The organism is Streptomonospora salina (assembly GCF_014204715.1).
Lineage (GTDB): Bacteria > Actinomycetota > Actinomycetes > Streptosporangiales > Streptosporangiaceae > Streptomonospora > Streptomonospora salina.
Genome location: NZ_JACHLY010000001.1, coordinates 4,754,728 through 4,870,070 on the forward strand (window position 1 = coordinate 4,754,728; position 115,343 = coordinate 4,870,070).

At 73.0% G+C, this 115,343-nt stretch carries 95 protein-coding genes and 3 rRNA genes (2 of these 98 only partly in view); 73 read left to right on the plus strand and 25 right to left on the minus strand.

Features of this window, described 5'->3' with window-relative positions:
• The 8 genes from HNR25_RS21495 to lhgD form a co-directional block, all read left to right on the plus strand.
• On the plus strand, positions 1-517 hold the final stretch of the coding sequence (locus HNR25_RS21495) for a sensor histidine kinase (RefSeq protein ID WP_184638129.1). The gene continues 2,150 nt to the left of window position 1, outside the view; 517 of the gene's 2,667 nt are visible here — the last part of the coding sequence; its start codon lies beyond the left edge, outside the window; it ends in the stop codon at positions 515-517.
• Positions 518-949: a roadblock/LC7 domain-containing protein gene (locus tag HNR25_RS21500; protein ID WP_184638131.1), complete on the plus strand. Its 432-nt coding sequence runs from the start codon at positions 518-520 to the stop codon at positions 947-949. It begins immediately after the preceding gene.
• A 185-nt stretch (positions 950-1,134) separates the two neighbouring features.
• The gene (locus HNR25_RS21505; RefSeq protein ID WP_312862741.1) at positions 1,135-1,527 is read left to right on the plus strand and encodes a DUF742 domain-containing protein; all 393 of its coding nucleotides are present in this window, start codon (positions 1,135-1,137) and stop codon (positions 1,525-1,527) included.
• The gene (locus HNR25_RS21510) at positions 1,508-2,149 is read left to right on the plus strand and encodes a GTP-binding protein (protein ID WP_184638135.1); all 642 of its coding nucleotides are present in this window, start codon (positions 1,508-1,510) and stop codon (positions 2,147-2,149) included. Before HNR25_RS21505 ends, HNR25_RS21510 begins: the two co-directional genes overlap by 20 nt.
• Before the next feature lie 128 nt (positions 2,150-2,277).
• On the plus strand, positions 2,278-3,192 hold the full coding sequence (locus HNR25_RS21515) for a sirohydrochlorin chelatase (RefSeq protein ID WP_184638137.1): 915 nt from the start codon (positions 2,278-2,280) through the stop codon (positions 3,190-3,192).
• Between the two features lie 157 nt (positions 3,193-3,349).
• The gene (locus HNR25_RS21520; RefSeq protein ID WP_246463804.1) at positions 3,350-5,374 is read left to right on the plus strand and encodes a sensor histidine kinase; all 2,025 of its coding nucleotides are present in this window, start codon (positions 3,350-3,352) and stop codon (positions 5,372-5,374) included.
• Positions 5,361-5,720, plus strand: coding sequence for a DUF742 domain-containing protein (locus tag HNR25_RS21525; RefSeq protein ID WP_184638139.1), 360 nt, complete (start codon positions 5,361-5,363; stop codon positions 5,718-5,720). The genes HNR25_RS21520 and HNR25_RS21525 overlap by 14 nt, the downstream gene beginning before the upstream one ends.
• Positions 5,721-5,801: 81 nt before the next feature.
• Entirely contained in the window at positions 5,802-7,007 is a 1,206-nt protein-coding gene (gene lhgD, locus HNR25_RS21530; protein ID WP_184639661.1) for an L-2-hydroxyglutarate dehydrogenase, read from the plus strand.
• 89 nt (positions 7,008-7,096) lie between these two features.
• On the opposite strand, the gene HNR25_RS21535 is transcribed toward lhgD, so the two are convergent.
• Entirely contained in the window at positions 7,097-7,741 is a 645-nt protein-coding gene (locus tag HNR25_RS21535) for an HNH endonuclease family protein (RefSeq protein WP_184638141.1), read from the minus strand.
• Between the two features lie 288 nt (positions 7,742-8,029).
• On the opposite strand from HNR25_RS21535, the gene tyrS reads away from it, so the two are divergent.
• The 6 genes from tyrS to HNR25_RS21565 all read left to right on the plus strand — a co-directional run bounded on the left by tyrS (position 8,030) and on the right by HNR25_RS21565 (position 18,044).
• Positions 8,030-9,334, plus strand: a complete 1,305-nt coding sequence (tyrS, locus tag HNR25_RS21540; RefSeq protein WP_184638143.1) for a tyrosine--tRNA ligase — start codon at positions 8,030-8,032, stop codon at positions 9,332-9,334.
• 774 nt (positions 9,335-10,108) lie between these two features.
• A 16S ribosomal RNA gene (locus HNR25_RS21545) occupies positions 10,109-11,645 on the plus strand.
• Between the two features lie 296 nt (positions 11,646-11,941).
• Positions 11,942-15,033, plus strand: a 23S ribosomal RNA gene (locus HNR25_RS21550).
• 125 nt (positions 15,034-15,158) lie between these two features.
• A 5S ribosomal RNA gene (gene rrf, locus HNR25_RS21555) occupies positions 15,159-15,276 on the plus strand.
• Together the 16S, 23S and 5S rRNA genes form the textbook arrangement of a ribosomal RNA operon.
• Positions 15,277-16,071: 795 nt before the next feature.
• Positions 16,072-17,217: a tetratricopeptide repeat protein gene (locus HNR25_RS21560; protein WP_184638145.1), complete on the plus strand. Its 1,146-nt coding sequence runs from the start codon at positions 16,072-16,074 to the stop codon at positions 17,215-17,217.
• Positions 17,218-17,285: 68 nt separating this feature from the next.
• Positions 17,286-18,044: an aminoglycoside adenylyltransferase family protein gene (locus tag HNR25_RS21565; protein WP_184638147.1), complete on the plus strand. Its 759-nt coding sequence runs from the start codon at positions 17,286-17,288 to the stop codon at positions 18,042-18,044.
• A 34-nt stretch (positions 18,045-18,078) separates the two neighbouring features.
• Here the strand turns inward: HNR25_RS21565 and HNR25_RS21570 are convergent, their stop codons facing one another.
• On the minus strand, positions 18,079-19,278 hold the full coding sequence (locus tag HNR25_RS21570) for an NHL domain-containing protein (protein ID WP_184638148.1): 1,200 nt from the start codon (positions 19,276-19,278) through the stop codon (positions 18,079-18,081).
• A 142-nt stretch (positions 19,279-19,420) separates the two neighbouring features.
• Positions 19,421-20,668 (minus strand): Na+/H+ antiporter NhaA, encoded by a 1,248-nt coding sequence (gene nhaA / locus HNR25_RS21575; RefSeq protein WP_184638150.1) that lies wholly within the window; start codon positions 20,666-20,668, stop codon positions 19,421-19,423.
• A gap of 314 nt (positions 20,669-20,982) precedes the next feature.
• Between nhaA and HNR25_RS21580 the strand changes: the two genes are divergently transcribed.
• Entirely contained in the window at positions 20,983-21,417 is a 435-nt protein-coding gene (locus HNR25_RS21580) for an NUDIX domain-containing protein (RefSeq protein ID WP_184638152.1), read from the plus strand.
• 15 nt (positions 21,418-21,432) lie between these two features.
• On the opposite strand, the gene HNR25_RS21585 is transcribed toward HNR25_RS21580, so the two are convergent.
• The gene (locus HNR25_RS21585) at positions 21,433-22,437 is read right to left on the minus strand and encodes an MBL fold metallo-hydrolase (protein ID WP_312862673.1); all 1,005 of its coding nucleotides are present in this window, start codon (positions 22,435-22,437) and stop codon (positions 21,433-21,435) included.
• 363 nt (positions 22,438-22,800) lie between these two features.
• Here HNR25_RS21585 and HNR25_RS21590 point away from each other — a divergent pair, with 363 nt between their 5' ends.
• Positions 22,801-23,247 (plus strand): single-stranded DNA-binding protein, encoded by a 447-nt coding sequence (locus HNR25_RS21590; RefSeq protein ID WP_184638154.1) that lies wholly within the window; start codon positions 22,801-22,803, stop codon positions 23,245-23,247.
• A 93-nt stretch (positions 23,248-23,340) separates the two neighbouring features.
• Here the strand turns inward: HNR25_RS21590 and HNR25_RS21595 are convergent, their stop codons facing one another.
• The 3 genes from HNR25_RS21595 to HNR25_RS21605 all read right to left on the minus strand — a co-directional run bounded on the left by HNR25_RS21595 (position 23,341) and on the right by HNR25_RS21605 (position 26,323).
• Entirely contained in the window at positions 23,341-24,363 is a 1,023-nt protein-coding gene (locus tag HNR25_RS21595; protein ID WP_184639665.1) for an HAD-IIA family hydrolase, read from the minus strand.
• 232 nt (positions 24,364-24,595) lie between these two features.
• Positions 24,596-25,921 (minus strand): DUF1015 domain-containing protein, encoded by a 1,326-nt coding sequence (locus HNR25_RS21600; protein WP_184638155.1) that lies wholly within the window; start codon positions 25,919-25,921, stop codon positions 24,596-24,598.
• Positions 25,922-25,972: 51 nt separating this feature from the next.
• The gene (locus HNR25_RS21605; RefSeq protein ID WP_184638157.1) at positions 25,973-26,323 is read right to left on the minus strand and encodes an SCP2 sterol-binding domain-containing protein; all 351 of its coding nucleotides are present in this window, start codon (positions 26,321-26,323) and stop codon (positions 25,973-25,975) included.
• A gap of 198 nt (positions 26,324-26,521) precedes the next feature.
• On the opposite strand from HNR25_RS21605, the gene HNR25_RS21610 reads away from it, so the two are divergent.
• Together HNR25_RS21610 and HNR25_RS21615 are read left to right on the plus strand one after the other, a co-directional pair.
• A complete protein-coding gene (locus HNR25_RS21610; RefSeq protein ID WP_184638159.1) occupies positions 26,522-27,508 on the plus strand; it encodes a hypothetical protein in 987 nt (328 codons plus the stop codon).
• Between the two features lie 105 nt (positions 27,509-27,613).
• A complete protein-coding gene (locus HNR25_RS21615) occupies positions 27,614-27,850 on the plus strand; it encodes a hypothetical protein (protein ID WP_184639753.1) in 237 nt (78 codons plus the stop codon).
• A gap of 69 nt (positions 27,851-27,919) precedes the next feature.
• Here the strand turns inward: HNR25_RS21615 and HNR25_RS21620 are convergent, their stop codons facing one another.
• The gene (locus HNR25_RS21620) at positions 27,920-28,879 is read right to left on the minus strand and encodes a helix-turn-helix transcriptional regulator (RefSeq protein WP_312862674.1); all 960 of its coding nucleotides are present in this window, start codon (positions 28,877-28,879) and stop codon (positions 27,920-27,922) included.
• 61 nt (positions 28,880-28,940) lie between these two features.
• Between HNR25_RS21620 and HNR25_RS21625 the strand changes: the two genes are divergently transcribed.
• The 11 genes from HNR25_RS21625 (at position 28,941) to HNR25_RS21675 (ending at position 44,062) form a co-directional block, all read left to right on the plus strand.
• On the plus strand, positions 28,941-31,214 hold the full coding sequence (locus HNR25_RS21625; protein WP_184638161.1) for an ATP-binding cassette domain-containing protein: 2,274 nt from the start codon (positions 28,941-28,943) through the stop codon (positions 31,212-31,214).
• A 179-nt stretch (positions 31,215-31,393) separates the two neighbouring features.
• A complete protein-coding gene (locus tag HNR25_RS21630) occupies positions 31,394-32,194 on the plus strand; it encodes a TlyA family RNA methyltransferase (RefSeq protein WP_184639670.1) in 801 nt (266 codons plus the stop codon).
• Positions 32,195-32,500: 306 nt separating this feature from the next.
• Positions 32,501-33,439, plus strand: a complete 939-nt coding sequence (locus HNR25_RS21635; protein ID WP_184638163.1) for an NAD kinase — start codon at positions 32,501-32,503, stop codon at positions 33,437-33,439.
• A 77-nt stretch (positions 33,440-33,516) separates the two neighbouring features.
• Positions 33,517-35,217 carry a DNA repair protein RecN gene (gene recN, locus HNR25_RS21640; RefSeq protein WP_184638166.1) on the plus strand — a complete coding sequence of 567 codons (1,701 nt, stop codon included), beginning with the start codon at positions 33,517-33,519 and terminating at the stop codon, positions 35,215-35,217.
• Positions 35,218-35,380: 163 nt separating this feature from the next.
• Complete coding sequence (steA, locus tag HNR25_RS21645; RefSeq protein ID WP_184638168.1) at positions 35,381-36,595, plus strand: putative cytokinetic ring protein SteA; 1,215 nt, start codon at positions 35,381-35,383, stop codon at positions 36,593-36,595.
• Entirely contained in the window at positions 36,592-37,656 is a 1,065-nt protein-coding gene (locus tag HNR25_RS21650; RefSeq protein ID WP_184638170.1) for a copper transporter, read from the plus strand. The genes steA and HNR25_RS21650 overlap by 4 nt, the downstream gene beginning before the upstream one ends.
• 415 nt (positions 37,657-38,071) lie before the next feature.
• Positions 38,072-39,115, plus strand: a complete 1,044-nt coding sequence (locus tag HNR25_RS21655) for a TerC family protein (RefSeq protein ID WP_184638172.1) — start codon at positions 38,072-38,074, stop codon at positions 39,113-39,115.
• A 236-nt stretch (positions 39,116-39,351) separates the two neighbouring features.
• Complete coding sequence (gene uvrA / locus HNR25_RS21660; protein ID WP_184638174.1) at positions 39,352-42,186, plus strand: excinuclease ABC subunit UvrA; 2,835 nt, start codon at positions 39,352-39,354, stop codon at positions 42,184-42,186.
• Between the two features lie 47 nt (positions 42,187-42,233).
• Positions 42,234-42,761 (plus strand): RDD family protein, encoded by a 528-nt coding sequence (locus tag HNR25_RS21665; protein ID WP_184638176.1) that lies wholly within the window; start codon positions 42,234-42,236, stop codon positions 42,759-42,761.
• Between the two features lie 50 nt (positions 42,762-42,811).
• Positions 42,812-43,510, plus strand: coding sequence for an RDD family protein (locus HNR25_RS21670; protein ID WP_184638178.1), 699 nt, complete (start codon positions 42,812-42,814; stop codon positions 43,508-43,510).
• A 123-nt stretch (positions 43,511-43,633) separates the two neighbouring features.
• Positions 43,634-44,062 (plus strand): Rieske (2Fe-2S) protein, encoded by a 429-nt coding sequence (locus tag HNR25_RS21675; protein WP_184639672.1) that lies wholly within the window; start codon positions 43,634-43,636, stop codon positions 44,060-44,062.
• 65 nt (positions 44,063-44,127) lie between these two features.
• On the opposite strand, the gene HNR25_RS21680 is transcribed toward HNR25_RS21675, so the two are convergent.
• The gene (locus tag HNR25_RS21680) at positions 44,128-45,321 is read right to left on the minus strand and encodes a mechanosensitive ion channel family protein (RefSeq protein WP_184638180.1); all 1,194 of its coding nucleotides are present in this window, start codon (positions 45,319-45,321) and stop codon (positions 44,128-44,130) included.
• Positions 45,322-45,571: 250 nt separating this feature from the next.
• Here HNR25_RS21680 and uvrC point away from each other — a divergent pair, with 250 nt between their 5' ends.
• The 10 genes from uvrC to HNR25_RS21730 all read left to right on the plus strand — a co-directional run bounded on the left by uvrC (position 45,572) and on the right by HNR25_RS21730 (position 56,083).
• Positions 45,572-47,677 (plus strand): excinuclease ABC subunit UvrC, encoded by a 2,106-nt coding sequence (gene uvrC, locus HNR25_RS21685; protein ID WP_184638182.1) that lies wholly within the window; start codon positions 45,572-45,574, stop codon positions 47,675-47,677.
• Complete coding sequence (rapZ, locus tag HNR25_RS21690; RefSeq protein WP_184638184.1) at positions 47,670-48,569, plus strand: RNase adapter RapZ; 900 nt, start codon at positions 47,670-47,672, stop codon at positions 48,567-48,569. The genes uvrC and rapZ overlap by 8 nt, the downstream gene beginning before the upstream one ends.
• 193 nt (positions 48,570-48,762) lie before the next feature.
• Entirely contained in the window at positions 48,763-49,791 is a 1,029-nt protein-coding gene (locus HNR25_RS21695; RefSeq protein WP_184638186.1) for a gluconeogenesis factor YvcK family protein, read from the plus strand.
• Between the two features lie 65 nt (positions 49,792-49,856).
• Positions 49,857-50,285, plus strand: a complete 429-nt coding sequence (locus tag HNR25_RS21700; RefSeq protein WP_184638188.1) for a DUF488 domain-containing protein — start codon at positions 49,857-49,859, stop codon at positions 50,283-50,285.
• A gap of 252 nt (positions 50,286-50,537) precedes the next feature.
• Positions 50,538-51,518 (plus strand): DNA-binding protein WhiA, encoded by a 981-nt coding sequence (gene whiA / locus HNR25_RS21705; protein WP_184638190.1) that lies wholly within the window; start codon positions 50,538-50,540, stop codon positions 51,516-51,518.
• Positions 51,519-51,872: 354 nt separating this feature from the next.
• Complete coding sequence (gene gap, locus HNR25_RS21710) at positions 51,873-52,877, plus strand: type I glyceraldehyde-3-phosphate dehydrogenase (protein ID WP_184638192.1); 1,005 nt, start codon at positions 51,873-51,875, stop codon at positions 52,875-52,877.
• 105 nt (positions 52,878-52,982) lie between these two features.
• Entirely contained in the window at positions 52,983-54,170 is a 1,188-nt protein-coding gene (locus HNR25_RS21715; RefSeq protein WP_184638194.1) for a phosphoglycerate kinase, read from the plus strand.
• A 58-nt stretch (positions 54,171-54,228) separates the two neighbouring features.
• Positions 54,229-55,005 carry a triose-phosphate isomerase gene (tpiA, locus tag HNR25_RS21720; RefSeq protein ID WP_184638196.1) on the plus strand — a complete coding sequence of 259 codons (777 nt, stop codon included), beginning with the start codon at positions 54,229-54,231 and terminating at the stop codon, positions 55,003-55,005.
• Between the two features lie 324 nt (positions 55,006-55,329).
• A complete protein-coding gene (gene secG, locus HNR25_RS21725) occupies positions 55,330-55,566 on the plus strand; it encodes a preprotein translocase subunit SecG (RefSeq protein WP_184638198.1) in 237 nt (78 codons plus the stop codon).
• Between the two features lie 139 nt (positions 55,567-55,705).
• Positions 55,706-56,083, plus strand: coding sequence for an RNA polymerase-binding protein RbpA (locus HNR25_RS21730; protein ID WP_312862675.1), 378 nt, complete (start codon positions 55,706-55,708; stop codon positions 56,081-56,083).
• A gap of 198 nt (positions 56,084-56,281) precedes the next feature.
• On the opposite strand, the gene HNR25_RS21735 is transcribed toward HNR25_RS21730, so the two are convergent.
• On the minus strand, positions 56,282-57,046 hold the full coding sequence (locus tag HNR25_RS21735; RefSeq protein WP_184638202.1) for an IclR family transcriptional regulator: 765 nt from the start codon (positions 57,044-57,046) through the stop codon (positions 56,282-56,284).
• Positions 57,047-57,295: 249 nt separating this feature from the next.
• The gene (locus HNR25_RS26210; protein ID WP_312862676.1) at positions 57,296-57,796 is read right to left on the minus strand and encodes a zinc ribbon domain-containing protein; all 501 of its coding nucleotides are present in this window, start codon (positions 57,794-57,796) and stop codon (positions 57,296-57,298) included.
• A 9-nt stretch (positions 57,797-57,805) separates the two neighbouring features.
• Between HNR25_RS26210 and HNR25_RS25475 the strand changes: the two genes are divergently transcribed.
• From HNR25_RS25475 to HNR25_RS21770, 7 genes are all read left to right on the plus strand, one after another.
• Positions 57,806-58,021, plus strand: a complete 216-nt coding sequence (locus HNR25_RS25475; protein WP_221457766.1) for a hypothetical protein — start codon at positions 57,806-57,808, stop codon at positions 58,019-58,021.
• A 121-nt stretch (positions 58,022-58,142) separates the two neighbouring features.
• Positions 58,143-59,681 (plus strand): histidine ammonia-lyase, encoded by a 1,539-nt coding sequence (hutH, locus tag HNR25_RS21745; RefSeq protein WP_184638204.1) that lies wholly within the window; start codon positions 58,143-58,145, stop codon positions 59,679-59,681.
• Positions 59,682-59,700: 19 nt separating this feature from the next.
• Positions 59,701-61,437 carry a urocanate hydratase gene (gene hutU / locus HNR25_RS21750; RefSeq protein WP_184638206.1) on the plus strand — a complete coding sequence of 579 codons (1,737 nt, stop codon included), beginning with the start codon at positions 59,701-59,703 and terminating at the stop codon, positions 61,435-61,437.
• Entirely contained in the window at positions 61,434-62,669 is a 1,236-nt protein-coding gene (locus HNR25_RS21755; protein WP_184638208.1) for an allantoate amidohydrolase, read from the plus strand. Before hutU ends, HNR25_RS21755 begins: the two co-directional genes overlap by 4 nt.
• The gene (locus tag HNR25_RS21760; protein ID WP_184638210.1) at positions 62,666-64,120 is read left to right on the plus strand and encodes a formimidoylglutamate deiminase; all 1,455 of its coding nucleotides are present in this window, start codon (positions 62,666-62,668) and stop codon (positions 64,118-64,120) included. Before HNR25_RS21755 ends, HNR25_RS21760 begins: the two co-directional genes overlap by 4 nt.
• Positions 64,121-64,222: 102 nt before the next feature.
• Positions 64,223-65,458 carry an imidazolonepropionase gene (gene hutI / locus HNR25_RS21765; RefSeq protein WP_184638212.1) on the plus strand — a complete coding sequence of 412 codons (1,236 nt, stop codon included), beginning with the start codon at positions 64,223-64,225 and terminating at the stop codon, positions 65,456-65,458.
• Between the two features lie 192 nt (positions 65,459-65,650).
• Complete coding sequence (locus HNR25_RS21770; protein WP_184638214.1) at positions 65,651-66,745, plus strand: GNAT family N-acetyltransferase; 1,095 nt, start codon at positions 65,651-65,653, stop codon at positions 66,743-66,745.
• A 262-nt stretch (positions 66,746-67,007) separates the two neighbouring features.
• On the opposite strand, the gene HNR25_RS21775 is transcribed toward HNR25_RS21770, so the two are convergent.
• The gene (locus tag HNR25_RS21775; RefSeq protein ID WP_184638216.1) at positions 67,008-67,304 is read right to left on the minus strand and encodes a hypothetical protein; all 297 of its coding nucleotides are present in this window, start codon (positions 67,302-67,304) and stop codon (positions 67,008-67,010) included.
• Positions 67,305-67,526: 222 nt separating this feature from the next.
• Between HNR25_RS21775 and HNR25_RS21780 the strand changes: the two genes are divergently transcribed.
• Complete coding sequence (locus tag HNR25_RS21780; protein ID WP_184638218.1) at positions 67,527-67,778, plus strand: type II toxin-antitoxin system Phd/YefM family antitoxin; 252 nt, start codon at positions 67,527-67,529, stop codon at positions 67,776-67,778.
• On the plus strand, positions 67,775-68,035 hold the full coding sequence (locus HNR25_RS21785; protein WP_184638220.1) for a Txe/YoeB family addiction module toxin: 261 nt from the start codon (positions 67,775-67,777) through the stop codon (positions 68,033-68,035). The genes HNR25_RS21780 and HNR25_RS21785 overlap by 4 nt, the downstream gene beginning before the upstream one ends.
• 162 nt (positions 68,036-68,197) lie before the next feature.
• Here HNR25_RS21785 and HNR25_RS21790 read toward each other — a convergent pair whose 3' ends face one another.
• Both HNR25_RS21790 and HNR25_RS21795 read right to left on the minus strand, forming a co-directional pair.
• A complete protein-coding gene (locus HNR25_RS21790) occupies positions 68,198-69,403 on the minus strand; it encodes a hypothetical protein (protein ID WP_184638222.1) in 1,206 nt (401 codons plus the stop codon).
• Between the two features lie 222 nt (positions 69,404-69,625).
• The gene (locus HNR25_RS21795) at positions 69,626-69,889 is read right to left on the minus strand and encodes a hypothetical protein (RefSeq protein WP_184638224.1); all 264 of its coding nucleotides are present in this window, start codon (positions 69,887-69,889) and stop codon (positions 69,626-69,628) included.
• Between the two features lie 214 nt (positions 69,890-70,103).
• Here HNR25_RS21795 and HNR25_RS21800 point away from each other — a divergent pair, with 214 nt between their 5' ends.
• From HNR25_RS21800 to HNR25_RS21840, 9 genes are all read left to right on the plus strand, one after another.
• A complete protein-coding gene (locus HNR25_RS21800; protein WP_184638226.1) occupies positions 70,104-71,027 on the plus strand; it encodes a CRISPR system precrRNA processing endoribonuclease RAMP protein Cas6 in 924 nt (307 codons plus the stop codon).
• 78 nt (positions 71,028-71,105) lie between these two features.
• Complete coding sequence (locus HNR25_RS21805) at positions 71,106-71,438, plus strand: hypothetical protein (RefSeq protein WP_184638228.1); 333 nt, start codon at positions 71,106-71,108, stop codon at positions 71,436-71,438.
• Positions 71,439-72,283: 845 nt separating this feature from the next.
• Positions 72,284-74,611, plus strand: coding sequence for a CRISPR-associated protein (locus tag HNR25_RS21810; protein ID WP_184638230.1), 2,328 nt, complete (start codon positions 72,284-72,286; stop codon positions 74,609-74,611).
• Positions 74,608-76,368, plus strand: coding sequence for a hypothetical protein (locus HNR25_RS21815; protein WP_246463809.1), 1,761 nt, complete (start codon positions 74,608-74,610; stop codon positions 76,366-76,368). The genes HNR25_RS21810 and HNR25_RS21815 overlap by 4 nt, the downstream gene beginning before the upstream one ends.
• Entirely contained in the window at positions 76,365-77,168 is an 804-nt protein-coding gene (locus HNR25_RS21820; protein ID WP_312862677.1) for a hypothetical protein, read from the plus strand. Before HNR25_RS21815 ends, HNR25_RS21820 begins: the two co-directional genes overlap by 4 nt.
• Entirely contained in the window at positions 77,165-79,030 is a 1,866-nt protein-coding gene (locus HNR25_RS21825) for a hypothetical protein (RefSeq protein WP_184638232.1), read from the plus strand. Before HNR25_RS21820 ends, HNR25_RS21825 begins: the two co-directional genes overlap by 4 nt.
• The gene (locus tag HNR25_RS21830; RefSeq protein ID WP_246463810.1) at positions 79,027-80,829 is read left to right on the plus strand and encodes an RAMP superfamily CRISPR-associated protein; all 1,803 of its coding nucleotides are present in this window, start codon (positions 79,027-79,029) and stop codon (positions 80,827-80,829) included. The genes HNR25_RS21825 and HNR25_RS21830 overlap by 4 nt, the downstream gene beginning before the upstream one ends.
• Positions 80,830-80,931: 102 nt before the next feature.
• Positions 80,932-81,693: a hypothetical protein gene (locus HNR25_RS21835; RefSeq protein WP_184638234.1), complete on the plus strand. Its 762-nt coding sequence runs from the start codon at positions 80,932-80,934 to the stop codon at positions 81,691-81,693.
• Positions 81,694-81,702: 9 nt separating this feature from the next.
• Complete coding sequence (locus HNR25_RS21840; RefSeq protein ID WP_312862678.1) at positions 81,703-84,180, plus strand: TIGR03986 family type III CRISPR-associated RAMP protein; 2,478 nt, start codon at positions 81,703-81,705, stop codon at positions 84,178-84,180.
• Positions 84,181-84,419: 239 nt separating this feature from the next.
• Here HNR25_RS21840 and HNR25_RS21845 read toward each other — a convergent pair whose 3' ends face one another.
• Entirely contained in the window at positions 84,420-85,760 is a 1,341-nt protein-coding gene (locus HNR25_RS21845; RefSeq protein ID WP_312862679.1) for a Gfo/Idh/MocA family protein, read from the minus strand.
• A gap of 561 nt (positions 85,761-86,321) precedes the next feature.
• On the opposite strand from HNR25_RS21845, the gene HNR25_RS21850 reads away from it, so the two are divergent.
• From HNR25_RS21850 to HNR25_RS21860, 3 genes are read left to right on the plus strand one after another with little or no spacing between them, the layout of a single operon-like run.
• The gene (locus tag HNR25_RS21850; protein WP_184638236.1) at positions 86,322-87,296 is read left to right on the plus strand and encodes a carbohydrate ABC transporter permease; all 975 of its coding nucleotides are present in this window, start codon (positions 86,322-86,324) and stop codon (positions 87,294-87,296) included.
• Complete coding sequence (locus tag HNR25_RS21855; RefSeq protein WP_184638238.1) at positions 87,286-88,161, plus strand: carbohydrate ABC transporter permease; 876 nt, start codon at positions 87,286-87,288, stop codon at positions 88,159-88,161. Before HNR25_RS21850 ends, HNR25_RS21855 begins: the two co-directional genes overlap by 11 nt.
• 19 nt (positions 88,162-88,180) lie before the next feature.
• Positions 88,181-89,467 (plus strand): ABC transporter substrate-binding protein, encoded by a 1,287-nt coding sequence (locus tag HNR25_RS21860; RefSeq protein ID WP_246463811.1) that lies wholly within the window; start codon positions 88,181-88,183, stop codon positions 89,465-89,467.
• Between the two features lie 125 nt (positions 89,468-89,592).
• Here the strand turns inward: HNR25_RS21860 and pgl are convergent, their stop codons facing one another.
• From pgl to tkt, 5 genes are all read right to left on the minus strand, one after another.
• Positions 89,593-90,375: a 6-phosphogluconolactonase gene (gene pgl / locus HNR25_RS21865; protein WP_184638240.1), complete on the minus strand. Its 783-nt coding sequence runs from the start codon at positions 90,373-90,375 to the stop codon at positions 89,593-89,595.
• Positions 90,372-91,298 (minus strand): glucose-6-phosphate dehydrogenase assembly protein OpcA, encoded by a 927-nt coding sequence (locus HNR25_RS21870; RefSeq protein WP_184638242.1) that lies wholly within the window; start codon positions 91,296-91,298, stop codon positions 90,372-90,374. The genes pgl and HNR25_RS21870 overlap by 4 nt, the downstream gene beginning before the upstream one ends.
• Positions 91,299-91,389: 91 nt before the next feature.
• Positions 91,390-92,919 carry a glucose-6-phosphate dehydrogenase gene (gene zwf / locus HNR25_RS21875; protein ID WP_184638243.1) on the minus strand — a complete coding sequence of 510 codons (1,530 nt, stop codon included), beginning with the start codon at positions 92,917-92,919 and terminating at the stop codon, positions 91,390-91,392.
• Between the two features lie 184 nt (positions 92,920-93,103).
• Complete coding sequence (tal, locus tag HNR25_RS21880; protein ID WP_184638245.1) at positions 93,104-94,210, minus strand: transaldolase; 1,107 nt, start codon at positions 94,208-94,210, stop codon at positions 93,104-93,106.
• 203 nt (positions 94,211-94,413) lie between these two features.
• The gene (gene tkt, locus HNR25_RS21885) at positions 94,414-96,534 is read right to left on the minus strand and encodes a transketolase (RefSeq protein WP_184638247.1); all 2,121 of its coding nucleotides are present in this window, start codon (positions 96,532-96,534) and stop codon (positions 94,414-94,416) included.
• 642 nt (positions 96,535-97,176) lie between these two features.
• Between tkt and HNR25_RS21890 the strand changes: the two genes are divergently transcribed.
• Together HNR25_RS21890 and HNR25_RS21895 are read left to right on the plus strand one after the other, a co-directional pair.
• Positions 97,177-98,160 (plus strand): heme o synthase, encoded by a 984-nt coding sequence (locus tag HNR25_RS21890; protein ID WP_184638249.1) that lies wholly within the window; start codon positions 97,177-97,179, stop codon positions 98,158-98,160.
• Positions 98,161-98,325: 165 nt separating this feature from the next.
• Positions 98,326-99,696, plus strand: coding sequence for a PrsW family intramembrane metalloprotease (locus HNR25_RS21895; RefSeq protein WP_184638251.1), 1,371 nt, complete (start codon positions 98,326-98,328; stop codon positions 99,694-99,696).
• On the opposite strand, the gene HNR25_RS21900 is transcribed toward HNR25_RS21895, so the two are convergent.
• Positions 99,641-100,708, minus strand: coding sequence for a COX15/CtaA family protein (locus HNR25_RS21900; RefSeq protein ID WP_184638254.1), 1,068 nt, complete (start codon positions 100,706-100,708; stop codon positions 99,641-99,643). The genes HNR25_RS21895 and HNR25_RS21900 overlap by 56 nt on opposite strands.
• Before the next feature lie 220 nt (positions 100,709-100,928).
• Between HNR25_RS21900 and HNR25_RS21905 the strand changes: the two genes are divergently transcribed.
• Entirely contained in the window at positions 100,929-101,573 is a 645-nt protein-coding gene (locus tag HNR25_RS21905; protein WP_184638256.1) for an SRPBCC family protein, read from the plus strand.
• 83 nt (positions 101,574-101,656) lie between these two features.
• Here the strand turns inward: HNR25_RS21905 and HNR25_RS21910 are convergent, their stop codons facing one another.
• Positions 101,657-103,564 carry an ABC transporter ATP-binding protein gene (locus tag HNR25_RS21910; protein ID WP_184638258.1) on the minus strand — a complete coding sequence of 636 codons (1,908 nt, stop codon included), beginning with the start codon at positions 103,562-103,564 and terminating at the stop codon, positions 101,657-101,659.
• A gap of 262 nt (positions 103,565-103,826) precedes the next feature.
• Between HNR25_RS21910 and HNR25_RS21915 the strand changes: the two genes are divergently transcribed.
• From HNR25_RS21915 to HNR25_RS21935, 5 genes are all read left to right on the plus strand, one after another.
• Positions 103,827-104,306, plus strand: coding sequence for a VOC family protein (locus tag HNR25_RS21915; protein WP_184638260.1), 480 nt, complete (start codon positions 103,827-103,829; stop codon positions 104,304-104,306).
• A gap of 146 nt (positions 104,307-104,452) precedes the next feature.
• On the plus strand, positions 104,453-105,712 hold the full coding sequence (locus HNR25_RS21920) for a cation:proton antiporter domain-containing protein (protein WP_312862680.1): 1,260 nt from the start codon (positions 104,453-104,455) through the stop codon (positions 105,710-105,712).
• A 186-nt stretch (positions 105,713-105,898) separates the two neighbouring features.
• Positions 105,899-106,744, plus strand: a complete 846-nt coding sequence (locus tag HNR25_RS21925; RefSeq protein WP_184638262.1) for an enoyl-CoA hydratase/isomerase family protein — start codon at positions 105,899-105,901, stop codon at positions 106,742-106,744.
• 64 nt (positions 106,745-106,808) lie between these two features.
• A complete protein-coding gene (locus HNR25_RS21930; protein ID WP_184638264.1) occupies positions 106,809-107,984 on the plus strand; it encodes an amidase in 1,176 nt (391 codons plus the stop codon).
• A 287-nt stretch (positions 107,985-108,271) separates the two neighbouring features.
• Positions 108,272-108,412 carry a hypothetical protein gene (locus HNR25_RS21935; protein ID WP_184638266.1) on the plus strand — a complete coding sequence of 47 codons (141 nt, stop codon included), beginning with the start codon at positions 108,272-108,274 and terminating at the stop codon, positions 108,410-108,412.
• A gap of 81 nt (positions 108,413-108,493) precedes the next feature.
• On the opposite strand, the gene HNR25_RS21940 is transcribed toward HNR25_RS21935, so the two are convergent.
• Positions 108,494-108,964, minus strand: a complete 471-nt coding sequence (locus tag HNR25_RS21940) for a hypothetical protein (RefSeq protein WP_184638269.1) — start codon at positions 108,962-108,964, stop codon at positions 108,494-108,496.
• A gap of 260 nt (positions 108,965-109,224) precedes the next feature.
• The gene (locus HNR25_RS26925; protein WP_221457767.1) at positions 109,225-109,647 is read right to left on the minus strand and encodes a winged helix-turn-helix transcriptional regulator; all 423 of its coding nucleotides are present in this window, start codon (positions 109,645-109,647) and stop codon (positions 109,225-109,227) included.
• Between the two features lie 211 nt (positions 109,648-109,858).
• On the opposite strand from HNR25_RS26925, the gene HNR25_RS21950 reads away from it, so the two are divergent.
• The gene (locus HNR25_RS21950; RefSeq protein ID WP_184638270.1) at positions 109,859-110,695 is read left to right on the plus strand and encodes an SAM-dependent methyltransferase; all 837 of its coding nucleotides are present in this window, start codon (positions 109,859-109,861) and stop codon (positions 110,693-110,695) included.
• 162 nt (positions 110,696-110,857) lie between these two features.
• Positions 110,858-111,694 (plus strand): SAM-dependent methyltransferase, encoded by an 837-nt coding sequence (locus HNR25_RS21955; RefSeq protein WP_184638272.1) that lies wholly within the window; start codon positions 110,858-110,860, stop codon positions 111,692-111,694.
• Positions 111,695-111,898: 204 nt separating this feature from the next.
• Here HNR25_RS21955 and HNR25_RS21960 read toward each other — a convergent pair whose 3' ends face one another.
• Positions 111,899-113,071, minus strand: a complete 1,173-nt coding sequence (locus tag HNR25_RS21960; protein WP_184638274.1) for an endo-1,4-beta-xylanase — start codon at positions 113,069-113,071, stop codon at positions 111,899-111,901.
• Between the two features lie 210 nt (positions 113,072-113,281).
• Here HNR25_RS21960 and HNR25_RS21965 point away from each other — a divergent pair, with 210 nt between their 5' ends.
• The 3 genes from HNR25_RS21965 to HNR25_RS21975 all read left to right on the plus strand — a co-directional run.
• Entirely contained in the window at positions 113,282-114,313 is a 1,032-nt protein-coding gene (locus HNR25_RS21965; RefSeq protein ID WP_312862681.1) for a LacI family DNA-binding transcriptional regulator, read from the plus strand.
• Between the two features lie 115 nt (positions 114,314-114,428).
• Positions 114,429-115,169: a polysaccharide deacetylase family protein gene (locus HNR25_RS21970; RefSeq protein ID WP_184639690.1), complete on the plus strand. Its 741-nt coding sequence runs from the start codon at positions 114,429-114,431 to the stop codon at positions 115,167-115,169.
• Positions 115,170-115,172: 3 nt separating this feature from the next.
• Positions 115,173-115,343 carry the 5' end (the start) of an SGNH/GDSL hydrolase family protein gene (locus HNR25_RS21975; RefSeq protein WP_184638278.1) on the plus strand. The gene runs 1,167 nt beyond the window's last position, so only the first 171 of its 1,338 coding nucleotides appear in the window; the start codon lies at positions 115,173-115,175; its stop codon lies off the right edge, out of view.

Sequence of the window (115,343 nt, forward strand, 5' to 3'; positions counted from 1 at the left end):
CCACCACGGCGACGCTTCCGGTAAGGCCGATGCGCCCGCGGACCCCCCGGCGGCGGAGCCCTCGGGGGGCGGGCAGGGGCCCGCGTCCGACGCCTCCGAGAACGGCGGCGCGCGCCCGTCCCTGCCGCGTCGGCGCCGCCAGGCCAACCTCGCGCCGCAGCTGCGCCAGGATCCCGCCCCCGCGGGCGGCGACACGGGTACGGCCGATCCGTCCGGCGGGCGCGAACCCGAGGACGCCCGGCGGATGATGAGCGCATTCCAGATCGGCACCCGCCGGGGGCGCGAGGAGTCCGACGACGCCGCCGGCCCGGAGGGGGATCCGGAGCCGGTACCGGCCGGAGCGACCGATTCGCACCACCCTGAGCCCGGTGCGGCGGCCGATCCGGTCCGGGAGCATCACACCGCCGACCCGGGTCGGGACACGGGGCGCGCCCCTCGGCCGCACGAACCCGTCGGCGCGGCAGGCGATCGCGCCGGAGGGCGGCCGTCGGGCCAACACACGGGAGAGAGCGAATAGATGATGCAGAACAACCATGCTGCAGGGGATCTGAACTGGCTACTCGACGACCTCGTCGACCGCGTCGTGGGTGCCGAGCACGCGATCGTGCTGTCCGCCGACGGCCTGCTCATCGGGCGGTCGCGCGGGCTCACCCCGGAAGACGGCGAGCACCTGTCGGCAGTGGCATCGGCGTTCCAGAGCCTGGCGCGCGGCACGGGACGGCAATTCGGGGGCGGAGCGGTGCGTCAGACCGTCGTCGAGATGGAGTACGCCTACCTGTTCGTCACGGCCGCCGGCGAAGGGGCCTGCCTCGCGGTGCTCGCCGACGAGACCGCCGACGTCGGGCTCGTCGCCTACGAGATGAACATGCGCATCAAGCGGGTCGGGCAGTTCCTGACCTCCGCTCCGCGGATGCCCGAATCCATGGCGGCGGGGAGTTCCGGCGCATGAGAAACGCAGGTGAACACCGCAGGGGTGACCAGAGCCCCGCGCGTGTCCATGACATGCCCGCGGAGCGCGAACCCCCCGCGGGCGCCGATCCGCCCCCCGGCGCCGGACCCGGGCCGGGGGGCGCCTCCGGTCCGGCGCGGGCGCCCGCGCGCGGCGCCGGCGCGCGCGAAGCGGCCGAGGAGCTGCTGCGCGAGCGTCGGCAGCGCCGCGGCCACGACGCCTCGTTCCCCCGCCACGGTTCCGCCGGCCCGCTGGTGCGCCCCTACGCCGTGACCGGAGGCCGCACCCGCCCCGCCGAGGCGGGGCTGGACATGATCAGCATCGTGGTGGCCACTCGGGAACGAGTGGACTGGGGCGCCCTGGAGCCCGAGCACGCGGCGATCCTGCGGCTGTGCGAAAGGCCCGTGTCCGTCGCCGAGCTCTCGGCTCAACTCGACCTTCCGATGGCGGTGGTGAAGGTGCTGCTGGGCGACCTCATCTCCGACGGAGTCGTCCTCGCCCGCGCGCCGATGCCCGCATCGGACCCACCCCACATGAGCGTCCTCCAGGCGGTACTCGATGGCATCCGCAGACTCTGACAACGCCGCCCCCCATCCCGGCGCCGCATCCGGTCCGGCGTCGGAGGGGCATATCCCCCTCGCGGTCAAGATCCTCGTAGCCGGCGGCTTCGGCGTCGGCAAGACGACGATGGTCGGCTCGGTCAGCGAGATCGCTCCGCTGAGCACCGAGGAGGTCATGACCGAGGCCAGCATGGGCGTCGACGACCTCGGCGGCGTCGAGGACAAGTCGACCACCACCGTGGCCCTCGATTTCGGGCGGATCACCGTCAACCAGCAGGTCGTCCTTTACCTGTTCGGCACCCCCGGTCAGGGCCGGTTCTGGTTCATGTGGGACGAGCTCGCCGAGGGCGCCCTGGGGGCGGTCGTGCTGGCCGACACCCGCCGGCTCGACACCTGCTTTCCCGCCGTGGACTTCTTCGAGCGCCGGCGGATCCCGTTCGTCGTCGCGGTCAACCGGTTCGAGGGCGCCTATGACTACGGGATCGAGGAGGTCCGCGAAGCCGTGGACGTCAGTCCGGAGGTGCCCATCCTGCTCGCCGACGCCCGCGACCGCCAGTCGAGCAAATCGGTTCTGCTCGCACTCGTCGAGCACGTGATGCACCGACGCAGCCCGGCGGTGTCCGGCCAACCGCTAACATAGGCGGACGATCATGACCGCGATCCCCCCAAGCCCGAGGTCCGGTGCCGTTTTCCGACGCCGGAGCCCAGGCGAGCGGGCGAGATCATCACTCACTAGTCGTTAGCATTCTTCGCGTGAACCCTGACAGCATGCATAACTCGGACAGACTGCCCCCTCGGGATCTTCCGCGGCGCCGCTCCGGTCGGCACCGCAACCCGCTGTCCTTCGACAGTTGGGTGGGTACCCCGACTCTCGTCCTCGCCGTTCCGGCCGAGACCGGCTCGTCGGACGACGGTTCCGACGGCGCCGGCATCGGTGCGGAGATGGCCGACCTCGTGCGCGCCTACCGCCCCGAGGTGACCCTCAGGCACGGCCGCGCCGGCAGCCCCGACCTGGTCGAGGCTCTCGCCGGTCTGGAGAGCCGCGAGGATCACCCCCTGCGCGGAGTCGTGGTCCCCTTGGTCACCGGGCCCCACCGCCCCACGTCCGAGGCCGTCGACGCGGCGGTCGCGGAGGCCGGCGCCGACGTCCGCGTCACCGAGGCGCTGGGCCCGCATCCCATGCTCGCCGAGACGCTGCACTTGCGCCTGGCCGAGGCCGGGTTCGTGCGCGCCGACCGGATGCGCCTGATCAGCGTGGTCGCCCCCGGAACCCAGATGACCGACGGCGTCGTCGTCGGCGCGGTCGGTGGCGACGAGGGCATCAGCGCGGCCGGGGTGACCGCCGTGCTGCTGGCGGCGCGGCTGGGCATCACCGTGCTCCCGGCCGACCTCGAGGACCGGGGGAGCCTGGACGACGCGTTCCAGCAGCTCTCGGCCGCCGGGTGTGCGCGCCCGGTGATCGCCCCCTGCGCGGTCGGCCCGGAGTTCCCCGCCGAGCGCCTCGACGAGCTGGCACGGCACTACGACGCCCGTGCGAGCGCTCCGCTGGGCGCCGGCAGCACCCTCGCCAAGATCGCCGCGCTGCGCTACGCCGAAGTGCTGAACACGCTCGGTGCGGAGGTGCCGCCGACCGCCGACGACGTCCCGGCGCCCGTGGGCTCGCGCCACCGCCAGGAGGAGTGAGGTCCGGGACCGCCGTCCCCGGCGGCGCATCCCTGTGCGCCGCCGGGGACGGCGGTCCCGACCTGCGGCACCCTGCGAGTAGCTACCCGATGTGACGATTCGGCAACACGGAGGCATGTGCGTTCGGTAGCGTCTGTGGTTCCAGGTTGGGGGGACCATGGACGAGAACCGACCGACGATACGCAGACAGCTCACCCGCATGGTGCTGATCCCCAGTATCAGCTTCCTCGTGCTGTGGGCGGTCATGGCCGCCGCCGAGACCCGTCAGGCGGGGTCGCTGCTGCTGTCCGTGACCCAGGGCCGCGACGGCATCCACGCTTTCGGCCGCCTCGCCGACGATCTGCGGGCCGAACGCCGCCTCACCCAGATCCACCTCGGATCGCCCGACGATCCGCAGGTGCGACGGGCGCTGAAGACCCAGCGCGAGCAGACCGACGCATCGGCCGAGCGCGCCCACGGGTTCGCCTCCGAGTTCGGACCCGGGCCGCAGGGCGATCCGCTGCCCGGAACCCGCGCCTTCGCTCCCGGCAGCGACCGCCTGACCGGACTGCGCGCCACCGTCGACGGGAGCGCCGCCGACCGCAAAGCCACACTGAACGCCTACAACGAGCTCGTCGAGGAGACATCCGAAGCCGCCGGTGTCCTGCTGCGGCCGCTGGAGCAGGGCGCGAGCCTGACCGAAGCCGCGCAGGCGCGCCGGCTGTCCACCGCGCACGAGCAGTTCTCCCGCTCCGACGCGCTGCTGGCGGGGGCGATCGCGGCAGGCGGCATGGACTACGACGAGACCGCGCACTTCACCTACCTCACCGCTTCCTACCGCGACATACTCTCCGATGCCTCCGAGGGGATGAACGGGCGGACCCGGGACCGCTACGCAGAACTCGCCGCGTCCGGGACGTGGGCCTCCGCCGAGCGGCTCAGCCGCGGCGTGGTCACCCGCCCCCCGGTGGCCGAGGGCATGGGCGACCAGCCGGCCGCCTGGAACTCCGATCTCGACGTCGGAGCCCAGGAGTGGGACCGTGCGGCGACGGCCTCGGAACCCGCCTTGGGCCGGATGGTCGACGCGCAGTTCGACCGCACCGTCGACACCGCCTGGAACGCGGCGGTGCGCCGCCTGGCCGTCGGTGCCGCCGGGGGAGCGCTCACCCTCGCGGCCGGCGTCACCGCCATCGTCGCGGCCACGCGCTCCTCGCGCAGGCTCACCACCCGGTTGCGGCGCCTTCGCGATGACGCCCTGTCCCTGGCCGAAACCCGGTTGCCCGCCATCACCGCCCGCGCCCGCGGGGGACGCAGCGTCGACGTGTCCGCCGAGCTGCCCCGGTTGGACTACGGCGGCGACGAGCTCGGCCAGGTCGCCGACGCATTCGACACCGCCCAGCGCACGGCCGTGGGCGCCGCCGTCAAGGAATCCGAGATCCGCCGCGGCGCCAACCGGGTGTTTCTGGGCATCGCCTACCGCAACCAGGCCCTCGTCCAGCGGCAACTGCGGGTCCTCGACGAGATCGAGGCCGACGAGGAGGACCCCCGCGCCCTGCGCCGGCTGTTCACCCTCGACCATCTGGCGACCCGGGCCCGCCGCTACGCCGACAACCTGATCATCCTCGGCGGCGCCGGATCCGCCCGGCGGTGGCGCGAGCCGCTGCCGTTGGCCGACGTGCTGCGCGGGGCCATCACCGAGACCGAGGACTACGAGCGTGTCCGGCTGACCTCCGCGCCCCGCGCCCGGCTCAGCGGCACCGCCGTCGCCGACGTCGTGCACCTGCTCGCCGAACTGATCGAGAACGCCACCCAGTTCTCGCCCGCAGGAAGCCCGGTCCACGTCAACTGCGGCCGGATCAGCGGCGGTGCCGCCGTCGAGGTCGAGGACCGCGGACTGGGCCTGACCGACCAGGGCTACGCCGAGGCCGCCCGGGTGCTGAGCGAGTCGCCGGAGTTCGACGTCATGGCGCTGCCCGAGGAACCCCGGCTCGGGCTGTTCGTCGTAGCGCGGCTGGGGGCTCGCCACGGCGTGGCGGTGCGGCTCCGCCCGTCGCCCTATGGCGGTACGAGCGCCACCGCCGTCCTGCCCGACCGGCTGCTGGAGTGGGCGCCCGCGGTTTCTCAGGCGCCCCAGGACGCCCTGGTGGAGCAGCACGCCGCGACCGGCGACGCATACGGAGAGCAGCGCGATGACCGCAGATAGAGGAGGACCCCAGGGCGACCCGGGCCGGCTCGTGCGTCCTTTCGCCATCGGCGTCGACGGCGCACCCGCGAACTCCGGGCTGGATCTGCTCACCCGCGTGGTGGCGCGCCGGCCGCCCGGCGACCACGACCACCTGCGACCCGAGCGCGAGTCGCTGCTGCGGCTGGCCGCGCAGCCGCAGTCGGTGGCCGAGCTCGCCGCCCTGGTCGGTCTGCCGCTGAGTGTGGCCAAGCTGCTGATCGCCGACATGATCGAGGGCCGGGACCTCGCCCTGTGCACCTCCGCTTCGGCGGTGCCCGGCGACGATGTGCTGCACATGCTGCTGGAGGGGCTGCGCGCCCTGTGAGCCGGGTGCGGGGCCGGGGTCCGCGGCGCAGGGCGAGACCTGTGCGGCGCGTCCCCCCTTGCTAGCGTTTCGCGGGTGAGCATGGAACGTATCGGGATCATCGGCGGTGGGATCGTCGGGCTCGCGCTGGCCCGATGGATCACGCGGAACCGCCCCGGCGCACGCGTCACGGTCCTGGAGAAGGAGGACGCGGTCGCCCGGCACCAGACCGGGCACAACAGCGGGGTCGTGCACGCGGGCCTGTACTACCGGCCGGGCTCGCTCAAAGCGACGCTGTGCCGGCGCGGAACCGCGCTGCTGCGCGAGTACTGCGCCGAACACGGGCTGCCCTTCGAACAGGTCGGCAAGGTGCTGGTCGCCACCGGCAGCGAAGACGCCGCCCGGCTGGACGATATCGAGCGCCGCGCCGAGGCCAACGGGGTTCCCGGCGTCCGGCGGCTGGGCCCCGGGGGGCTGCGCGAGATCGAGCCGCATGTGCGCGGCGTCGGGGGTGTGCACTCGCCCTCCACTGCGATCACCGACTTCGTCGCGGTCGCCGAGGCGCTGGCCGACGACGTGCGCCGCAGCGGCGGCCGAATCGTGCTGGGCGCCCCGGTGATCGCGCTGCGCCAGGGCGCCGACGACGCCGAGGTGCTCACCGGCGACCCGCGCGGCGAGCGGGTCCGCCGCTCCTTCGACCGGGTCGTCGTATGCGGCGGCTTGCACAGCGACCTGCTCGCGCGCATGGCGGGCGCACCGGCCGACCCCCGCATCGTGCCCTTCCGCGGCAACTACCACGAGCTGGCGCCCGGAAGCCGCTACCTGGTGCGCGGCTTGATCTATCCGGTGCCCGACCCCCGTCACCCCTTCCTGGGTGTGCACCTGACACGGCACGTCCACGGCGAGGTGTCGGCCGGCCCCAACGCGATCCCGGCGGCGGCCCGGGAGGGCTACCGGGCGCGCGACGTCCGCGCGTCCGAGCTCGCGGACACGCTGTCCGCTGCGGGGTTCTGGCGGCTGGCCCGCCGGCACTGGAGCCGGGGCGTGCGGGAGGCGGCGGTCTCGGCCTCCGCCGCCGTCTTCGCCCGCCACGCCCGCCGGCTGGTGCCCGCGATCACCGGTGCGGACCTGCGGCCCGCGCCCGCCGGCGTGCGCGCCCAGGCCCTCAGCCCCAGCGGTGCGCTCCTCGACGACTTCGCGGTGGACACCTACTCCCGCATCTCCTGCGTGCGCAACGCACCGTCGCCGGCGGCGACCGCGTCGCTGGCGATCGCCGAGCACCTGGGCGAGCACGTGCTCTTCTCCTGACGCGGGTTCCGGCGCCTGAACGGCGGTGCGCACACGTCCGCGTGCGCACCGCCGCCGGTCGGCGGGGCCCGGTCAGGCCGCCGGTCCGGTCAGCAGGCGGAGTCCAGCACGTCCTCCAGTGCCGCCGTCTCGGCGGAGTCGGCGCTGAGGCCCCATTCGTGCTTCACCCGAATCCAGCTCTTGGCGTAGTCGCAGTGCACGGCGGTGCGCTCGGGCATCCAGTCGGCGGGGTCGCTGTCGCCTTTGGAGCTGTTGCTGGAGACGCTGACGGCCCACAGCTGCGGCGTGTCCAGATCGTTGGCGAAGGCCTCGCGGCGCGCGGTGGACCAGGTGTCGGCGCCGGACTTCCAGGCCTCGGACAGCGCCACCATGTGGTCGACGCTGGCCTCGGACGGGTCGGAGGTGGTGGATCCGTCGTAGGGGCTGGTCCAGGTGCCGGATACGGGGTAGCAGTCGGCGCCGACTTCGACGCCGGAACCGTCGCGGAGCAGCACCGTTTCACGGGCGTTGCAGGTGCCCTCGGCCGGCGACCAGTGCGGGAACAGGTCGCGGTCGTAGCCCGACGAGGAGCCTTCCGGCTCGGTCGGCAGCTGCGCCAACTGGGAACGGGATTCGGACAGGCTCGGCGGGGGCGGCGGTGCGGCGTGCGCGGGTACGGCGGCGCCTGCGAGCAGGACGAGTGCGGACAGGGCGGCCGCGATCGCGGAGGCGGACGGACGCACGGGGGAGGTCATCGGATCTCCAAAAGCGAGCGGGGAGACTTCCGGACTCTTCGAGGCTTTCGCACTGCGGGTGTCCCGCGAAACACGTGCTGTACAAACAATCCCTTACTTCCGATGACCGGGATCCGAAACCACCGCTCCGGCGACGGCCGATCCGCCCCCGCGCCCTACGCCCGCCCGGGCGGATATCCGCGGGCGCCGCGCCGCCGCAGCGGATACGGTGGACGGCGTTCGACCGCACAACCACGGCGGCCCCGCGCCAGGTCCGGCGCGGCCGGCCCCTCCGACGGAAAGACGACCGTGACCGACATCATCGACGACCTCGAATGGCGCGGACTCCTCGCGCAGACCACCGACCCCGGCGACCTCCGCAAGGCGCTCGCCGACGGCCCGGTCACCGTCTATTGCGGCTTCGATCCCACAGCGGGCAGCCTGCACGTCGGCCACCTCCTGCAGGTCCTCACCCTCGCCCGGTTCCAGCGGGCCGGGCACCGGCCCGTCGCACTCGTCGGCGGGGGGACGGGACTGATCGGCGACCCCAAGGCGAGCGCGGAGCGCGCGCTCAACTCCGTGGAGACCGTCGGGGAGTGGGTGGGCAACCTCGGCGGCCAGCTTTCGGCGTTCCTGCGCTTCACCCCGCAGGACGGTGCCGCCGAGGCCACCGACGCCCTGCTGGTCGACAACGGAGCGTGGCTGCGCGCCATGAGTGCCGTGGACCTGCTCCGCGACGTCGGCAAGCACTTCAGTGTCAACCAGATGCTCGCCCGCGAGACCGTCCGCACCCGCCTCGACGGTGAAGGGATGAGCTTCACCGAGTTCAGCTACGTGCTGCTGCAGTCCTACGACTACGTCGAGCTCTACCGCCGCCACGGCTGCACGCTGCAGATCGGCGGAAGCGACCAGTGGGGCAACATCACGGCGGGCCTGGATCTGATCCGCCGGATGGACGGCAACGAGCCGCACGGGCCGGCGCACGCGCTGACGACCAACCTGCTCACCAAGGCCGACGGCAGCAAGTTCGGCAAGACCGAGTCGGGCGCGGTGTGGCTGGACAGCGAGCTGACCAGCCCGTACGCCTTCTACCAGTTCTGGTTCAACGCCGACGACCGGGACGTGGGCCGCTACCTGCGGGTGTTCAGTCTGCGCTCCCGCGAGGAGATCGAGGATCTGGAGCGCCAGACCGAGGAGCGGCCGGCGGCTCGCGCCGCGCAGCGCGCGCTGGCCGAGGAACTGACCACTCTGGTGCACGGCGGAGAGGAGTGCGGCAAGGTCGTCGAGGCGAGCCGCGCGCTCTTCGGCCAGGGCGATCTGGCGGCTCTCGACGCCCGCACGCTGGGGGCGGCTATCGCCGAGGTGCCCAATACGGCGCCGGCCGGCCCGGCGGAGGAGCTGCCGCCGGTGGTCGACCTTCTCGCGGACACCGGCCTGGTGCCGAGCAAGTCGGCCGCCCGGCGCACGGTCCAGGAGGGCGGCGCGTACGTGAACAACGTCAAAGTCACCGACGTCGACGCCCGCGTGGGAGCCCGGGACCTGCTGCACGGGCGCTACCTCGTGCTGCGGAGGGGCAAGCGCAGCGTCGGCGGTGTCGTCCTCGGCGAGGCGTGAGTCCGAACGGGGCCGGGTACCGGTACCCGGCCCCGTTCGGACCGCGGTCGTTCACCGGTTCCGGGAACATCGGACGCGGCGAGTGTGTTTACCGCGTGCGGATCGGGGGGAGAACTCTGAGCGCAACAGCAGGACATGACCGGCCGCGCAGCGACGAGAGCGGGCTGTGCGAGCAGGACCGGCGTCGGAACGCGTGCGACGTCCCGCCCCGATACGGGACGGCGGAACCGGACACCGGCCCGAACCGGCGATTTGACGTCTCGGTGCGCGGAACCTATCGTTGACAGGCCGATGCGGGACGGCAGGAAGCCTCACGGCGAACGGTCCGGACCGCAATTCGGAACCCGAGGAATCTTGGCACGCATCGTCTGTGTGCCTGGTAGTCTCGAAAAGACCGATCAGTCGGAACCGACGGATCGGGAATGGATGCGCCGGCACCGAACAGCAGCCGATTTGGTTCTTTTCGGGTGAACTGGTAAATTCGTAGAAACAAAGCGGGAAGCGCGGAACGGTGTTCTGCGGATTCCCGCCGGGAGATTCCGTCTCTTGGGAAGAGCTCGGGCGGATCCGCCGGACGGCGGGTCGGGGCTTGTACCGGATGAGCGGTCGTTCCTTGAGAACTCAACAGCGCGTGTTTTTCTTTGTGCCAAGTTTGTTTTGGCCCCGTGGAACCGGCGCCTTCGGGCGGTTCGGTTCCGGGGTTCCTTTGATGGGCCCGGGTTGGCTCCGCGTGCTGCGCGGGGTTTTTACCGGGTCGTGTCGGGGTTCAGACCTTTAATGGAGAGTTTGATCCTGGCTCAGGACGAACGCTGGCGGCGTGCTTAACACATGCAAGTCGAGCGGTAAGGCCCTTCGGGGTACACGAGCGGCGAACGGGTGAGTAACACGTGAGCAACCTGCCCCTGACTCCGGGATAAGCCGGGGAAACCCGGTCTAATACCGGATAGGACGTTCCGTCGCATGGCGGGGCGTGGAAAGGTTTTTCTCCGATCAGGGAGGGGCTCGCGGCCTATCAGCTTGTTGGTGGGGTGAAGGCCTACCAAGGCGATTACGGGTAGCCGGCCTGAGAGGGCGACCGGCCACACTGGGACTGAGACACGGCCCAGACTCCTACGGGAGGCAGCAGTGGGGAATATTGCGCAATGGGCGGAAGCCTGACGCAGCGACGCCGCGTGGGGGATGACGGCCTTCGGGTTGTAAACCTCTTTTACCACCGACGCAGGCCCGTGCTTCTGTGCGGGTTGACGGTAGGTGGGGAATAAGGACCGGCCAACTACGTGCCAGCAGCCGCGGTAATACGTAGGGTCCGAGCGTTGTCCGGAATTATTGGGCGTAAAGAGCTCGTAGGCGGCGTGTCGCGTCTGCTGTGTAAGTCCGGGGCTTAACTCCGGTTTGGCAGTGGATACGGGCATGCTAGAGGTAGGCAGGGGAGACTGGAATTCCTGGTGTAGCGGTGAAATGCGCAGATATCAGGAGGAACACCGGTGGCGAAGGCGGGTCTCTGGGCCTTACCTGACGCTGAGGAGCGAAAGCGTGGGGAGCGAACAGGATTAGATACCCTGGTAGTCCACGCTGTAAACGTTGGGCGCTAGGTGTGGGGACTTTCCACGGTTTCCGTGCCGTAGCTAACGCATTAAGCGCCCCGCCTGGGGAGTACGGCCGCAAGGCTAAAACTCAAAGGAATTGACGGGGGCCCGCACAAGCGGCGGAGCATGTTGCTTAATTCGACGCAACGCGAAGAACCTTACCAAGGTTTGACATGCCGGGAAATCCTCCGGAGACGGGGGGTGCCTTCGGGCGTTCCGGCACAGGTGGTGCATGGCTGTCGTCAGCTCGTGTCGTGAGATGTTGGGTTAAGTCCCGCAACGAGCGCAACCCTTGTTCCATGTTGCCAGCACGTGATGGTGGGGACTCATGGGAGACTGCCGGGGTCAACTCGGAGGAAGGTGGGGATGACGTCAAGTCATCATGCCCCTTATGTCTTGGGCTGCAAACATGCTACAATGGCCGGTACAGTGGGCGTGCGATGCCGTGAGGCGGAGCGAATCCCTAAAAGCCGGTCTCAGTTCGGATTGGGGTCTGCAACTCGACCCCATGAAGGTGGAGTCGCTAGTAATCGCGGATCAGCAACGCCGCGGTGAATACGTTCCCGGGCCTTGTACACACCGCCCGTCACGTCATGAAAGTCGGCAACACCCGAAACGTGCGGCCTAACCCTGCGGGGAGGGAGTGCGTGAAGGTGGGGCTGGCGATTGGGACGAAGTCGTAACAAGGTAGCCGTACCGGAAGGTGCGGCTGGATCACCTCCTTTCTAAGGAGTCGTTGCTGTCGGCCCGTTGTTTTTCGTCGTGGGCCGGCCGGCTCGGAAGTGGACCCGGTTCCGGGTGTGCGCGGTGCTCGGGCGCCCTTGTAGGGGGCGCCGGGTGGCCGGTGCGCCGGTGCCGGGAGTGGTTGCGGAGGATGCACGCGCTGTTGGGTGTCTGAGGGGGCGGCCTGTGGGTCGTCGTCCCGGTGCCACCCCGACGAAGACCCCTGTGGGGTTGTGGTCGGGCTCGTGGTGTGCGGTTTGATTTGTGGATAGTGTGCGCGAGCATCTTGTATCTGCGGTGGCCAAGCAAGAGTGGCATACGGTGGATGCCTTGGCACCAGGCGCCGATGAAGGACGTGGGAGGCCGCGATAGTCCACGGGGAGCCGTCAACCGGGCGTTGATCCGTGGGTGTCCGAATGGGGGAACCCAGCCCGAGTTGTGTCGGGTTGCCGCCGTCTGAATGTATAGGGCGGTCGGTGGTGACGCGGGGAAGTGAAACATCTCAGTACCCGCAGGAAGAGAAGACAACAGTGATTCCCTCAGTAGTGGTGAGCGAACGGGGATGATGGCTAAACCGTGCGCGTGGGATAGGCGGCAGTCGTTGCGTGTGCGGGGTTGTGGGGTATGTCTGTTCCGGGTCTGCCGATCCGGTCCGTGGTGGTGTGTGTCAGCCGAAGCCGTTGGGAAGCGGCGCCGGAGCGGGTGAGAGTCCTGTAGGCGAAGGCGCATGGCATCGTGGTGGGCGTGGCCCCGAGTAGCGCGGAGCTCGAGGAATTCCGTGTGAATCCGGCAGGACCACCTGTCAAGCCTGAATACGTCCTGGTGACCGATAGTGGACGAGTACCGTGAGGGAAAGGTGAAAAGTGCCCCGGTGAGGGGTTGTGAAATAGTACCTGAAACCGTGTGCTGTCAAGCCGTCAGAGCTTCGCTTGAGTGCGGGGTGATGGCGTGCCTTTTGAAGAATGAGCCTGCGAGTCATGGTGTGTGGCGAGGTTAACCCGTGTGGGGTAGCCGTAGCGAAAGCGAGTCTGAACAGGGCGGTGGAGTCGCATGCTGTGGACCCGAAGCGGAGTGATCTACCCATGGCCAGGGTGAAGCGGAGGTAAGACTTCGTGGAGGCCCGAACCCACCAGGGTTGAAAACCTGGGGGATGAGCTGTGGGTAGGGGTGAAAGGCCAATCAAACTCCGTGATAGCTGGTTCTCCCCGAAATGCATTTAGGTGCAGCGTCGTGTGGTGCTCCCCGGAGGTAGAGCTACTGTTTGGCCGATGGGCCCGACCAGGTTACTGAGGTCAGATAAACTCCGAATGCCGGTGGAGTGAGCGCGGCAGTGAGACTGCGGGGGATAAGCTCCGTGGTCGAGAGGGAAACAGCCCAGACCTCCGGCTAAGGCCCCTAAGGGTGCGCTAAGTGGGAAAGGTTGTGGAGTTGCTGAGACAACCAGGAGGTTGGCTTAGAAGCAGCCATCCTTGAAAGAGTGCGTAATAGCTCACTGGTCAAGTGATTCTGCGCCGATAATGTAGCGGGGCTGAAGTGCGCCGCCGAAGCCGTGGGGCCGGCACGTTGGTGTCGGTTGGTAGGGGAGCGTCGTGCGTTCGGTGAAGCCGCCGGGTGACCGTGTGGTGGAGGGCGTGCGAGTGAGAATGCAGGCATGAGTAGCGATACCGGAGTGGGAAACTCCGGCGCCGATTGACTAAGGGTTCCTGGGGCAGGTTGATCCGCCCAGGGTGAGTCTGGACCTAAGGCGAGGCCGACAGGCGTAGTCGATGGATGACGGGTTGATATTCCCGTACCCGTGCGCGTGCGCCCGTGTCGATAGCCCTGATGCTGACCATGCATGCCCGTCTTCGTGCCTTCGGGTGCGGGGGTGGTGGTGTGCCTGGGACCCGAGGGGTGTGTAGGCAAGTGATGGGGTGACGCAGTGGGGTAGCTCTACCCGGCGGTGGTTGTCCGGGGGTAAGCGTGTAGCCCGGGGTGGTGGTAAATCCCTGCCCTGTTACAGGGGTGAGGCGTGATGCCGAGCCGTTTCGGCGAAGTGAGTGATCCCGTGCTGTCGAGAAAAGCCTCTAGCGAGTGCGTGTGCGGCCAGTACCCGAAACCGACGCAGGTGGTCAGGTAGAGTATACCGAGGCGTTCGGGTGATCCGTGGTTAAGGAACTCGGCAAATTGTCCCCGTAACTTTGGGAGAAGGGGAGCCCTGTCCGGTGATCAGGTTTTCCCTGTGAGCGGGGCGGGGTCGCAGATACCAGGGGAAAGCGACTGTTTATTAAAAACACAGGTCCGTGCGAAGTCGTAAGACGCTGTATACGGACTGACGCCTGCCCGGTGCTGGAACGTTAAGAGGACCGGTTAGCGCTTGTGCGTGAGGCTGGGAATCTAAGCGCCAGTAAACGGCGGTGGTAACTATAACCATCCTAAGGTAGCGAAATTCCTTGTCGGGTAAGTTCCGACCTGCACGAATGGCGTAACGACTTTCCCGCTGTCTCAACCGCGGGCCCGGTGAAATTGCAGTACGAGTAAAGATGCTCGTTTCGCGCAGCAGGACGGAAAGACCCCGGGACCTTCACTATAGCTTGACATTGGTGTTTGGGATGGTTTGTGTAGGATAGGTGGGAGCCGGTGAAGCCGCCACGCCAGTGGTGGTGGAGGCGTTGGTGAAATACCACTCTGGCTGTTTCGGGCATCTAACCTCGGGCCGTGATCCGGTCTGGGGACAGTGTCTGGTGGGTAGTTTAACTGGGGCGGTTGCCTCCTAAAGGGTAACGGAGGCGCCCAAAGGTTCCCTCGGCCTGGTTGGCAATCAGGTGGTGAGTGTAAGTGCACAAGGGAGCTTGACTGTGAGACGGACGTGTCGAGCAGGTGCGAAAGCAGGGACTAGTGATCCGGCGCCGGCGTGTGGAAGCGGCGTCGCTCAACGGCTAAAAGGTACCCCGGGGATAACAGGCTGATCTTCCCCAAGAGTCCGTATCGACGGGATGGTTTGGCACCTCGATGTCGGCTCGTCGCATCCTGGGGCTGGAGTTGGTCCCAAGGGTTGGGCTGTTCGCCCATTAAAGCGGCACGCGAGCTGGGTTTAGAACGTCGTGAGACAGTTCGGTCCCTATCCGCTGCGCGCGTTGGAGACTTGTGAAGGGCTGTCCCTAGTACGAGAGGACCGGGACGGACGAACCGCTGGTGTGCCAGTTGTTCCGCCAGGGGCATGGCTGGTTGGCTACGTTCGGGAGAGATAACCGCTGAAAGCATCTAAGTGGGAAGCTTGCTTCGAGATGAGGTCTCCTGCCCTGTGGTGGGGGTAAGGCCGCCAGGTGATGACTGGGTTGATAGGCCGGGTGTGGAAGCCTTGTGAGGGGTGGAGCTGACCGGTACTAATAGGCCGAGGGCTTGTCCGCCGTGGATGCTGGGTGCTCGCGCATGCTATGTTTTCTCCTGTCGGCCTGGTGTGTGGGGTCGGTGGGGGTTCCGCAGGTTTCGCCTGTGCGCCTGCCGTTGTTGGCGGGTGTGTGGGTGGTGGGTTTTGCGGTGGTGATAGTGGGAGGGTCACACCCGGTCTCATTCCGAACCCGGTCGTTAAGTCTCTTTGCGCCGATGGTACTGCCTCCATGGTGGGGGTGGGAGAGTAGGTTGCCGCCGCATTTCTTTGTAGAAGGGGGCGGGTCGTCGTCGGACGGCTCGTCTCCTTCTTTTTTTGTGTCCGGGGGTGTTGCGGGGAGTGGTGGGGGTGTCGCTGTTCGTGGTGGCGGGTGGTGTGCCGCGTTGTCGGACGGTTCCCGCCGCCACCGGCCCTCCTGTGGCGGATCGGGGGAGTCGGGCGCATATTCGTCGGTGGAACCGGCGGCCGGATGCACTTTCAATGCCGAGGTGCTGTATCGTAATCGGCATCTGACCGAAAGTGAGTACCGGAGGTCGGTCCCGGCGCTCTCTCCCGGGAGCTCCTGCAGGCGTTCCCGGCGGTCGTGTCCGGTCCGATCACGAATACCTATCCGCGACCAGGGCTCCGGTGCAGTGCCGGGGCGGTCAAGAAGGGAACCGGGTGCTTGTTCAGGCGCCGATGCGCGGTGTTATCTGGGAACTGAGGGGCGGCGGGCGCCGCTCCTTCGGGCCGCGGAGTCGCACGGAATCCTCCGCGACGCCGGTCGGCGGCGGGCCGTCGGCCTCGGCCGCCTCCCGCGTCGACGTGCAGGACAGATGAGCTCTGTGGCCTGCCGCCCGGGCGCGGCGGACCGGAACCGCTTCCGTCCCGGCGGACGTCCTCGCTTCCGAGGTGCTCAGCCGCCGGCGGGCGGCGGTAGGAACCGTCTGCGGTCCTCTCCCGGCGGTGAGCGATCGGGCCATTCCGGCCGCCGCATGCGGGTAGAGTGAAAGACCTGGGATGAACCACGCGCTGCTACTCCTGAGTGGCAGCGCTTTTGACTGTTTACGGACGGAAGCATGACTGACGAAAGCCGCGGGAGCCGGAACGGTTCGGGAGCACACGACTCTGGGGGCGGCCACCGTTCCGGCGGCCCGAGCGGCGGCCGGGGCGGAGGCGGAGGTGGCCCCCGCTCCGGGGCCGGACGCGGCGGCGGTCGTTCGGGAGGCTTCCGCGGCTCCGGGCAGGGCGGAGGCGGGCGCGGCTCTTCCGACCGGAGCGGCGGCCAGTCCGGCCAAGGCGGCGGCCGGGGCCACGGTGACGATCGCGGGGGCCGGCCGGGGGACCGCCGGACCGGCGGACGTCCCGACCGCGACCGCCGCGACGACCGGAGCCGGGCCCAGCGGGGGCCGAGCGGCGGTCACGGCCGCGACGGTTCGGGCTCGAAGGAGGGCGACACCCGAGAGGCCGCCCCCCGCCTTCCGGACGACGTCGCCTTCAGCGAACTCCCCTCCGAAGTCCGCAACGAGCTGACCGGCCTGCCCAAGTCCCTCGCCGACGTCGTCGGCAGGCACATGGCGATGGCCGCCCGCCTGCTTGAGGACGAACCCGAGCGGGCCTATGAACACGCCTCCTTCGCCCGCCGCAAGGCCTCTCGGCTGGGGATCGTGCGGGAGGCCGCCGGGATCGCCGCCTACTCGGTCGGCAAGTGGCAGGAAGCCCTGTCGGATCTGCGGGCAGCGCGCCGGATGACCGGGCAGGACCATTACCTCGCGATGATCGCCGACTGCGAGCGCGGCCTGGGGCGCCCGGAGCGGGCGCTGGAGATCGCGCGCGACCCGGCGGCCGAGAAGCTGGAGGCCGAGGACCGCATCGAGCTGCGCATCGTGGCGGCCGGGGCACGGCGCGACCTGGAGCAGCCGGAAGCGGCCGTCGTGGAGCTGCAGATCCCCGAACTCAAGGAGCGGCGCGCCCGCCCGTGGGTCGCGCGCCTCTTCTACGCCTACGCCGACGCTCTGGTCGCCGCCGGCCGCAAGAAGGAGGCGCGCGAATACTTCGCACGCGCCTCCTCGGTCGACCGCGAAGGTCTGACCGACGCCGACGAGCGCATGGCGGAGCTGGAGGGCGTCGAGATCGTCGACATCGGCGACGACGTCGTCTGGACCGATGCCGAGGACCCCGAGGCCGACGACGGGGACCCCGAGGACGGCGACACCGAGCGCTGACACCGCGCGCCGGCGCCCGCTCGCGGCGAGGCGCCGGGCGGGAAAAGCGGCTGCGTCTGCACGGACCGATGGATCTGACCGACGACATCACACGACTGGTCTGCGGCGTCCTCGGCCCCGACACCCTCGGCGTCTACCTGCACGGATCCGCGGTGTCGGGCGGGCTGAAACCGGCAAGCGACCTCGACGTCCTCGTCGTCTCCCGGAGAAGCATGGACGACGGCCGGCGGCGCCTGCTCCTCGACGGGCTGCTCGCGCGATCGGGCTTGTCCGGCGGAGCACGCCCGGTCGAGCTCACCGTCGTCGTGCAGTTCCGGATCCGCCCGTGGCGGTTCCCGCCCACCGGCGACTTCCTGTACGGCGAGTGGATGCGCGACGAACTCACCGCGGGCGGTCCGCCCCGGCCCGCCACTATGCCGGATCTGGCGCTGGTCATCACGATGGCGCTGGCCGGGGACCGCCCGCTCGCCGGCCCGCCGCCCGCCCGGATACTCGCCCCCGTGCCGCACGAGGACGTGGTGCGCGCGAGCGTCGCGAGCCTTCCCGAACTGCTCGCCGAGGCCGGCACCGATACCCGCAACGTGGTGCTGACCCTCGCCCGCATCTGGACCACTCTCGCCACCGGCGAGATCATGACCAAGGACGCCGCCGCCGAATGGGCTCTCGCCCGCCTGCCGGAGCAGCACCGGCCCGTGCTGTCCCATGCCCGGGACCTGTATCTGCACCGGCGGTATGCCGAGGAGGTCTGGAGTGAGGAGCTGAAGGCCGACGCGCAGCCGCACCTCGAGGCGGTGCTCGCCGAGATCGACAGGCTGGCCCACCGCTGAGTGCACCGGCGCCCCGAGGCGCCGGCGGGGAGGTTCAGCCCGTCCGGTCGTCCAGGGCCGTGTCGACGTCGTGCACCATCCGGATGCGGTGGTTGTGCGTGTCGGCGATGTACAGGTCGCCGCCCGGACTGACGGCGAGCCCGCCGGGGGAGTCGAGGTCGGCCTCGTCGGCGGGGCCGCCGTCGCCGGTGAAGCCGCGGGACCCGGTGCCGGCCACGACGGTCGGCTCCCGGCTGCCCGGAGCGTAGGCCATGACCAGGTTTCGGGCGGTGTCAGTCGCGAACAGCCTGCCGGTGCGGGGATTCACGGCGATCGCCTGCGGATCCTCCGGGAGGCGCGGGTTCCAATCGGCGGTGACGGTGTTCTTGTAGGAATCCACCTTGCGCAGCCCGGCGGAGCCGTCGACGAAGAAGACCGAGCCTTCGCCGTCCACATCCAGTCGGCCGAGGTCGCCGATTCCCGTATCGGCGGGGGTGGTGGCCCCGGAACGGCCCGGTGCGCCGTTTCCGGCGACCACCCGCACGTACTCGGAGTCGGGGCGTCCGGAGGAGCGGGCCTCGTGCGGACCGACCGCCACCACGCGATCGTTGCCGCTGTCGCCGATGTAGAGGGTCCCGTCGGGGCCCACCGCTACGTCTTTGGGCCACCACAGCCCGTCCAGCTCTCCCGTCTCGTGCTCGGACAGCTGCACAGCCGATCCGTCCGCGCGGCCCGCCGTGAGCTCGATCGTGCACTCGTGCGGATCGATGGCGACCACCTGGTTCTGCAGTGTCGAGGCGGCGTAGAGCGTGTCGCCGTAGGAGCTGACGGCCAGGCCGGCGATGTCGGGAAGCGCGGCGGCCGTGGCGCATTCCGCGCGCGCCCAGTCCGTCGCGCCGCCGCCGGCGACCGTGTTGACGGTGCCGCTATCGGGGTTGACGCTGCGGATCCGGTTGTTGTCGGTGTCGGCGATGTAGAGGGTGCCGTCTGCGGCGAAGGCCAAGGCGCCGGGCGCGTTCAGCCGCGCTTGGTTGGCGTCGCCCGCGTCGCCTCCGTATCCGCCCTCCAGCCACCCGGGCTCGCCCGTTCCGACGACGGTTTCGATGGTGCCCGGCATTTCCGCCTGAGGCGGCGTGCCGCAGGACGGCACGAGCGTGAGTGCAGCGAGCGCCAGTGCACCGGCCCGGAGCAGCGCGAACGTGTGCGCCGCGCCGGTCCCGCAGCCGAAGCGGGCGGCCAGCGGGCCGAGAGGCATCCGACGTCCTTCGAGGGGAGGGCTCGACGAGGGGGACGACGATCACGGTACCCGCATGCGGTCCGGTCATGCCTGCGTTCGTCCCCGCCCGCCCCGCGGACGCGGCTCGGGAGCCCCCGCCGCCGGCGGCTCCGCAACCGTCTCAGCTCCTGCGCGCCGCGGCCTCGCCGGGCACCCCGTGCCGGTGGTAGTGGGTGCTGCGCCACCCCAGGACGCCGGCCGACAGTACCGTCGCCGCCAGCGACGCGATCAGCACCCCGCCCTTGGCGTTGTCCAGTATCGCCCCACCGTCCGGATAGGCCAGTTCGGTGATCAGCAGGGACACCGTGAATCCGATTCCCGCCAGGACCGACATACCGGCGATGTCCCACCAGCTCAGCGTCGGATTGAGTTCGGCGCGGGTCACCTTGGTGGTGATCCAGGCGCCGCCGAGGATGCCGATGAGCTTGCCGGCGACCAGGCCGAAGAAGACGCCCAGCGCGACGGTGTCGGTGACCATCTCCGCGAAGCCGCCGAAGGCCACCCCCGCCGACATGAGCGCGAAGATCGGCAGGGCCACCCCCATCGCCCAGGGACGCAGCATGTGCTCGGCCCGGTGCAGCGGCGACTCGTGCTCGCCCTGGGCCTCCGTGCTGCGCATCAGCATGCCCATCGCCACGCCGGCGATGGTCGCGTGCACGCCGCTCTCGTGCATCAGCGCCCAGATCACGAAGGCCAGCGGAACGTAGACCACCCAGTTGGGGACGGGGGAGCGGTCGAGGGCGGCGGCCGGGCCCCGGCCCTGCTGCAGGAAACCGAAGATCGCCAGCAGCGCCAGCGCGGCGATCAGCGCGCCGAACTTCAGGTCGTCGGTGTAGAAGACGGCGATCACGAGGATCGCCCCGAGGTCGTCGACGATGGCCAGCGTAAGCAGGAACGTGCGCAGTGCCGGCGGCAGGTGGCGGCCGACGATCGCCAGGATGGCCAGCGCGAACGCGATATCGGTGGCCATCGGGATGCCCCAGCCGGACAGGCCGTCGGGCCGGGCCGTGTTGAACAGGACGAAAACCAGGGCCGGTGCGATCATGCCTCCGGCGGCGGCAACGATGGGCAGCATGGCCCGCCGCGGATTGCGCAGCTCACCGTGGGCGAACTCCTGCTTGAGTTCGGCGCCGATGATGAAGAAGAACAGCGCGAGGATGCCGTCGGCGGCCCAGTGCTCGATGTCGAGGTCCAGGTGCAGCGGCTCGGACGGGCCGACGGTGAAGCTGCGCACCGCCTCGTACAGGCCCGACCACGGGGAGTTGGCCCACACGAGCGCCACGACGGCCGCGGCGATCAGCAGGAACCCCCCGACCGAATCCTTGCGAAGAGCGTCGGCGAGTCCGTTCGAACCCGTCTTGGTCGCCATGGTCGTAACTCCCGAGTCGTCCGTACGCGTTGCTGCACATCGCCGACCAGACTTCCCGGCACACCATGCGTGTCATCCCGACCGCCCGGACAACCCTGCACTATGGCACGGGATCTGTCCAAGTCCTCCCAGCTCACACGAGTTCGCGAAAACTCGGCCACGCAGGAGGTTCCTGAATTCTAGGAGAGTACGATTACACCGCTTGCACCCGGGGTCGGTTCCCGCGGCCGCCGAGCTCCCGGGCGTGTCGTCCGGTGCGCCCTGCCGCCGCCGCGCTCGGCCCCGTTTCCCCGATCGGCGAGGTGGCCGAACCCATGACACCGCGACCGCCGCTGAACGGCGCCGCCGTGCACGTGGGCCGCCTGCCGTGGCGCCACGACTCCGTGGTGTGCCTGCTGTTTCGCGGCGAACGGCCGGTCCTGGTGCGCCACCGCAGCCGCGGCTGGGAGTTCCCCGGCGGCCATGCCGAACCCGGCGAAGGCATCGAGGAGACGGCGCGCCGCGAAGCCCGAGAGGAAGCCGGCGCCGATCTCGGCGAGGTCCACGTCGACGGGTACTACGTCCTCGCCGGCGGCCACACCACGGTCGTCACCCACGCTCAACTGGCGGCGCGCCGACCGCTCGACGGCGCGTTCGAGACCGAGGACGTCGCCGAGTTCGACGTGCTGCCCGCCGACTCCGAGCTGTCGTGGGACGACGGCGTCTACGCCCACCTGCTGCGCGTGCTGGGGCTGCCCGGCGCGCCGTGAACCCCGCCGGGCCGTTCAGTCCCGCCGGGACTGTGCGGGGTCTGCGGCTGCGCGCTGGTCCTCGGCGACGCGGTCCAACCAGTGGGTGATTCCGGCGACGTTGCTGTGCACCCCGCTGAGGACGTCCATGACCTCGGCCGATTCGGCCGAGACCGAGTCGGGGTTGGGGCGGTAGCGGGTCAGTACCCGCTCCCGGACCATGGCCACGGCGTGGTCGAGGTCGGGGGAGTCGGCGCGCGCGTCGCGCACCGTCTCCACCCACGTCCGCAGTTCCTCCTCGGCGCTGTGCAGCGTTTCGCCGACCGTCTCGACCGCGCCGAAGTGCGAGAACATCAGCCGCCGCGCTCCGATTTCGCCGAACAGCCGCAGGGACGCGATCGCCGCGTCCGGATCGAAGTCGGGCGGCGGCGTCGCGGGCCGGACGTCGCCGGTCGCGGGGTTGTAGACACCCAGGGCGTCGCCGACGTAGAGGTCGCCGGTGGCGGAGTCCACCAGGCCGACGTGGTGCTTGGCGTGACCGGGCGTGTAGTGGCTGACGAGGCGGCGTCCGGCGCCCAGGTCGACTTCGCCGCTGTCGGCGACCGAGCGGATGCGGGCGGCGTCGGTGGGGCGCAGGTCGCCGAAGAGGACGTCGAGCCGGTCGCCCCACACGGCGCGGGCGCTGCGCATGAGGCGCGACGGATCGGCGAGGTGGCGGGCGCCGCGCTCGTGGACGACGATCTCGGCGTCGGGGAACATCGTCGCGATGTCGCCGACGCCGCCGGCGTGGTCGAGGTGGATGTGGGTGACGACGACGGTGGCCAAGTCGCTGGGGCCGATGCCCAGTGCCTGGAGCGCGTCCCGCAGCACCGGCGCGGACCCGGCGGTGCCCACTTCGATCACGCAGGGCCGCTCGGTGCGGATGAGGTAGCTGGAGGTGATTCCGGGATAACCCGCCATCCGGGTGTCGATGGCGAAGATGTCGTCGCCCAGTGCGGTGATGCCGCTGGGCAGCGCGTCGGGGTCCACGTCGTCGTGCACCTGGCGCCTCCTTTTCCCTTGTGATTCCGTTGTGAACGGGCGGCCCGGCGGGGCCGGCGCGGAGTCCCCGGCGTGGGGCGGCGGATGCGGCGGCGCGGGAGCGCCGCCTGCGCCGCGGCCGGGAGGCCGGTGCCGAATCTAGTCCACCGGCGCGCCGCCGTGGCGGGGCGGGGCGGGTGCGCCGCCGTCCGCGCGTTCCTCCGCCGCCGGCTGCGGCGTGTGCGGCGCGACGTGTCCACAAGCCGGGAATCGGGCTTTCGGCCGGGGGTGTGCGGACCGGACCCTGGAAACGCCCGGCCGGACCGCCCCGGCGGTCCGGCAGCCGCCACTGGGGCCCTTCGGCCCGACCCGCAGGGAGGAACCATGCCCGACACGACCGCGTCCCCGACCACCGCTCCGGCGACGGCTCCCGCCACCGGCACCGACCGCCGCCCCGTCGGTGGCAACGAGCGCGCGCCCGGACACCGCAACGAGGTCGTCGTCGCCGGACGCATCACCGGCGAGCCCGCCGTCCGCGAGCTCGCCAGCGGCGACCGCCTCACCACTTGGCGGATCTCGATCTCCCGCACCCCCGCCGAGCAGCGTCCCAACCAGTACGTCGACCCGATCACGTGCGTCAGTTTCCAGAAGGCCGTGGAAGAACGCACCCGTGCGTGGCGGATCGGCGACGTCGTCCAGGTCAGCGGCATGCTGCGCAGGCGCTTCTGGAGGTCGCCGAAGGGCTCGGGCAGTGTCGTGGAGATCGAGGCGCGCACCGTCCAGCGCGTCAGCGCCGCCTCCGGCTCCGATCCGGCCGGTTCCCGGAGCTGACGGACCGCCTTCCCGCGCCGCCGGGCACCCGGCGGCGTGGGAAGGCCGGTGCACGCGTGCGGTCGGCCCGCCACCCGGAGCCCGGCGCGGTGGTCAGGTTTCGGTCGGCAGACCCAACTCGGCGAGGGCTCCGTCACAGGCGCCGTCGGGCACGGGGCCGCCGGGGTGGGCGGCCCACGCGCACGCGCACAGGGCGCGCAGGCCGTCCAGGCGCTCGCCCCGTCCCGACAGCCGCACCCGGCCGGCGCGCAGCTCGGCGGTCCACCCGCCGCACTCCGCGACGCCGGACTCCGTGCGGACGCCGGGGTGGGGACGGTTGATCCCGGACAGGTCCCAGGCGAGGAAGGAGGGCCGGTGCTCGGGCGCTGCGACCGCGGCCCGGGCGGGGTTCGTGACGCCGGAGAACACGAGCAGACTGGCGGCTCCGCGAACCGTGGCGCTCTCGACGTCGGTGTCGAGCCGGTCGCCCACCACCAGCGGCGCGGCGGCGCCGGTCCGCAGCACGCCCTCCTCGTGCAGGGGGCGCATGGGTTTGCCCGCCACGACCGGCTCCGTTCCGGTGGCGTGGGCGATCACCCGTGCGGCCGCGCCGTTGCCCGGCTGCACGCCGAAGTCCAGGGGAGCCGTCGCGTCGTTGTTGGCGGAAACGAACAGCGCGCCGTCGGCCACCGCGAGCGCCCCCTGCACCATGAGGTCGTAACTCAGCCGAGGGGAATAGCCCTGGACCACGGCAGCAGGGCGCTCCGCGGCCGTGGACACCGGCCGCAGCCCGCGCCGCCGCAGCGCCAGCCGCAGCCCTGTATCCCCCACCACCAGCACGGCCGAGCCGGCCGGGAAACGCTCCGCCAACAGCCGCGCGGCGGCCTCCGCAGCGGTCACCACGTCCTCCGGCGCCGCGGCGATCCCCATCGATGTGAGCCGCTCGGCGGCCCGAGCGGGGGTGCGCGCCGCGTTGTTGGTCACGAACGCCACGCGCATGCCCGAAGCCCGCGCCTTGCCGACGGCCTCGGGCGCGGCGGGCACCGGGGCGGAGCCGACGTAGACGACGCCGTCGAGGTCGAGCAGCGCCGCGTCGTAGCGCTCGTTCAGCGGGCCTTCGGCGCTGAGTAGGGGCATGCCGTCAGTCATCGGTCTCCTGGTCCTGGTGCGGGCCGCCCGGTGCGCGCGCCGGTCAGGCTCGCCGGTCCGTTCCGGGCGGGAGGCTGTGCAGGGATGGTCGGCGGTGCCGCCGCGGGCGGCGCCGGGATGCCCGAAGGGCCTTCCCGCTCCGCCGCGTGCGCCGTAGCCGGACGGCGGGACACCGCCCAGCCTAGTGCTGCGCCGGAAGCGTCCACCCCGCCCGGTCCGCTCACCCTGCCAACCGGGCGCCGAGCGTCTCGGCGCCGCGCAGGACGAGGCCGGTACGCGGCTTGGGGCCGAAGGACGTCGTCTTGCGCGGCGTCAGCTCGCCGCCGGCGGCGAGCGCGTAGACGTCGTCGACCGGGACGGGATCCAGCAGCACCGCCGTATCGCGGCCGGGGCGGGCCGCGGCCACCGCCGCGCCGGCGTCGTCGTGCACGAGGTCGACGTCGGGCTCCTTCACGCCCCACACGTCCAGCAGGTACTCCAGGGCCGCCGTGGGCAGGGCGCGCCAAGCGGAGGAGCGGTGGGGGAACGCCGCCGCCAGCCGGTCCGCGTCCACCCGCAGCAGGAACCTCCCGTATTCGCCGGAGGGATCGGCCAGCACCGGCCCCGGACCGCCCGCATCCGGGGGCCGGTCCGCTCCGGCGGGTATCGGCACCGCCGCGGCCGCTCCGGAGGCCGCCGCAAGGGCCGCTCCGATGTCCACGCCGCGCAGGACCCGGTGGATCGCGCCCAGCCGGGGCGGACAGGAATCGGAATCCACCAGGAGCACGAGTCCGTCGTCCCAGGGCCCGGGCCCGTGGCGGCGCGCCCGGAGGCGCTGATAGGCGGCGTAGCGGTGGTGCCCGTCGGCGATGAGCGCCGTGCGCGCGGCCAGATCCGCGGCGATCTCCCCGTGCAGCGCGGTGTCGGTGACCGCCCACAGCCGGTGGGCGACGCCGTCTCCGGTAACGGTGTCCACGAGAGGCCGCGGCCGGGTGTCGGCCACCGTGGCGGTGATGCGTGCCGCGGCGCCGCCTCCTCCGCGGTAGAGCAGGAAGATCGGTTCCAGGTTGGCCTGGGTGGCGGCCATCAGCCGGGCGCGGTCGAGCACCGGTTCCGGGGCGACGTCCTCGTGCGGGCGCACCACCGGGCTTTCGGGCCGGGGCAGCCGCAGCGCGCCGACGAGGCCGCGTTGGCGCAGCCCGCCGGGCAGGGTCTGCTCGTAGACGTAGATCGCGGGGTGCCGGTCGCGGACCAGGACGCCTCGGGCCAGCCAGGTGCGCAGGGTCTGCGCGGCGGCGCTGTAGCGGTCCGCCGCGGTGGCGGGCGGCCGTTCTCCCGGCCGCGGCCCGGCGGCGACCGGCGGCACCGTCAACCGGACGGCGTTGAGCGGTTCGGCGCGGGCGAGATCCGCGCAGGAGTCGGCGTCGAGCACGTCGTAGGGCGGTGCCAGGGCCCGGGCGATCCGGAACTCGGGGGAGTCGAGCATCCGTCCGGCGTCGGGGTCGGCGTAGCGCAGGCCACGCAGCGGCGCCAACTGGAGGGCGTCTGCGCCCGTGTGTGTGCACACGCTGGAACGATACCCGTCAGCGGCGGCGTTCTCGCTGTCCAGCGCGGGTGCTTACAGCAGTTTGCGCAGCCGCATCAGGTCGCTGAAGTTCGCGTCGATCCTGACCCGGCCGCCGAGCAGCGCCTTGGCGGCGTCGAGCCGGTCTTCGGCGAGTGCGACGAGGTCGTCGCTGGAGACGGTGACGCCCACGTCGGCGCGCTCGCCGGGGTCGTCGGTCCCGCGCTGGGTGACGTCGCGCACCCCGTCTCCGGTCAGGCGCATGTCGAACACGGTGTCGGCGTCGCTCACGGTGACACTGACGGTGCGTTCGACGATGTGCTTGCGCCGGTCGCCCGGGTCGAGTTTCGCGATGCGCTCGGAAACCGTGCCGATCGCCGCCCGGCACTCTTCCACAGTGGCCATGGGCTCCATCATGCCCTACCGGCGGTGCGCCCGGCCCGCCGCTGCGCCGCGGCGCGCGGAAGGCCGCCCGACCCTGCGAAGTGGCGCCCGCGGAGGCCGCGCGCCCGGTAGCGTTTACCGCTGCGGCCCCACCCCGCTGTGCCACCGGCACCACTCCGCTTTCCCGATCTCCGAGTACCGGCAAGGAGCCAATCAACCATGGTCGTCGATGCGGTGCGCGCCTACTTCGAAGCAGTCAACGGCCTCACCGAACTGACCCGCAAACGCGCTGTCGCCGCGGCCAAAGTGATCCTCAAGACGGCGGACGAGCGTTCGGCCGCCCCGTCGGCGGGCGGGGCGCGGCCCGCACCGCCGGAGGGGGAGTCCGGCGACGGCGCCGCGCGCGACGGCGCCGCGCGCGGGGGCTCCGGCGGTTCGGGGATCCAGACGCTGGCGGGGGAGCTGATCGAGGCGTCTGAGGCCAACCGTGCCGCGCTCACCGCACTGGTGGGCAGCGAAGTGGAGCGTGCCCTGGAGCGGATGGAGCTGGTGGGCCGCGCCGACTACGACCGCCTGGCTCGCCGGGTGGCCGAACTGGAGCGCCGCCTGGCCGCCCAGCGGCCGCTGGGCGGCGCGGCGCCGGTGCACGCGGCGGTGGCGCCCGCCGCTGCGGACTCCGCGGAGGACACCGGGGCCGAGCACCGGCCGCCGGCGGGCGCCGGGCCCGCGGCCGACCGCAGCGGGGATCCGCCCGGACCGGCTCCCTCCGCGCGGGTGCCGGCCGCGGACGAGCCGGCCGGACCGGTAGCGGCTACCGGTTCCGCGGCCGAGCCGGAGGAGGGCGTCCGGGACGGCGATCCGGGTGGCGCCAGTGCGGGCGAGGACGGCGCGCAGGCGGGTGCCGCGTCCGCCTCCGCCGAAACCGCGGAGACGGCGCAGGGAGCCGTCGGCGATGCGCCCGCGCAGGAGGACCGGCGCGCCACCGAGCGCTCGGACGCGGCGCAGGATACGGAGCAGGACGCGGAGCAGGACGCGGAGAACGCGCACGCCGCCGGGAATCAGGCGGCGGCGTCCGGGAACGGCCGGCAGCAGCGCTCCGCGAAGGCGAAGTCCGGTTCCGGCCGCTCCGGCGGAACCCCCGCCAAGACCGGTGGCGCGAAGCGTCCGGCCAATCGTGGTAAGAACAGCACGAAGAACGACCGATAGCCACAGCACGAGCGGAATTGCACAATAGGACCGGCGCCGCGGAAGCGGGTCGGCTCCGCGGCGGTAGGCACGGCAATGCGCGCACAGATGAAGGGCGGCGCGGAAGTGACGGACACAACCCCCCTCGGCCACACTCCATCGGCCGGAAACGCCCACGCGGCCACCGAGGACCAGCAGGCGGCGGGAATCGCCGAGCGCACCCTGCAACGGGCCCGCGAACGCCTGGCGGCCCTCGACGACATGCCCACCGCCGACCACGTCGCCGTCTTCGACGAACTGCACCAGGAATTGTCCACCGTCCTCAACGGCCTGGAGAACGACGACGGCCGGCGCGGCGGCTGAATCCCGCAGCGGCGGTGCCGTGCCCGAGCGGCCGCGCCCGCAGCGCGCGGCCGCTCGGGGCGGCCCCGGTCAGTCCGGTGCCGCCCGGGCCATGCGCCGTGCGATGTCGCGGGTGAAGTCCGCCAGTTCCGGGGGGCCTTCCACGGTGTAGGCGACACCGACCATCGCGACGGTGACGGCGATCCATTCCCACGAGTCGGCGGCGGTGACGAAACGGCAGGTGTCGGCGTCGACCGCCTCCAGCGATCCGGCCTCGGCCGTCAGCCGCTCCGAGACCCGTTCCACCGGTGCGGAGAACAGCACGGCTCCGCGGTGCCGGCTGATGGGGAAGCGCGTGCTGTCCTGCACGAAGCTGACGGGATCGGCGCTGGGGAGCTCCCGGGGGGCGAACGTGGTGGGCTGTGCGTCCAGTCCGGACATGCGGTCCAACCGGAAGGTGCGCCAGTCACGGCGGTCGCGGTCCCAGCCCAGCAGGTACCAGCGCCGCCCCAGCAGCACCTGCCGGTAGGGCTCGACCCGGCGCGGGCCGCTGCGGTCGGCGCGGTCGGTGTAGGTGAAGCGCACGTGGTTGCGTGCGTGGGCGGCGGTGGCCAGCAGCTCCAGCGTGTGCAGATCGGGGGCGGCGGGGGTGCGGGCGACGGCCTCGGTGGCGGAGGAGACGGCTTCGGCCCGGTGGCGCAGCCGGGACGGCAGCACCTGCTCCAGTTTCGTCAGGGCGTTGCCCGCCGCGTCGGCGGAATCGGCGACCGCGGCCCCCGACGCCAAGCGCAGTCCGACCACGGCGGCCACCGCCTCGGCGTCGGTGAGCAGCAGCGGCGGCATGGCGCGGCCGGCCACCAGCCGGTAGCTGCCGCCGGGCCCGCGCGCGGATTCGACGGGATAGCCCAGGCCGCGCAGCCGGTCGACGTCGCGCCGCAGCGTGCGCGCCGAAGCCCCGAGGCGCTCGGCGAGTTCCGGTCCCGTCCACGTCCGGCCGCTCTGCAGCAGCGACAGCAGCTCCAGCATGCGCCCGCTCGGTCCGTCCACCACATTCCCAGTCTGCACCCGGTTGCGGCCGGAATCCGACCTCAACCGCTTCTACCGTCGCCGCATGGCTCACGACCGCATCCGCATCTCCGGCGCCCGCGAGCACAACCTCGCCGACATCGCCGTGGAGATCCCCAAAGACCGGCTGACCGTGGTCACCGGCGTGTCCGGCTCGGGCAAGTCGTCGCTGGTCTTCGACACGATCGCCGCCGAGTCCCAGCGCCAACTCAACGAGACGTTCACCGCATTCGCGCGCAACCGGTTGCCCCGCTACGGAAAGCCCGACGTCGACACGATCGAGAACCTGGCGCCGGCGATCGTCGTCGACCAGAGGCGGCTGCACGGCGGCGCTCGCTCGACGGTGGGCACCGTCACCGACATCTACTCGCTCATGCGGTTGCTGTGGTCGCGCGCCGGGCGGCCCCGGATCGGCCCGTCCAACCTCTTCTCGTTCAACGACCCGCAGGGCATGTGCCCGCGGTGCTCGGGACTGGGCCTGGCCCGCACCGTCGACGTCGACGAGCTGGTCGACCGCCGCCGCTCCCTGAACGGGGGCGCGATCCGATTTCCCACCTTCCAGGTCGGCGGCTGGATGTGGCGCACCTACGCCGATTCGGGACTGTTCGACAACGACAAGCCCTTGGCCGACTACACGCCTGCCGAATGGGAGGCGTTCCTGCACGGCGCCGAGGCCACATTGCACCTGCCCAGCCAGGGCGGACCGGTGCCCACCGGCTACGAAGGGCTGCTGCCCCGGTTCGAGCGCATCTGGCTGCCCAAGGACCCCGCCGCCCTCAAACCCCGGGCCCGCGAGGCCTTCGACCGGGTCGTCACCGAGGCCCGATGTCCCGACTGCGGGGGAGCCCGGCTGTCGGCGGCGGCGCTGTCCAGCCGGGTCGACGGGCGCACCATCGCCGAGGGCGCCGCCATGGAGGCCGAGGAGCTGGCGTCGACGGTGCGGGGCATGGACGCCGGCGACGCCGCGCCCGTGGCCGAGGCGCTCGCCGCCCAGCTGGAGCACATGGTCGGGATCGGGCTGGGCTACATGTCCCTGGAGCGGCCCACGTCGACCCTGTCGGGCGGGGAGTCGCAGCGGGTGAAGACGGTCCGCCATCTCGGCAGCAGCCTCACCGGCATGCTCTACATCTTCGACGAGCCCAGTGTCGGCCTGCACCCCCACGACGTCGCCCGGCTCACACGGCTGCTGTGCCGCCTGCGCGACAAAGGCAACACGGTGGTGGTCGTCGAGCACGATCCCGACGTCGTCGCGGCGGCCGACCACGTCGTCGATATGGGCCCCGGGGCCGGCGATGCGGGAGGGCGGGTGGTCTACGAGGGCGGCGTGGCCGGGTTGGCCGCCGCCCCCACGGCCACCGGCCGCGCGCTGAGCGATCGGCCCGCGCCCAAGGCGGCGCCGCGGAACCCGTCCGGGTGGGCCCCGATCCGCGGTGCCGACCGCCACAACCTGCGCGGCGTGGACGTGGACATCCCCACCGGCGTGCTGACCGCCGTCACCGGGGTGGCCGGATCGGGCAAGAGCACCCTCGTGCACGGGTACCTGCCGCAGGTCTGCTCCGGGACCACCGTGATCGACCAGTGCGGAATCCGGGTGTCGCGGCGCTCCAGTCTGGCCACCTATACGGGGATCCTCGACGTGATCCGCCGGTTGTTCGCCCGGGAGAACGGGGTGAGCGCGTCGCTGTTCACCGCCAACGGAGAGGGCGCCTGCCCGGCGTGCGACGGGCTCGGCGCGGTCTACACCGACTTGGCCTTCATGGATCCGATCGTCAGCACCTGCGAGGTGTGCGGCGGAACGCGGTTCACCGTCGACGCGCTGCGGTACCGCCTCGACGGGCGCACCGTCGCCGAGGTGCTGGACCTCACGGTGCGCCGGGCGCTGGACGCGTTCCCGCAGCCCGGCATCCACGCGGTACTCGCGCGCCTGGACGAGGTGGGGCTGGGCTACCTCGCGCTCGGGCAGACGCTGAACACCCTCTCCGGCGGCGAGCGGCAGCGGCTCAAGCTCGCCGACGAACTCGGCGGCGACGGCGGCGTGTACGTGTTCGACGAGCCCACGACGGGCCTGCACATGTCCGATACCGCCGACCTCGTCGCGCTGCTCGACCGGCTGGTCGACGGCGGAGCGACGGTCGTGGTCATCGAGCACGACCTCGACGTGGTCAGCCGGGCTGACTGGATCGTCGATCTCGGTCCCGGGCCGGGCCGCCACGGCGGAGCGGTGGTCTTCCAGGGCACGCCCGCCGACCTGCTCGCCGGTTCCGATTCCGCGACCGCGCGCCACCTGCGCCGGGCGGTGCCCGCAGCGCAGCCGGCGTAGCGCCGGCGGCGCGGCCGCCCGCCCCGGTATCTCGTATGCTTTGGCCTACCGCCGCCGCAGCCCGCGGCGACGCAGGCCCCGGCCGAGCAGAGCAGGGTGGGCGCGCCGCCGCAGCGGCCCCGCCCGGCCGGTGCGGGGCGGTTTCCCAGATCACCGAGAGACGGGTGCAGACGATCCCCATGGTCAGGCGCAGCCGATTGGACGCCGAACTGGTCCGCCGCGGGCACGCGCGTTCGCGCGGCCACGCCGGCGAACTGATCGACGGCGGGCACGTGCTGGTGGGCGGTGTGCCGGCGGGAAAGGCGGCTACGCAGGTGGGCCTGGACCAGGCGATCGTGGTGCGGACCCCCGCGGACGAGCCGGCCTACGTGTCCCGCGGTGCGCACAAGCTGGCGGGGGCGCTGGACGCGTTCGGGATCGGGGCCTCCGGCCGGCGCTGCCTGGACGCCGGCGCCTCCACCGGCGGGTTCACCGACGTGCTGCTGCGGCGCGGCGCGGCCGCGGTCGTGGCCGTCGACGTGGGCTACGGGCAGCTGGCGTGGCCGCTGCGCAGCGACGACCGGGTCACGGTCCTGGAGCGGACCAACGTGCGCGAGCTGGATCCGGAGCAGGTGGGTGCGCCGATGCCCGGCCTGGTGGTGGGCGACCTGTCGTTCATCTCGCTGGGACTGGTGCTGGAGCCGCTGGTGCGCTGCGCCGATGCGGGGGCCGATTTCACGCTGATGGTCAAGCCGCAGTTCGAAGTGGGCAAGGACCGGGTGGGCGCCGGAGGCGTCGTGCGCGAGCCGCACCTGCGCGCCGAAGCGGTGCGGTCGGTCGCCGGCCGCGCCCGCGACCTGGGTCTGGGTACGGCGGGGGTGGCGGCGAGTCCGCTGCCCGGTCCGTCGGGCAACGTCGAGTACTTCCTGTGGCTGCGCGCGGACGCGCCCCCGCTGGAGGAGGATCGCCTGCAGAGCGCGGTCGACGAGGGCCCGCGGTAGCCCGGGAGCGGGCACCCCGATCGCGGCCGCGCGCGGCGCGCACCCGCGGCGCCCGGGTGCCGGAGGCCCGTGTCGAGCGGGACGCAACGTCCCTACCGCCGAGTGGACGGCGCCCGTTCCCGGTTGCCGCCACCCGCGATGCCCGGATGTGGATAACGTCGTTGTGGGACACGCTCTCGTGTGACGGGTAGCGTGACTCGGCCGGTGTGCGCCGGTGCCGCGGGTTCCGCACCGCCGATCGCGCCGTGGCACGCCTGCGCCGCCGGCAGTCAGCGCGGTGTTGCCAGGCGAAGTTGAGGAGACCCGATGACCAGCTCCGGACCGGACGGACGCAGCGTGCTGCTGCTGGCCCACACCGGCCGTCCTGCGGCCACGCGCAGCGCCCAGCTGGTTCACCGCAGCCTGACCGACGCGGGGCTGACCGTGCGGATGCTGGCTTCGGAGGTCGACGAGCTGAAACTCGCCGGCTGCGACCTCGACCCGGTCGAGGCCGTGGGCGGCGTCGACGCCGCCGAAGGGGTCGAGCTGGTGATGGTCCTGGGCGGCGACGGCACCCTGTTGCGCGCCGCCGAGATCGCCCGCCCCGCCGGAGCCCCGCTGCTGGGGGTCAATCTCGGCCACGTGGGCTTCCTCGCCGAAGCCGAGCGCGAAGACCTCGGCGCCACGGTGCGCAGCGTCGTCGACCGCGACTACGAGGTCGAGGAGCGGATGACCCTCGACATCGCGGTCTACAACGGCGGCCGCAACGCCACCGCGCCGCCGGTGCGCACATGGGCGCTCAACGAGGCCACGCTGGAGAAGGCCAACGCCCGGCGGATGCTGGACATGGTTCTGGAGATCGACGGCCGTCCGCTGTCCCGGTGGGGGTGTGACGGCGTGGTCTGCGCCACCCCTACCGGTTCGACCGCCCACGCCTTCTCCGCCGGCGGCCCCATCGTCTGGCCGGAGGTCGAGGCGCTCGTGCTGGTGCCGATCAGCGCCCACGCGCTGTTCGCCCGTCCGATAGTGGTCTCTCCCGACGCCACCGTGGCCTGCGAGATCGTTCCAGCGACCACGGCAGGCGTGCTCTGGTGCGATGGACGCCGTATGGTCGAATTGCCCGCGGGGGCGCGAATCGAGGTGACCCGCGCAGATCTTCCGGTGCGCCTCGCGCGCCTGCAGCGGGCGCCGTTCACCGACCGGCTGGTGGCCAAGTTCGCCTTGCCGGTCGCGGGCTGGCGCGGGCGCTCGGAGCCCGACGCCTAGCCGAACGCGTGGACGGGGCGCCTCGCCCGAGAGCGTCCGCACCGCAAGCACGTCAATGGTGAGCAGGAGAGGATTCGGTGCTCGAAGAAGTCGGCATCCGGGGTCTCGGCGTCATCGACGACGCCGTCCTGGAGCTGTCGCCCGGTCTCACCGTCGTCACCGGTGAGACCGGCGCTGGAAAGACCATGGTGGTGACCGGGCTGGGGCTGCTCTTCGGCGGCCGTGCCGACCCGCAGCGGGTCCGCCCCGGCTCCGACCGCGCAACAGTCGAGGGCCGCCTGACCGTGCCCACCGAGGGCCGCGTGGCCGACCGCGTCGCCGAGGCCGGCGGCGAGCTGGACGACGACGTCCTCATCCTGAACCGCAGCGTCTCGGCGGAAGGGCGCTCCCGGGCGACCCTGGGCGGCAAGTCGACTCCGGTGAGCGTGCTGTCCCACCTCGCCGACGATCTCATCGCGGTGCACGGCCAGTCCGACCAGCACCGGCTGCTGCGCCCCGACCGCCAGCGCGCCGCCCTCGACCGCTACGCGGGCGAGCCGTTCGCCCGTGCGCTGCGTTCCTACACCTCGGCGTACCGCCGGCACCGCGAGGTCGCCGCGTCCCTGGACGAGCTGGTCACCCAGGCGCGCGAGCGCACCCAGGAAGCCGACATGCTGCGCTTCGGCGTCGAGGAGATCGCCGCTGCGGAACCCGTCTCCGGCGAGGACGCCGAGCTGCTGGCCGAGGAGACGCGCCTGGCCCACGCCGACTCCCTGCGGATGGCGGCCACGACCGCCCACGAGGCGCTCACCGGCGACCCCGCCGCCGAGATCCAGGCCGACGTCGTGGGGCTGCTGGCCGCCGCGCGCCAGTCCCTCACCGCGGTGCGCGAGCACGACGGCGCACTCGCCGCGGTCTCCGACCGCCTGGACGAAGCCAGCTACGTGATCAGCGACGCCGCTACGGAGTTGGCTTCCTACGCCGAATCGGTCGAGGCCGATCCGGCCCGCCTGGCCGCGGTCCAGGAGCGCCGCGCACTGCTCACCCAGCTTTCCCGCAAGTACGGCGAAACCACCGACGACGTGCTGGCCTGGTCGGAGAACGCCGCCAAGCGCCTGGCCGAGCTCGACGGCGACGACGAGCGCATCGAGGAGCTGCGCTCCGAGGAGTCCGAGCTCCGCGAGCAACTGGCCGGACTCGCCGACGAACTGACCGGGCTGCGCAGCCGTGCCGCCGAAGAGTTCGGATCCGCGGTCACCGACGAGCTCACCGCGCTGGCCATGCCCCACGCCCGGGTCGACGTCAAGATCACGACCGGCGAGGAGTTCGGTCCGCACGGCCGCGACGACGTGGAGGTGCTGCTGGCCCCCCACCCCAGCGCTCCGCCGCTGCCGCTGAACAAGGGCGCCTCGGGCGGCGAGCTGTCCCGTGTCATGCTCGCCATCGAGGTGGTCTTCGCGGGCGCCGACCCGGTGCCCACCTTCATCTTCGACGAGGTCGACGCGGGCGTCGGCGGCAAGGCCGCGGTCGAGATCGGGCGCCGCCTGGCCCGGCTGGCCCGCAGCTCCCAGGTCGTCGTGGTCACCCACCTGCCGCAGGTCGCCGCGTTCGCCGACGCCCACCTGGTGGTGGAGAAGTCCAGCGAGGGAACCGTCACCGAGAGCGGCGTCACCCGCCTCGACCGGGACGGGCGCACCCGCGAGCTGTCGCGGATGCTGGCCGGTCTGGAGGATTCCGAACTCGGTCGCGCCCACGCCGAGGAGCTGCTCACGATCGCCTCCGCAGACCGGGGCGCCTGATATGTAGTGCTTTCACGGAGTGCCGGAGCCTGCGCTCCGGCGGGGCGCCCGCCGGGGAGGGTCCGGAACCCCGGGGCCCGCCGGTCGCCGTGTGCGACCGGAGCGACACGCCGAGTGTCCGGCAGGCTCGCATTCCCGGCCACGCCCCGGCAGAATGCTGCCGATGAAGGTCCCGGAGGCGCTCGGCGCCCGCCTGTCCCGGTTCGGCCGTGCGCGAGGCGGCGGATCCACCGGTGTGACCGCGCCCGTCCGGAGCGACCGGCGCAGCCGGAGCCTCGCCAAGAGGCTGCGCCCGGGCGACATCGCCGTCATCGACCACGTCGACCTCGACCGCTCCAGTGCCGAGGCCCTGCTGGAGCGCGAGGTCGCCGCCGTACTCAACACCGCGGTCAGTATCAGCGGCCGCTATCCCAACCTCGGCCCGCAGCTCATCGTCGAGGCCGGCGTCCCCCTCGTCGACGACGTGGACCCGGAGGTCTTCGCCCGCGTGCACGAGGGCGAGCGGCTGACCCTGGACGGGGGCGCCCTCCTGCGGGGCGAGAGCGTGCTGGCCACCGGCACGCCGCAGACGCCCGAGAGCGTCGCGGCCGCGATGGACGCCGCCCGTACCGGGATCTCGGCCCAGCTTGAGGCGTTCGCGGCCAACACCGCCGAATACCTGCGGCACGAACACGACCTGCTCTTCGACGGCGTCGGCATCCCCGCCGTCCGCACGCCGATGGAGGGCCGCCACGTCCTCGTCGCCGTCCGCAGCCGTCGCCACCGCGAGGACCTCGTCGCGCTGCGCCCCTACATCCGCGAGTTCCGGCCGGTGCTGATCGGCGTCGACGGCGGCGCCGACGCGCTGGTCGAGGCCGGATTCCGGCCCGCCGTCGTCGTCGGGGACTTCGACGGCGTCGGCGACCGGGCGCTGAGCGGCGGCGCCGAGCTCGTCGTCCACGCCGACCGCGACGGGCGCGCCCCCGGACTCAAACGGGTGCGCGAGCTCGGCCGGGACGCTGCCGCGTTCCGGGGCGCCGGCAGCGGCGAGGACGCCGCGATCCTGCTCGCCGACGCGGCCGGGGCTTCGGTCATCGTGGTCGCGGGCGCCCGGTCCGCCTTGGAGGAGTTTTTGGACCGGGGCCGTGTCGGCATGGCCGGCGCCTTCCTGACCCGGCTGCGTGTGGGCGGCAAACTCGTCGACGCCGAAGCCGCCGCCCGCCTCCACCGCAGGCGGCTCTCCCCGTGGTCGCTGCTCGCGCTGGCCGGCGCCGCCCTGGTGGTCGTCGTGCTGGCCGCCCTCAGCTCACCCGCCGGGGCCGAGTACGCCGCCCTTCTGACGAAGCGGTGGGATCTGCTCGCTGATTTCGCCTACCGGCTCACGGGGCTGTTCACGTGATCGACTTCCGCTTCCACCTGGTGTCCGTCATCGCCGTCTTCCTCGCGTTGGCGGTCGGCATCGCCTTGGGCGGCGCCCTGCTGCACCGGGCCCTGCCGAGCTCGCAGGCCGGCGCCGCCGAACAGAGCAGGCCCGGCACCGAGCGCCTGCGCGCCGAGAAGGACGCCGCCGTCCGCTTGGGCGCCGGCGGCGACGCGCTCGCCGACGCCTACGCCGACCGGATCCTGAGCGATCGCCTCGACGGGGTCGCCGTCGCCGTGGTGGAGGCCCCCGGCGCCGACCGGCGGATGCGTGAAGGGCTCGCCGCGCGCATCCGGCAGGCCGGCGGGACCGTCGCCGCGCGACTGCGGCTCACCGACACCTACCTCGACCCCGGTGAGGACGCGTTCGTGCGCGAGCTGGCCGACCAGCTCGCCACCGGCACCGGACTGCCCCGGGGCAGTGCCCATGACCGGGCCGGAGCCCTGCTGGGCCGGGCCCTGCTACGGCCCGCCGGAGAAGGACCCGGCGGGGAAGACGCGGACGGCGACGCCGGATTCGACGCCGCGGCCGCCCTTGCGGGCTTCGCGGAAGCGGGCATGCTCGGCCTCGACGGTGAGCCCGCCGACGCGGCCGGCGCCGCCGACGCCGTGGTGGTGCTCGCACCGGCCGAGCCGTTCGGAACCGGAACCGAAGCCGGAACCGGAACCGAAGCCGGCGGCGGCACCCCGCCCTCCGGGGGAGCGGAACCCGCCCCGGCGCGGATCATGCTGGATACGGCGGGTGCGCTGCACGCGGTCGCCGATGCGACCGTGCTGGTCGGCGGACCGTCCTCCGCCCGGCCCGGCGGCCTCGTCCACCGGGCCCGCGCCGCCGGAGGCGGCTACAGCACCGTCGACGCCGCCGGCGGGGACGCCGGCGACATCGCCGCAGCCCTTGCGGTGGCCCATGCGGCCGAGGGCGGCAGCGGGGCCTACGGCGTCGCCGAAGGCGCCGACGCGTTCCTGCCCGCGCCGTCGTCCGACGCCTCGGCGGGCGCCGACGCCGCCGACTCCGCCGACGAGGAGCAGCGGGAGCCGTAGTACGCCGCCAGGGCCGCGCCCCGCGGACCGGCCGCCTGGACGGCCCCGGCATTCCAGGTGGCCGGTGCGGGACCCGGGGAGCGGGGCGCGCCGGACCCTGGGCGGTTCCGGGGAGCGGGCGGCGGGTGGGACACGTATCGCAGGGGCGGGAGGTTACGGAGAAGTCTCGGTGGTGGCAGTATGGAGGGTGACCGGGAACCTTCGCGCCTGCCCGCGCGTTGGGCCTTTCGGTACTGAGCGAGGGGAGTATCCCTGACGCGGCGGTGTCGTCATCACGGTGCGCCCAGACGCACCCGGTGCCGTCGGCCCGGCCGGGCCCGCTTCCAGGGCGTCCGGCACGGGCGGGAAAGACCTCCGGAGGCGCGTGTGTCCGCAGCGCCCTGTGGTGCGGGCACGGCAACCGGAGGAGTGATCTGTGGATATACCCCTGTGGATTTGGCTCACCACGATCGGCGCGATGGTGGCCGTCCTGGCCGTCGACCTCGCCATCGTCGACCACCCGTGGAGCAAGAAGTCCGGTCCCCGCGAATTCGGGATGAAGCAGGCCGCCTGGTGGGCCGTCTTCTACATCGGTATCGCCGTCGCGTTCGGCCTGGGCGTGTGGTATTTCGGCGGGACCGCCGTCGCGGGAGAGTACTTCGCCGGGTTCCTCACCGAGAAGAGCCTCAGCGTCGACAACCTCTTCGTGTTCTACCTGATCATGACCGCGTTCGCGGTTCCGAAGCGCTACCAGCACGAGGTGCTGCTGGTGGGGATCGTGATCGCGCTGGTGATGCGCGGTGCCTTCATCGCCGTCGGCGCGCAGATGATCAACGCGTTCAGCGAGGTGTTCTACGCTTTCGGCGCGCTGCTGATCTACACCGCCGTCAAGATCGTGCGCGACCACATCAAGGGCACCGACGACGAGAAGGACTTCAGCGACAGCTTCGCCGTCCGGACGGTGCGCAGGTTCTGGCCGGTCACCGAGGAATACCACGGTGCGCGGCTGACGGTCGTGCAGCACGGGCGCCGCTACGTCACCCCCATGCTCATGGTGATCGTGGCCATCGGCGTGACCGACCTGATGTTCGCCGTCGACAGCATCCCGGCCATCTTCGGCCTCACCCAGGACCCCTACCTCGTGTTCACCGCCAACGCGTTCGCACTGCTGGGGCTGCGCCAGCTCTACTTCCTGCTGGCGGGACTGATGGACCGGCTCGCTTACATCAGCTGGGGCCTGGCCGCCGTCATGGTGTTCATCGGCGTGAAGATGGTCCTGCACGCCCTGCACGAGAACCACGTCCCGGTTCCCGAGATCGGCATCGGACTCTCGCTCGGTGTGATCATCGGGGTGATGACCGTCACGGTCGTCGCGAGCCTGCTGCGGTTCCGCGGCGGCGGCCGCGCGGACGAGTCCTCCGGGGGGTCCGGCGAATCGGGGGAATCGGGGGAACTCGCGTCGGACGCTCCTGCGGAGTGACCACCGGTCGAACGGATGTTCGTTTATAGTGGTTGCCCTCGGCCGTTCGCGGCCGGGGGCGGCGGTGGCGGATACGGAAGTTTCCCCGGCGCCGGATCGTTACCGTTACGGGTCCGGATCCAGGTGCGCCCGAGGTGCGGCCGCATTCCTCGCCGGCAGGCGGCGCGCCCCCGCCGGACCGGACCCCTCCGCGCGCCGCCGCACGCGCGACCTCGATGCCGAAGGGTGAGAAACACATGGCCGACGAGCTGGTGGTCCGGGGGGCCCGGGAGCACAACCTCAAAGACGTGAAGGTCGACCTCCCGCGCGACTCCATGATCGTGTTCACCGGGCTGTCCGGGTCGGGCAAGTCCTCGCTGGCCTTCGACACCATCTTCGCCGAGGGCCAGCGCCGCTACGTGGAGTCGCTGTCGGCCTACGCCCGCCAGTTCCTCGGCCAGATGGACAAGCCCGACGTCGACTTCCTCGAAGGGCTCTCGCCGGCGGTCTCCATCGACCAGAAGTCCACCAGCCGCAACCCCCGCTCCACCGTGGGCACCATCACCGAGGTCTACGACTACCTGCGGCTGCTGTGGGCGCGCATCGGCGTCCCGCACTGCCCCCGCTGCCGCCGGGAGATCGCCCGGCAGACCCCTCAGCAGATCGTCGACCGGGTGCTGGAACTGCCCGAGGGCACCCGGTTCCAGGTGCTGGCGCCGGTCGTGCGCGGGCGCAAGGGCGAGTACGTCGAACTGTTCAAGGACCTGCAGACCAAGGGCTTCACCCGCGCCATGGTCGACGGCGCGATGGTGCGCCTGGACGAGGCGCCCACGCTGAAGAAGTACGAGAAGCACGACATCTCGGTGGTCGTCGACCGGCTCACCGTGAAGGAATCGGCGAAGAAGCGGCTGACGGACTCGGTGGAGACCGCGCTGCCGCTGGCCGGCGGCACCATCGTGCTCGACTTCGTCGACGAGGCCGAGGGCACGTCCGAGCGCGAGAAGGTGTTCTCCGAGCACCTGTACTGCCCCTACGACGACCTCTCCTTCGAGGAGTTGGAGCCGCGCTCGTTCTCGTTCAACTCGCCCTACGGCGCCTGCCCCGACTGCGCGGGCCTGGGCACCCGCATGGAGGTCGACCCCGAGCTGCTGGTGCCCGACCCCGCCAAGACCCTCAACGAGGGCGCCATCGCCGTCTGGGCCAACGGCCACGCCATGGAGTACTTCGGGCGGCTGGTCAAGGCGGTGGGCGACGCCCTCGGCTTCGACATGGACACTCCGTGGGAGCGGCTGCCCAAGTCCGCGCGCACGGCGCTGCTCAACGGCCACGACACCCAGGTGCACGTGCGCTACCGCAACCGCTTCGGCCGAACCCGCTCCTACTACACCTCGTTCGAAGGCGTCATCCCGTGGGTGAAGCGCCGCCACACCGAGAGCGAGAGCGACACCGGGCGCGAGCGCTTCGAAGGCTACATGCGCAGCGTGCCCTGCCCCGCCTGCGAGGGCCGCCGCCTCAAGCCCGTCGTGCTCGCCGTGACCGTGGGCGGCTCCTCCATCGCCGACGTCAGCGCGCTCTCGCTGAGCGAGTGCGCCGGCTTCCTGCGCGATCTCCAGCTCACCGACCGCGAGCAGGTCATCGCCGCCCAGGTGCTCAAGGAGATCAACGCGCGGATGGGCTTCCTGCTGGACGTGGGCCTGCACTACCTGAGCCTGGAGCGGCCCGCCGGGTCGCTGTCGGGCGGCGAGGCCCAGCGCATCCGGCTGGCCACCCAGATCGGCTCCGGGCTGGTCGGCGTGCTCTACGTGCTCGACGAGCCCTCCATCGGCCTGCACCAGCGCGACAACTTCCGGCTGCTGGAGACGTTGCGGCGGCTGCGCGACATCGGCAACACCCTCATCGTGGTCGAGCACGACGAAGACACGATCCGCTCGGCCGACTGGGTCGTCGACATCGGCCCCGGCGCCGGCGAGCACGGCGGCGAGGTGGTCGTCTCGGGTACCGTCGACGATCTGCTGAGCAGTTCGTCCTCCGTCACCGGCGACTACCTCACCGGCACGCGCCGTATCGAACTTCCCGCGACGCGCCGCCCCCGGGTCAAGGGACGCGAGCTGGTGGTCAAGGGCGCCCGTGAGAACAACCTGCACGACATCGACGTCTCCTTCCCGCTGGGCGTGTTCACCGCGGTCACCGGCGTCTCGGGATCGGGCAAGTCCACCCTGGTCAACGAGATCCTGTACAAGGCTCTGGCCAAGGAGCTGCACGGCGCGCGGGCGGTGCCCGGCCGCCACACCCGCGTCAACGGCCTCAACCAGGTCGACAAGATCGTGCACGTCGACCAGAGCCCCATCGGGCGCACCCCGCGGTCCAATCCCGCCACCTACACCGGGGTCTTCGACCACATCCGCAAGCTGTTCGCCCAGACCGCCGAGGCCAAGATGCGCGGCTACCAGCAGGGCAGGTTCTCCTTCAACATCAAGGGCGGCCGCTGCGAAGCCTGCGCCGGAGAGGGCACGATCCGCATCGAGATGCAGTTCCTGCCCGACGTGTACGTGCCCTGCGAGGTCTGCCACGGCGCCCGCTACAACCGCGAGACGCTGGACGTCCACTACAAGGGCAAGTCCATCGCCGAGGTGCTGAACATGCCCATCGAGGAGGCCCTGGACTTCTTCGAACCCATCACGGCGATCCGGCGGCACATGCAGACCCTCAACGAGGTCGGACTGGGATACGTGCGCCTGGGCCAGCCCGCGACGACGCTGTCGGGGGGCGAGGCCCAGCGCGTGAAGCTGGCCAGCGAGCTGCAGCGGCGCTCCACCGGCCGCACGGTCTACGTGCTCGACGAACCCACCACCGGGCTGCACTTCGAGGACATCCGCAAGCTGCTGGGGGTGCTCGACCGGCTGGCCGAAGGCGGCAACACGGTCGTCGTCATCGAGCACAACCTCGACGTCGTCAAGACCGCCGACTACATCATCGACATGGGGCCCGAGGGCGGTGCGCACGGCGGCGACGTCGTCACCGCCGGAACGCCGGAGGAGGTCGCCCGAGATACGGACTCCTATACCGGGCGTTTCCTCGCGAAGCTCGTATAGTCCTCCCAGCGCCGAGCGTCGGCGTACCCGTTGCCGAGGAGTTGCCCATGAGTGCCGACACCCCCGTCGAGCGCCCGGCCGGATTCGGGCGGCGGGTCGCCGCCCGGCTGATCGATCTCGTCGTGCTCGGCGGCATCGCGATGCTGTTCTCGGCACTGGTGTTCAACGCCCTGCCCGGTACCGAGGACCCGCTGCGCCTGGCGACGCTGCCCGCGCTGGTGCTCTCGGTCGGGCTGTTCGCGATCTACCTCGCCTACGAGACCGTGTTCACGGCCCTCTACGGCGCCACCCCCGGCAAGCTCTACCTCGGGTTGCGGGTGGTGCCCGCCGATCCGCCGGCCGGCGCCGCCCGGGCCGGAGCCGCTGCGGTGCTCAAGCGCTCGGTGGTCCTCTACGTCTCGGTGCTGCTGAACTTCGTGCCGATCGCGAGCTTCCTGGCGCTGATGGTGTCCGTCTACGCGGTGATCTCCGCGTTCTTCGACCGGCCGCGTCGCCGCGGACTGCACGACAAGGCGGGCGGGACCGCCGTCGTCAGCGGCACGGGACCCGACCGGGGCGGGGCTTCCGGCCGGTAGGGTCGGGGCGTCCCGTCGGCGTCGGCCGACGCGAGGAGGTATGGAACCCGATGAGTCTCCCCCCGCCCTGGGAGGGCGACGCCGCCGGGTCCGGGCAAGCGCGGCAGCCGCCGCCGTACCGGCCCGACGGGCCGCCGTCCCCGTACGGAGAGCCGGGCGCGGCAGGCCCGCCGCCCTCTCCGCCCTACCGGCCTTCGGCCGCTCCGTCGCCGGGCCCCTCGGACCCGTCCGGTGCGTCGGGCTCCGGCCCCGGGGCACGCCGGCCGGCCCGATGGTGGGAGCGCGCCGCCGCTCGCGCGATCGACGGGCTGGCGGTCGGCGTTCCCGTGACCCTCGTCGCCCTGCTGATCTCCCTGGTGTGGGCGGGGGCGCAGTGGCTGGGCGAGAGCAGCGACGCGGTCGGGCGCAACGCCTCCATCGTCTACGGGATCGCGTTCTTCGCCCTGTTCGTGGCCTACGAGACCGTGTGCGTGCAGCGGTGGCGCCGCACCCTGGGCAAGCACCTGCTGAAGCTGGAGGTCGCGCCCGTGAGCGCGGCCGGGTGCCCGGGACCGATCCCGGTGGCGGCGATGGCCGCCCGGGCCGCGCTGTTCAACCTGGCCGGCCTGGCTTCGGCGAGTCCGGGCTGGGCGGTGCTGCTATGGATGCTGCTGCTGGTGCCGTGCGTGCTGTTGCCGCTGTGGGACCGGCCCTACCGCCAGGGACTGCACGACAAGCTCGGCGGCACCGTCGTGGTGCACACCGGCTGAGTCCGCCTGCGGCACCCGGGGCGGGGACGGAGCACCCGCCCCTGCGTACTACAGTTCGTAGTAATGAAGACCGTAGCGGAGAGGAGCGGTGCCATGTGCGGGGGGCTCGACTGCGCCTGCCGGATCAGCCGGCGCCGGCTGATCGGCGCCGCGGGGGCCGCGGGGGCCGCCGCGCTGGGGGCGGCCGCCTGCGGATCGCCGGACGAGGGCCCGGAACCCCACGACGCGCTGCGGGGAACCGTGGTGGCCCAGACCTCCGACATCCCGGTGGGCGGCGGGAGTGTGGTGACCGACGGCAAACTCGTGGTCACCCAGCCCGAGGAGGGCGACTTCAAGGCCTTCAGCGCCGTATGCACCCACGCCGGCTGCACCGTCCAGGAGGTCGAGACCACCGTCAACTGCCTGTGCCACGGCAGCGAGTTCGACATCGCCACCGGCGAGGTGCGCAGCGGGCCCGCGAACCGCCCGCTGGAGGAGCTGTCCGTCACCGTCGACGGCACCGACATCGTGCTCGACGACGACCCCGCGACGGGCGGTGCGGCGGGAGCCTAGCCCTTCCCGGCCGCCGCAGCGGCCGACGGGCACCCGGCCACCGTGGCGCCGGATACCCCGGCCCCTCAGCCGTCGCCGGAGTCGCCGTCGCGGGACCCGCCTTCGCCGCCGGTCGCCAGAGAGCCGTCGGGTCCGGGGGAGCCGGCGCGCTCCGCGTAAGCGCCCCGCCGTACCGCCGACCCGGGGAGAACCGTCGCACAGGGGTCCTGGCTGCCGGCCGGACCGCCGGTGGCCAGGAACTCGGTGCGGCGCCGCGGCAGCGCCTGGGGCATCTGCTCGTTGATGTAGGTGATCAAGTGCTCCCGCAGGTCGCAGCAGAGGTCCCAGCGGGCGTCGGAGTCGGCGGTGGTGACCACCGCCCGCAGCTCGACGATGCCGTCGTCGCGGATGTCGGTGGCCTGCAGCGACCAGCGGCGGCCGTCCCACAGGGGGTGGTGGGCGACGTAGGCGCCGACTTCCTCGCGGATCCCGCCGATGGGTGCCTCCCAGTCGACCTGGAACAGCACCCAGCCGGTGATGGAGGCGCCGTGCTTGGTCCAGTTCTCGAAGGGCGTGGTGGCGAAGTAGGAGACCGGTACGATCAGGCGGCGCTCGTCCCACATACGGACGGTGACCATGGTGAGGCTGAGCTCCTCGACGCGTCCCCAATCGCTCTGGAAGACGATGACGTCGTTGATGCGCAGGGCGTTGCTGAACGCCAGTTGGAGGCCGGCGAAGATGTTTCCGAGGGTGGACTGCGCCGCTATGCCCGCCACGACCGACAGCAGGCCGGCCGAAGCCAGCAGCCCGGCGCCCAGCCCTTGGACCGCGGGGAAGGTGAACAGGATCGCGGCCGTGGCGATGACGCCGATGATGCTGGCGGCGATGCGCCGCAGCAGCCGGACTTGGGTCTGCAGACGCCGCGAGTGGTGGTCGTCGTCGTCGCTGTTGGAGGAGAGCCGGTCCAGCACCGTGTCGGTCACGGCATAGGCCACGCCCAGCGCGAACCACGTCATGGTCGCGATCATCAGGATCGTCATGAAGTGGTCGACCACCGGGAACAGCGCGCGGTCGGCCATGTCCTGCCGGGCGGGCAGGGCGACGTTGATAGCGATGACCGAGGCGGCCGCGTAGGCCGAGAACCGGCAGTGCCGCACCAGCGGCCGGGCGATCGGCGAGACTTTCGTGAGCTGGTGGGTGAGCAGCCAGTGCGCCACCATGACGATGAGCGCCGCGACCAGGACGGCCGCGCCGATCCCGAGCCACTGCATGAAGCTCACGGGAGCAGCCCCCTCGATTCAGAAAGCACGGTCAGTACCAGCCCAACGTAGGGTATACGGATACCGAATCGTGACGTTTGCCGAGTGATTCAACCCATGGGCGCATGATGTCGGAATCCGGCCACAGCCTAGGCGCCGCGCCTCGGGATCGGCACAGGGCGGGGCGTATACGGGATTTCGGTCGCTGCGCGGCGGTCGCGGACCGCCGGTCGAGTGGCCGAGCACCCGCCCGGCCGACCACAATGGAGGTATGCCAGCCCAACCCCATCTGCGGCCCCGTCCCGGCTCGATCCCCACCTCTCCGGGGGTCTACCGGTTCCGCGACTCCCATGGGCGGGTCATCTACGTTGGCAAGGCGAAGAACCTGCGCGCGCGGCTGTCCTCCTACTTCCAGGACTTCGCGGCGCTGCACCCGCGCACCCAGACCATGGTCTCCACCGCCGCCGACGTCGACTGGACCGTCGTGGGAACCGAGGTCGAGGCCCTCCAGCTGGAGTACTCCTGGATCAAGGAGTACGACCCCCGGTTCAACGTCAAGTACCGCGACGACAAGAGCTACCCCTACCTCGCGGTCACCATGAACGAGGAGGTCCCCCGCGTCCAGGTGATGCGCGGCGCCAAGCGCAAGGGCGTGCGCTACTTCGGCCCGTACGGCCACGCCTGGGCGATCCGCGAGACCGTCGACCTCCTGCTGCGCGTATTCCCGGTGCGCACGTGCTCGGCCGGCGTCTACCGCAGCGCCCGCAACGCCGGCCGGCCCTGCCTGCTGGGCTACATCGACAAGTGCTCGGCGCCGTGCGTGGGCCGCATCGACGCCGACGAGCACCGCAGACTCGCCGAGGACTTCTGCTCCTTCATGGCCGGCGACACCGGCCGGTTCATCCGCACGCTGGAGCAGCGCATGCGCGACGCGGCCGCCGATCAGGAGTACGAGCGGGCCGCGCGCATGCGCGACGACATCCAGGCGCTGCGCACCGCCTTGGAGAAGCAGTCGGTCGTGCTGGGCGAGGCCACCGACTGCGACGTCATCGCCCTGTCCGAGGACCAGTTGGAGGCCGCCGCCCAGGTTTTCTACGTGCGCGGCGGGCGCATCCGCGGCCAGCGGGGCTGGGTCGTCGACAAGGTCGAGGACGTCGGGACCGGCGAGCTCGTCGAGCGGTTCCTGGCCCAGGCCTACGGCGGCGACGGCGGCGGACCGGGAACCGAACCCGCCGATGACGGGGGTGCGACCGGGTCGGCCGTCCCCCGCGAGGTACTGGTCTCGGCCGAGCCGGCCGACCGCGACGCCGTGGTCGCCTGGCTCAGCGAGCGCCGCGGTTCCTCCGTCGACCTGCGGGTGCCCCAGCGCGGCGACAAGAAGACGCTGATGGAGACCGTCGCCAAGAACGCCGACCAGGCGCTGGCCCGGCACAAGACCCAGCGCGCCGGCGACCTCACCACGCGCAGCCGGGCGCTGAGCGAGATCCAGGAGGCCCTGGGGCTGGATGAGGCTCCGCTGCGCATCGAGTGCTTCGACGTCTCCACCCTCATGGGCGAGAACGTGGTGGCGTCGATGGTGGTGTTCGAGGACGGTCTGGCACGCAAGCCGGAGTACCGCCGCTTCAGCATCCGCGGTTCGGGGCGCGCCCAGGGCGCCGAACACGACGACGTCGCCTCGATGTACGAGGTCGTCAAGCGCCGGTTCTCCCGCTACCTGGAGGAGAGCCGCCGCACCGGCGAGCTCGACCGGATGGGCGCCGAGACGGGGGAGGACGCCGCGTCCGCCGGGGAGCCGGAGCCCGGCGCCGGAGGCGGGAGCGGATCCGCCGCCCCCGAGGCCCAGGGGTCCGCCAAGTTCGCCTACCCTCCTAACCTGGTAGTGGTCGACGGCGGCCGGCCCCAGGTGCAGGCCGCACGGCGCGCCTTGGACGAGCTCGGTATCGACGACATCGCGGTGTGCGGACTGGCGAAGCGGCTGGAAGAGGTGTGGCTGCCCGACGACGAGGACCCGGTCATCCTGCCCCGGGCGGGCGAAGGGCTCTACATGCTCCAGCGCGTCCGCGACGAAGCGCACCGCTTCGCCATCACCTACCACCGCCAGAAGCGCGCCAAGGCGCTCACCGGAAGCGCCCTGGACGACGTTCCCGGCCTGGGACCCGCGCGGCGCAACGCGCTGCTCACGCACTTCGGGTCGGTCAAGAAGCTGGCGGCGGCGACGGAGGAGGAGATCGCCCAGGTGCCCGGAATCGGCACGACCACCGCCGGCGTGATCCACGCACGGCTCTCCGGCCAGGACCGGGAGGGAAACCATGACAGGGGCGGCGCCCGCGCCGGGGAACGCGGCACGGCAGACGGAAGTGATCAGCACCATGGGTGACGACCAGCCCAACGGCAGCCTCAGCGGGGAGCTCCCGCCCGAGATCGTGGTCGTCACCGGCATGTCCGGCGCCGGCCGCAGCACCGCCGCGCGCGCACTGGAGGACCTGGACTGGTTCGTCGTCGACAACCTGCCTCCGGGACTGCTGCCGACGATGATCGACCTCGCGGGCCGCACCCAGGGCGCGGTCCCCCGCGTGGCGGCGGTGGTCGACGTGCGCAGCATGGCTTTCACCGAGGACCTGCTCTCCACGGTCGAGGAGCTGCGGCGGCGCGGGATCACCGTGCGCGTGGTCTTCCTCGAGGCCGGCGACGACACCCTGGTCCGCCGCTTCGAGAGCGTGCGCCGGCCGCACCCGCTGCAGGGCGACGGCCGGCTCACCGACGGAATCGCCCGCGAGCGCGAGACGCTGCACGCCATCCGGGGGGCGGCCGACCTCGTCATCGACACGTCGCAGCTCAACGTCCACCAGCTCAAAGCCAAGGTCATCGGCTTCTTCGGCGAGGCCGAGGAGGAGCGTCCGCGCGCCAACGTGGTGTCGTTCGGCTACAAGCACGGGCTGCCCGTCGACGCCGACATGGTGCTGGACTGCCGCTTCCTGCCCAACCCGCACTGGATTCCGGAGCTGCGGGCGATGAACGGCCGCGACGCCCCGGTCCGCGAGTACGTGCTGGCCCAGACCGGGGCCAAGGAGCTGGTCGACTCCTACGCCGAGGTGCTGCGGCTGGTGATCGACGGCTACCAGCGCGAGGGCAAGCACTACATGACCCTGGCCGTGGGCTGCACCGGAGGCAAGCACCGCAGCGTGGCCATGGCGGAGCGGTTCGGCGAGCGCCTGCGCGAGCAGGGGCTGGAGGTCCACGTCGTGCACCGCGACCTCGGCCAGGAGTGACGGGCCGCTGAAGGGCCGCGCCCCGGCGATCGGCGCACCGGCGGGGGCGGCGGTACGGTCGGTGACCGCGGAGCACGATCGCGCCCGAGCCGCGCCCCAGCATCGGCTCGATCCCCGCCGGCGCCGCCGGGGGCGGGGCGGAAGCGTCGGCGGCTGCCCCCTGGAGACCGGGACACGAGGTACGCAGAGGCACATGGCAGACAACATCCCCGCCGGCGGCGGGAGGGCGGTAAGCGGTGCGGTCCCGGGGACCGCGGCCGACGAGGCCGAGCGCGCGAGCCCTCCGCGGGTCGTGGCGCTGGGCGGCGGGCACGGACTGCACGCGTCGCTGTCGGCGCTGCGCCGGGTCACCACCGACGTGACGGCCGTCGTGACGGTCGCCGACGACGGCGGTTCCAGCGGCCGGTTGCGCAGGGAGCTGGGGGTGCTGCCGCCCGGTGACCTGCGCATGGCGCTGGCGGCGCTGTGCGGCGACGACGAATGGGGCCATACCTGGAGCGAGGTCGTCCAGCACCGGTTCCGCTCGGAGGGGGAGCTGCACGGGCACGCGGTGGGCAACCTGCTCATCGTGGCGCTGTGGGAGCTGCTCGGCGACTCCGTGGCCGGGCTGGACTGGGTGGGCCAGCTGCTGGGCGCCCACGGTCGGGTGCTGCCGATGTCCTCGGTGCCGCTGGACATCGTCGCCGAGGTCGAAGGCGCCGACCCCGCGCGCCCGTACGAGATCAGCACGGTGCGCGGGCAGGTCGCCTGCGCCGGTACCCGCGGCCGGGTGCGGTCGATCTCGCTGGTGCCCGAGGCGCCCCCGGCGTCCCAGCAGGCGGTCAAGGCGGTGCGCGAGGCCGACTGGGTCGTGTTCGGGCCGGGGTCGTGGTTCACCAGTGTGCTCCCGCACCTGCTGGTGCCCGAGCTCGCCGAGGCTCTGGTCGACACCCCGGCGCGCCGGATGGTCGCGTTGAACCTCTCCCCGCAGAAGGGCGAGACCGACGGCTTCCGCCCCGAGACCTACCTGGAGGTGCTGGCCGCGCACGCGCCCCGGCTGGGCATCGACGCGGTGCTGGCCGACAGCGGGGTCGTCGGCGATACCACGCGGGTCGGCGAGGTCGCCAAGGAGATGGGCGGCAGGCTGGTCGTGCGCGACGTCGCCTCCGGTGACGGGTCGCCGCGCCACGATCCCGATCTGCTCGCCGCCGCGTTCGACGAAGTGGTTTCGGCGCCGCGCTGACGGGGTGCGGGCGTCCGTCCCCGGCTCGGGGGTTGGCGCGCCGCGGCAGCGGGCATCCAGCCGACATGGGCACGCAGCACGCAAGCACCCCGAGCGCCGGCGGCATCCGCCTGGCCCGCGTGCGCGACACCCTCGGGCAGGAGCCGCCGTCCGGGCGGGTGTTCCTGGTCGACCGGCTGTGGCCGCGCGGCGTGCGCAAGACGTCGGTGCACTACGACGCCTGGTTGCAGGACGCCGCGCCCAGTACCGAACTGCGTCGTTGGCTGCACGCCGACCCCGACCGCTGGGAGGGGTTCGTCGAGCGGTACCGGGCCGAGCTCGCCGACCGCCCCGAGGCGTTGCGCCCCATCCGCGAGGCCCTCGCCGAGGGGCCGGTGACACTGCTCTACGGGGCGCGCGACACCGAGCGCAACCACGCGCTCGTGCTGCGCGACGTCCTGCTGGATGCGGAGGGGGCCGACGCGGCCGCCGACTCCGACCGGGCGGGGGAGTAGCGGCGCCGACCGGTCCGGTGGCGGTGCGTACGTCCGGTGCGGGCCGGGCGTTCGTCGGGGCCGGTGCCGAGGCGGCATTCGGTAGAGATCCGCACGGATCGGAAATCCCGACGCGCCGTTTCGAGCAGGGAGTTTGGACACGCGGGCGATGGCGTGGCCTTTGCTCGCACGTTAAGTAGGCTCGTGAGCGGAGTGCACGGTCGGCGGGCCGCGCCAGGCATGTGGAGTTCGAGTAGCGAGGGGACGGCGTCCATGGCGATGACCGGCGTGGTGAAGGACGAGTTGAGCCGGCTGACCGTTCTCAAGCCGTGTTGCCGCAAGGCCGAAGTCTCCACGATCCTGCGCTTCACCGGAGGACTGCACCTGGTCGGCGGCCGCATCGTGATAGAGGCCGAGCTCGACACCGGCGCTGCGGCGCGCCGGCTGCGCAAGGACATCTCCGAGGTCTTCGGCCACGAGTCCGAGGTGGTCGTGCTGTCGCCCAGCGGCCTGCGCAAGGGCAACCGCTACGTCGTGCGGGTCATCAAGGACGGCGAGAGCCTGGCCCGCCAGACCGGTCTGCTCGACAACAACGGCCGCCCGGTGCGCGGCCTGCCCCGCCACGTGGTCGCCGGGGGCTCCTGCGACGCCGAGTCGGCCTGGCGCGGAGCCTTCATCGCCCACGGGTCGCTGACCGAGCCGGGCCGTTCGATGTCGCTGGAGGTCACCTGCCCCGGCCCCGAAGCCGCGCTCGCCTTGGTGGGTGCCGCGCGGCGGCTGAAGGTGCAGGGCAAGGCCCGCGAGGTCCGCGGCGTCGACCGGGTGGTGGTGCGCGACGGCGACTCGATCGGGGCCCTGCTGACCATGCTCGGCGCCCACGAGAGCGTGCTGGCCTGGGAGGAGCGCCGGATGCGCCGCGAGGTGCGTGCGACGGCCAACCGGCTGGCCAACTTCGACGACGCCAACCTGCGCCGCAGCGCCCGGGCCGCGGTGGCCGCGGGCGCCCGGGTCGAGCGGGCGCTGGAGATCCTCGGCCAGGAAGCCCCCGACCACCTGGTGGAGGCGGGCCGGCTGCGCCTGGCGCACAAGCAGGCGTCGCTGGAGGAACTGGGCCAGCTGTCGTCGCCGCCGCTGACCAAGGACGCGATCGCCGGGCGGATCCGCCGCCTGCTGGCCATGGCCGACAAGCGCGCCGTGGACCAGGGCATCTCCGGCACGGACGCGAACCTGACCGCGGACATGCTGGTGCCCTGACCCGCCGTGCGGGCCGTGCCCGCTGTGCCGGTGCCCGGGACCGGGATTCCGGGAGTGCGGTGCGGTCGGCGGTTCCGCGCCTGTCGCCCGGAACCGGTGGAGAGTGTGCGGTTTTGTGAGCGTCGGACCGTACCGGGAAACTTCGGAAAATGGTCTAGACCTTAGCTGGCGGCGGTGCGAGCATGGTCCGGGCGCCGAGGCCCCGCGGCCCTCCCGCACCGGGCCCGCACCGGGCCACCGGTGGGGTGGAGCGATAGGCTCGGAAACGACATCCCGGCGCCCGACTTCCGCGGTCCGGCCCTGTCGGCCGACCGTGATGGCAGTACCTTCCGATACGTGAGGAGCTTGGTTACCGTGACCATCCGTGTAGGCGTGAACGGTTTCGGCCGGATCGGCCGCAACTTCTGGCGCGCGGCCCGCGCCGCCGGCAGCGAGGTCGAGATCGTCGCGGTCAACGACCTCACCGACAACGCCACGCTCGCCCACCTGCTCAAGTACGACAGCGTGCTGGGCAAGCTGGACGACGACGTCGAGGTCGGCAGCGACGGCATCCGGGTCGGCAACACCACCATCAAGACGCTCGCTGAGCGCGACCCGGCTCAGCTTCCCTGGGGCGACCTGGGCGTGGACGTCGTCATCGAGTCCACCGGCATCTTCACCAAGGCCGAGGACGCCAAGAAGCACATCCAGGCCGGCGCCAAGAAGGTCATCGTCTCGGCTCCCGCCAAGGGCGAGGACCTCACGCTGGTGATGGGCGTCAACGACGACACCTACGACCCCGCCCGGCACCACGTCATCTCCAACGCCTCCTGCACCACCAACTGCGTGGCGCCGATGGCCAAGACCCTGCTGGACAACTTCGGCATCACCAAGGGTCTGATGACCACGACCCACGCGTACACCAACGACCAGGTCATCCTGGACCTGCCGCACAAGGACCTGCGGCGCGCCCGCGCCGCGGCGCAGAACATCATCCCCACCACCACGGGGGCGGCCAAGGCCACCTCCCTGGTGCTGCCGGAGCTCGAAGGCAAGCTCGACGGCATCGCGATGCGGGTCCCCGTGCCCGACGGCTCGGTCACCGACCTGGTGGTCGAGCTGGAGCGCGAGGCCAGCGCCGACGAGGTCAACGCCGCGTTCAAGGCCGCCTCCGAAGGCGAGCTCAAGCAGGTGCTGACCTACACCGAGGACCCGATCGTGTCCTCCGACATCGTCGGCGACCCCTCCTCCTGCACCTTCGACTCCAGCATGACCATGGCCTTCGGCAAGACGGTCAAGATCATCGGCTGGTACGACAACGAGTGGGGCTACTCCAACCGCCTGGTGGACGCCGCCAAGCTGGTCGGCTCGCGCCTGTAGACCGCACGCCCCCGGGCGCGCCGACGCACGCACGGCGCCCCGGCCGCCGGGCCGGGGCGCCGTGCGCCGCTGCGGCACGTCCGCATCCCGCGGAAGGAGAGCATCATGCGCACGATCGAGGACCTCGACGTCTCCGGTAAGCGCGTGTTCGTCCGGGCGGATCTCAACGTGCCCCTCGACGGCGACCGCATCACCGACGACGGCCGGATCCGCGCGAGCGTTCCCACCATCAGCGCCCTGCGCGAGCGCGGCGCCCGCGTGGTCGTGGCCGCGCACCTGGGCCGCCCCAAGGGCGCCCCCGACCCCGCCTACTCCCTGCGCCCGGTCGCCGCGCGCCTGGGCGAGCTGCTGGGCACGGAGGTCGCCTGCGCCGAAGACACCGCGGGCGCGTCCGCCCGCGCCACCACCGACGCGCTGGCCGACGGCGAGGTCGCCGTCATCGAGAACCTGCGCTTCGAGCCGGGCGAGACCAGCAAGGACGACGCCGAGCGCGGCGAGTTCGCCGACCGGCTGGCCCGGCTGGCCGACCTGTACGTCGGCGACGGCTTCGGCGCCGTGCACCGCAAGCACGCCAGCGTCTACGACCTGCCCGACCGGCTGCCGCACGCCGTGGGCGGCCTGGTGCTGGCCGAGGTCGAGGTGCTGCGCACCCTCACCGGCGAGCCGGCCCGCCCCTACGTGGTCGCGCTGGGCGGCTCCAAGGTCTCCGACAAGCTCGGCGTCATCGACAACCTGCTGGGCACCGCCGACCGCCTGATCATCGGCGGCGGCATGGCCTACACCTTCCTCAAGGCCCGGGGCTACGAGGTCGGCTCCAGCCTGCTGGAGCAGGACCAGGTCAAGACCGTCCGCGGATACCTGGACCGCGCGGAGAAGGAAGGCGTGGAGATCGTACTGCCGGTCGACGTCGTGGCAGCCGAATCGTTCTCGGCCGACGCCCCGCACGGCCCGGCCGACGCCGACGCCATCCCCGCCGACCGCATGGGCCTGGACATCGGCCCCAAGAGCCGCGAGCTGTTCACCGCGAAGCTGGCCGACGCGGGCACGGTGTTCTGGAACGGCCCGATGGGCGTCTTCGAGATGGAGCCCTACTCCCACGGAACCCGCGCGCTCGCCGCGGCCCTGCTGGACTCCGGCGCCTTCACCGTGGTGGGCGGCGGCGACTCCGCGGCGGCGGTGCGCGCGCTCGGCTTCGAGGAATCGGCGTTCGGGCACATCTCCACCGGCGGCGGTGCCAGCCTGGAGTACCTGGAGGGCGCGAACCTGCCGGGTCTCGACGCCCTCGACGACTGACCCCGCGCCGGCGGCCCACCCGGGCCGCCGGCGCCTCCCTGCAGCTGAGGAAGACACCATGGCAGAGCGCAAGCCGCTGATCGCGGGCAACTGGAAGCTCAACAACAACCATCTCGAAGCCATCGCGCTGGTCCAGAAGCTCGCCTTCGCGCTGAAAGACCCCGACTTCGACGCCGCCGAGATCGCCGTCCTGCCCCCCTTCACGAACCTGCGCAGCGTGCAGACCCTCGTCGAGGGCGACAAGCTGCGCATCGGCTACGGCGCCCAGGACGTCTCCGCTCACGAGAACGGCGCCTTCACGGGCGAGGTCTCCGGGCCCATGCTCGCCAAGCTGGGCTGCACCTACGCGCTGGCCGGCCACTCCGAGCGCCGCGAGTATCACCAGGAGGACGATTCGGCGGTCAACGCGAAGGTGAAGGCCGCCTTCGCCGCCGACCTCACCCCGATCCTCTGCCTGGGCGAGGGACTGGACGTGCGCAAGGCCGGGAACCAGGTCTCGCACACGCTCGGACAGCTCGAAGGCGCGCTCAAGGACGTCACCGCCGAGCAGGCCGGCCGACTGGTCGTGGCCTACGAGCCGGTATGGGCGATCGGCACCGGCGAGGTCGCCACCCCCGAGGACGCCCAGGAGGTCTGCAGCGCGCTGCGCGGGCGGCTGAGCGAGCTGTACTCCGACGAGGTGGCCGGCGCCGTGCGGATCATCTACGGCGGCTCGGTGAAGTCCGACAACATCGCCGACATCGTGGGTCAGGAGGACGTCGACGGCGCCCTGGTGGGCGGCGCGAGCCTCAAGCCCGAGGAGTTCACGAAGCTGGCCCGGCTGGGCCGGGAGTAGTCCGCCGCCGGGTCGGCCGGTGGCGCATCGGCCGACCCGGTCCGGTGCCGTCCGTGCGGGCGCCGCAACCGCGGGCGGCCGCCGATTCTGCGCTGTGCGGGCGCATCCGCTACCGGAAGCGGCCGCGTCGGGGCCGCACGCGGGTTAGAATTCGCGGAGTCCGTCTACGAGGCGGGCGCGTGTCCAAAGGGCACACGGTAGAATCCAGAAGAGTCCTCGGCCGCGTTCGCCTCCGGCCGCCGACCCGGTCGTTTCGGCGAGCGAGCGGTCCCGGGGACCAAAGTCGTCAATTCCCCCACTCGGGGTCGAGTTACGGGTGAGCGTGTGATCCTCGGTCTGTCCATCCTCGTGATGCTGTGCAGCGTCCTGCTGATCCTGATGGTGCTTCTGCACAAGGGCAAGGGCGGCGGCCTGTCCGACCTGTTCGGGGGCGGCGTCACGTCCTCCCTGGGGGGTTCCTCCGTCGTCGAGCGCAACCTCGACCGGCTGACGGTCGCCACCGGCCTGGTGTGGATCGTCGCCATCGTGGCTCTCGGGCTGATGCTCAACCAGGGCGCCTAGCCCCGCTTCCCTCGGCCCTCCCCACCCCCCGTTGTTCCGCCCGCGCCCGAGCGCGGGCGCCAGCCGCACCCTCCCGCCGTGCGGTCCGTATTCCTGTTTCCCCGAGCCGGGGCGTGTTGTCCGACGAATGGAGTATTCCGTGGGTAGTGGCAGCGCAATCCGTGGCAGCCGCGTCGGTGCCGGCCCGATGGGCGAGGCCGAGCGCGGCGAGGCCGCGCCGCGTGTCCGGGTTCCGTTCTACTGCGCCAACAAGCACGAAGTCGTGCCGAGCTTCGCGAACGAGGCCGCCGTCCCCCATGAGTGGGACTGCCCCCGCTGCGGCTTCCCCGCCGGCAAGGACCCGCAGAACCCCCCGGCGCCCCCGCGTACGGAGCCGTACAAGACGCACCTGGCCTACGTGAAGGAACGGCGCAGCGAAGAAGAGGGCAAGCGCATCCTGGACGAGGCTCTCGACAAGCTGCGTGCCGAGCGGGCCGAGATCGAAGCCCACATGAAGGCCAACGCCGACGCCAACTAGCGGCTAGCGGCCGGGTCCCGGCGCTGTCCGGTCCCCGCCGGAGGAGTGCGGTGCCCGACGGTCCGGTTCCGGGCCGGCCGGTCGAACCGCCGTAGGCCGTGCACGGCGCCCTCGGCGGGAAGACGGGAGGTCTTCGCCCGTCGCTTCCCTCGGGGCGGCGCTACTCGTCCGAGCCCTAGTCCGTCCGCCGCGGCTTCGTTACGGCTCGGGGGAGCGTCCGCCCAGGCGCCGGGTCAGGTCGGCGGCCGCGTCGCGCGCTCCCGCGGCCAGCGCCCCCGCCGTGACCGGGCGCGCGCTGGGCACCGTCAGGCTGATGGCCGCCGCCGGTGCGGCGTTGTGATCGAAGGCCGCCGCCGCGACCGAGGAGAAACCTTCGGTGACCTGCCCTTCTTCGACCGCATAGCCGCAGCGGCGCTCCCGGGACAGGGTCTCGCGGAGTTCGGAGGGACCCGCGGGGCCGTGCCCGGTGCGGTCCACGAACGCCGCCGCCGTCGGATACAACGCGCGCACCTGGGCGCGGGGCAGATGCGCCATCAGGGCGCGGCCCGAGGCCGTCAGGTGCGCCGGCAGCCGCACACCCACCCCGGTGATGAGCGTGGGCGCATGCGGCGGTTGCTCCTTGAGCAGGTACAGCGTGTCCGGGCCGTGGAGTACGCCCAGATGCGCCGCCGCTCCCGTCTCCTCCACGAGCCGCCGCAGCAGCGGCCGGGCCAACCGCTCCAGCGGCCCGTGGCGCAGATAGGCCGACCCGATCTCGAAGGCCGCCACCCCCAGTCCCCACCGGCGCTCCTCGGGCAGGTGGGTGACGAATCCTTCCTCGGCCATAGCTTCCAGCAGCTGGTAGACGCTCGACCGCGGAAGTTCGAGTTCGGCGGCCACTACCGCCGCCGAGACCGGGCCCGGCCGGGTGGCCAGGAACCGCAGCAGCCGCAGCGCCCGTGTGGCTGCGGGGACGTGGCTCATGGAGGGATTCTGGCACGCGACGCCCGGCGTTCACCGGTAGGCGCCGCCGCCGACGCCGGGCAGGTGCAGCGCGTGCACCTGCAGCCGTCCGCACGCGCAGCGGGTGTAGACCACCATCCCGGTCGAGGTCGGGTGCCGCGAGACGACCCGGTGGATTTCCGATTCCGGCCGCCCGCAGCGGGGGCAGACCCGTGTGCTGTTCGTTCGCGTCTTCGACCTGCTGTTGGCCGTTGACTTCCGCTCCCCGGGCTAAGAGCCGGGGATTCCTACGGCGGCCGGTCGGCCGCTTCGGCGGGTTCCCGCTTCATCGCGCTGCGCCCGAACGGGTTCGGGTCTTACCTGCGCTCCACGGGCTGATGCCGCCAGCCCGGCGGCCGTGGCGACGTTGCCCGCCGCGTTGATATCCCGGTCCAGCACGGCCCCGCAACCGCTGCACGCCCATTCGCGCACGTGCAGCGGCTGAGGCCCGTCCTTGACGCCGCACACCGAGCACACCCGGGACGTGGGTTCGAACCGCCCGATCCTGACCAGCCTGCGGCGCGGGGGAGTCGGCGTCACCTCCGCCGTGAACGGCGGAGTACTGCCGACGATCCCGGTAGCGCCGACATCGCGGTCTTCGTACCCGATCCCGCCTACCCGCCGGCCGACGACCGCCGCTTCGAGCAGCGGGTCCTGGTCGAGGACCACCAGGACCTGCTGGTCCCGGCCGGTCATCCGCTGGCGGGGCGCGCCGGCGCGCTGGTCGCCCACGGGCTCGGCGTGGCCCTGGTCCCCCGGCTGCTGCCCGTCGCCGCCGACCACCCGGTGGTCCGGGTGCGGCTGCACGGCACCCCGCAGCCCTCGCGGTCGATCCTCACCGCCGTGCGCAGCGGGAGCGGCGACCACCCTGCCGTCGCACTCGGGCTCGCGGCGCTCGGCGAGGCCGCCGCCCGGGATCCGGCGGATGCACCGCCGGCCGGGGACCGGCCCCGCTGACCCGCACCCGGGCCACAGGAGCCCGGGCCGCGGCCGGCGCCGGCGGTACTGTCTGAAACCTCGGACGGGATCCGGGCGCGGGGGCTCGCGTATCCGGGTGCCCACCGCGTCCCATAGGGGCATGCCCACCCCGATCGACATCGGCCCCGCAGGGCCCGCGCCCGAGGACGTCGTCGCCGTGGCCCGCCGCGGCGCCGCGGTCCGCCTGACCCCCGAAGCGCGCGCCGCCGTGGCCGCAGGACGCAAGCGCGTCGACGCCCTGGCCGCCGACTCCGCCCCCGCCTACGGCGTGAGCACCGGGTTCGGCGCCCTGGCGACCCGCCACATCGCCCCCGACCTGCGCACCCGCCTGCAGGCCTCCCTCATCCGCTCCCACGCCGCCGGCGCCGGCGGCGAGGTCGAGCGCGAGGTGGTGCGCGCCCTGATGCTGCTGCGGCTGCGCACGCTCGCCGCGGGCGGCACCGGCGTGCGCGTGGTGACCGCCGAGGCGCTGGCCGGACTCCTCAACGCCGGGATCACCCCCGTCGTCCACGAGTACGGCAGTCTGGGCTGCTCGGGCGACCTCGCCCCGCTGTCCCACGTCGCCTTGGCGCTGATGGGTGAGGGAACGGTCCGCGACGCCGGCGGCGAACTGCGCGAGGCGGCCGAGGCGCTGCACGAGGCGGGCCTGGAGCCGGTGGAGCCGGCGGCCAAGGAGGGCCTCGCGCTCATCAACGGCACCGACGGCATGCTCGGCATGCTGCTGCTGGCCTGCGCCGACCTCGCCGAGCTGCTGCGCGTCGCCGACATCACCGCCGCCATGAGCGTCGAGGCGCTGCTGGGCACCGACCGCGTCTTCGCCGCCGAACTGCAGGATCTGCGCCCCCACCCCGGCCAAGCGGCCGCCGCAGCCAACATGCGCGCCCTGCTGGCCGACTCTCCGGTCGTCGCCTCCCACCGCGGCCCCGACTGCACCCGGGTCCAGGACGCCTACTCGCTGCGCTGCGCCCCCCAGGTCGCCGGCGCCGTACGCGACACCCTCGCCCACGCCGAATCCGTCGCCCTGCGCGAACTGGCCGCCGTCATCGACAACCCGGTGGTCACCGACGACGGCCGAGTGGAGTCCAACGGAAACTTCCACGGCGCGCCCGTGGGCTACACCCTCGACTTCCTGGCCATCGCGGTCGCCGACCTCGCCTCCATCGCCGAACGCCGCACCGACCGCATGCTCGACGTCGCCCGCTCCCACGGGCTGCCCGCCTTCCTCGCCGACGATCCCGGCGTCGACTCCGGCCACATGATCGCCCAGTACACCCAGGCGGCCCTGGTCTCCGAACTCAAGCGGCTCGCCGCTCCCGCCAGCGTCGACTCCATCCCCAGTTCGGCCATGCAGGAGGACCACGTCTCGATGGGGTGGTCGGCCGCCCGCAAGCTGCGCCGCGCCGTCGGGGCGCTCACCGACGTGCTGGCCGTCGAGCTGATCACCGCGGCCCGCGCTCTGGACCTGCGTGCCCCCCTGGAACCCGCACCCGCCACCGCCGCCGTACGCGACACGCTGCGCACCCGGGTGCCCGGCCCCGGTCCCGACCGCCACCTGGCGCCCGAGATCGCCGCCGCGACCCGACTCGTCGCAGACGGCTCGGTCCGCGCCGCCGCCGACGCCGTCACCCCGCTCGCCTGATCCGGCCAGGAGGCCCGCGATGCCCGAGGAAACCGGCCCCGGACCGCGGACGGTGCGCGCACCCCGCGGCACCGCCCGCTCCGCCAAGGGGTGGCCGCAGGAGGCCGCCCTGCGCATGCTGCACAACAACCTCGACCCCGACGTCGCCGAGCACCCCGACCGGCTCGTCGTCTACGGCGGAACCGGCCGGGCCGCCCGCGACTGGCCGAGCTTCGACCGCATCACCGCCGTGCTGGGAGACCTGGGCGACGACGAGACCCTGCTCGTGCAGTCCGGGCGCCCGGTCGGCGTGCTGACGACCCACGAGTGGGCGCCGCGCGTGCTCATCGCCAACGCCAACCTCGTCGGCGACTGGTCGAACTGGGAGGAGTTCCGCCGCCTGGAAGGCCTGGGCCTGACCATGTACGGCCAGATGACCGCCGGATCGTGGATCTACATCGGCACCCAGGGCATCCTGCAGGGCACCTACGAGACGTTCGGCGCCGTGGCCGCCGAACGCTTCGGCGGCAGCCTGGCCGGGACGCTCACCCTCACCGCCGGGCTGGGCGGAATGGGCGGCGCCCAGCCGCTGGCGGTGACCATGAACGGCGGGACGGCGCTGGTCGTCGAGTGCGACGCCACCCGGATCGAGCGCCGTGTCGCCCAGGGCTACCTCGACGAGGCCGCCGACAGCCTCGACGACGCGCTGCGCCGGGCGGAACGGGCGCGCCGCGAACGGCGCGCCGTCTCCATCGGCGTGCAGGCCAACGCCGCCGACGCCGTTCCCGAACTGCTGCGCCGCGGCGCGCGCCTCGACGTCGTCACCGACCAGACGTCGGCCCACGACCCGCTCGCCTACCTCCCCAGCGGGGTCGGCGTCGCCGACTGGCGCGACTACGCGGCCCGCGCACCCGAGGAGTTCACCCGCCGCGCCCGCGCGTCCATGGCCGCCCACGTCGAGGCGATGGTGGGATTCGCCGACGCCGGTGCCGAAGTCTTCGACTACGGCAACGCGCTGCGCGACGAGGCCCGCACCGCCGGCTACGCGCGCGCGTTCGACTACCCCGGATTCGTGCCCGCCTACATCCGGCCCCTGTTCTGCCAGGGCAAAGGCCCCTTCCGCTGGGCCGCGCTGTCCGGCGACCCCGCCGACATCGCCCGCACCGACCGGGCCGTGCTGGATCTGTTCGGCGACGACGACCACCTGGCCCGCTGGATCCGCATGGCCGGTGAGCGGGTGTCCCACCAGGGCCTGCCGGCGCGGATCTGCTGGCTGGGCCAGGGCGAGCGAGCCGCCGCCGGACAGCGGTTCAACGAGCTCGTGGCCTCGGGCGAAATCAGCGCGCCCCTGGCCATCGGCCGCGACCACCTCGACACCGGATCGGTCGCCTCGCCCTACCGCGAGACCGAGTCCATGGCCGACGGCTCCGACGCTGTCGCCGACTGGCCGCTGCTCAACGCGCTGGTCAACACCGCCTCGGGCGCCTCGTGGGTGTCGATCCACCACGGCGGGGGTGTCGGAATCGGCCGCTCCCTGCACGCCGGCCAGGTCAGCGTGGCCGACGGCACCGACCTGGCCGCGCGCAAACTCGCCCGGGTCCTGGCGAACGACCCCGCCACCGGAGTGATCCGCCACGCCGACGCCGGGTACGGCCAGGCCGAAGAGGCCGCCCGGGAGCACGGCATCCGCCTGCCCATGCACGAGGACCGGGACGAGAGCAGGCGGCGGAAGGCGACCGCACCGACCGAGCGCAGATCGGGGACGGAGTCCGGATGAGCGACGACTTCGCGCAACTGTGGGACGGACTGGCGCCGCTGGGACGCAACCGCACCACCGGCGGCTACCGCCGCTACTCCTGGGGAGCGGCCGACACCGAGGCGCGCGCCTGGTTCGCAGCGGCGGCCCGTGACCGCGGGCTCGCCGTCGAGACCGACCGCAACGGCAACTTGTGGGCGTGGTGGGGCGAACCCGGCCCCGGCGCCGTGGTCACCGGGTCGCACCTGGACTCGGTGCCCGACGGCGGCGCCTACGACGGGCCGCTGGGCGTCGTCGGAGGCCTGGCCGCGATCGGCGAGCTGCGCCGGCGCGGCCTGCGGCCCCGGCGCCCCGTCGCGGTGGCGGTGTTCGCCGAGGAGGAAGGCGCCCGCTTCGGCGTTCCGTGCCTGGGAAGCCGGTTGTCGACCGGCGCCATCACCCCGGAGCGCGCCGCAGGCCTGACCGACGGCGACGGCGTCACCTGGTCGCGGGCGATGGAGCGGGCCGGGCTCGACCCCGAGCGCATGGGCGCCGACCGCGAACTGCTCGGCCGCATCGGCGCGTTCGTCGAGCTGCACATCGAGCAGGGGCGGGCGCTGGCGTGTACCGGCGACCCCGTCGGAGCGGCCTCGGCGGTGTGGCCGCACGGGCGGTGGCGGCTGGACTTCACCGGCCAGGCCGACCACGCCGGCACCACCCGGTTGGCCGACCGCAGCGACCCCATGCTGCCCTTCGCTGCGGCCGTGCTGGAGGCGCGGCGGGCGGCCGAGGTCCACGGCGCCCTGGCCACCGTGGGCAAGGTGCGGGTCTCGCCCAACGGCACCAACGCGGTGCCCTCGCGGGTGCGCGCCTGGCTGGACGCCCGTGCGGGAGACGAAGCGGCCCTGCGCGCCGTCGTCGACGCGGTCGACGCGGCGGCGCGCGACAGCGCTGCCGACCACGGAGTCACCGTGACCGGGTTCCTGGAGTCCGCGTCGCCGCTCGTGGAGTTCGACCACGGCCTGCGCGACCGCATCGCCGAGTGTGCTGGAGGCGGGCGGGCGCCCGTTCCGCTGCTGACGACCGGCGCCGGCCACGACGCCGGCGTGCTGGCCACCGCCGTGCCCGCCGCGATGCTGTTCGTACGCAACCCCACCGGAATCTCGCACGCCCCCGCGGAGTCGGCCACCGCCGCCGACTGCCGCGCGGGAGTCGCCGCCCTGGCCGACGTGCTGGCCGACCTGTCCGACGCCGCACCGCCGGAGGATGCGTGAGCACGGCCGCGCCGGAGGCGTCCGCGGCCGGTACGGCCGGACCCGGACCGGCGCGGCCGCGGACCGCCCGGCGGTACTGGTGCGAATGGGCGCTGCTGGACGCCGGCGCCGGCCCGGCGGCCGCGCCAGGGGTGCTCGTGGACGTCGACGGCGGCGTCATCACCTCGGTCGCCCGCGACACACGGCCCCCCGACGGCGCCGAGCGGCTGAGCGGACTGACCGTCGCCGGGTTCGCCGACGCCCACTCCCATGCCTTCCACCGCGCGCTGCGCGGGCGCACCGGCGAGGACGGCGGCAGCTTCTGGACCTGGCGCGCCCGGATGTACGAGGCGGCCGGGCGGCTGGACCCGGACTCCTACCACCGCCTCGCGCGCGCCGTCTACGCCGAGATGGCGCTGGCCGGCATCACCTGCGTCGGGGAGTTCCACTACCTGCACCACGCCCCCGGGGGCGCCCGCTACGGCGACCCCAACGCCATGGGGCGGGCGCTGATCGCCGCCGCGGCCGACGCCGGTGTGCGCATCACCCTGCTCGACACCTGCTACCTCGCCGGAGGACTGGACGCCCGCAACGGGTACACGCAGCTGGAAGGGATCCAGCTGCGCTTCGGCGACGCGGGCGCCGACGGCTGGGCCGAACGCGTCGCCGATCTGCGTCCCGCCGGCAGCCACGCCCGCATCGGCGCCGCCGCGCACTCGGTGCGCGCGGTGCCGCCCGCCGACCTCGCCCGCATCGCCCGTGCGGCACCCGAGGCCGAGTCGGCCGCCGCCCACATCCACGTCTCCGAGCAGCCCGCCGAGAACGCCGCGTGCGCGGCCGTGCACGGGCGCACTCCCGTCCGCCTCCTGGACGACACGGGATTCCTGGCGGCCCTGCGCCCCACCCTCGTGCACGCCACCCACCTGACCGGCGCCGACACCGCCCTCGTACGCGGAACCGGAGCCGGGGTGTGCCTGTGCCCTACCACCGAACGCGATCTCGCCGACGGCCTGCCCGACCTGGGTCGCCTGGCCGCGGCGCCGCTGTCGCTGGGCACCGACGGCCACACCGCCATCGACATGTTCGCCGAAGCGCGCGGCGCCGAGGAGCACGAGCGGCTGCGCACCGGGCGCCGCGGCACACGCCCCGCCCACCGGCTGCTGCAGGCCGCCCAGGCCGACGGCCACGCCGCGCTGGGCTGGGCGCCCGACGCCGCAACCGGTGGCTCCGGCGGTGCGGGGCGCATCGCCGCCGGAGCTCGCGCCGACTTGGCCACGATCGCCCTCGACGGGGTCCGACTGGCCGGATTCGACCCCGGGCGCGCCGCCGACGCGCTCGTGTGGGGCGCCGGCGCCGCCGACGTCCGCCACGTCATGGCCGACGGGCGCTGGATCGTGCGCGACGGCGTGCACACCGCGATTCCCGACGCCCCCGCCCGGCTGCACGCCGCGATCACCGAACTCACCGGATGAGTTCTCCGCGGCGGCGCCCCGCCCCTCGCCCGCCCGCAGGAACCGCACCCGCAGCCGCACCCGAAAGGAGGAACGCGGCGCCGGTGCAGCGCCGCGACGCCGATGAACACGCCCGACCCCACCGCCCCCTCCGTGCCCGCCGTATCGTCGGTGCTGGTCGACGACATCGGCAGCCTCGCCACCAACGACCCCGCGCTGGGGCCCGGGCAGCTGGGGGACGTCTCCGACGCCGCCCTGGTCGTCGAATCCGGCCGCGTGGCGTGGTGCGGGCCGCGCAGCCAGGCGCCGGCCGCCGACGTGCGCGTCGACGCCGCCGGGCGCTGCCTCATTCCGGGCTTCGTCGACAGCCACTCCCACATCGTCTTCGCGGGCGACCGCAGCCGCGAGTTCGGCGACCGGATGAGCGGCCGGCCCTACGAGGCCGGCGGAATCCGCACCACCGTCGCCGCCACCCGCGCCGCCTCCGACACCGACCTGCTGGGAACCGCCACCCGACTGCTGCGCGAAGCCCGCTCCCAGGGCACCACCACCCTGGAGGCCAAGTCCGGCTACGGGCTCAGCGTCGCCGACGAAGAGCGCTGCCTGCGCGCGGCGGCGCGGCTGACCGAGGAGACGACCTTCCTGGGCGCCCACGTCGTACCGCCCGAGTACGACGGCGACCCCGACGCCTACGTGGACCTGGTCACCGGCCCCATGCTGGACGCCTGCGCGCCGCACGCCCGCTGGATCGACGTGTTCTGCGAGCGCGGCGCCTTCGGCGAGGACCGGGCCCGCCGCGTCCTGCGCGCGGGGCGCGGCCGCGGTCTGGCGCCGCGCGTGCACGGAAACCAGCTCGGGCCCGGACCGGGGGTGCGCTTGGCCGTGGAGGAAGGCGCGGCGTCGGTGGACCACTGCACCCACCTGACCGGAGCCGACGTCGCCGCGCTGGCCGACGCCGCCTCCGGCGGCGGGCCGGGAACGGTGGCCACGCTGCTGCCGGGCGTGGACTTCTCGACCCGCCAGCCTTATCCCGACGCCCGCGCCCTGCTCGACGCCGGCGTCCGCGTCGCCCTCGCCACCGACTGCAACCCCGGCTCGTCCTTCACCTCCAGCATGGCGCTGTGCATCGCGCTGGCGGTGCGCGAGGCGGGCATGAGCCCGGAGGAGGCGCTGCGGGCCGCGACCGCGGGCGGTGCGCAGGCGCTGCGCCGCGACGACGTGGGCCACCTGGCCGTGGGCGCCCGCGCCGACATGGTGCTGCTGGAGGCGCCCAACCCGGTCTATTTGGCCTACCGTCCCGGTGTGCCGCAGGTGGCGGCGGTGTGGAAGGACGGCGAACTCGTCGCGGGCCGGCCCTGAGGGCGCACGCCGTCCCCGCCCGCGCGCCCCGCGGGACGGCCCCGGGGCCGCCGGCGTCCAGCATGTCGCCGGAACTTACCTGGGCTTAGCCTGCACGAAACGCAGGAGCCCCATCCTGGGAGGGAGCCGGCGCGCACCGCCGGACGGCGGCGCCGCCCCTTCGGCCGCGTCGGCCCGCGAAGGGAGTTCCGCATGAGCCTGTGGCGCATCCGCACCGCCGTGGAGGACCGTCCCGGCCGCCTGGCCGGCGTGGTCGAGGCCATGGCGGCCCGCGGCGGCAACGTCGTCGGACTGTCGATCCACGCCGACCCCGTCGGTGTGGTGGACGAGTTCGTCGTCGACGTCCCCGGTGACCACCGTGGGCTGCTGCGCGAGGTCGCCCGGCACAGCGTCACCGGCGAGGTCGACGCCGTCCCCGCCCAGCCCCGGGAGGTCGGCGACGACGTCACCAAGGCGCTGCTGCTCACCGCACGCCTGCGCAGCTCCCCCAACCGGCTGCCCGAGGCGCTGGGCGAACTGCTGATGGCCGACGAGGCCCGCTGGACCAACCTCACCCGCCCGGAGCCGGAGTTCCCGGAGGAGCCCGAGACGACCCTGGTGGTATCGGTCGGTCCGCTGCGCGGCGTCCGGCTGCGGCGCCCGGACCGGCCTTTCACCTGGACCGAGTCCGCCCGCGCCGACGCCCTCGTGCGTTCGGTGCTGCCGCCCGCCGGACCGGTGCGCACCGACAGGACGGTCACGACCGGCGGCGGAACCGGGCTTCAGCTGCGTCAGGCCTGCGCGGAGGACGCCGACGCCATCCAGCGCCTGCACGCCCGCTGCTCGCCCGAGACCACGCGGGGGCGGTACTTCTCCAGTCTGCGGCGGCTGGCCCCGGGCATGCTGGAGGTGTTCTGCGACCCCGAGCGGGGGCTGACGCTGCTCGTAGGGCCGAGCGGGGGCGGCGAACCGATCGCGCTGGCGCACCTGATGTACACCCTGGACCCGGGGGTGGGCGAGATCGCGTTCCTGGTCGAGGACGCGTGGCAGCGGCAGGGGGTGGGAACCGCGCTGGCCCGCACGCTCACCGCCGTCGCCGCCGACTGGGGTCTGGCCGAGGTCCGGGCCGAGACCGTGACCGGCAACCGCGGGATGCAGCGCATCATGCGGCGCATGGGCGCGGTGATCCGCCCGCCGCGCGACGGCGCGGTCCAGGCCCGGCTTCCGGTGGCCGGAGCGGGCCCGGCCCGCAGCGGCGGCCGTCTCGCCGATCTGATGACCGAACCGGGCGCTCCCGGGGCGGCCTGACCGACACGCTTTTCCGGGAAACAGCGGGGGAGGCCGGCGAAATGGGGCGTCGACCTCCCCCGCACTTATACCCCCCGCCGCGGGCCCCGGGGACGCGGGCGGCGCAGCGCTCTCCTGCGCCGCTCCGTCCGGGCGGCTCGATCCGCCCGATCTGATGCGTCCCGATCAGCCCGGCGGGCGGGGCGAGACCGGTCGCCGGGGCGTGCGCCACCGCTCCGGCGACCGGCCGACGCGAGTGCTCCCCTGTGCGGGAGCGGAAGTATCAGGACTCCGAATCGTCGTCGGAGGAGGCGTCGTCCGCGGAGGAATCGGAAGCGGAGTCGCCGTCGGAGGAGCCGGTCTTGGCCTCGGTCTTCTTGGCGCGGCGCTTCTTCACCGGCCGGGAGTAGTCGGCCAGCGGCTCGTAGCGGGTCTCGTGCTCCTTCTTGCACTCGTCGCAGGCGTCGACCTCGCGAACGGTCCCCTCCCAGGCGAACTGGATGACGTCGGTCGCTTCGACCTTCTCCTCGCGGAGGGCGTGCGGATCGCAGTATTTCAACGTGAGGACCTCGGTGACCACGGCGGTGCGTCCCTTCGGTAGCGGGTGCGTGTTCTCGTAGGGGAATCATACACCTGTACGAAAGGAGTGTCGTTTCTACGTACTCGTGTGCACCGCACCTTCGCCCGAATCTACGCTATCGCGGCCCGTTCGGAGTGGTTCCTGGCGTGTGCGGGAACGGGTGCCGGGGTTCGAGACTGTACGTACAAGATGTTGTACGGCTGGGTGAGAGGGGCGAGGATCGTGAAGACGATGAGCTATTCGGAATCCCGTGCCAACTATGCGGCGACGCTCGACTCGGTCGTCGACGACCGTGAAGAGGTGGTCGTCACGCGCGCCGGGCACGAGCCGGTCGTGATGGTGGCGTTGTCGGAGTATGAGGCTCTTCGGGAGACCGCGTACCTGCTCCGAAGCCCGGAGAACGCGCGTCGCCTGGTGAGCGCGATCGAAGAGCTCGAAGCGGGCCGGGGAATCGAGCGAGGGTTGGACGAGTGAGGCTCGTCTGGGCGGAGAGCGCCTGGGAAGACTACGTATGGTGGCAGGGGCGGGATCGCAAGATCCTGAAGCGGATCAACGTGCTGATTCGCGACATTCAGCGCAACGGGAACGGCGGAATCGGTAAACCGGAGCCCCTGCGTCACGGATTCCACGGCTACTGGTATCGGCGGATCACCGACGAGCACCGGCTGGTGTACAAGGTGAGCGAAGGCGAGATCCACATCGCGGCCTGCCGTTACCACTACGGCACGTGAGGCGAGGACGTCAAGCAGGTGACGTCCTCTCCGAGTTCCGAGTCCTTGGACGACGGCCGCCTGCGACTCCGCGACGCGGAGAACCGCGCCGACGAGGCAGAGGGCTGAGGAACCGTTCCGGCGCGACCGCCCGCCCCGTCCCCGGGCGGCCGCGCCGCCGGCTCAATCCACCGTCGCCACCAGGTCCACCAGGGTGTCGAGGAGGTCGGCGCGAGTGTCGTCGTCGTGGACCGCCCCGGCCCAGGCGGCCGGGACCGCGTCGGGGCGGGCGCGCAGGTGGGTGTCGAGGAACCGGTCCAGCGCGGCGACCGGGTCCGTGGCGTAGTGGACCGGGTTGCGGCGGGCCTGGGTGACCAGCGTCCAGGCGGTGCGGCGCAGCCAGTCCTGCTCGCTTTCGGCGATCTCCCCGCTGTCCGGGCGCTCGGGCGACTGGGGAGCGGCGGGCGCGGGCGCCGGATCGGCGACCGGGCGGTACGGAGCGCTGCGCGCCCGGCCGCGCGCCCGCTCCAGCAGCTCGAAATGCTCGGGAAGGCGCTCGGCGAGCCGCCGCAGCACTTCGGTGACCACCCGCGCCAGATCCTCGGGCCCCATGCCGCGCAGCGACTCGCCCAGACCCACCCGGCGCAGCTCGTCGGTGGTGCGGGCGCGCGCGGGGTCGACGCCGTCGGCCAGCTCCTGCAGCTTGCGCAGCAGGTACTCGGCCGTGGGCACCGACACCAGCGGGCGCTCCCGGCACACCGCCACGGATCGGCCCGCGCGGTCGGCCACCGGGACCGCGCCCGACTCCCGAGTGAAGCCGTGGTCGCCGGGCAGCGGGGATTCGGCGGGGTCGTCGGGCTGCTCGTCGGGCAGGTCCACCGCCGGGTGCCCGAATCCGGCCGCCAGCACCAGAGCCGCGAGAGCCTCCTGCTCGACCACCCCGGGTGCCACCCGGTCGGCGACGGCGTGCTGGCGCGCCCAGCGCCGCGGCCGCTCGGAGAAAGCGCAGCGCAGGGTGCGGCCCGACCATTGCGGGAACACCAGCCGCAACCGGGAGAACGCGCGGTCGGTCTCGGCGTCGCGCAGCGCGAACACCAAGCGGCGCACCTCGGCCGACGCGGTCGCGCCCGCCTCCAGCGCGGCGTGCACCTCGCCCATGCGCGTGGTGATCTTGGAGCCGCCCCCGCCGTGCCGGTCGCACGGGCAGTTCTCGCTCAGCAGACTCAGCGCCGAGTCGAACTGCGCGGTGTGGCGGTCGCAGCTCTGCAGCGTCTCGGGCGCGTTCCGCTGCCGTGCGGGCTCGCACCGGCCGCAGCCGAAGGCCCGGGTCACGGCGTACAGGAACGCGGTCGAACCGAAAAGGTCCGTGAACAGGCAGCGCGTGCTCAAGATCCTTCTTCTCCCCGTCGGTACGGGGCTGAGGCTCTTCCCCAGCTCCTCCGGGAAAGTGCATAGAAGAAGGACGGTCGCGTCGGTGACACACCCACGCCGGCTGGCGCTGTCGGCACCGCCCTGGTGACGCGCGTGGTCTGTTCCGAACAGTAGGTTCCGCGCGCGCCGGGAGTCAAGGAACGGCAAAGTCGCCGGCCGGGCGCGGCCGGCCGGCGCCGGTCAGCGCTGCGGGCGGTGCCGGTAGCGCTCGGCCAGAAGCGCCAGGTGGGCGGCCAGCTCCTCGGCGGTGACGTCGGGCACCGGCGGAGGCCGATCGCGGTGGGGCGGCGCCCCGCCGGCCTCGGGCTCCTCTTCGGGGCCGCCGGCCTCCTCCAGATCGGGGTCGAGCGCCGCGAGCCGGAAGTGGACGTAGGCGTCCATCCAGCCGCGCGGGTGCGGCACTCCGCGGTGGGGCGGGTCGGTGTGGTCGTCGTCGGGACTCATGCGCGGGCGGCTCCGTCCTGATCACTCGAGCGCGTTGTGCCGGGGCCCGGCGGTGCAGGTGTGCCGACACCTCTCGGACGGCCGCGCCCGCCGCACCCGGCCAGGACAGCGCCCCTCCGCCCGCCGGTGCTGTCCGAGAGCCATGGGTGCTCGGGCCTGATGAGGAAGGTGCCCACGACGGCCGAGGCAGCTCGGCGACGAAGGGGGAGTGACGATGCCGCGACGCTGGACGCTGGTGCTGCGCGATCACGCCGACGCGGCCCGACCCGTGCGCGCCGTCGACTGCCACGGGCTGCTGAACAGCTGGTGGCCCCAGTCCGACGCCGAGCACGGCGCGGCCAAGAAGTGGGCGATGAACGGCTGGCCCCAGCCTTTGGCCGACCGGCTGTGGGTGTGGTCGCTGACCTGGATGGACGACACCCCGCCCGAGACCGATCCCGCCGGACTCGTCGGCCGCGTGCAGCGGGTGGGCGACCACCTCCTGGAGCCGTTGTCGGTGACCGAGGTGCACACGCGCGACTACACGGCCGTGCTCACCGAGCCCCGCCGGGCCGCCCACGCGGCGTCGCTGCACACCCTCAGCCCGGTCGTGTCGCTGGCCCGCAACTACGACGGCGAGGACAGCTTCCAGGCCTGGCCGGGTCCCCGGCTGCTGTTCGGCGCGGTCCACCGCGCCGCGGACGGTCGGCTCGGCGGCAGCGGGGCCGTGGGCGCGGTGGCGCGCTTCGCCCCCCGCGAGCTCGCCGAGCCCTGGCTGCGCCGCATCGACGAGGTCACCGCGCGGCTGCGGCGGCTGCCCGACGACTCCGCGCCCGTCCGGGCCGCCGAACATCCCGGACCGGCCGGCCGGACCGTGCTCGGCTGGGAGGGCGGGCTGCGGCTGACGCTGCCCCGCGGCAGCGACGGCCGCATCGTCGCCGACTTCGGCGCCCTGCTGGAGCTGGTGGAGCTGACCGGCGTGGGCAAGTACACGGCCCAGGGCTTCGGGGCGCTGCGCGTGGATACGCTCACCGCCGGCGACGACGCGGCGGTCGGCCGGCGGCGGCCCTCCTCCCGCGACCGCCGGCGTCCGCGGTCTCCGCGCCCGGTGCACGCCGAACATCAGGAACAGGGGTTTGACGGGTTGCTGTTCGACTGACCCGGCGCCGCCTCCGGCGATCGCGCAGCGTCCCGGGTCTGCTCGGTGCGCTCGGCCGGCTGGGTGTGAGAGGGAAGTATGCGTGTTCCGCTGGTCAATCTGACACCGCACGAGGTGACGATCTTCGATTCCGACGACCGCGTCGTCGTCCGCTGCCCAGCGGCGGACAAGCCGGTGCGCGTGGCCGTCGACCGCTGCGAGATCGGCCGGATCGGAGGGATCCCGGTGTTCTCCGAGGACTACGGCCGCGCCATGCTGCCCGCCCCGACGCTGGGCGTGTGGTACATCGTCTCCTCCGCCGTCGCGCTCGCCCACCCCGAACGCACCGACCTGCTGGTGCCGACCGACCTGGTGCGCTCCTCCGACGGCACGATCGTCGGATGCAAGGCGCTGGGGCGCAGGAACGGCTGAGCGGGCCCAGGGACGGGGATCCGGTAGCGCCGGCCGCCGGCGGCGGTGTCGAAGCCGGCGCGGGCGGTTCCGGTCCCGGGGCGGAGTGCGCCCTGTGACCGGAACCGCCCGCGCCGTGCGGCGCGCGGGCGTGCCCGGCGCCCCGGGCCGGCCAATTCCGTCTGCCGGGATCGGGCCGGCGCAGGTGTTCGCAGGCGAGCCAGGTGTTGGTTGTCAGGGCCGGGGGCAGGGGGCCCGTCCGGGCCCCGTGCCGGTCCCATTCCGTCTGCCGGGGAGGAGGCGGCCCTGGGGAGCGTCCGTCAACAACTGGCGTTGTTATCCCGTCAACCGGGGTCGGACGACGAAGAAGCAGTCAGGTCCGTTCTCTGCGCGGTCGCTGTCCCGTCCGCCGGGATCCGAGTCTTCCCTGATCGACGCGCGAGACGTGCGGCGGTTGGTGCTATCCCGTCTGCCGGGTCCGCAGCCGGAACCGGGCGCGACCACCGGGCCCCGGACCCCGGGCGACCGGGGCGGAAGGAACCGGGTGCGGTCGGTGCGCGGTCCCCTGCCTGCCGTCGATGCCTCACCGCTCCTCCTACCGGCCGCCGAGGCGGCGAAGGCGGCGCCTGCGGGCTCCCCGCCCGCACCGGACCGGCCTGAGGGGCCGAGTCGCCGCGGGGGGCGGGGCTTCGAGGGATTCGAGGGGATGGGTCATGGTTCCAATGGGCGATCACCTCCGACACAGCACCTCTCTCGGACACTGGGGGGAAGGAGGTGAAAGAAGTGGCTTCCGGTCGATCGCGGAAACCGCGGGCGACATCCCCGCAACCTCCCCTGAGCGGCCCGCGACAGTGTGAAATGGACCCATGGGACCCAGAGCGGATCTTCCCGGCGCGCCCGGCCGCGCCGGTGACGACACGCCCGCGACGCTGGTGGTGCTGGCCGGGACCAGCCCCACCCCGGCGCTGCTGGCCGCGCTGACCTTCGCGCCGCGTCGGCTGGTGCTCGTGCACAGCAGCGACACCGCCCGACGGGCCGCCCGGATCGCCGACGCCGCACGCCGGCTGTGCCCGGCCGTGGAGGTCGCCCGCCGCTTCGACGTGGGCGGCGACGTCTTCGACTTCCACGCCGTGGCGGCCCGCTTCGCGGCCCTGGACGCCGACCTGCGGGGCGACTGGCGGCTGTGCTACACCGGCGGCAGCAAGGTGATGAGCGCCCACGCCGTGCTGGCGCACGCCGAGCGCTTCCCCGGCCGCCACCGCTGGCGCAGCTACCTCGACGCCACCTCCGAGACGCTGCGCTTCACCGACGGCTCCCGCCACGGCGCCGGCATCGACAGCAGCGCCCTCACCGCCGCCGAGCTCGGCCGGCTGCACGGCGTCGAACTGCGCCCGGGCGACCGCGCCGGCGCCCAGGAGGCCTGGCTGCGCGGCGACGACGTCGCCACCACACTGACCACCGGCGACACGGCCGAAGCGCGGGTGCTCGCGCTGTTCCGCCGCCGGCTCGCCCGCGTGCCCGGCGCCGAGGTGCTGGGCAACCGCGTCATGCCCGACCCGCGCAGCCCGCGCGAGTCCATCGGCGACTTCGACCTCATCGTGCGCTACCGCCACCGCGTGCTCTGCGTGGAGGTCAAGCGCGACCCGTCCCACATCCCCGACGCCGCCGGATGGACGCTCACCAAGGCCCAGCGCGCCTTCGGCGGCGCCGCCCGGGTGCTGTTCGTGCACGAAGGCGCCAAGGGCGACTGCTCCCTCGAGCAGATCGCCGCCTACGACCCCGAGCTCAGCGGTGCGCCCCTGCACGTGCGCAGCTTCACCGAACTCTCCTCCCGCGACTTCGGCAGTGCCCGCCGGCTGGTCGAGAGCCTCTTCCCCGCCGCACCGCCCCCGCCGGCGGCGAGCGGAACCGCGCCCGCCCCGGCCGCACCGGAAACGGGCGGCCCCACCGCCGCGCCTCCGGAACCTCCGCACGCGCCCGCCCCCGACGCGGGCGGCGCGGGCGGCCCCTGCCCCGCCGGCCCGGACGGCGGGGCGGCGCCGCTGCTGCTGACCGGACTGGGCGGCAACCGCCTGCCCGTGCTGGCCGCCGCGCGCGCCTTCCTCCCCGGCCGCGCCGTCATGCTGTTCACCCGCCAGAGCGAGAAGGAGCTGTCCGCGCTCGACTCCAGCGTGCGCCGCGCCCTGCTGGCGGGGGAGGAGCCGGAGGAGTTCCAGCGGCTCAACCGCCGCCGCCTGGCCCAGCGCCTGCGCCGCGACGGCTACCCCGACCGCGTCAAATTCGCCGAGGCCGCCGTCGACGCCGCCGACGTCGCCGACGCCGCCGCCCGCGCCCGCGCCAAGATCGACCTGTACCGCACACCGGGAGCCCCCGTCGTCGCCGACATCACCACCGGCACCAAAGCGATGAGCACCGGCTTGGCGCTGGCCGCTCACGAACGCGCCGGGTGCGTGGTCTACATCTCGCCGCTGACCCGGCGCGTCTCCTGCCGCACCCACGGGCCCGTCGGCCACCACCCGCCCGCCGCCGTCGAATGGCGCCACCTGCTGCGGGGCTACCGCTTCCTCGGCGGCCCCCTCAGCGAGGCCGTCGACCCCGGTATCGCCGCACACCAGATCGACGCGCCCCTCATCGACGCCGCCGCCGAGCAGGTGCGCGCACTGGCCGCCCCCACCGAGGTCGCCGCCTGGGTCGACGAGACCGCCGTCGCCGGCGCCGCGCCGCTGCCGCAGTACTCCGCACCGCAGCGCCCCACCGTCGTGCTCACCGCCGCCGACCGCGCCCTCGGCCTCAGCGCGCCCCGGCGCACCCGGCTGCGCCACTTCACCGCCCGGGACCGCCACGTCGAGCAGGACACCGGCGCCGGCGGCTGGGCCCACGACGTGTTCGCCGCCGCCGCGCTCCTCAACGTCCGCTGCGGCACGGCCGGACTCACCCTCGCCCTGCACCGGCCCGGTGAAGGCGACCCGGCCCGCGCGCTGGAGCTCATCGACTGGTTCTCGTGGTGGCGCGCCGACGGGGGCGCCGGTGGCGCCGACGGCTCCGCCCCGCCCGCCGAGCTGATCACCGGCCACGAGGACACCCGGCGTCCGAGAGTGGTGTCGGCGGATCCGGGAACCGCCGCGTTCCGCACCGCGCTGCAGGACCACCTCTCCGCCCTCAGACTCGCACCCAGTCAGGAGGCAGCCCCATGAGCGCCGCCGACCCCGCCGCCGCACCGCACGCCGGGGCGGCAGCGCCGCCGCACGGGGTGCTCGTCGGCGTCGACCTCGCCGGCATCCAGCGGTTCATCTACGAGGGCCGCCGGCTGCTCGACGCCATCGGCCGCGCCACGCTCGTCGCCGACCTCACCGACACCGCCGGACCGCGCATCGCCCCGATGCTGGACGAGGCGCCCGCCGAGCACCGCACCGTGCTGCGCGACGCGGGAGGCGCGCTCTACGTCGACTTCACCCACCCCGAACGGGCGGCCGAGCACGCGCGCGCTTTCACCGGCCGCTACACGCGCCTGCTGCGCGACATCTCCGACCGGCTCACCCCCGTCACCGCCCACCTGCCCTACGGCGGTCCGGGACGGCCCGCCGACCGGACCGAGGCGCTGCGCCTGCTGCCCGCCGCGCTGCAGGGCGCCCGCGCCCGTCCGGCGCCCGGCCACCTGCCCGCCCCCGGACTCGGCGTCACCGCCGCCTGCGACATCACCGGCCGCCCCGCCGAGCTGCTGGACCGCACCCGCGACCGCGGTCCCGTGCGCGAACGCACCGCCCGCGACGTCGTCACCGCCCGCACGCGCGCCCGGCGGTGGCACGCGGACAACAGCCGCGCCTGGCTGCACGGCCTCGCTCCGCCCGCCGGGGCCCGGCGGGCGGAGCTGCCCACCGACGTCGACCACCTCGGCCGCGAGATCGGCGACGTCAGCCGCCTGGCGGTGGTGCACCTGGACTTCAACGGCCTCGGCGACCTGCTCAAGGAGCACCACCGCCGCCTCCAGGAATCCGGCGCCGACGTGCCCGCGGGCATGCGCGCCGTCTCCGCCGACATCGCCCGGCTCACCGAAGGGCTCGCCCGTGCCCTCATCCGGGCGGTCGCCGCCGCCGTCGGCACCGATGCCGAGACCGGCGAGCCCGCCATCGACGGGTGCGGAGCCGGCGGGCGGCTGCGCCCCCACACCGTGCGCGGCACCGTCTACGTCCCGGTGCGCCCGGTCGTGGTGGCCGGCGACGACCTCACCGTCATCTGCGACGCCCGGCTGGCCTGGAGCGCAACCCGGTTCGCCCTCGACTGGCTCGACGCCGACCCCGACGACCTGAGCCCCGGCGACCCCCGCGCCGCCATGGCGCGCCGCGCCCGCACCCCGCCCTGGACCCGCCGCCTGGGGGACACGGGGCTTACCACCGGCGTGCCCTCGGCCGGCGTCGGCATCGCCGTGCAGCCCGTGGGAGCCCCGCTGTCCGTGGGCTACGACATCTGCGCCGCGCTGTGCGAGGAGGCCAAGGACCACCGCAAACAGTCCGCCGACCGCCTCGGCGACCACGTCGTGGCCTGGTCGCAGGACTTCGACGACACCGCCCGCGTGGTCGCCCGGCTGCGCGACCGCCGCAGCCCCTCCGCCCCCGGCGAGCCCGGACGCACGGCCCTGCCCATGACCGGGGCGCAATTCCACGCGTTCCTGCGCGACTACTTCGACCCCTCCGCCCCCGGCAGCCTGCGCGGCACGGACCCGGGCGAGCAGCGGTCCTGGCTGCTGTCGCGCCTGGCTCCGCTGCTGCAGGACGGCCGCGACCCCGCCCCCGAGCTGGAGCGCCGCCGCGATCTCGGCATGCCCGCGCGGCTGCCCGAACCCTTCTCCCGCGCCCGGCTCCTGGACGCCCTCGCACTGCTCGACCTGCACCTGGACGTCGGCCTGGACGGCCGGCCGCCGCACGACGCGACAGCGGAGGCGATACGCTCGTGACCGCCGCCGACCCCTTCCCCGCCGATCCCCGCCCGACCGACGACGGCGCCGGACGCTACGCAGCCGAGCCGGACACGCCCGCCTACCTGCTGCTGGACCTCGCCTCGCCCGCCGTGTTCGTCGGCGCCAGCGCCGCGGGCACCGCCGCCGACTCCGACGTGGTCACCGACGCCCACGGGCTGCCCTACCTGCCGCGCCAGCGCATCGCCGCCCGCATGCGCGACGCCGCCGTCAGCGCCGTCCGCGTCGATCCCGCGCTGCTGCCCGCCGCCAAGGCGCTCTTCGGCGCCTCCCGCATGCACGGTCCCGGACGCATCCTGCGCATCTCCCACGCGGCCCCCTGCGAACCGGTGCGCGCCGCGGTCGCCTGGGCCCTGGAACAACGCGGCGGGGACGGCCCCGACGGGACCGGCGGGACCGGTGACGCCGCGGGCACGCTCGTGCGCGCCGTCACCGACGCCTTCACCTCCGTGGAGAGCGGTGTGGCCGTCGACGGCGCCGGGGCACCCGACGACACGCGGCTGCGCACCGTCCGCGTCGTCGACCCCGGACTGCGGCTGACCGCCCCGCTGCGGTGGACCCGCACCCCCGACCCCGTGGAGGTGCGCTGCCTCGCCCGAGCCGCACTCGCCTTCACCCAGGCCGGGCTCAAAGCCGGACGCGGCCGCGGCAGGGTCGACGTGCGCCTGGCCGCCGACGCCGGCACCGACGCCGACACCGCCCACGCCCGCACCCTGGCCTGGGCCGACGTCGACGCAGGCCCCGAGAGCGGAGGGACTGTCCGAGAAAGGGGGGTGTGACGATCGCCGAGACCTCTCCCGACGACCGCACCGGTGGCGCGGGGGACCCCGTGCACGCCTACCTCGGGCTGCGCTACGTGCTCACCGAGTCGCTCGTCGTGCGCTCGGACTACGACCCGCTGCGCATCACCACCGCCCACGCCGTAACCGGCCGCGCCCAGCGCGGCATGCTCGCCGCCGCCCTGCACCACGCCGGCCGCGGCGACCTCGTCGAGCCCTGGATCGCCCGCGGCGGCGCGCTGCGCTTCGCCCCCGCGTTCCCGCTGCTGGAGGACGACGCCGGTAGCGCGCAGACCGTTCCCGCGCCGCGCTGCTGGCACGTGCACACTCCGGAGGGCCGCCTCGCCGACCTGCTCGCCGCCCCCGCTGCGGCCACCGGCGCCTACCGGACACTCACCGGCCACGTCACGCCCGACCTCGCCCGCCGCGCCGCGCCCCTGACCCGCACCGAGCAGTACCTGGGCGTGGCCCGGCGCGACGCCGGCCGGCACGGCGCCCCCTACTTCACCACCAGCCTCGACCCCGGGCAGGTGTTCGAGGCCCGCTGGCAGGTCCGCGCACCCACCCGCGCCGCATGCGAGGACCTCGCCGAACAGGTCGCCGAGGTCCTCACCGCCGCCGACGGCCTGCTCTCGTTGGGTTCGGGCGGCACCCGCGCGCACGGCGGCGGCATCCGCGCCACCACGTCCGACGGAGGCGCGGCGCTGGTCGACGACCGCGTCGACGCCGGCCGGTCGGTCTGGCGCCGCGGCGAGGAGCGCGACCTGCTGCTGCTGGCCCCCGCCTTGATCGACGACGACCTCGGACGGCCCAGCCCGGCCGCGCTGCCGCGCGCGGTCGAGCGGGCGGCAGCCCGGGTCCTGGGCCCCGCGGCCGCCGCGGCCGCGGCGGCCCACGTCCATCAGGAGACCGCCGGGGCCTACCACCGCATGTACCGGGGGCCCATGTCCGAGCAGTGGACCGCGGCGCCCGGGTCGGTGGTGCGGCTGCGGGCCGGCCGCGACATCGGCCTGGAGGAGATCCGGGCGCTGGAGGCCCGACCGCTGGGCCGGCGGGCCGCCGACGGCCACGGCGCCGCCGCCCTGATCCCGGTCCCCGCCCCCGGAGCACCCGCCCCCGCCGACCGGCCGCCGCTGGCCCACACCCGCACGGCCCGCCCCGGCGGGCGCCGCTTCACCCTCACCCGCCCCGAATCGGGGGTGGAGCCGACGCACAGCGGAGTGCAGCCGGTCACCCTCGCCGACGGATCGCCCGCCTGGGTCGACGCGGACTGGGTGAGCGCCGAAGCCGCCGCCGACCCCGACCGGTCGCCGGTCGCGCGCCTGCAGGACACCCTGCTGAGCCGGGCCGCCGCCGAACCGGTCCGCGCCCGCGCCCGCGACCTCGCCCGGCGCTCGGTCCGGCTGCCCTCGGCGGCCCTGCTCGGGCGGCTGCGCGAGGTCGCCGCGGCACCCGCGCCCGACCCCGCCGCCGCGCTGTCCCGACTGGGCGGCGTGGTCACCGGCGACGCCGACGGCGCCGCACCGCACACCCCCGTCCCGGAGGCGGCCCGCGCCGAGCTGGAGGCCGCCGCGGTTCCGCACGGATCCGCCGAGCTGTCGCTGGCCCGGTGGATCGACGGCGCCGCGCACGACCCGCGCGCCTGGTGGAGGTGCGCGGCCCCCGACTCCGACGCACTCGCCCGGGCGCTGGCACCGGTCGACCTCGCCTGGCGGCCGGGCGAGCGGGTGACCGCTGCTGCCGAGTCGTGGGCCGCGCGCCCCGAGGTCGCCGCGCGCCTGTCGCTGCAGCTCGTCGGCGCCTGGCTGGCGGCGGCGGCCTGGGCGGGACGCGACGCCGCCCAGGGGGAGGGGGCCCGATGACCGGGCCCGACGACGCCTTCGACGACGCCTTCGACGTCGCCGCGACCGCCCCCTGCGCCTCCGCCGACGACACCGGTGCCGACGACGCCTTCGACTTCGCCGCGGGCGCGACCGGCGGGCCGCGCGTGCTGTGGGAGCTGACCGCGCGCATCCGGCTGCACAGCGACACCCACATCGGATCCGCCGACGACGCCTCCCGTACCGCCGCCGACATCGCCCCGCTCGACCGCGACCCGGTAACCGGAGCGCCCCGCCTGCGGGCCACCACCCAGGCCGGGCTGCTGCGCCACCACCTGCTCCGGCGCCTCGGCGAGGAACGCGCACCCGCCGCGGCCGAGCTCTTCGGCGAGGCCGCGCCGCGCAGCGCCGAGGACGGCTCCGGCGCCTCGGTGCCCAGCGCCCTCGACATCGACGACGCCGTCGCCGAGCTCCCCGCGGAGGCCGGCGTGACCGTGCGGGCCGGAAACCGCGTCGACCCCGGCAGCGGTGCCGCCGCCCCCGGGGCGACGTGGCGGATGGAGACCCTGCCCGCCGGCACCGCCTTCACCCTCACCCTGCGGCTGCACGTCGCCGACGGCCGAAGCGAAGGCCGGATGCTCGCGCTGGCCGCGCTGGCCGCCGACGGGCTCACCGGGACCGGAACCGGAGCCGGTGTGTCCATCGGGGCGCGCACCGCACGGGGCTACGGCGCAGCCGCCTGCGAAGGCTGGCACGCCCGCCGGCACGACCTGGCGGCACCGCAGGGATGGGCCCGCTTCTACGCCGTCACGTGGGCCCAGCGCCGCGACCGCGCCCACCGGGCCGTCGCCGAGCGGTGCCGGTCGCACAGCGGCGCCCACGGGCGGAGCCTGACCGAGCTCCTCGGAGCGCACATGGGGACCGACCCGGCGCTGGCCGCCGCCGTCGGTGCGGACTACCGCCGCACCGTCGCCGACTACGGCACCGACGACCGCCGGCGCGACGAACTCGCCCTGACCCTGCATCTGGCCGAACGCCCCACCGACGCGCTACTCGCCCCCGCCGGCGGCGCCGCCGACGACGGCACGCACACGCGCCGCCCCGGCCTGCTCCTGGTCGGCGAAGCGCCCGGTCTCGACACGCTGGGCGAGGTCGACCGCGCCCACCTGCGCCGGCCCGCCGTCGGCGGCGACGGCGCCGTCCAGTGGCGCCCCACTCTCGGCGACACCGCGTTGTTCGCGCTGTTCAAGCGGATGAGCCGGCGCCTGGTGCGCGACATCTCCGGCGAGTCCGGCGCCGCGGCGGGCGAGTGGTCCCACGACAGCCCTGCGCGGCGGCTCCACGCACGCTGGTGGGGCGGCGACGCCGACTCCCGCAGCGCCCCCCGGGCCTCGGCCGTCCGGCTGCGCCAGGCCGCCGAGCTCACCGGCGGCACACCCCAGCGCACCACCCGGGTCACCATCGACGCACTCTTCGGCGACAGCGTGGACGCCAGTCTGCTCACCGACGACGTGCACGCCGGAGGCAGCGCCGAGGTCGTGCTCGACGTGCCCGACCCCGACGACGCCGTTCGCGGGCTGCTCGCCCTGATCGTCCGCGAACTGCGTACGGTGCCGATGGACGCAGTCGGCGGCGGAACCGGAGCCGGCCACGGCCGTGTCACCGTGTCCCGCGCCGTGCTCACCCGCTGCCGCCCGGGCGCGGAACCGGCCCCGGTCGACCTGGTGGCCGCGGTCGAGGACCCCGCAGGCGCCGACCGCGCGGCCGCCGAACCCTGGCTGGCGGCGTTGCGCGCGGCGCTGGCGCCCGAGGCGGGACGGCGCGGCGGCGCCGATCCGTGAGTCCGCCGCCGCGCGTGCGTGCGGCGGCCCCGGGCCCGCGGCCGCCGCACGCACGCGCGGCCGGCGATGCGGGCACGTGCAGGCGGAGAAGGAGGGCACCCGATGATCACAGCGTCTACCGCGTCCGGCGGTGCGGCCTGGGAGCCGCCGGAACCGTGCGGGGCCCGCACCGACCCGCTCGGCCCCGGAGAGGCGGTCGCCCTGGTCGGCGACCTGTTCCGGCACGGCCGGCGCAGCTCGGCGCTGGAGTCCCTGGCCCCCGGCGAACCCCAGTGGCTGCTGGCCGAACTCGGCGACGGCCGCATCACCGGTGCCTGCCCCCGGGACACGTGGCGGCTCTCCTGCACCGATCCGCAGACCGCCCGCCTCTCGGCTCCGCCCCTGGACCCCGGAGGCGCCGACGCCTGGCGGCTGCTCGGCGCGGCCGTGTTCTCCCCCTCGGCCCAGATCCACATCGGCGAAGGGGCCGAAGGGGCCTGGGCCACCCGCGACAGCGACGACGTGGGGCGGCTGCCGCCGTGGCTGGCACCGCGCGACCGCTCGTTCCTGCTGGCCGGCTGGCGGGCCGGGCCGCGCTCCAGCAGCGACCTGGGCGGCGACATCCCCTTCAGCATCGGCCGCGAGCTCTCCGGCGCCACCGCCTGCCACCCCGTGAGCTGGCAGGACTTCGACGCCTCCGCAGGCACGCAGGACGCCCCGGCGCCCGCGGCGGTCGGTACGTGGCTGCGTGTCCGAGAGTATTGGGCACAGGATCCCGAAACCGGGGCCGTCGGGGTGGCACACCACCGACTGACCGCATACAGCGCGGGGCCGAAACCGACCCCGCCGGTCGGACTCGACGTCGCCGACGACGCGTACCGCTAGGAGGGCACCGTGAGCGATCAGCCCCATTCCGGCGCCCGCCGCCCGTCTCCGGCCTCCATGCCGCGCCGCCGCGCCTCCGTCGCCGCGCGTCGGCCCGCACCGCTGCCCCCCGGCGGTCGCGCCAGGCGCCGCGACGAGCGCGGCGGCGCTTCACCCGCCTCGGCCGGCCCGCCCGACCCGCTGCGCGACCACCAGGCGGTCGCGCCCTACGGGCTGGTGCCGCTGCCCGAGCGCCCCATGCCCGCCGACCGCCTCCAGGAGCCGGTGCTGCGCGAGGGCACGCCCCAGAACCGCCTGCTGGCGGCCCACGACCAGCGCATCCCCGGCACCAACACCGGCTGGATCGACATCACCGTGCGCACCCTCACCCCCGCGTTCGTCGGCGCCACCCGCGACGGCGCGCCCGAACGGTCGCTGACCATCGACGGCCGCCCCGCCCTTCCGGGGGCGTCCCTGCGCGGGCTGATCAGGAACACGCTGCGGGTGCTCACCGGCGGCGAGACCGGACCGGTCAACACGCCGCAGCTGTTCTTCCGGGCGCCCGCCGCCTCCCACGGCGACCGGCGCGCCCGCCACGTCATGCGGCGGCTGCACCGGCAGTACCGCGAGCGCGGCGGCGCTCCCGCCGGCCCGCCCGGGACCCCGGTGCAGGCGGGGTTCCTGCGCCGCGACCCCGCGGCCGGCTCGTGGGAGATCCGGCCGCTGCCCGTCGAACGCCCGGTACAGGTCCGCCTCGCCGACCTGCGCGAGGACCTGCGCCGGTTCCCCGAGCTGCCCGAGTTCGAGCTGCCGCCCCACGAGTCCGGTGACGGCGGCGAGCCGGGCGGCTACATTCCCGCCGAGTTCCACGGCGCGTTCCAGTACCTGCCGGTCGTGGCGCTGTGCCCCCGTGTCCACGGGCGCACCGTCGCCGAGTCGCGGTTCTGGGCGACGGCGGTACTGCCCTCGGGCGAGGCCCCCGCGTTCGGACGCCGCGAAGCAGCGCGCGACCGGTTGCGCGAACGCTGGATCCGCAAGCGGGACGGCGCCGAGCAGGCCATGCGGCGCGCCTCGGGGGAGCGCCCGCGTGCGGCGGCGCGCGGCCGGCGCAACGACTACGACCGGGCCCTCGAACGCATCGACGACGTCGCTTTCGACACCCGTGAATGCGTCCTGGTGCTGACCGGCGTCGCCGGAGAGCGCAAGAACGCCTACCTGTTCCCCACGGCCACCGACCCCGACCGGAGCTTGCCGGTCCCCGCCCACCTCGTCCACCTCGTGGAATCGGCCGACCAGATCACCCGGTTCCAGGCCCGAAACTTCCCGAGCGACCGGCCGGGTGCCGCGGCCGCCGGTGCCGGCGAGCCCGATCGCACCGGCGGTGGCGCGGACCGGCCGCGCGCGGGCGGCCTGGCCCGCGCCGGCGGCGAACCCGTCTGGTACCAGGAGTCCGACGGGCGCGTCGTGTCCTTCGGCCGCTCCGGCGGCTACCGGGTCGCTGTCGGCGAGTTCGACCCGATCAGCCGCGCCGTCCCCGAGGAGGTGCACACCCGCGCCCGCGCCCGCTCTGCGGGCACCGGCCGCCGCCCGGACGTACCGCGGGCCCTGTTCGGCGACGTCGACCTGCTGCCGCCGGGCGGCGGATCCGGATCCGCCGCACGCGGCCGGGTGTCGGTGGGCTCGGCCGTGAGCGGCGAGACCGACGGCGCCTGGTTCGACCACCCGCTGCGGGTCGAGCTCCTCTCGCCGCAGCGCAGCTGCTTCGCCAACTACCTGCTCCAGCCGGTCGCCGAGAACACCTGGGGCCAGGCGCCCGACCTGGTGACCTGGTCGCACGAGAACGACGTCCGCGTGGGCGGCTACAAGGTCTACCTGCACCGCCACGACCCGTTGTCCGCATCCGCCCGGCGCTACGCCCACCTGCACCCCGACCGCGTCGCCGCGGGGCCCACCACCCGCGACGTGCTGCCCGTGCGCGCCGGACTGGCCTTCCACGGGCGCATCACGTTCACCAACCTCACCGACGCCGAAGTGGGGGCGCTGCTGCAGGCGCTGCACCTGGGCAACCCCGCCGGAGGCGGCGACGGCGACGATCCCCTCTACGCCCACAAGATCGGTCTGGGCAAGGCGCTCGGCTTCGGCAGCGTGCACATCGCCCCCGCCCTCCACCTGCTCGACCCGGCCGAGCGCGCCACCTCGCTCGACCCCGGTGCCGGGGTCTCCTGCGTCGGCGACGAAGGCATGCAGAAGCTGCTCGACGCGTTCGGCGAGGCGCTGCTGACCTGGGAGCGGGAGCAGAGCACGCAGGCGGGCGAGCCCGTTCCCGGCGACTGGAGCGAGGTCCGCCGCGTCGAGGCGCTGATGCTGGCCGCCCAGTGGCGCCACCGCCTGCCCGAGAGCTGGACCCGCGTCATGGACCTCGACGAGTTCGCCGTCTATCCTGTCCTGCCCGACCTGCAGACCCGCTTCTCCGCCCACGCCCGGACGGCCGAGACCGGGGCGGGGTGACGTTCCGGCCGGCGGCGCTCTGCCCCCGTGCCGCCGTGCCCCTCCTGGTCGCCGAGATGACCCGCCCGCCGAGGGCATAGCATCGCGACCGCCCGGCAGCGCCTGCGACGAGCAGAGCCCGTGCCGCCGACGGAGGAACCGCCCGCCGAGGGCATGGAGGCTCACGGGCCTCCACGCAAGCGGCCCGGCACCCGGCCCCGCGAGGGAGGCCGCCCCGGGTGCCGGGTCCGCGGGCGCGCTCAGTCGTCGCCGAGCAGCGCCGCCACGTCCACCGGCGCGCCGGTGCGGATCGATTCGTCGGCGGCCAGTCCGGTCAGCAGGGCGTTGGCGCCGTCGGTGTGCGTGGGCGTCGGCAGCGTCCCCGAGGTGCCGAAGAGCGTGTCGAGCATGCGCACGTCGCCACCGCCGTGCGTGCCCTCGCCGACCTCCACGCCGATCTCTTCGGGTTCGCGCCAGTGCCGGCGCAGCAGCAGCCGGGAGGTGGTGCTCTCCTTGGGGGCGGGCATGCCGCGCACCGGCGTGCCGTCGGTGCGCCCGGGCTCGGTGTAGGGGCTCTCGGTGACGTCGAGTTCCAGGCGGCCCCGGCTACCGGTGACCGCGACGCGGTAGCCCTCCCAGGGGGAGTAGGCGCAGAGGTGGTAGCTGAGCTTGGCTCCGGAGTCGTAGCGCACCAGCACCGACATGTCGTCTTCGATCGTGATGCCGGAGCCGAAGACGTTGCGGTCGCGCCGGTAGCCGTCCTCGTGCTCGGCGTCCAGATACAGCCGGCGCATGTCGTCGCTGTCGGCCATGTGCAGCGCGAACGGGTCGCTTTCGGCGTCGGCGGAACCGTGGGCGCGCTCGTAGCCGGCGGCCGTTCCGCGCCTGCTGCCGTTGGCGTCGCCGTAGAAGAACAGGTCGCCCCAGGCGAAGACCCGTTCCGGCGCAGCGCCGATCCACCAGTTCACCAGGTCGAAGTGGTGGCTGGCTTTGTGGACGAGCAGGCCGCCGGAGTTCTCCTTCTCGCGGTGCCAGCGGCGGAAGTAGTCGGCGCCGTGGCGCAGGTCCAGCAGCCACTCGAAGTGGACCGATCCGATGTCGCCGACGGCGCCCTCGGCCAGCAGCTCGCGCATCCGGGTGTGTACCGGGTTGTAGCGGTAGTTGAACGCGACGTCGACCCGCCCGCCGGTGCGCCGCTGGGTCTGCAGAATGCGGCGGCAGCCCTCGGCGTCGGCGGTCATGGGTTTCTCGGTCACGACGTCGCAGCCGGCCTCCAGAGCCGCGCAGATGTAGTCGGCGTGGGTGCGGTCCACCGAGCAGACCACGACGCCGTCCACCCGCTCGTCGCGCAGCATGGCGCTGAAGGAGTCGGGGGAGTAGGTCGGCACGGGGCCCATGCCGTGCTCCTGCGCGATGGCGTTGTGCGCGGCCATACGCGTGCTGTTGGTGTCGCACAGAGCCGCGAGGCGGGCGACGCCGGCGTGGGTGGAGACGAGGGCCCGGGTGTACATCCGCGCGCGCGACCCGGCGCCGACCACGGCGAATCGGCGCTGCTCGGAGGCGGAGTCGGGCAGATCTGGGCTAATCGCGGAGTCGATCACAGCACTACGGTAAACGCTTTCCCAGGCGTGGTCCAGACCCGGACGGCGGAATGTCCGCCTCCCGGGGTTGCGCGGCGAAACCGCTGGTGGTGCGCTTGTGTGCGGTGCCGGTGCCCGCGGTGGGCCCTCCGGCGAGCAGGCAAGCGGTTGCCGCCGAAATCAGGCAACGATCAGGATACGGTGCGGTACCGGGACGGCGGCGAAAGTGAACCGGGCCACATTCGATCCCGCTCGTCCGGACGGGGCTTTCGTTCCAGCTCGTGGCGGATCTTCATGCTTTATGCGGCGTTTTTCGGGAGCCCCGCGGGCCGGAGGGAGCATTGACGGCGTACTGCAGGGGTGTTAAAAACCGTTCATCCGCACACTGGATAGCGCTTACCAATACATCCCCGCCGGGACCTCCGGACGGAGCGCCGCCCGCGGCGCGACGGACCCTCCGGTTCCGCACACCTGCTTCCCGGGCTGAATGAGGACGGTGGAGCCCATGCACACTCGACGAACGGCCGAACTGAACGCCCGCGGACAGTGCCGCGCCGGCATCCGTGGGGATGAGACCGCGTGATGGGGGCGACCCGCGAGCCGGCCGCCCCGGAGGAGGACGCGCCGGCCCCGGCCGCCGAAGCACCCGGACGGCGCGTGTCGCGCTTCCGGCGCCTGGCCGGGGGGAGCAACGACAGCCTGGCCGCCTACCTGTTCCTGACCCCCTGGTTCGTCGGCCTGATCTGCATCACCGTCGGACCGATCCTGGCTTCGCTGTATTTCTCGTTCACCGACTACTCCCTCATCGGCGAGGCGCAGTGGGTGGGCCTGGACAACTACACGCGGATGCTCACCGACGGGCGGCTGCACTCCGCGCTCGGCGTGACCTTCGTGTACGTGTTCGTGTCGGTGCCGCTGCAGCTGGCCATGGCGCTGGCCCTGGCGATGGTCCTGGACCGGGGCGTGCGGGGCCTGCCGATCTACCGCTCGGTCTACTATCTGCCCTCGCTACTGGGCAGCAGCGTCGCCATCGCCATCCTGTGGCGCCGGGTCTTCGGCGCGGACGGCCTGCTGAACCAGGTTCTGGCGTTCTTCGGAGTCGACGGCGTGGGCTGGGTGTCCCACCCCGACTACGCGCTGAGCACCCTGATCGTGCTGAACGTGTGGACCTTCGGTGCGCCGATGGTGATCTTCCTGGCCGGACTGCGCCAGATCCCGCGGATGTACTACGAAGCCGCGGCGGTGGACGGCGCCACCCGGATGCGCCGGTTCTTCTCGGTGACCGTGCCGCTGCTCACGCCGATCATCTTCTTCAACCTCGTGCTCCAGATGATCCAGGCCTTCCAGACCTTCACCCAGGCCTTCGTCGTCAGCAGCGGGACGGGCGGCCCCTCCGACTCCACGCTGTTCTACACGCTGTACCTCTACCAGACCGGCTTCGGCTCCTTCGACATGGGCTATGCCTCGGCCATGGCCTGGTTGCTTCTGCTCATCATCGCCGGGTTCACCGCCGTGAACTTCCTCGCCTCCAAGTACTGGGTCTTCTATGGTGACTAAGACGCCCCCCGCCGGCGCCTCCGGAACCGACGAGCGCCGGGAGCGCCGCCGGCGCCTCCTCATCCACGTCGGACTGATCGCCTTCGGGCTGATCATGCTCTACCCGCTGCTGTGGATGGTCTCCAGCTCCTTCAAACCGACCGCGGAGATCTTCAGCGACCCCGGCCTGATCCCCGAGACGTTCGTCCCGGAGAACTACACCGAGGGCTGGACGGCGCTGCAGTTCCCCTTCCACCACTACATCTGGAACTCGCTGATCGTGGTGGCGGGCTCGATCATCGGCAACCTGGTGGCCTGCTCGATGGCCGCCTACGCCTTCGCGCGGCTGGAGTTCAAAGGCAAGCGGCTGTTCTTCTCGATCATGCTGATGACGATCATGCTGCCCATTCACGTGGTGATCGTTCCGCAGTACATCCTGTTCGCCAATCTGGACTGGATCAACACGTACTATCCGCTGATCGTGCCGAAACTGCTGGCCACAGACGCGTTCTTCATCTTCCTGATGGTGCAGTTCATCCGCGGGCTGCCGCGCGACCTGGACGAGGCCGCGCGCATCGACGGATGCGGGCACGTGCGCATCTTCCTGCGCATCGTGATGCCGCTGTCCGCGCCGGCGCTGGCCACCACCGCGATCTTCACCTTCATCTGGACCTGGAACGACTTCTTCAGCCAACTGATCTTTCTGACCGACCCCGAGATGTACACCGTCCCCATCGCGTTGCGGACGTTCGTGGATTCCCAGAGCCAGACCTCCTGGGGCCCCCTCTTCGCGATGTCGGCGATCGCGCTCGGCCCGATCTTCGGATTCTTCCTCGCCGGGCAGCGGTACCTGGTGCGCGGTATCGCCACCACAGGAATCAAGTGATTCGAAAGGAACACCGACTATGCGACTTGGGCTCAAACCGGCGGCGGGCATCGCCGCTCTGGTGATGGCCGCGACCGCCTGCGGGGGAGGCGGGTCCGGCGATGAGGCGGTCGAGCTGCGCTTCTCCTGGTGGGGCGCCGACGACCGCCACGAGACCACTCAAGAGGTGATCAAGCGGTTCGAGGAGGCCAATCCCAACATCACGGTCACCGGTGAGTACACCGACTGGTCCAGCTACTGGGACCGGCTGGCCACCAACGCCGCTGCCGGCGACGCGCCCGACATCATCACGCAGGAGGAGCGCTACCTGCGCGAGTACGCCGACCGCGGCGCCCTGCTGGACCTCGGCGAGGTCGGCGACCAGCTCGACACCTCCAACCTCGACCAGCTGGTCATGGGCGGCGGCGAGTTGGACGGCGGGCTGTACGCCGTGCCCACCGGTGTCAACGCCTTCGCGATGATGGCCGATCCCCAGGCCTTCGACGAGGCCGGCGTGGACATGCCCGACGACGAGACCTGGACCTGGCAGGACTGGGTCGACACCGCCGCCGAGATCAGCGAGCAGTCCGACGGCGACATCATCGGCACGCAGGACATGGCCTTCAACGAGCAGAGCTTCCAGATCTTCGCCCGCCAGCGCGAGCAGTCCCTCTACGACGAGAACGGCGAGCTGAACTTCGACAAGGCCACCATGACCGAGTACTGGGAGTACATGGTCGGCGTCCACGAGGAGGGCGGCGCTCCCGGCGCCTCCAAGAGCGTGGAAGTGGAGGCGGGAGGCCCCGACCAGTCCGTGCTGGCCGACAACTCCGGCGCCATGGCGTCCTTCTGGACCAACCAGCTCGGCACTATGGAGGAGACGTCCGGACGCGACCTGGAGCTGCTGCGCTTCCCCGGTGAGAGCGAGAGCGCCCAGGCCGGAACCTTCTTCAAGCCGGCGATGCACTACTCGATCTCCGCCGGTACCGAGCACCCGGAGGAGGCCGCGAAGTTCGTGGACTTCCTGGTCAACGACAAGGCGGCGGGCGAGCTCATCCTCGCCGACCGCGGGCTGCCGGCCAACACCGAGCTGCGCGAAGAGCTGATGAGCGAGCTGTCGGCGCCCGACCAGGAGAGCGCGGAGTTCCTCGAAGAGATCGAGGGCGACGTGGCCGGCGCCGTCCCGCCCCCGCCCATGGGCGCGGGCGACGTCGTCGACATCACGATGCGCATCAACGAGGACGTGATGTTCGGCGACCTCACCCCAGAGGGGGCCGCCGAGCGCTGGATTTCGGAGGTCGAGGAGGCCACCGGCGGAGCCGGGTGACCGCTCCCCACGCGCCGATCCACAACCGGCGCCCGCCCTTCCGGCCGAAGGGCGGGCGCCGGCCCGCGCGCGGTAGCAGGGGCGCGGCGGAGCGCCGGAGCCGCCGGCGCAGCGGACCGGCGCGCCTACCGCTGTCCGCGAGAGGCGAACTCCGGAGGCAGCCCGGCCGCGGAATCGGCGTCGAGCAGGAACAACGTGCGCGACCGGCCGTAGGCGCCCGCCGCCGGCACCTGGACGGGACCGGCGCCGCCGAGGGCTTGCCGGACCGCGTCGGCCTTGCCCGCCCCCGACGCCAGCAGCCACACCTCGCGGGCCGAGCGGATGGCCTGGAACGTCAGCGAGATCCGGGTCGGCGGTGGTTTGGGCGCATCGTGCACCGCCACCACCGCGCGCTCGTCCTCGTGCAGCGCCGGCTGCTCGGGAAACAGCGACGCGACGTGGGTGTCGGGGCCCACGCCCAGCAGGCACACGTCGAAGGCCGGGATCGGGGAGCCGCTCTCCGGCGGCGCCGCGCGGGCCAGTTCGGCGGCGTAGCGCTCGGCCGCGAGACCCGGGTCGGCACCGTCGCGCCCGTCGGAGGCCGGAATCGGGTGCACCCGCTCGGGGTCGACGCCGACGTGGTCCAGCAGGGCCTCGCGCGCCTGGGTCTCGTTGCGTTCGGAATCGCCCGACCGCAGGAAGCGCTCGTCGCCCCACCACACGTCCAGGCGGCTCCAGTCCACGGCGTCGCGGGCGGGTGTCCGGGCCAGCTCGGCCAGCACCGCGATGCCCGCACCGCCGCCGGTGAGCACGATCGAGGCGTCGCCCCGCGCGGACTGCGCGTCGACCAGCCGGATCGCCACACGTGCGGCCGTCGCCGTGGCCAGTGCCGAGGAATCGCGGTGCACGATCGCTGTCGGAGTGGTCACGCGGGCTCCTCCGTCGGCTGCCTGAGGTCGGCCATGTGCTTGGCGGTGCGTTCGTAGACGTCGTCGGCGTCCAGCCGGCGAAGCTCTTCGGCCAGCGACTCCGACAGCCGGCGCCGCGACAGCGCCACCGACTGCTCGGGCTGGTCGAACCGGGAGAGTGTGGCCACGCGCCCGTCCTTGCGCTGCACCGAAATGTCGCCGTCCTCGGTGATCAGCCGCGACCCGGTGATTCCGGGCCCGTTCGAGAGGTTGCGCCGCACGCCCACCCCCAGCCGGTCCGACAGCCACGCCGCCAGCAGGTCGGCGCTGGGATAGTCCGATTCCCCGGTGACCTCGGCCGACTCCACCCAGCCGCACGGCTGGTCCATGGTGCTGGCCAGCAGCGACCGCCACGGGGTCAGCCGGGTCCAGGTCAGGTCGGTGTCGCCGGGCTGGTAATTGCGGATGCGGCCGCGCAGGTCGGCGATGGGGTCGGCGGCGCGCAGCGCGTCGGTGATGCGGCGGTGGGCCAGCCGCCCCACCAGGTCGGCGGACGGGTTCTGCGGGCCCACACCCGGCCACCAGGCCACGACCGGGGAGTCGGGCACCAGCAGCGGCGTCACCACCGAGCCCGGGTGCTCGCCCAGCGGACCGTAGAGGCGCAGCAGGATCGCCTCTCCCGGACCCGACGTTCCGGGCCGGCGGATCTCGGCGTCGATGGAGGGATCGGCGCCCGGATCGCGGCGGATCAGCGCCAGGATCCGCGAGGGGTGCTCGCGGCCGGCCTCGGTGGCGGCGCGCACGGCGTCGTAATGGTCGGCCTCGTCGGTCACCACGATCAGCGTCAGCACCATGTTCAGTGCGCCGCCGCCGACACTGTGCCGCTCGGCGGTCAGCGCGTCGGTGATCTCCGACGTGGTCGTATGCGGCAGGTACAGCGTCATCGGACGTCGCCTCCCCAAAGCGTGCGAAGGATCGGCCGGAGCCCGGCCGCGGATCGGCCGGCGGGCGCGCGCCGGCCCGCGTCGGCGCCGGTCACGGCCGCCTCCACAGGCGGCCGTCGCGCGCCAGCAGATCGTGGGCCGAACGCGGCCCCCACGTGCCGGCCTCGTACTGCTCGGGCCGGCCCTGCTTGGCCCAGTACTCCTCGACCGGGTCGAGGATCCGCCAGGACAGCTCCACTTCCTCCTGGCGCGGGAACAGCGGCGGGTCGCCGATGAGCACGTCGAGGATGAGGCGCTCGTAGGCCTCGGGGCTCGCCTCGGTGAAGGACTGGCCGTAGGTGAAGTCCATGGTGACGTCGCGGACCTCCATCGCCGGGCCGGGGACCTTCGAACCGAACCGCAGGGTCACCCCCTCGTCGGGCTGGATGCGCAGCACCAGAGCGTTCTGGCCCAGATCCTCGACGTCGACGGAGCTGAACACCTGGTGCGGCGCCCGCTGGAACACCAGCGCCACCTCGGTCACCCGCCGGCCCAGGCGCTTGCCGGTGCGCAGGTAGAACGGCACGCCCGCCCAGCGGCGGCTGCCCACGCCCAGTTTCATCGCCGCGTAGGTCTCCGTGGTGGAGTCGTCGGGGATGCCCTCCTCGTCGAGGTAGCCCGACACCTGCTCGCCGCCCTGCCAGCCTCCGGCGTACTGGCCGCGCGCGGTACCCGAGGCCAGGTCGGCGGGAAGCTCTACCGCCGAGAGGGCCTTCTCCTTCTCGGCGCGGATAGCGTCGGCGCTGAAGGTCACCGGCTCCTCCATCGCCACCAGCGCCAACAGCTGCAGCAAGTGGTTCTGGATCACGTCGCGGGCGGCGCCGATGCCGTCGTAGTAGCCGGCCCGGCCGCCCACGCCGATGTCCTCGGCCATGGTGATCTGGACGTGGTCGACGTAGTTGCGGTGCCACAGCGGCTCGAAGAGCGTGTTGGCGAACCGCAGCGCCATGATGTTCTGGACGGTCTCCTTGCCCAGATAGTGGTCGATGCGGAAGACCGACTGCGGAGGGAACACGTCGTCGACGACCGCGTTGAGCTCCTGGGCGCTCTCGAGGTCGTGGCCGAACGGCTTCTCGATGATCACGCGCCGCCAGGCCGACTCCTCCGACTCGGCCAGGTTGGAGCGTTTGAGCTGCTTGACCACGCTCGGGAACAGCTTGGGCGGCAGCGACAGGTAGAACGCGTAGTTGCCGCCGGTGCCGCGTTCGGCGTCCAGTTCGCGCACGGTGCGGGCCAACTCGTCGAAGGCGGCGTCGTCGTTCAACTCGCCGGCCACGAACCGCAGGCCCTCGCTGAGCTGGCGCCACACGTCCTCGCGGAAGGGCGTGCGCGCGTTCTCGCGCACCGCCTGCTGCGCCTCGGCCGCGAAGTCCTGGTCCGCCCAGTCGCGGCGGGCGAAGCCCACCAGGCCGAAACCGGGCGGCAGCAGGCCGCGGTTGGCCAGGTCGTAGATCGCCGGAAGCAGCTTCTTGCGGGCGAGGTCGCCCGTGACCCCGAACAGCACCAGCACGCTCGGCCCGGCGATGCGTGGCAGGCGGCGGTCCTCCTCACTGCGCAGCGGGTTCGGGATCGCTCCCGGCATCACCGGTTCTTTCAACGTCGCTCCCGTGTCGTCGTGGTGGCTGTGCGGCGCAGCGGCGCCCGGTCGGCGCCCCGCCGACCCCTGGCGGGGACCGGCCCGGCGGGCGCACCGGGCCGCCCGCCCGACCGGTGGCGCTGCTGCGCTCTTTCGCCGGTCCCGGCCCTATGCCGAGCCGGTACCGGGCTCAGCTGTGGGCCTCCAGCCGCTCGGAGACCCGCCCGAGCAGCCCGTCCCAGGATTTGGCGAACTTGTCGACGCCTTCGTCTTCGAGGACGGCCGTGACGTCGTCGTAGTCGATACCCAGGGCCGCGACGGCGGCGAGGTCCGCGCGGGCCTGCTCGTAGCCGCCGCGGACGGTGTCGCCGGTGATCTCGGCGTGGTCGGCCACGGCCTCAAGCGTGTCCTCGGGCATGGTGTTGACGGTGCCCGGCGCCACCAGCCGATCGACGTAGCGGGTGTCGTCGTAGGCGGGATCCTTGACGCCTGTGGAGGCCCACAGCGGCCGCTGCGGGCTGGCGCCGGCGTCGGCGAGCGCCTTCCACCGGTCCGTCGCGAACGCCTGCTCGAAGGCCTCGTAGGCCAGGCGCGCGTTGGCGATGGCCGCGCGGCCCTTGAGCGCGGCGGCCTCGTCGGTGCCGATCCCGTCCAACCGCTTGTCGACCTCGGCGTCGACGCGGCTGACGAAGAAGGAGGCCACGGATCGGATGCGCGAGATGTCGCGGCCGTTGGCGCGGGCCTGCTCCAGCCCGGCCATGAACGCGTCCATCACGCCGCGGTAGCGGTCCAGTGAGAAGATCAGCGTGACGTTGACGTCGATCCCCTCGGCCAGCGCGCGCGTGATCGCCGGCAGCCCTTCGGCGGTGGCCGGGATCTTGATGAAGACGTTGGGGCGGTCCACCAGCCACCACAGGCCGCGGGCTTCGGCCACGGTCCGCTCCGTCTCGCGGGCCAGGCGCGGGTCGACCTCCAACGAGACCCGGCCGTCGGTCCCGCCGGTGGACTCGTAGGTCGGGCGCAGGACGTCGGCGGCCCAGCGGATGTCGTAGCCGGTGATCGAGCGCACGGCCTCGTCGACCGACACCCGGCGCGTGGCGAGGTCGCGCAACTGGTCGTCGTAGGCGTCGCTCTCCTTGAGCGCCTTGTCGAAGATGGTGGGGTTGGAGGTCACACCGACCAGGCTGCGGTCGGTGACGAGCTTGTGCAGGTTGCCCGAGCGCAGCCGGTCCCGGCTGATGTCGTCCAGCCAGACGGCCACGCCCTCGGCGGACAGTGTGTGAAGCGGTTCGGTCATGCCTTGGCTCTTCCTCGTAGCTGTGCTCCCGAGCGCGACCCGCCGCCGTCCCGGGTGGGGACGCTGCGCGTCACGCGCGTGTCTTCGTGCCCGCGGACGTGCCGGCGGCGCGCCGCCGGCACGTCCGCGGGCACGGGGCCCCGACGGCGTCGCGGAGGACGGCGAAGCGCCCCCCGCCCCCGGGGAAGTCCCTCCCGCCGGGATCAATTCCCGGTCGTCGAGCCCTGCTCACCGCCGAGCTTGGCGATGCTGGCGTGCACCGCGGCCACTACCCGCTCAGGGGTCAGCCCGAACTGTTCGTAGAGCGTGGTGTAGGGCGCAGAGGCACCGAAGTGCTCCAGGCCCACCGTCTCGCCGTGCGGTCCGACGAACTCGTTCCAGCCCAGGCCGATGCCGGCCTCGACCGACACCCGCGCCTCGACCGACGGCGGCAGCACGCTGTTGCGGTACGCGGCGTCCTGGGCGCGGAACCACTCGACGCTGGGCATGGAGACCACGCGCGTGGGCGTCCCCGCCTCCTCCAGGCGCTCGCGGGCCTGCATGGCGATGTCGACCTCGCTGCCGGTCGCGATGATCAGCGCCTGAGGGCTTCCGGAGCCGGCCTCGGCCAGGATGTAGCCGCCCTTGGCGGCGTTCTCGGCCGGGCCGAACCGCTCGCGGTCCACGGTCGGCACGTTCTGCCGGGTCAGTGCCAGGGCCGTGGGGCGCTCGCCCTTGGCCAGGATGGTGCGCCAGGCCACCGCGGTCTCATTGGCGTCGGCGGGGCGCACCACGTCCAACCCCGGGATGGCCCGCAGCGCCCACAGGTGCTCGATCGGCTGGTGGGTGGGGCCGTCCTCGCCCAGGCCGATGGAGTCGTGGGTCCACACGTAGGTCACCGGCAGGCCCATCAGCGCCGCCAGCCGCACGGCCGGGCGCATGTAGTCGCTGAAGACCAGGAACGTTCCGCCGTAGGGCCGGGTGGGCCCGTGCAGCGCGATGCCGTTGAGGATCGAGCCCATACCGTGCTCGCGGACGCCGAAGTGCAGCACGCGTCCGAACCGGTTCCCGGAGAACGCCTTGGTGGAGTACTCCTCCGGGATGAACGACGGCTCGCCCTTGGGCGTGGTGTTGTTGGAGCCGGCCAGGTCGGCCGATCCGCCCCACAGCTCCGGCAGTACCGGCGCCAGTGCGCTGAGGATCTCGCCGCTGGCCTTGCGGGTGGCCACGCCCTTCGCGTCGGCGTCGAAGACCGGCAGGGCCTTCTCCCAGTCGTCGGGGAGCCGGCCCGACTCCAGGCGGTCGAACAGGTCGGCGCGCTCACCGGCGCTGCTGCGCCAGGACTCGAAGTCCCGCTCCCACACGGTGCGGGCGGTGCGCCCGCGGTCCACCGCTGCACGGGTGTGGGCGAGTACGTCCTCGGGCACGTGGAAGGTCAGCGCCGGGTCCAGGCCCAGCTCGCGCTTGGTGGCGGCCACCTCGTCGGCGCCCATGGCGGCGCCGTGGATGGCGCCCGTGTCCTGCTTGCCGGGGGAGGGCCAGCCGATGACGGTGCGCAGCCGGATGAAGGAGGGCCGCTCCGTCTCGGCCCGAGCGGCCAGCATCGCCCGGTGCAGGGCCTCGACGTCCTCGTTGTAGGCGCCGCCGTCGGTCCAGTCGATCTCCTGGACGTGCCAGCCGTAGGCGCGATACCGCGCGGCGACGTCCTCGGAGAAGGCGATCTGGGTGTCGTCCTCGATGGAGATGTGGTTGTCGTCGTAGAGGACGACGAGGTTTCCCAGCTTCTGCGTGCCCGCCAGTGCGCTGGCCTCGTGGCTGACGCCCTCCTGGACGTCGCCGTCGGAGCACACCGCGTAGACGAAGTGGTCGAAGGGGCTCTCACCGGGGGCCGACTCGGGGTCGAACAGGCCCCGTTCGCGGCGGGCGGCCATGGCCATGCCCACGGCGTTGCCGATGCCCTGGCCCAGCGGCCCGGTGGTGGTCTCCACCCCCGGGGTATGGCCGACCTCGGGGTGGCCGGGGGTGAGGCTGTCCCACTGGCGCAGCCGCTTCAGCTCGTCCAGGGGAAGGCCGTAGCCGGCCAGGTAGAGCTGGATGTAGAGAGTGAGGCTGGAGTGTCCGCAGGAGAGGACGAAGCGGTCGCGGCCGACCCAGGAGGGGTCGTTGGGGTCGTGCCGCATGATCTTCTGGAACAGCAGGTAGGCGGCCGGGGCGAGGCTCATCGCGGTGCCGGGGTGACCGGAGCCCGCCTCCTCGACCGCGTCCATCGCCAGAGCGCGGACCGTGTCCACCGCGCGCCGGTCCGGTTCCGACCACTCAAGGGACGTGGAGGTGTCGATGTTCACGCGGGCTCAGGGCTCCTTTCGCGCATTCAGCGGCACCCGGGCACGCGCCGCCCGGGTCGGTGAATGTGGGTTGTCCAGGGGTCGCGGTGGCCTGATCCCGCGGACGCCGGCGCACAGGTGCCGAGGGAGGGGCCGCCGAGCCGCCAGCGCCGGCCGGCGGGGCCGTCCCGGGCCGGGACCGGGGCTGCCCGCCGGAGTCGGCACGTGCGGCCGTGTGCGAGCTTATCGTCCCCCCGCGCCGCGGCCTATGTCTGACACGTCTCAGTGACCCGAGAGCCCTGTGCGCGGACGGTGCGGCCCCGGGCTGCGTGGCGCCCGTGCGCTGCGGCGCAGGGTGTGCGAGCCTGCTATGTGTGCTGCGGCGCCTCCTCCCGCGCCGCCGGCGCGGGACGTGCGGCATCCTGGGACGCGGTGCGCGGTTCGGACGCGGTACCCGGTGAAGGCGCGTCCGAGCGAAGTACTACAGTATGTCGTTGACGGGGTCGTTCCCGGCGCGCTTCCGCCGCCGGTACGGATCGCCCCCGCTGTGGCGAGCCGAGCAGACCCCTGAGTTCCGTTGAGGTTGAGCGTGTCAGTGTCCGGAGTGCGGATGTCCCCCGAATCCACGGTGCCCGGGGCCGGGCCGGCCGCGCGGCGGTTCTGATGGCGCTGACGGAGGGATCCGCCCACCAGGCGGACGGCGGTACAGGCGCGGACCGCGGCCGCCGCCGGGACGACCGGCCGGGCACCGGACCGGCGGCCCACGCGCGCGCCTACATCGCCTTGTCCAAGCCGCGGGTCATCGAGCTGCTGCTGATCACCACCATCCCGGTGATGTTCGTGGCCGCCTCGGGCGTGCCGCCGCTGGGCACCGCGCTGGCCACGCTGGTGTTCGGCACGATGTCGGCGGCCAGCGCCAACGCGATCAACTGCTTCTTCGACCGCGACATCGACCAGGAGATGCGGCGTACCCGGCGGCGCCCGGTGGCCATGGCCAAGGTCACCCCGCGCGGGGCACTGATCTACGGGCTGGTGCTGGCCGCGGGGTCCACGGCCGGGTTCGCGCTGCTGGTCAACCTCCTTTCGGCGGCGCTGTCGGCCTTCGCGATCCTGTTCTACATCTTCGTGTACACGCTGCTGCTCAAGCGGCGTACCGCGCAGAACGTGGTGTGGGGCGGCATCGCCGGCTGCATGCCGGTGCTGATCGGCTGGAGCGCGATCACCGACCGGCTGGACTGGGCGCCGTTCGTGCTCTTCCTCGTGGTCTTCTTCTGGACGCCGCCGCACACCTGGGCGCTGGCGATGCGCTACCGGGAGGACTACGCGGCCGCCAAGGTCCCCATGCTGCCGGTGGTGGCCACCGACCAGCGCGTCCTGCTGGAGTGCGTCCTCTACAGCTGGGCGACGGTGGCGACCTCGCTGCTGCTGTGGCCGGTCGCCGGCACCACGCCGTTCTACGCGCTGGTGGCGCTGGTGCTGGGGGCGATCCTGCTGGTGCAGGCCCACCGGCTGCTGTGGCGGGTGCGCTCGGGCGCGACCGGACCGAAGCTGTCCACCATGGGCTTCTTCCACCTGTCCAACGCCTACCTGGCACTGCTGTTCTCCGCCGTCACTGTCGACCCGCTGCTGGCCGGCCTGCTGGGCTGACCCCGGCCCAGCCGAACCCCCACGCCGTCAAGGCACCACCGGTGACCGGTAGCGGCCACCGGGAGCCGGCCGGGTCCGAAGGCGCCTCCCAGTGGGACGAGCCGCCGGTCCGACGGCGTCGGGCGATGCCGGTGCACTTCCCATCACGGACTACGATCTGAAGCCATGCCCGCACTAGACGCCAAAGCCATTCTCGAGGGGCGCAAGCCAGGCCGCCGCTCCGTCGGACTCACGATCGGCATCGTCGTCAGCGTGCTGTGCATGCTGGCCATGTTCGGCTACCTGCTGTGGTCGGGCCTGGCCAACGGCGGCGTCGCGGGGGTCGTGGGATTCGCCATCAGCGTGATCGCCGCGATCATCCCCGTGGCGATCCTCGTACCGCTGATCCTGGCGCTGGACCGGCTCGAACCCGAACCCGGCACGGTGCTCACCTTCGCGTTCCTGTGGGGCGCCGGCGTGGCCGTCGTGGCGTCCTTCGTCCTCAACACCGCGGGCATGGCGCTGGTGACGGTCCCGGTCTTCGGCCAGTCCATGGGCGACTTCGTCTCCACCGCGGTGGGCGCGCCGCTGGTCGAGGAGAGCGCCAAGGGCCTCGTGCTGCTCATCCTGCTGTGGCGGCGCCGCCACGAGCTGGACTCGCTGACCGACGGCGTCATCTACGCCGCGATGGTGGCCACCGGCTTCGCCTTCACCGAGAACATCCTCTACTTCCTCAGCTCCTACCTGAACGAAGGCGTGTTCGGGCTCGGCTTCACCTTCGTGCTGCGCGGGCTGATCTCCCCGTTCGGGCATCCGCTCTACACCGCGATGATCGGCATCGGCGTAGCCTACGCCGCCATCAACCGCGGCGGCGCGCGGATGATGGCCCCGGTGCTGGGCTGGATCGGCGCCGTGGTGCTGCACGGGCTGTGGAACGCCTCCACCGCCTTCGGCTGGATCGGGTTCGGCGCCGCCTACATCGTGCTGTTCTTCGTGCTGGTGTCGATCATCGTCCTGGCCGTGCAGGACCGCCGCAAGCACGCCGCCGCCATCGCGCACTTCCTGCCGCCCTACGTGTCCACCGGCCTGGTCACGCCGGCCGACGTGCGCATGCTCAGCTCCATGCCGGGCCGGCGCGGCGCGCGCTCCTGGGCCCAGCGCAACGCGGGCAACCGCGGCCGCACCGCCATGAAGGACTACCAGCTGGCCGCTACCGAGCTCGCGCTGCTGCACCAGCGGCTGGCGCGCGGGGTCGCGCGCCCCGGCTGGGAACAGCGGCGCGACAACTTCCTCGCGCTGATGCACGCGGCGCGTACGGCGTTCCTCGGCCACATGCAGCAGCCGGTCGCTCCGGCGTGGGCCACGGAACCGACCGATTCCGGGTTCCTGCAGCGCGCCGACTTCGAGCACGTCATCGCCCGAGCGCAGCAGCAGCGCGCGGCCCAGCCCCAGCCTCCGGGGCCGGGCGCCCCCGGCGCTGCGCCGCCTCCGGGGCCGCCGCCTAACCCCGGGCAGCAGCCGCCGTATCCGCCGCCGGGTCCGGGCCGGGGCCGGTGACCGCCACCCGCTCGGCGGTCGCGAAGTACACGCGCAGGACGGCCACCCACACCAGACCCGACCCCAGCACGTGCAGCACGACCAGCCCTTCGGGCAAGCCGAGCAGGTACTGGAGGTAGCCGACGGCGCCTTGCCCGAGCACGGCCGCCAGCAGCAGGTAGGCGGCTGTGCGTAGGGGCCGGGGCGCGGGGCGCACGGTGACCCCCACCGCCACGACCGCGCTGATCAGCAGCACCGCCCAGGCCAGGCCGGAGTGGATGCGCGCGACCGCGACGATGTCGAAGCCCCAGCGCGGGGCGCCGGCGTCGCCGCCGTGCGGGCCGGTTCCGGTGACCACCGTTCCGGCGACCAGGAGCGCGAAACCCAGCGGGAGCAGGGCCGCGGCCGCCAGGCGCAGCGGCCGGGCGACCGTGGGGCGCAACCGCCCCTGCGGCTCGCGGCAGCGCACGTAGAAAGCCACGGTCAGCACGACCACGAGCATCGACAGCAGGAAGTGGGCCGCCACCGAAGCCGGGTGCAGGCCGCTCCAGACCGTGATGCCGCCGACCACCCCCTGGCCGAGGACGCCCAGGGGGATGACCGCGGCATAGGCGACCAGGTCGCGGCGGCGGGGCCGCATACGCAGGGTGGCCACGAAGACGATGACGCCCACGGCCAGCACCAGGAAGGTCAGCGTACGGTTGCCGAACTCGATGGCGGCGTTGATCGCGGCGTGGCCGGTGTCGACGGGGACGAAACTCTCCTCGGTGCAGCGGGGCCACTCCGAGCAGCCCAGGCCCGAGGAGGTCACCCGCACGGTCGCGCCGGAGACGGCGATGCCGACGTTGACCACGATGTTGCCCAGCCCCCACCAGCGCAGCGCGGCCGTCGCGGGGTGCCACACGCTGCGCGCCGAATACGCCAGCGCGGCCACCCCGAGCGCGGCCACCGCGATCTGCCAGGCCCACAGGGGAAGGTTCAGCAGGACGATGTCGTCGGCCGCGTAAGGGGCCGGAGCTGGGAGACCACGCATACGACAGACTGTAGTGCCTGGTGTGCGGGACCCGGCACGGGGTCCGGCGGTGCCCGCAGCGCGCGGAGTCCGCGCACGACACGCGGCATCCGGCCCGTGCTTACATGCGCCGTGTCCCCGGTGATGGGATGAGCGCGTCCGATGTCCCCGGCGCCCCGGTCCGCCCCGGTCCGCCCCGGATCGTCGGATCCGCGCAGGCGAGGCTCGACGAGGAGACCCCGTGACCGATGTCAACCACCAGATCGCTGCCGTACGGCGGCGCCTGGGCACCCGCATGCTCGATGCCGGCGACGCGCACGTGCTGACCATCGGCCAGACCCACGACGCGCCCGTCGACGACGTCTGGGACGCCGTCACCGGTCCCGAGCGCATCTCGCGCTGGTTCCTTCCGGTCACCGGCGACCTGCGCGAAGGCGGCCATTACCGGTTGGAGGGCGACGCGGGCGGGACCATCAGCAGTTGCGACCCGCCCACGTCCTTCACCGCCACCTGGGAGTTCTCCGGCCAGGTCAGCTGGATCGAGGTGAGTCTGGCGGTCGAGCCCGCCGGTACCCGCCTGGAGCTGGTGCACATCTGCCACGTCGACGACGAGATGTGGGAGTGGTTCGGGCCCGGAGCCGTCGGTGTGGGCTGGGACATGGCCCTGCTGGGGCTCGCCCGGCACCTGGACGCCGGCGCGCCCGCCGACCCCGCCGACCCCGCCGGCGCCGAGGGCTGGACGGCTTCCGACGAGGGCCGGCGCTTCGTGGAGCTCAGCAGCGACCGGTGGCGCCTGGCCGACGTCGAGTCCGGCAACGACGAACCGGCGGCGCGCGCCGCGGCCGCGCGCACGGCCGCCGTCTACACCGGAGACGACGCCCGTTGACCTTGTAGCCAACGACACGGGAAAACGTTTTCACGAACCGTAGCTACAAGATCGGGGGGCGGGCGGCGGCGGGGGCGGCGGCCTCAGCGCACCGGTGCGGCGGCGGAGTCCTCCTGCTCCGGTGCGCCGTCCCCGGCCGCGAACTGCGTGCGGTACAGCATCTCGTAGCGCCCGCCGGCGGCCAGCAGCTCCTCGTGGGTGCCGCGCTCGACGACGCGGCCCTCCTCGACCACGAGGATCGCGTCGGCGGCGCGCACGGTGGAGAGCCGGTGGGCGATGACGACCGCCGTGCGCCCCTCCAGCGCCTCGCCCAGCGCCTCCTGCACCTGCGCCTCGGAGGTGGAGTCCAGGTGGGCCGTCGCCTCGTCCAGGATCACCACGCGCGGGCGCGCCAGCAGCAGCCGCGCCACCGTCATCCGCTGGCGCTCGCCGCCGGAGACCCGGTAGCCGCGCTCGCCCACCACCGTGTCCAGCCCCTCAGGCAGGGCGGCGACCAGTCCGTCCAGCCGGGCCCGGCGCAGCGCGTCCCACAGTTCGTCCTCGCCGGCTTCGGGCCGGGCCAGCAGCAGGTTGGCGCGCACGGTGTCGTGGAAGAGGTGGCCGTCCTGGGTGACCATGCCCAGGGTGGCCCGCAGCGACTCCGCGGACAGGTCGCGCACGTCGGTGCCGCCCACCCGCACCGCGCCGCCGTCGACGTCGTAGAGCCGCGGCAGGAGCGAGGCGATGGTGGACTTGCCCGCGCCGGAGGACCCCACCAGCGCCACCGTCTGCCCGGCTTCGGCGCGGAAGGACACCCCGTGCAGGACCTGCTTGCCGGCGGCGGTGTCCAGTGTCGCGATCTCCTCCAGCGAGGCCAGCGACACCTTGTCGGCGCTGGGGTAGGCGAAGTCGACCCGGTCGAACTCCACCGACACCGGGCCTTCGGGCACCGCCACGGCGTCCTCCCGGTCGGTGATGAGCGGGGGCAGGTCCAGCACCTCGAAGACCCGCTCGAAGCTGACCACCGCGCTCATCACCTCCACTCGGGCCCCGGCCAGTTCGGTCAGCGGAGCATACAGCCGGGTCAGCAGCATCGCCAGCGACACCACCGCGCCGGCCTGGAGCGCGCCGCTCAGTGCCAGGGATCCGCCGATTCCGTAGACCAGCGCCAGCGCCAGTGCCGAGACCAGTGTCAGCGCGGTCATGAACGACGTCTGCAGCATCGCCGTGCGCACCCCGATGTCGCGCACCCGGCGCGCCCGGGCGCGGAACTCGGCGGACTCCTGTTCGGGGCGGCCGAACAGCTTGACCAGCACGGCCCCGCCCGCCGAGAACCGCTCGGTCATGCGGGTGCCCATGGACGCGTCGTGGTCGGCGGCTTCGCGCTCCAGCCGCGCCAGCCGGCCGCCCATGCGCCGCGCCGGCACGACGAACAGCGGGAGCAGCACCAGCGAGGCCAGGGTGATCTGCCAGGACAGGGCGAACATGGCCACCAGGGTCAGCACCAGGGTCACCAGGTTGCCCACCACGCCCGAGAGGGTGTCGGAGAAGGCGCGCTGGGCGCCGATGACGTCGTTGTTGAGTCGGCTGACCAGTGCGCCGGTGCGGGTGCGGGTGAAGAAGGCCACGGGCATGCGCTGCACGTGGTCGTAGACGGCCGCGCGCAGGTCCAGGATCAGGCCTTCGCCGATCCGGGCGGAGAACCAGCGGGTGAGCAGCCCCAGCCCCGCTTCGGCCAGGGCGATGGCCGCGATCAGCGCCGCGAACTGCAGCACCTCCCGTAGCGGCCGGCCCTCGACGATCGCGTCGACGATGCGCCCGGCCAGCAGCGGCGTGGCCACCGCCAGCGCGGCGGTGACGCTGCTGAGCACCACGAACGCGATGAGCCCGCGCTTGTGCGGCCGGGCGAAGAGGCCGATGCGCCGCAGCGTGGCCGCGGAGAACGGTCGTCGGTCGTCGGGTGCGTGCACTGCGTGGTACATCGACGTCCACGCGCTGGTTTCGATGCTCATGCTGAATCCGTCCTGTCCGTGCTCGGCCTGTCCGGGCCCGGGGCCGGGCCTGCGCCCGAGCGGGTGCTCGGCCCCCGCTCCGGCGGCGTGGCCGAGACTAGATCCTCAAGTTAACTTGAGGTCAAGGGTGCGGGGCGGAGGGCGGGGAGCGACGGACCCGCCCCCTCCTTTCCGCGGCACGCGCCGTTCGCGGCTGCGGGGCCCGGGGCAGCGGAACAGTCCGCGGAGTCGCCCGCGGGACCCACGGCATGAGGAGCACGACGTGCAGAAGATCATGACGCATCTGTGGTTCGACGATCAGGCCGAAGAGGCCGCCCGGTTCTACACCTCGATCTTCGGGGACTCCCGGATCGTGGAGGTCACCGACTACGGCCGCACGGCTCCCGGCACCGCCGTCACGATCCTGGCGGTGACCTTCGAGCTGGCGGGCCAGCGCTACATCGCCCTCAACGCCGGGCCCGCCTTCACCTTCAACGAGGCCGTCTCGCTGTATGTGGACTGCGCCGACCAGGAGGAGGTCGACTACTACTGGTCGCGCCTGCTGGAAGGCGGCGGCGAAGCGGTCCAGTGCGGGTGGCTCAAAGACCGCTACGGGCTGTCCTGGCAGGTCGTGCCGCGTACGCTCACCGACCTGATGGCCGACCCCGACCCGGAGCGGGCCGGGCGCGCCTTCGAGGCGATGATGGGCATGGTCAAGCTCGACGCCGCGGAGCTGCAGGCCGCCGCCGACGGCACCGCCTGACCGCGGCGCATCGGCCGCCCCGCGCCGCCCCGGCGTGCAGACCGCGGGGCGTTGAGCTGGTTGGGCGCCGCGCTTGCAGGGTAGGCGCCCGCGCGGACCGAACGCGCGCACGACGGCCGCGGACCGGCGCGGCCGAGGGGGCGATAGTGATCGAGCTGGTCCTGGCCTTTGCGGTGGTGCTGTTCGCCGCCGTACTGGTGTCGGGAATCGCCCACCGGACCGTGCTCTCCACCGCCGCGCTGTTCCTGGCCGCCGGGTTCGTCCTCGGCCAAGGCGTTCTGGGGCTGGTGCCCCTCACCGGCGGCACCGACTCCGTGCGGCTGCTGGCCGAGGGCGCGCTGTTCGCCGTGCTGTTCACCGACGGCATGCGGCTGGACGTCAACGACCTCCGGGCCCACTGGCGGCTGCCCGCCCGCGCCCTCGGGCTGGGGATGCCGGTCACGTTCGCGCTGATCGCGCTGCTGGCCCGGTACCTGACGGGGCTGGAATGGCCGGAGGCGCTGCTGATCGCAGCGGTGCTCTCGCCCACCGATCCGGTCTTCGCCGCCGCCCTGGTGGCCCGCGAACGAGTGCCCTACCGCCTGCGCCACCTGCTCAACGTGGAATCCGGGCTCAACGACGGGATCGCCCTGCCCGTGGTGGTCGTGCTGCTGGCGCTGGCCGCCGACCAGCCGACGCACCCGGCGCCGCTGGCAGGCGAGCTCGGGCTGGGCGTGGTGGTGGGCGTGGGAGTCGCCCTGGCCGGGGTCCTGCTGGGGCGGCTGCCCGGACTGGCGGCGACCACCCGCTACGAACCGCTGGGCGCCTTCGCGATCGGCCTGACCGTCCTGGCACTGTGCCAGCTGACCCACGCCAACATGTTCCTGGCGGCCTTCACCGCCGGTGTCACCGTCGCGACCGCCGGCCCGGAGATGCGCACCGCGTTCCACCGGTTCGGCGAATCGATCGCCGAACTGCTCAAGCTCGCCGCCCTGCTGGTGTTCGGCGCGCTGATGTCGCCCGCCTTCCTCGCCGAGATCCCGCTGAGCGGGTGGGTCTTCGCGGTGCTGGTGCTGGTGGCGGCCCGCCCCGTCGCGATGGCGGCCGCGCTGACCGGATCGCAGCTGGACGTGCGCGAGCGGGCCGCGATCGCCTGGTTCGGCCCCAAGGGCTTCGCGTCGGTGGTCTACGGCCTGCTGGTGCTGGAGTCGGACCTGGCCCGCAGCGGCGAGCTGTTCCACCTGGCGGCGCTGGCCATCGTGCTGTCGATCCTGGCGCACTCCTCCACCGACATCCTCGTCGCCGGCCGCTTCCCCGGAAAGGACGCGCAGCCCCCGCCCGAGGACGCCGATGCGGACACCCCGGAGGACCCGCCCGCCCCGGAGAGCCCGCCGCCGGGCGACACTCCGGGCAGCGGCCTGCGGTGAACGCGGCGCGGCACCGGCGCCCCGGGAACCCCCGAGCGGGCCGCCGCAGCGTGCCGTCACTGCCTGCGCACACCTCGCCCCGCCTGCCGGACCGCGGGCGGGCACAGGCGACAATGCCACCGGAACGGCGCGCCGGAGGAGCGGCCGCCGGACGGCACGGGCGCCGAGCACGAGCGGAGGCAGCGGATGAGCGACGACGCGGACGGCAGCGGGGACGGAACGGGCCGCCGGAGGGACGGCGCCGACGCCGGCGGGGACGGCGGGCCCGGCCTGCTGGTGTCCCAGCGGGGCGGCGTGCTGACCGCGACCTTCGACCGCCCCGCCCGTCGCAACGCCATGACCTGGGCGATGTACGAAGAGTTGGCCGACGTGTGCGAGCGGGCCGACGCCGACGACGACGTGCGCGCCCTGCTGCTCACCGGCGCCGGAGACACCGCCTTCGTGGCCGGAAGCGACATCGGCCAGTTCGCCGGGTTCACCGACGGCGCCGACGGTGTCGACTACGAACGGCGCCTGGGCGCGATCATCGACCGGCTCGCCGCGGTGCAGGTGCCCACGCTCGCGGCCGTGCGCGGCTACTGCGTAGGCGGCGGGCTGATCATCGCCGCATCCTGCGACCTGCGCATCGCCGCGCCGTCCGCGCGGTTCGGCGTGCCCATCGCGCGCACGCTCGGCAACTGCCTGGGGATGTCCACCTACGCGCTGCTCGTGGACCACCTCGGGCCCGGCCGCACACTGGACCTGCTGCTGACCGCGCGGATGCTCACCGCCGACGAGGCGCACGCGGCCGGTTTCGTCACCCGCCTCGCGGCCGACGAGGATCTCGACGCGGAGGCGGCGGCGCTGACCGACCGCCTCGCCGAGCACTCCCCGCTGAGCATGTGGGCAGCCAAGGAGTCCGTGCGCCGCTTGCGCCGCGCGAACCTGCCCGAGGACCGCGACATCCTCGAACGGGCCTACGGCAGCGAGGACTTCCGCAACGCGGTGGCCGCCTTCGGCGCGAAGACGGCCCCGACGTGGCGGGGGCGGTGATCCGCGCGCTCCGGCCCCGCGCGGTCCCGGCACCCCCGGCGGGCGGGACCGCCGCGGGGGGAGGATGAACGGCCCGCGGCGCCGTCCCGGCGCCGCGGGGATCGCCGCGGCGGTCGCGACCGGGCGCGTGGGAGCGTCGGCGGTGGTGGAGGAGGCGCTGGCCGGTATCCGCAGGCGCGACGGCGCTCTCAACGCCTTTAGCGCGGTATGGGAGGAGTGGGCGCGCGAGCGGGCTGCCGACGTCGACGCCGCCGTGGCGCGCGGCGCCCAGCTGCCGCTGGCCGGGGTGCCGATCGGGGTGAAGCACGCCGAGCGCACCGCGTCGTTCCAGGCCCGGCGGCTCGTCGAGGCGGGAGCGGTCCCCGTCGGGGCGACCGCGGTACCCGGACCCGGAACCGAGTGGAAGACCTGGGGCGCCACCGACCGCGGGACGACCGCCAACCCGCGGCGTCCCGGCCGCAGTCCCGGAGGGTCCTCGGCGGGCTCGGGGGCCGCGGTGGCGGCGGGCCTGGTGCCGCTCGCCACGGCCAGCGACGGCGCGGGTTCCATCCGCATCCCCGCCGCCTGGTGCGGGGTGGTGGGCTACAAACCCACGACCGGACTGATTCCGGCCCGCGACGCCGCCGGGCTGACCGTAGGCGGCCCGATCGCCGGCCGCGTCGCCGACGCCGTGCTGTACCTCCGCGCCGTGCTGGGGGATCCGCCCTTCGGCGGGCGCCGGTGCGCCGTACCGCGGCGCGGGACGGGGCCGCTGCGCGTGGCGTGGTCGTCGACGCTGGGCTTCAACCGTGTGCACCCGGGCGTCGCGGAGACCGCCGCCCGGGCTCTGGGGGAGTGGGAGCGCAGCGGCGCGATCACGGTGCAGGGGGCCGGTCCCGGCTTCGACGATCCGGGTGAGCGGTGGCGGGCCCTGCGCGGCTCGGCCGCCCGGCGCCCGTCCCGGAACGGCGTTGCGGCCGACGGCGGCAACGCGGTCCGGCTTGCGGAACTGTTCGCCGAGTGCGACCTGCTGGCCACGCCGACGACGCCGAACCCGCCCCATGGGCCCCGGGGCCCGGGGAAGGAGATGAGTGTCGGGTTGACGTGGCTGTTCAACCTCACCGGTCATCCCGCCGTCAGCGTGCCGGCCGGGTTCTGCGACGACGGCGGTCCCGTGGGTCTGCAGCTGGTCGCCGATCTGCACGGTGACGAAGCGCTGCTGGGTGCCGCTGCCGATTACGAGACGTGCGTTTCGGGGTGAAAGCAGGCCGCCGGAGGTGCTCGCGCGGGTCGCGGCCGAGGGCGCGCCGCGCCGCGGGTCGCCGCGGGCGGCCGCCCGCGGCGAGGCGTGTGAGCGTGCGCCCGCGGTGCGCGGCCGCCCACACTGGCCCGGGGGCGAACGGGTAGCACCCGGCGGGTTGGTGTTCCGGCTACCCGGCGTATGCCCCGGCGAAACCCGGCACGGCGGTGATTCCCGGTGCGGGAACGCGGCGGCGCCCGGCCGCGTCCAAGCGGCGATCCGGACGGACACGACCGGAAGGTGCCGGCATGAAGCAGTCGTTCGATTCCCCCGGCTCGCCCGCGTCGTCGGCGCGGACCGCGGGCCGTGTGCTGTCGCTCGCCGCGGCGCTGCCGATCGGCGCGCTCGTCGCCCTCGCCCTGCTGGTGCCGGCCGCCGTCCGGCGCTGAGGCCGTCGCTCCCGAAGCGTGCCCGACAGCGGTGCCGGCGGCCGGATGGCCGCGGCCTACGCCCCCGCCGGGCGCCGCGGATCAGGCTGGGCGCCGCGGAAGCAGGCGGGCGAGCACCCAGGCCACCGCCCCGCTGACCGCACCGATCCCGACCCCGGTGGCGACACTGCTCACCACCGCCGCGGCGCGCAGCAGTGCGCCTTCGGAAGCGGGCGGCAGCGTCCCGGCGAGTTCCCCACCCAGCTGCGGAGGATCGCCGGCGAACCCCTGCGCCCACAGCACCTGGTGCACCGCCGCCAGCAGCACCCCATAGACCGCGCCCACGATCAGCAGGGCCACCAGCGGGCGCCGGAGCCGGCCCAGCACCGCGACGGCGACCCACACCAGCACCGGCCCGAAAACGAGCGCCGTGTTCGCCGCCGGGCCCACCAGGCCGAGATCGTGGGCGACGACACGCGGCAGGCCCAGCGCGGCCAATCCGAGCACGCACCACCAGGGAAGAAGCCCCGGCCGCCGGCGGAGTGCCGTGCCTGCACCGTCCTCGGTTCGCATGCGTCCCCTTTCCGCGCCGGGCGGTACCGCCGGCGGCCCCGCTTCGTCCGTGCGGCGGTCGCCGCGCCCGGGCCGTGTGGCCGGACCGGCGTGCCCACCGGCGACGACGCTACGTCCCGAGTGGGCGGCGCAGCGTCCGCCGCGAGGCCCGGATCGGTATACATCCCGCGGTGTAGGCGGGCCTGTGCGGCTGCGCCGCCGGTCGGAGGCGACGCGGCGGCCGCTGATCCCGGCCGCGCGGGCGGGCCCAGAGGCCGGGATCAGCGGGCGGGTGCGGCCGAGTCGGCGCCCTCCTGCGGCCCGGTGCCGTCCTCGCGATACATGTGGCCCCAGGTGACCAGGGGCTCCAGCGCGTCCAGCAGCCCGCGCCCCCGGTCCGACGGGCGGTAGAGGATCTGAACCGGGGTCGTCGGGACGACGTCCCGTTCGAGCAGCCCCGCCGACTCCAGCTCCTTCAACCGCTGGGACAGCATCCGGTCGGAGATCTGGCCGATGAACCTGCGGTATTCGCTGAAGCGCTGCGCCCCGCGTGCGCCGGCGAGCAGGATCACCCCCATCCAGCGCCGCCCGACGAGCTCCAGCACCTCTTGGAAGACGTCGCAGTCCTGGTCGTGGGAAGTCGGAAAAGGTGCGGCGGTCGAGTTTGCGGCGCCGTCGTCTCCGGCAGCAGTCGATATAGTCACATACGGAAAATAAGTAGCTAACCTGAGTTTTGGCAAGGGTCCAGGGTCCTGCAGAGCCGGCCCCGGGCGCCCGCCGCCCGCGTATCCCGCGCAGCGGAGATCGTCGGAGTCCGCCCTACACACGGGGCACTGCCCGTACAGTTGCCGTGACAACAGGCGCACAGCCCAATGTTCCGCCGTTCCACCCCCCGGAGTTGAGAGGCCGAATCCGATGAGCGACGCCCTCAGGTTTCCACCGCCCGAACTCGACATGTCGAAGCCGACCATCGCCCGCGCCTACGACGCGCTGCTGGGCGGCAAGGACAACTTCGACCTCGACCGCGACCTGGCCGCAGGGGTGGAGGAGATCAACCCCGGCAGTACCGTGATGGCCCAGCACAACCGCGCCTTCCTGGCGCGCGCCGTCGGATTCGTCGCCGGCGAGCTGGGGATCGGCCAGTTCCTCGACCTCGGTTCGGGGCTGCCGACCGCCGAGAACACCCACCAGGTCGCCCAGCGCAACTCACCGCAGAACCGCGTCGTCTACGTCGACATCGACCCGATGGTGCTGGCCCACGCCCGTGCGCTGATGGTCGAGAACGACACGACCACGGTGATCACCGCCGATGTGCGCGATGTGGGGGCGGTCATGAACGACGCGGGGGCGCGCCGGCTGCTGAACACCGACGAGCCGGTGTGCCTGATGCTGCTGTCGCTGCTGCACTGCTTCCCCGACGAGGACGACCCCTTCAGCCTCGTGCGGCGCTACCTGGAGCCGTTCCCGTCCGGGTCGGCTCTGGTGTACTCGCACACCTGCTCCGACGACGCCGAGCACGCCCGCGCCGTCACCGAGCGCATCCACAGTTCGGGTACGCCGTGGGGCCGGGTGCGCAACCCGCAGGAGTGCGAGGCGGCAGTGGCCGGGATGGAGCTGGTGTCGCCGTCGGTGGACGGGACCGGGCCCGCCCGCCTGGTCGACTGCGACACCTGGCGCAAACCGGGAACCGATCCCGTCGACATCCCCGACAAGCGGATCTGGGAGCACGCCGGCGTCGCCGTCAAACCCTGAAGCGGTGCGGAGGGGGCGCCGCGGGCGGCGATGCGGCCGCACGTCCGGTCTCCGCATGCCGCCGTGAAGGCCGGGGAGCCCCCGTACAGTTGCCAGTGGCACGAGGCGTACACGCAGTGATCCGCCGCTCTACCCCCTCCGGAAGTGAGAGAGCAGAATCCGATGAGCGATTCCCTCAGGTTTCCACCGCCCGATCTCGACATGTCGAAGCCGACCGTCGCCCGCGCCTACGATGCGCTGCTGGGCGGCAAGGACAACTTCGACCCCGACCGCGAGCTGGCCGCCGCGGTCGAGGAGATCAATCCCGGAACGACGGCGCTCGCGCACGAGAACCGCGGTTTCCTCGCGCGCGGCGTCGAATACGCGACGCGGGAGCTGGGGATCGGCCAGTTCCTCGACCTCGGTTCGGGGCTGCCGACCGTCGAGAACACCCACCAGGTCGCCCAGCGCACCTCGCCCGACAACCGGGTCGTCTACGTCGACATCGACCCGATGGTGCTGGCCCACGCCCGTGCGCTGATGGTCGAGAACGACACGACCACGGTGATCACCGCCGATGTGCGCGATGTGGGGGCGGTCATGAACGACGCGGGGGCGCGCCGGCTGCTGAACACCGACGAGCCGGTGTGCCTGATGCTCGTGTCGCTGCTGCACTGCTTCCCCGACGAGGAGGAGCCGTTCGATCTGGTGCGGCGCTACCTGGAGCCGTTCCCGTCCGGGTCGGCTCTGGTGTACTCGCACCTGTGCTCCGACGACGCCGCACACGCGCGCACCTTCACCCAGCGGGTGCACAGTTCGGGTACGCCGTGGGGCCGGGTGCGCAACCCGCAGGAGTGTGAGGCGGCAGTGGCCGGGATGGAGCTGGTGTCGCCGTCGGTGGACGGGGCCGAGCCTGCCCGCCTGGTCGACTGCGACACCTGGCGCATGCCGGGCGCCGATCCCGTCGACGTCCCCGACAAGCGGATCTGGGAGCACGCCGGCGTCGCCGTCAAACCCTGAGGGCCCTGCCCGCCGGCGGCGCCGACCGAACGCGGGGGTCAACGCCGGTCGGCCCGGCATCCCGCCGTGTGCCCGCACCGGCCGGTGCGGGCACACGCGTCGCGTGTCCGGTGCGGGAAGCGGCCGGGCCGGCCGTGTCTGCGTGTGTCTGTTCGGGTGGATCGCGGCCGCTCGCGGGGCCGCGGCCGCGACCGACCGCGACCGTTAGCGGCCGCCGTGCCCGCGGCCGGGCCAGCCCGGCCACTTCTTCTCCTCCTTCAGCGCCTCGTGCAGCGCGAAGAAAGCCGGCTTGCGGGTGTAGTCCTCGGTCATGACCGTGGCCGACCCCTGGCCCTCGAAGGTTCCCGGCACCCAGGAGTACTTGTCGTTGAAGCCCCAGATCGTGAACGACTCGCAGCTGTCGACGTCCAGGCACGCCTGAAGCGCCCGGCGGTAGTAGTCGGCCTGGGTGTCGAGCTGCTCCTCGGTCGGCTCACCGCTTTCGGGCAGGGTCATGCGGATGTCGACCTCGGTGACGGCCGTGCCCAGCCCCAGGTCGTCGAAGCGCTGGAGGTTCTCCTCCATGCTGCCGGGGAAGGGGTAGTCGAGGCTGAGGTGGCCCTGGGCGGAGAAGCCGTGCAGCGGCACGTTCTCGGCGAGCAGCTCCTGGGACAGTTCGTAGTAGGCGTCGCTCTTGGCGTTGACGCCTTCGACGTTGTAGTCGTTGAAGTACAGCTCGGCGTGCGGGTCGGCCTGGTGGGTCCAGCGGAAGGCGTCGGCGATGATTCCGGGGCCCAGCCGGCGCAGCCAGATGTTCTCCTCGGTGCGCAGCTCGCCGTCGCCGTCGAAGATCTCGTTGGCCACGTCCCACTGCTGGATGCGGCCCTTGTAGCGGCCGACGACGGTGGTGATGTGGTCCTTCAGGATGGAGCGCAGCTCCTCGTCGGTGAAGTCGCCCTCCTCCAGCCAGTCGGGGTTCTGGCTGTGCCACAGCAGGGTGTGGCCGCGCACGACCTGGCCGTGGCGCGCGGCGAAGTCGACGATGCGGTCGGCGTCCTCGAAGTCGTACTCGCCCCGCTCGGGGTGGATGTACTCCCACTTCATCTGGTTCTCGGCCGAGACCGAGTCGAACTGGCGCGCCAGCGTCGTGCGGTAGGTCCGGTCCGACGCGAAGGGCGGATCGTAGTCCTGGTCCGTGTGATGGCCGCCGCCGGCGATCGCGGTGCCGATGTGGAGATCGTGGGGGGCGGCCCAGCGCAGCCGTTCGGCCTTGCCGTTGGAGTGGTGGGGCGGCCAGTGGCCGTCGCCGAAGCCTTCCGCGGCGGCCGGAGACGCGGCCAGCGGGGCGGTCAGGGCGGCCGCGGCCAGGGCGGTTGTAGCGAAGCGGATGGGTCGCATCGGGGGGACTCCCATTCGGTCTGCCGCTGTCATTTTCCGGAAAATTCCGTTTAACCGGGTCGGTGGACCATAAGAGCTCCTGGCCAGGGCGTCAATACCCCGATCCCCGTCCGGGGGCGCGGTCACGTCCGCACGGCCCCGCGGATGCGGTTCCCGCGCGTCGCCGCGTCGCCCCGCGTCCGTACTCTGGGTAGGTACGAAGGAGGAGCAGTGGCCGATATCCCGACCCCAGCCGTGACCATCTCCGCCATCGCCGAAGAGGCGGGGGTTTCGGCACCGACCGTTTCACGCGTCCTCAACGGCAGGGGCGACGTCGCTCCCGCCACGCGCGAACGCATCGAGTCCCTGCTGCGGGCGCGCGGCTACCGCCGCCGGGGCAGCCGCGGCGGCGAGATGGTCGGCCTGCTGGACTTGGTCTTCAACGACTTGGACAGCCCGTGGGCCGTCGAAATCATCCGCGGCGTCGAGGACGCGGCCCACGCGGCGGGCAGCGGCATCGTCGTCTCGGCGATCCACCGGCGGGAGAGCTCCACCCGGCAGTGGCTGCAGAACGTGCGCTCGCGCACCAGTGACGGTGCCATCCTGGTCACCACCGACCTGGATTCCTCCCTGCGCGCCGAGCTGGAGGAGCTGCACATGCCCTCCGTGGTGGTCGACCCGGTCGGCGTGCCCGATCTGGCGGTGCCCACGATCGGCGCGACCAACTGGGCCGGCGGCCTCAGCGCCACCGACTATCTGATCAGCATGGGCCACCGGCGCATCGCGTTCGTGGCCGGGCGCCCGGAGCTGTGGTGCAGCCGCGCCCGCCTCGACGGCTACCGGGCGGGGCTGGAGACCGCCGGGTTGAACGTCGACGACGACCTCGTCGTGCCGGGTGAATTCGACTACGAGTCCGGCTTCCGCGCCGGCGAGCGGCTGTTCGGCCTGGCGGATCCGCCCACGGCCGTGTTCTCGGCCAGCGACCAGATGACCCTGGGCGTCTATGAGGCGCTGCGCCGGCGGGGCCTGCGCGTTCCCGCCGACATCAGCGTGATCGGCTTCGACGACCTGCCCGAAGCGCGCTGGGCCTCGCCGCCGCTGACGACGGTGCGCCAGCCCCTGGCCGAGATGGGCCGGCTCGCGGTCCACACCGTGCACCGGCTGGCGCGGGGCGAGGCGATCGAGAGCCCGCGGGTGGAACTGGCCACCGAGCTCGTCGTCCGCGACAGCACTGCGCCGGTGACGGTCTCCTCGGCGGAGTGAGGCGGCGGTACTCCGCCGAGGGGCGTTGACACCGCGGTCCCGCGCTCCGTAGGTTGCCTTTGATTTCCGGAACATTTCGGAACAGGCTGCGGCCAAGGAGACCTGTGTGACGGACATGCGCGGACGATCCCCCATCCCGGGCCGCCTCCTGGCGACCTTCCTGACGCTCGGCCTCGCCCTGTGCACCGCGGTGCCCGCCCAGGCCGGACCGCTCCACCACCGCCCCCACCACGACCACCGCCCCAACGGACCCGCCACCCCCGACATCGTCGACCAGACCCGGCGGGGCGGCCAGGGCGTGGCGCTGACCTTCGACGACGGCCCCGACCCGCGCAACACCCCCCGACTGCTCGACGTGCTGCGCGAACACCGCGTCAAAGCCGTCTTCTGCCTCTGGGGCGAGCACGTGCGCGACCACCCCGACATCGTCCGCAGCATCGCCGCCGACGGGCACACGCTGTGCAACCACACGATGCGCCACGACGACATGGGCTCGTGGGAGCCCGAGGACATCCGCGCCGACCTCCTCGAAACCGACCGGGCGATCCGCGAAGCCGTCCCGCACGCCCGCATCCCCTACTTCCGCGCCCCCTACGGCGCCTGGGGCCAGAGCCCGCAGGTCGCCGCGGATCTGGGCATGCAGCCGCTGGGCTGGAGCCTGGCCGTGGAGGACTGGGCCCCGCCGGGCACCGACGAGTTGGTGCGCCGCCTGCAGGACGGCATCGCGCCGCGGTCGGTGGTGCTGCTGCACGACGGCGGCGGCGACCGCAGCCAGACGGTCGAGGCGGTCGCCCGGATCATCCCCGCGATGAAGTCCGACGGCTGGCACTTCGCTCGCCCGGCCCGACGGGGGTAGGCGATGCTCGGGACCGCGCCCTCCCCCCGCACCCGCGCCCTGCGGCTCGGCGCCGTCCTCGCGGGAGCGCTGCTGCTGATCACCGCCGGAACCGCGGCCGGCACCGCCCAGTCCTGGCACCGCCCCGGAAGCGGCCACCCCGGCGGCGGTCACCGCTCCTGGGTGGGCACCTGG

Excerpts from the sequence above, each read along its gene's own strand:
- HNR25_RS21925 (WP_184638262.1), top strand. The coding sequence starts at position 105,899 with ATGAGCGACGACGCGGACGGCAGCGGGGACGGAACGGGCCGCCGGAGG.
- HNR25_RS21605 (WP_184638157.1), bottom strand. The coding sequence starts at position 26,323 with ATGGCCACTGTGGAAGAGTGCCGGGCGGCGATCGGCACGGTTTCCGAG.
- HNR25_RS21715 (WP_184638194.1), top strand. The coding sequence starts at position 52,983 with ATGCGCACGATCGAGGACCTCGACGTCTCCGGTAAGCGCGTGTTCGTC.
- nhaA (WP_184638150.1), bottom strand. The coding sequence starts at position 20,668 with ATGGCGACCAAGACGGGTTCGAACGGACTCGCCGACGCTCTTCGCAAG.
- HNR25_RS21900 (WP_184638254.1), bottom strand. The coding sequence starts at position 100,708 with ATGCGTGGTCTCCCAGCTCCGGCCCCTTACGCGGCCGACGACATCGTC.
- hutI (WP_184638212.1), top strand. The coding sequence starts at position 64,223 with ATGAACACGCCCGACCCCACCGCCCCCTCCGTGCCCGCCGTATCGTCG.
- HNR25_RS21565 (WP_184638147.1), top strand. The coding sequence starts at position 17,286 with ATGGATCTGACCGACGACATCACACGACTGGTCTGCGGCGTCCTCGGC.
- HNR25_RS21770 (WP_184638214.1), top strand. The coding sequence starts at position 65,651 with ATGAGCCTGTGGCGCATCCGCACCGCCGTGGAGGACCGTCCCGGCCGC.
- HNR25_RS21755 (WP_184638208.1), top strand. The coding sequence starts at position 61,434 with ATGAGCGACGACTTCGCGCAACTGTGGGACGGACTGGCGCCGCTGGGA.
- HNR25_RS21700 (WP_184638188.1), top strand. The coding sequence starts at position 49,857 with ATGGGCACGCAGCACGCAAGCACCCCGAGCGCCGGCGGCATCCGCCTG.
- HNR25_RS21805 (WP_184638228.1), top strand. The coding sequence starts at position 71,106 with ATGCGTGTTCCGCTGGTCAATCTGACACCGCACGAGGTGACGATCTTC.
- HNR25_RS21935 (WP_184638266.1), top strand. The coding sequence starts at position 108,272 with ATGAAGCAGTCGTTCGATTCCCCCGGCTCGCCCGCGTCGTCGGCGCGG.
- HNR25_RS21515 (WP_184638137.1), top strand. The coding sequence starts at position 2,278 with ATGCATAACTCGGACAGACTGCCCCCTCGGGATCTTCCGCGGCGCCGC.
- HNR25_RS21580 (WP_184638152.1), top strand. The coding sequence starts at position 20,983 with ATGACACCGCGACCGCCGCTGAACGGCGCCGCCGTGCACGTGGGCCGC.
- HNR25_RS21735 (WP_184638202.1), bottom strand. The coding sequence starts at position 57,046 with ATGAGCCACGTCCCCGCAGCCACACGGGCGCTGCGGCTGCTGCGGTTC.
- HNR25_RS21695 (WP_184638186.1), top strand. The coding sequence starts at position 48,763 with ATGGCAGACAACATCCCCGCCGGCGGCGGGAGGGCGGTAAGCGGTGCG.
- HNR25_RS21610 (WP_184638159.1), top strand. The coding sequence starts at position 26,522 with ATGGTCGTCGATGCGGTGCGCGCCTACTTCGAAGCAGTCAACGGCCTC.
- HNR25_RS21510 (WP_184638135.1), top strand. The coding sequence starts at position 1,508 with ATGGCATCCGCAGACTCTGACAACGCCGCCCCCCATCCCGGCGCCGCA.
- HNR25_RS21535 (WP_184638141.1), bottom strand. The coding sequence starts at position 7,741 with ATGACCTCCCCCGTGCGTCCGTCCGCCTCCGCGATCGCGGCCGCCCTG.
- HNR25_RS21795 (WP_184638224.1), bottom strand. The coding sequence starts at position 69,889 with ATGAGTCCCGACGACGACCACACCGACCCGCCCCACCGCGGAGTGCCG.
- whiA (WP_184638190.1), top strand. The coding sequence starts at position 50,538 with ATGGCGATGACCGGCGTGGTGAAGGACGAGTTGAGCCGGCTGACCGTT.
- uvrC (WP_184638182.1), top strand. The coding sequence starts at position 45,572 with ATGCCAGCCCAACCCCATCTGCGGCCCCGTCCCGGCTCGATCCCCACC.
- HNR25_RS21525 (WP_184638139.1), top strand. The coding sequence starts at position 5,361 with ATGACCGCAGATAGAGGAGGACCCCAGGGCGACCCGGGCCGGCTCGTG.
- hutU (WP_184638206.1), top strand. The coding sequence starts at position 59,701 with ATGCCCGAGGAAACCGGCCCCGGACCGCGGACGGTGCGCGCACCCCGC.
- HNR25_RS21910 (WP_184638258.1), bottom strand. The coding sequence starts at position 103,564 with ATGAGCATCGAAACCAGCGCGTGGACGTCGATGTACCACGCAGTGCAC.
- HNR25_RS21670 (WP_184638178.1), top strand. The coding sequence starts at position 42,812 with ATGAGTCTCCCCCCGCCCTGGGAGGGCGACGCCGCCGGGTCCGGGCAA.
- tpiA (WP_184638196.1), top strand. The coding sequence starts at position 54,229 with ATGGCAGAGCGCAAGCCGCTGATCGCGGGCAACTGGAAGCTCAACAAC.
- rapZ (WP_184638184.1), top strand. The coding sequence starts at position 47,670 with ATGGGTGACGACCAGCCCAACGGCAGCCTCAGCGGGGAGCTCCCGCCC.
- HNR25_RS21830 (WP_246463810.1), top strand. The coding sequence starts at position 79,027 with ATGACCGGGCCCGACGACGCCTTCGACGACGCCTTCGACGTCGCCGCG.
- HNR25_RS21860 (WP_246463811.1), top strand. The coding sequence starts at position 88,181 with ATGCGACTTGGGCTCAAACCGGCGGCGGGCATCGCCGCTCTGGTGATG.
- steA (WP_184638168.1), top strand. The coding sequence starts at position 35,381 with ATGAAGGTCCCGGAGGCGCTCGGCGCCCGCCTGTCCCGGTTCGGCCGT.
- HNR25_RS21895 (WP_184638251.1), top strand. The coding sequence starts at position 98,326 with ATGCCCGCACTAGACGCCAAAGCCATTCTCGAGGGGCGCAAGCCAGGC.
- HNR25_RS21815 (WP_246463809.1), top strand. The coding sequence starts at position 74,608 with ATGAGCGCCGCCGACCCCGCCGCCGCACCGCACGCCGGGGCGGCAGCG.
- HNR25_RS21625 (WP_184638161.1), top strand. The coding sequence starts at position 28,941 with ATGGCTCACGACCGCATCCGCATCTCCGGCGCCCGCGAGCACAACCTC.
- HNR25_RS21890 (WP_184638249.1), top strand. The coding sequence starts at position 97,177 with ATGGCGCTGACGGAGGGATCCGCCCACCAGGCGGACGGCGGTACAGGC.
- HNR25_RS21810 (WP_184638230.1), top strand. The coding sequence starts at position 72,284 with ATGGGACCCAGAGCGGATCTTCCCGGCGCGCCCGGCCGCGCCGGTGAC.
- HNR25_RS21590 (WP_184638154.1), top strand. The coding sequence starts at position 22,801 with ATGCCCGACACGACCGCGTCCCCGACCACCGCTCCGGCGACGGCTCCC.
- HNR25_RS21940 (WP_184638269.1), bottom strand. The coding sequence starts at position 108,964 with ATGCGAACCGAGGACGGTGCAGGCACGGCACTCCGCCGGCGGCCGGGG.
- HNR25_RS21835 (WP_184638234.1), top strand. The coding sequence starts at position 80,932 with ATGATCACAGCGTCTACCGCGTCCGGCGGTGCGGCCTGGGAGCCGCCG.
- hutH (WP_184638204.1), top strand. The coding sequence starts at position 58,143 with ATGCCCACCCCGATCGACATCGGCCCCGCAGGGCCCGCGCCCGAGGAC.
- HNR25_RS21955 (WP_184638272.1), top strand. The coding sequence starts at position 110,858 with ATGAGCGATTCCCTCAGGTTTCCACCGCCCGATCTCGACATGTCGAAG.
- HNR25_RS21855 (WP_184638238.1), top strand. The coding sequence starts at position 87,286 with ATGGTGACTAAGACGCCCCCCGCCGGCGCCTCCGGAACCGACGAGCGC.
- uvrA (WP_184638174.1), top strand. The coding sequence starts at position 39,352 with ATGGCCGACGAGCTGGTGGTCCGGGGGGCCCGGGAGCACAACCTCAAA.
- tal (WP_184638245.1), bottom strand. The coding sequence starts at position 94,210 with ATGACCGAACCGCTTCACACACTGTCCGCCGAGGGCGTGGCCGTCTGG.
- lhgD (WP_184639661.1), top strand. The coding sequence starts at position 5,802 with ATGGAACGTATCGGGATCATCGGCGGTGGGATCGTCGGGCTCGCGCTG.
- HNR25_RS21970 (WP_184639690.1), top strand. The coding sequence starts at position 114,429 with ATGCGCGGACGATCCCCCATCCCGGGCCGCCTCCTGGCGACCTTCCTG.
- HNR25_RS21960 (WP_184638274.1), bottom strand. The coding sequence starts at position 113,071 with ATGCGACCCATCCGCTTCGCTACAACCGCCCTGGCCGCGGCCGCCCTG.
- HNR25_RS21560 (WP_184638145.1), top strand. The coding sequence starts at position 16,072 with ATGACTGACGAAAGCCGCGGGAGCCGGAACGGTTCGGGAGCACACGAC.
- HNR25_RS21500 (WP_184638131.1), top strand. The coding sequence starts at position 518 with ATGATGCAGAACAACCATGCTGCAGGGGATCTGAACTGGCTACTCGAC.
- HNR25_RS21850 (WP_184638236.1), top strand. The coding sequence starts at position 86,322 with ATGGGGGCGACCCGCGAGCCGGCCGCCCCGGAGGAGGACGCGCCGGCC.
- HNR25_RS21520 (WP_246463804.1), top strand. The coding sequence starts at position 3,350 with ATGGACGAGAACCGACCGACGATACGCAGACAGCTCACCCGCATGGTG.
- HNR25_RS21630 (WP_184639670.1), top strand. The coding sequence starts at position 31,394 with ATGGTCAGGCGCAGCCGATTGGACGCCGAACTGGTCCGCCGCGGGCAC.
- HNR25_RS21950 (WP_184638270.1), top strand. The coding sequence starts at position 109,859 with ATGAGCGACGCCCTCAGGTTTCCACCGCCCGAACTCGACATGTCGAAG.
- HNR25_RS21665 (WP_184638176.1), top strand. The coding sequence starts at position 42,234 with ATGAGTGCCGACACCCCCGTCGAGCGCCCGGCCGGATTCGGGCGGCGG.
- HNR25_RS21930 (WP_184638264.1), top strand. The coding sequence starts at position 106,809 with ATGAACGGCCCGCGGCGCCGTCCCGGCGCCGCGGGGATCGCCGCGGCG.
- HNR25_RS21800 (WP_184638226.1), top strand. The coding sequence starts at position 70,104 with ATGCCGCGACGCTGGACGCTGGTGCTGCGCGATCACGCCGACGCGGCC.
- HNR25_RS21570 (WP_184638148.1), bottom strand. The coding sequence starts at position 19,278 with ATGCCTCTCGGCCCGCTGGCCGCCCGCTTCGGCTGCGGGACCGGCGCG.
- HNR25_RS21595 (WP_184639665.1), bottom strand. The coding sequence starts at position 24,363 with ATGCCCCTACTCAGCGCCGAAGGCCCGCTGAACGAGCGCTACGACGCG.
- zwf (WP_184638243.1), bottom strand. The coding sequence starts at position 92,919 with ATGCCGGGAGCGATCCCGAACCCGCTGCGCAGTGAGGAGGACCGCCGC.
- HNR25_RS21635 (WP_184638163.1), top strand. The coding sequence starts at position 32,501 with ATGACCAGCTCCGGACCGGACGGACGCAGCGTGCTGCTGCTGGCCCAC.
- HNR25_RS21870 (WP_184638242.1), bottom strand. The coding sequence starts at position 91,298 with ATGACGCTGTACCTGCCGCATACGACCACGTCGGAGATCACCGACGCG.